At 43.8% G+C, this 99,451-nt stretch carries 102 protein-coding genes, 2 pseudogenes and 2 riboswitches; of the genes and pseudogenes, 38 read left to right on the forward strand and 66 right to left on the reverse strand.

All coding sequences use genetic code 11. From position 1 onward, the window contains the following. A partial coding sequence (locus tag H532_RS17670; protein WP_027724264.1) for a transposase occupies window positions 1–280 on the forward strand: 280 nt, incomplete at its 5' end. A 29-nt stretch (window positions 281–309) separates the two neighbouring features. Here H532_RS17670 and H532_RS17675 read toward each other — a convergent pair. The 7 genes and pseudogenes from H532_RS17675 to H532_RS0103110 all read right to left on the reverse strand — a co-directional run. Continuing rightward, window positions 310–1,434 (reverse strand): annotated as a pseudogene (locus tag H532_RS17675) (ABC transporter transmembrane domain-containing protein); the annotation flags it as partial. A 15-nt stretch (window positions 1,435–1,449) separates the two neighbouring features. Then, the gene (locus H532_RS0103080; RefSeq protein ID WP_027724265.1) at window positions 1,450–3,207 is read right to left on the reverse strand and encodes an ABC transporter ATP-binding protein; all 1,758 of its coding nucleotides are present in this window, start codon (window positions 3,205–3,207) and stop codon (window positions 1,450–1,452) included. A gap of 421 nt (window positions 3,208–3,628) precedes the next feature. Beyond that, window positions 3,629–4,177: a peroxiredoxin gene (locus H532_RS0103090; RefSeq protein ID WP_027724266.1), complete on the reverse strand. Its 549-nt coding sequence runs from the start codon at window positions 4,175–4,177 to the stop codon at window positions 3,629–3,631. 438 nt (window positions 4,178–4,615) lie between these two features. Then, on the reverse strand, window positions 4,616–4,861 hold the full coding sequence (locus tag H532_RS0103095; protein WP_027724267.1) for a YkuS family protein: 246 nt from the start codon (window positions 4,859–4,861) through the stop codon (window positions 4,616–4,618). A 144-nt stretch (window positions 4,862–5,005) separates the two neighbouring features. Next, window positions 5,006–6,121 (reverse strand): N-acetyldiaminopimelate deacetylase, encoded by a 1,116-nt coding sequence (locus H532_RS0103100; RefSeq protein WP_027724268.1) that lies wholly within the window; start codon window positions 6,119–6,121, stop codon window positions 5,006–5,008. A gap of 109 nt (window positions 6,122–6,230) precedes the next feature. After that, window positions 6,231–6,941: a 2,3,4,5-tetrahydropyridine-2,6-dicarboxylate N-acetyltransferase gene (gene dapD, locus H532_RS0103105; protein WP_027724269.1), complete on the reverse strand. Its 711-nt coding sequence runs from the start codon at window positions 6,939–6,941 to the stop codon at window positions 6,231–6,233. 105 nt (window positions 6,942–7,046) lie between these two features. Further along, window positions 7,047–7,913, reverse strand: coding sequence for a transcriptional regulator CcpC (locus H532_RS0103110; protein WP_027724270.1), 867 nt, complete (start codon window positions 7,911–7,913; stop codon window positions 7,047–7,049). A 122-nt stretch (window positions 7,914–8,035) separates the two neighbouring features. Here H532_RS0103110 and H532_RS0103115 point away from each other — a divergent pair, with 122 nt between their 5' ends. Both H532_RS0103115 and H532_RS0103120 read left to right on the forward strand, forming a co-directional pair. Then, window positions 8,036–8,788, forward strand: coding sequence for a sulfite exporter TauE/SafE family protein (locus tag H532_RS0103115; RefSeq protein WP_027724271.1), 753 nt, complete (start codon window positions 8,036–8,038; stop codon window positions 8,786–8,788). Continuing rightward, window positions 8,785–9,159 carry a VOC family protein gene (locus H532_RS0103120; protein ID WP_027724272.1) on the forward strand — a complete coding sequence of 125 codons (375 nt, stop codon included), beginning with the start codon at window positions 8,785–8,787 and terminating at the stop codon, window positions 9,157–9,159. Before H532_RS0103115 ends, H532_RS0103120 begins: the two co-directional genes overlap by 4 nt. 55 nt (window positions 9,160–9,214) lie before the next feature. Here the strand turns inward: H532_RS0103120 and cbpB are convergent, their stop codons facing one another. Continuing rightward, entirely contained in the window at window positions 9,215–9,676 is a 462-nt protein-coding gene (cbpB, locus tag H532_RS0103125; RefSeq protein ID WP_027724273.1) for a cyclic-di-AMP-binding protein CbpB, read from the reverse strand. Window positions 9,677–10,051: 375 nt separating this feature from the next. On the opposite strand from cbpB, the gene H532_RS0103130 reads away from it, so the two are divergent. Then, window positions 10,052–10,267: a hypothetical protein gene (locus tag H532_RS0103130; protein WP_027724274.1), complete on the forward strand. Its 216-nt coding sequence runs from the start codon at window positions 10,052–10,054 to the stop codon at window positions 10,265–10,267. Between the two features lie 182 nt (window positions 10,268–10,449). Here the strand turns inward: H532_RS0103130 and H532_RS0103135 are convergent, their stop codons facing one another. Together H532_RS0103135 and H532_RS0103140 are read right to left on the reverse strand one after the other, a co-directional pair. Continuing rightward, window positions 10,450–11,451, reverse strand: a complete 1,002-nt coding sequence (locus H532_RS0103135) for an inorganic phosphate transporter (protein WP_027724275.1) — start codon at window positions 11,449–11,451, stop codon at window positions 10,450–10,452. A 12-nt stretch (window positions 11,452–11,463) separates the two neighbouring features. After that, window positions 11,464–12,081, reverse strand: a complete 618-nt coding sequence (locus H532_RS0103140) for a DUF47 domain-containing protein (protein WP_027724276.1) — start codon at window positions 12,079–12,081, stop codon at window positions 11,464–11,466. Between the two features lie 299 nt (window positions 12,082–12,380). Here H532_RS0103140 and H532_RS0103145 point away from each other — a divergent pair, with 299 nt between their 5' ends. From H532_RS0103145 to H532_RS0103175, 8 genes are all read left to right on the forward strand, one after another. Continuing rightward, window positions 12,381–12,632, forward strand: coding sequence for a hypothetical protein (locus tag H532_RS0103145; protein WP_027724277.1), 252 nt, complete (start codon window positions 12,381–12,383; stop codon window positions 12,630–12,632). A 400-nt stretch (window positions 12,633–13,032) separates the two neighbouring features. Then, entirely contained in the window at window positions 13,033–13,491 is a 459-nt protein-coding gene (locus H532_RS0103150) for a MarR family winged helix-turn-helix transcriptional regulator (RefSeq protein WP_027724278.1), read from the forward strand. A 1-nt stretch (window position 13,492) separates the two neighbouring features. Next, entirely contained in the window at window positions 13,493–16,627 is a 3,135-nt protein-coding gene (locus H532_RS0103155; protein WP_027724279.1) for an MMPL family transporter, read from the forward strand. Window positions 16,628–16,829: 202 nt separating this feature from the next. Further along, complete coding sequence (locus H532_RS20915) at window positions 16,830–17,087, forward strand: MFS transporter (protein ID WP_051263101.1); 258 nt, start codon at window positions 16,830–16,832, stop codon at window positions 17,085–17,087. After that, window positions 17,084–18,088 carry an MFS transporter gene (locus H532_RS17680; protein ID WP_281169025.1) on the forward strand — a complete coding sequence of 335 codons (1,005 nt, stop codon included), beginning with the start codon at window positions 17,084–17,086 and terminating at the stop codon, window positions 18,086–18,088. Before H532_RS20915 ends, H532_RS17680 begins: the two co-directional genes overlap by 4 nt. Next, window positions 18,057–18,674, forward strand: coding sequence for a TetR/AcrR family transcriptional regulator (locus tag H532_RS0103165; protein ID WP_027724280.1), 618 nt, complete (start codon window positions 18,057–18,059; stop codon window positions 18,672–18,674). The genes H532_RS17680 and H532_RS0103165 overlap by 32 nt, the downstream gene beginning before the upstream one ends. A gap of 193 nt (window positions 18,675–18,867) precedes the next feature. After that, entirely contained in the window at window positions 18,868–19,641 is a 774-nt protein-coding gene (locus H532_RS17685) for a hypothetical protein (RefSeq protein ID WP_051263103.1), read from the forward strand. An 8-nt stretch (window positions 19,642–19,649) separates the two neighbouring features. Then, a complete protein-coding gene (locus H532_RS0103175; protein ID WP_027724281.1) occupies window positions 19,650–20,108 on the forward strand; it encodes a hypothetical protein in 459 nt (152 codons plus the stop codon). A 157-nt stretch (window positions 20,109–20,265) separates the two neighbouring features. On the opposite strand, the gene H532_RS0103180 is transcribed toward H532_RS0103175, so the two are convergent. The 4 genes from H532_RS0103180 to H532_RS0103195 form a co-directional block, all read right to left on the reverse strand. Continuing rightward, complete coding sequence (locus tag H532_RS0103180) at window positions 20,266–20,580, reverse strand: hypothetical protein (protein ID WP_027724282.1); 315 nt, start codon at window positions 20,578–20,580, stop codon at window positions 20,266–20,268. A gap of 354 nt (window positions 20,581–20,934) precedes the next feature. Next, window positions 20,935–21,129, reverse strand: coding sequence for a FeoB-associated Cys-rich membrane protein (locus tag H532_RS0103185; RefSeq protein ID WP_027724283.1), 195 nt, complete (start codon window positions 21,127–21,129; stop codon window positions 20,935–20,937). A gap of 18 nt (window positions 21,130–21,147) precedes the next feature. Further along, window positions 21,148–23,139, reverse strand: coding sequence for a ferrous iron transport protein B (feoB, locus tag H532_RS0103190; protein ID WP_027724284.1), 1,992 nt, complete (start codon window positions 23,137–23,139; stop codon window positions 21,148–21,150). After that, entirely contained in the window at window positions 23,139–23,366 is a 228-nt protein-coding gene (locus tag H532_RS0103195) for a FeoA family protein (RefSeq protein ID WP_027724285.1), read from the reverse strand. Before H532_RS0103195 ends, feoB begins: the two co-directional genes overlap by 1 nt. Before the next feature lie 296 nt (window positions 23,367–23,662). Here H532_RS0103195 and H532_RS0103200 point away from each other — a divergent pair, with 296 nt between their 5' ends. The 3 genes from H532_RS0103200 (at window position 23,663) to H532_RS19410 (ending at window position 25,831) form a co-directional block, all read left to right on the forward strand. Next, complete coding sequence (locus tag H532_RS0103200) at window positions 23,663–24,637, forward strand: DUF3231 family protein (protein WP_027724286.1); 975 nt, start codon at window positions 23,663–23,665, stop codon at window positions 24,635–24,637. Window positions 24,638–24,945: 308 nt separating this feature from the next. Next, entirely contained in the window at window positions 24,946–25,356 is a 411-nt protein-coding gene (locus H532_RS19405) for an Hsp20/alpha crystallin family protein (RefSeq protein ID WP_051263104.1), read from the forward strand. Window positions 25,357–25,399: 43 nt separating this feature from the next. After that, window positions 25,400–25,831, forward strand: a complete 432-nt coding sequence (locus H532_RS19410; RefSeq protein ID WP_051263105.1) for a hypothetical protein — start codon at window positions 25,400–25,402, stop codon at window positions 25,829–25,831. Window positions 25,832–25,841: 10 nt separating this feature from the next. Here the strand turns inward: H532_RS19410 and H532_RS0103215 are convergent, their stop codons facing one another. From H532_RS0103215 to H532_RS0103225, 3 genes are all read right to left on the reverse strand, one after another. Beyond that, window positions 25,842–26,048, reverse strand: coding sequence for a hypothetical protein (locus H532_RS0103215; RefSeq protein ID WP_027724287.1), 207 nt, complete (start codon window positions 26,046–26,048; stop codon window positions 25,842–25,844). Between the two features lie 87 nt (window positions 26,049–26,135). Continuing rightward, window positions 26,136–26,960, reverse strand: a complete 825-nt coding sequence (locus H532_RS0103220) for an alpha/beta fold hydrolase (protein WP_051263106.1) — start codon at window positions 26,958–26,960, stop codon at window positions 26,136–26,138. 266 nt (window positions 26,961–27,226) lie between these two features. After that, window positions 27,227–27,511, reverse strand: coding sequence for a hypothetical protein (locus H532_RS0103225; protein WP_027724289.1), 285 nt, complete (start codon window positions 27,509–27,511; stop codon window positions 27,227–27,229). Window positions 27,512–27,663: 152 nt separating this feature from the next. On the opposite strand from H532_RS0103225, the gene H532_RS0103230 reads away from it, so the two are divergent. The 8 genes from H532_RS0103230 (at window position 27,664) to H532_RS0103265 (ending at window position 34,249) form a co-directional block, all read left to right on the forward strand. Continuing rightward, entirely contained in the window at window positions 27,664–28,254 is a 591-nt protein-coding gene (locus tag H532_RS0103230) for a YkoP family protein (RefSeq protein ID WP_027724290.1), read from the forward strand. Window positions 28,255–28,469: 215 nt separating this feature from the next. After that, complete coding sequence (locus H532_RS17700) at window positions 28,470–28,718, forward strand: hypothetical protein (RefSeq protein WP_038111407.1); 249 nt, start codon at window positions 28,470–28,472, stop codon at window positions 28,716–28,718. Further along, a complete protein-coding gene (locus H532_RS17705) occupies window positions 28,678–30,207 on the forward strand; it encodes a spore germination protein (protein WP_081412290.1) in 1,530 nt (509 codons plus the stop codon). The genes H532_RS17700 and H532_RS17705 overlap by 41 nt, the downstream gene beginning before the upstream one ends. Window positions 30,208–30,233: 26 nt before the next feature. After that, the gene (locus H532_RS0103245) at window positions 30,234–31,334 is read left to right on the forward strand and encodes a GerAB/ArcD/ProY family transporter (protein ID WP_038111409.1); all 1,101 of its coding nucleotides are present in this window, start codon (window positions 30,234–30,236) and stop codon (window positions 31,332–31,334) included. Further along, window positions 31,321–32,412 carry a Ger(x)C family spore germination protein gene (locus H532_RS0103250; protein ID WP_027724292.1) on the forward strand — a complete coding sequence of 364 codons (1,092 nt, stop codon included), beginning with the start codon at window positions 31,321–31,323 and terminating at the stop codon, window positions 32,410–32,412. Before H532_RS0103245 ends, H532_RS0103250 begins: the two co-directional genes overlap by 14 nt. A gap of 218 nt (window positions 32,413–32,630) precedes the next feature. Next, window positions 32,631–33,086: a hypothetical protein gene (locus H532_RS0103255; RefSeq protein WP_081412293.1), complete on the forward strand. Its 456-nt coding sequence runs from the start codon at window positions 32,631–32,633 to the stop codon at window positions 33,084–33,086. A 44-nt stretch (window positions 33,087–33,130) separates the two neighbouring features. Beyond that, window positions 33,131–33,403 carry an alpha/beta-type small acid-soluble spore protein gene (locus H532_RS0103260; protein ID WP_027724294.1) on the forward strand — a complete coding sequence of 91 codons (273 nt, stop codon included), beginning with the start codon at window positions 33,131–33,133 and terminating at the stop codon, window positions 33,401–33,403. Between the two features lie 234 nt (window positions 33,404–33,637). Continuing rightward, window positions 33,638–34,249 (forward strand): cell wall hydrolase, encoded by a 612-nt coding sequence (locus H532_RS0103265; protein ID WP_027724295.1) that lies wholly within the window; start codon window positions 33,638–33,640, stop codon window positions 34,247–34,249. A gap of 180 nt (window positions 34,250–34,429) precedes the next feature. Here the strand turns inward: H532_RS0103265 and H532_RS0103270 are convergent, their stop codons facing one another. Continuing rightward, window positions 34,430–36,220, reverse strand: coding sequence for an ABC transporter ATP-binding protein (locus H532_RS0103270; protein ID WP_038111411.1), 1,791 nt, complete (start codon window positions 36,218–36,220; stop codon window positions 34,430–34,432). Continuing rightward, window positions 36,217–37,974, reverse strand: coding sequence for an ABC transporter transmembrane domain-containing protein (locus H532_RS0103275; RefSeq protein WP_027724297.1), 1,758 nt, complete (start codon window positions 37,972–37,974; stop codon window positions 36,217–36,219). Before H532_RS0103275 ends, H532_RS0103270 begins: the two co-directional genes overlap by 4 nt. A gap of 466 nt (window positions 37,975–38,440) precedes the next feature. Here H532_RS0103275 and H532_RS0103280 point away from each other — a divergent pair, with 466 nt between their 5' ends. After that, entirely contained in the window at window positions 38,441–39,370 is a 930-nt protein-coding gene (locus H532_RS0103280) for a bifunctional helix-turn-helix transcriptional regulator/GNAT family N-acetyltransferase (protein WP_027724298.1), read from the forward strand. A 56-nt stretch (window positions 39,371–39,426) separates the two neighbouring features. Here H532_RS0103280 and H532_RS0103285 read toward each other — a convergent pair whose 3' ends face one another. From H532_RS0103285 to H532_RS0103295, 3 genes are read right to left on the reverse strand one after another with little or no spacing between them, the layout of a single operon-like run. Beyond that, complete coding sequence (locus H532_RS0103285) at window positions 39,427–39,981, reverse strand: NADPH-dependent FMN reductase (protein ID WP_027724299.1); 555 nt, start codon at window positions 39,979–39,981, stop codon at window positions 39,427–39,429. Between the two features lie 34 nt (window positions 39,982–40,015). Next, a complete protein-coding gene (locus tag H532_RS0103290; protein ID WP_027724300.1) occupies window positions 40,016–40,549 on the reverse strand; it encodes a YceI family protein in 534 nt (177 codons plus the stop codon). 54 nt (window positions 40,550–40,603) lie between these two features. Further along, window positions 40,604–41,368 (reverse strand): DODA-type extradiol aromatic ring-opening family dioxygenase, encoded by a 765-nt coding sequence (locus tag H532_RS0103295; protein WP_027724301.1) that lies wholly within the window; start codon window positions 41,366–41,368, stop codon window positions 40,604–40,606. Between the two features lie 215 nt (window positions 41,369–41,583). Here H532_RS0103295 and H532_RS0103300 point away from each other — a divergent pair, with 215 nt between their 5' ends. Continuing rightward, entirely contained in the window at window positions 41,584–41,913 is a 330-nt protein-coding gene (locus tag H532_RS0103300) for a winged helix-turn-helix transcriptional regulator (RefSeq protein ID WP_027724302.1), read from the forward strand. 178 nt (window positions 41,914–42,091) lie between these two features. After that, the gene (locus H532_RS0103305; RefSeq protein ID WP_027724303.1) at window positions 42,092–44,188 is read left to right on the forward strand and encodes a DNA topoisomerase III; all 2,097 of its coding nucleotides are present in this window, start codon (window positions 42,092–42,094) and stop codon (window positions 44,186–44,188) included. Between the two features lie 206 nt (window positions 44,189–44,394). Here H532_RS0103305 and H532_RS0103310 read toward each other — a convergent pair whose 3' ends face one another. Continuing rightward, the gene (locus H532_RS0103310; protein ID WP_027724304.1) at window positions 44,395–45,345 is read right to left on the reverse strand and encodes an L-threonine 3-dehydrogenase; all 951 of its coding nucleotides are present in this window, start codon (window positions 45,343–45,345) and stop codon (window positions 44,395–44,397) included. 360 nt (window positions 45,346–45,705) lie between these two features. On the opposite strand from H532_RS0103310, the gene H532_RS0103315 reads away from it, so the two are divergent. Together H532_RS0103315 and H532_RS0103320 are read left to right on the forward strand one after the other, a co-directional pair. Further along, on the forward strand, window positions 45,706–46,857 hold the full coding sequence (locus tag H532_RS0103315; protein ID WP_155994956.1) for an FxLYD domain-containing protein: 1,152 nt from the start codon (window positions 45,706–45,708) through the stop codon (window positions 46,855–46,857). 11 nt (window positions 46,858–46,868) lie between these two features. Next, the gene (locus tag H532_RS0103320) at window positions 46,869–48,038 is read left to right on the forward strand and encodes a S1C family serine protease (protein WP_027724306.1); all 1,170 of its coding nucleotides are present in this window, start codon (window positions 46,869–46,871) and stop codon (window positions 48,036–48,038) included. Window positions 48,039–48,113: 75 nt separating this feature from the next. Here the strand turns inward: H532_RS0103320 and H532_RS19415 are convergent, their stop codons facing one another. Next, window positions 48,114–48,644 carry a hypothetical protein gene (locus H532_RS19415; RefSeq protein WP_051263107.1) on the reverse strand — a complete coding sequence of 177 codons (531 nt, stop codon included), beginning with the start codon at window positions 48,642–48,644 and terminating at the stop codon, window positions 48,114–48,116. A gap of 380 nt (window positions 48,645–49,024) precedes the next feature. On the opposite strand from H532_RS19415, the gene H532_RS0103330 reads away from it, so the two are divergent. Next, complete coding sequence (locus H532_RS0103330; RefSeq protein WP_027724307.1) at window positions 49,025–49,678, forward strand: peroxiredoxin; 654 nt, start codon at window positions 49,025–49,027, stop codon at window positions 49,676–49,678. 169 nt (window positions 49,679–49,847) lie between these two features. Here the strand turns inward: H532_RS0103330 and H532_RS0103335 are convergent, their stop codons facing one another. From H532_RS0103335 to H532_RS0103430, 20 genes are all read right to left on the reverse strand, one after another. Continuing rightward, on the reverse strand, window positions 49,848–50,810 hold the full coding sequence (locus tag H532_RS0103335) for a threonine ammonia-lyase (RefSeq protein ID WP_027724308.1): 963 nt from the start codon (window positions 50,808–50,810) through the stop codon (window positions 49,848–49,850). Between the two features lie 73 nt (window positions 50,811–50,883). Then, complete coding sequence (locus tag H532_RS0103340) at window positions 50,884–51,339, reverse strand: DUF2269 family protein (protein ID WP_027724309.1); 456 nt, start codon at window positions 51,337–51,339, stop codon at window positions 50,884–50,886. A 781-nt stretch (window positions 51,340–52,120) separates the two neighbouring features. Then, window positions 52,121–52,384 (reverse strand): hypothetical protein, encoded by a 264-nt coding sequence (locus H532_RS0103345; RefSeq protein WP_027724310.1) that lies wholly within the window; start codon window positions 52,382–52,384, stop codon window positions 52,121–52,123. Between the two features lie 15 nt (window positions 52,385–52,399). Beyond that, on the reverse strand, window positions 52,400–52,642 hold the full coding sequence (locus H532_RS0103350) for a spore germination protein (protein ID WP_027724311.1): 243 nt from the start codon (window positions 52,640–52,642) through the stop codon (window positions 52,400–52,402). Between the two features lie 12 nt (window positions 52,643–52,654). Continuing rightward, window positions 52,655–52,900: a spore germination protein gene (locus H532_RS0103355; protein WP_027724312.1), complete on the reverse strand. Its 246-nt coding sequence runs from the start codon at window positions 52,898–52,900 to the stop codon at window positions 52,655–52,657. A 340-nt stretch (window positions 52,901–53,240) separates the two neighbouring features. Further along, window positions 53,241–53,768, reverse strand: a complete 528-nt coding sequence (thiW, locus tag H532_RS0103360) for an energy coupling factor transporter S component ThiW (protein ID WP_155994957.1) — start codon at window positions 53,766–53,768, stop codon at window positions 53,241–53,243. 81 nt (window positions 53,769–53,849) lie between these two features. After that, a riboswitch (TPP riboswitch) is annotated at window positions 53,850–53,963 on the reverse strand. Window positions 53,964–54,080: 117 nt separating this feature from the next. Beyond that, entirely contained in the window at window positions 54,081–54,842 is a 762-nt protein-coding gene (locus H532_RS0103365; RefSeq protein WP_051263108.1) for a C39 family peptidase, read from the reverse strand. A gap of 24 nt (window positions 54,843–54,866) precedes the next feature. After that, window positions 54,867–56,096, reverse strand: coding sequence for an aminopeptidase (locus H532_RS0103370; protein WP_027724315.1), 1,230 nt, complete (start codon window positions 56,094–56,096; stop codon window positions 54,867–54,869). Window positions 56,097–56,445: 349 nt separating this feature from the next. Next, window positions 56,446–57,675, reverse strand: a complete 1,230-nt coding sequence (locus H532_RS0103375; protein WP_027724316.1) for an aminopeptidase — start codon at window positions 57,673–57,675, stop codon at window positions 56,446–56,448. 169 nt (window positions 57,676–57,844) lie between these two features. Beyond that, a complete protein-coding gene (locus tag H532_RS0103380) occupies window positions 57,845–58,606 on the reverse strand; it encodes a 3-oxoacyl-ACP reductase (RefSeq protein ID WP_027724317.1) in 762 nt (253 codons plus the stop codon). A 10-nt stretch (window positions 58,607–58,616) separates the two neighbouring features. Further along, the gene (locus H532_RS0103385; protein ID WP_027724318.1) at window positions 58,617–60,071 is read right to left on the reverse strand and encodes an acyl-CoA reductase; all 1,455 of its coding nucleotides are present in this window, start codon (window positions 60,069–60,071) and stop codon (window positions 58,617–58,619) included. A 15-nt stretch (window positions 60,072–60,086) separates the two neighbouring features. Then, the gene (locus H532_RS0103390) at window positions 60,087–61,193 is read right to left on the reverse strand and encodes a LuxE/PaaK family acyltransferase (protein ID WP_027724319.1); all 1,107 of its coding nucleotides are present in this window, start codon (window positions 61,191–61,193) and stop codon (window positions 60,087–60,089) included. Beyond that, on the reverse strand, window positions 61,190–62,512 hold the full coding sequence (locus H532_RS0103395) for a uracil-xanthine permease family protein (protein ID WP_245566397.1): 1,323 nt from the start codon (window positions 62,510–62,512) through the stop codon (window positions 61,190–61,192). Before H532_RS0103395 ends, H532_RS0103390 begins: the two co-directional genes overlap by 4 nt. Before the next feature lie 260 nt (window positions 62,513–62,772). Beyond that, complete coding sequence (gene thiE / locus H532_RS0103400; protein ID WP_027724321.1) at window positions 62,773–63,435, reverse strand: thiamine phosphate synthase; 663 nt, start codon at window positions 63,433–63,435, stop codon at window positions 62,773–62,775. Beyond that, window positions 63,404–64,234 (reverse strand): bifunctional hydroxymethylpyrimidine kinase/phosphomethylpyrimidine kinase, encoded by an 831-nt coding sequence (thiD, locus tag H532_RS0103405; RefSeq protein WP_027724322.1) that lies wholly within the window; start codon window positions 64,232–64,234, stop codon window positions 63,404–63,406. Before thiD ends, thiE begins: the two co-directional genes overlap by 32 nt. Window positions 64,235–64,253: 19 nt before the next feature. Further along, window positions 64,254–65,063, reverse strand: a complete 810-nt coding sequence (gene thiM, locus H532_RS0103410; protein ID WP_038111417.1) for a hydroxyethylthiazole kinase — start codon at window positions 65,061–65,063, stop codon at window positions 64,254–64,256. 131 nt (window positions 65,064–65,194) lie between these two features. Beyond that, a riboswitch (TPP riboswitch) is annotated at window positions 65,195–65,305 on the reverse strand. Between the two features lie 87 nt (window positions 65,306–65,392). Next, window positions 65,393–65,608, reverse strand: coding sequence for a hypothetical protein (locus H532_RS0103415; protein ID WP_027724324.1), 216 nt, complete (start codon window positions 65,606–65,608; stop codon window positions 65,393–65,395). 399 nt (window positions 65,609–66,007) lie between these two features. Next, complete coding sequence (splB, locus tag H532_RS0103420) at window positions 66,008–67,036, reverse strand: spore photoproduct lyase (protein WP_027724325.1); 1,029 nt, start codon at window positions 67,034–67,036, stop codon at window positions 66,008–66,010. After that, window positions 67,029–67,280, reverse strand: coding sequence for a transcriptional regulator SplA domain-containing protein (locus tag H532_RS0103425; protein ID WP_027724326.1), 252 nt, complete (start codon window positions 67,278–67,280; stop codon window positions 67,029–67,031). The genes splB and H532_RS0103425 overlap by 8 nt, the downstream gene beginning before the upstream one ends. Before the next feature lie 371 nt (window positions 67,281–67,651). Further along, window positions 67,652–69,238 (reverse strand): acyl-CoA synthetase, encoded by a 1,587-nt coding sequence (locus tag H532_RS0103430; protein ID WP_027724327.1) that lies wholly within the window; start codon window positions 69,236–69,238, stop codon window positions 67,652–67,654. A gap of 257 nt (window positions 69,239–69,495) precedes the next feature. On the opposite strand from H532_RS0103430, the gene H532_RS0103435 reads away from it, so the two are divergent. The 3 genes from H532_RS0103435 to H532_RS0103445 are packed head-to-tail and all read left to right on the forward strand — an operon-like array spanning window position 69,496 to window position 71,171. Next, window positions 69,496–69,819 carry a PadR family transcriptional regulator gene (locus H532_RS0103435; protein ID WP_027724328.1) on the forward strand — a complete coding sequence of 108 codons (324 nt, stop codon included), beginning with the start codon at window positions 69,496–69,498 and terminating at the stop codon, window positions 69,817–69,819. After that, on the forward strand, window positions 69,812–70,375 hold the full coding sequence (locus tag H532_RS0103440) for an HAAS signaling domain-containing protein (protein WP_027724329.1): 564 nt from the start codon (window positions 69,812–69,814) through the stop codon (window positions 70,373–70,375). Before H532_RS0103435 ends, H532_RS0103440 begins: the two co-directional genes overlap by 8 nt. Then, window positions 70,365–71,171, forward strand: coding sequence for a DUF4097 family beta strand repeat-containing protein (locus H532_RS0103445; RefSeq protein ID WP_027724330.1), 807 nt, complete (start codon window positions 70,365–70,367; stop codon window positions 71,169–71,171). Before H532_RS0103440 ends, H532_RS0103445 begins: the two co-directional genes overlap by 11 nt. Window positions 71,172–71,225: 54 nt before the next feature. Here the strand turns inward: H532_RS0103445 and H532_RS0103450 are convergent, their stop codons facing one another. Then, the gene (locus tag H532_RS0103450; protein ID WP_027724331.1) at window positions 71,226–71,633 is read right to left on the reverse strand and encodes an NUDIX hydrolase; all 408 of its coding nucleotides are present in this window, start codon (window positions 71,631–71,633) and stop codon (window positions 71,226–71,228) included. A 157-nt stretch (window positions 71,634–71,790) separates the two neighbouring features. Here H532_RS0103450 and H532_RS0103455 point away from each other — a divergent pair, with 157 nt between their 5' ends. After that, complete coding sequence (locus tag H532_RS0103455) at window positions 71,791–71,985, forward strand: hypothetical protein (RefSeq protein WP_027724332.1); 195 nt, start codon at window positions 71,791–71,793, stop codon at window positions 71,983–71,985. Between the two features lie 230 nt (window positions 71,986–72,215). On the opposite strand, the gene H532_RS0103460 is transcribed toward H532_RS0103455, so the two are convergent. From H532_RS0103460 to H532_RS20920, 13 genes are all read right to left on the reverse strand, one after another. After that, window positions 72,216–73,061 carry a CPBP family intramembrane glutamic endopeptidase gene (locus H532_RS0103460; RefSeq protein ID WP_027724333.1) on the reverse strand — a complete coding sequence of 282 codons (846 nt, stop codon included), beginning with the start codon at window positions 73,059–73,061 and terminating at the stop codon, window positions 72,216–72,218. A gap of 469 nt (window positions 73,062–73,530) precedes the next feature. Beyond that, complete coding sequence (locus H532_RS0103465; RefSeq protein WP_027724334.1) at window positions 73,531–75,141, reverse strand: long-chain fatty acid--CoA ligase; 1,611 nt, start codon at window positions 75,139–75,141, stop codon at window positions 73,531–73,533. 34 nt (window positions 75,142–75,175) lie between these two features. After that, a complete protein-coding gene (locus H532_RS0103470; protein ID WP_027724335.1) occupies window positions 75,176–76,294 on the reverse strand; it encodes a CaiB/BaiF CoA transferase family protein in 1,119 nt (372 codons plus the stop codon). A gap of 53 nt (window positions 76,295–76,347) precedes the next feature. Further along, window positions 76,348–77,493 carry an acyl-CoA dehydrogenase family protein gene (locus tag H532_RS0103475; protein WP_027724336.1) on the reverse strand — a complete coding sequence of 382 codons (1,146 nt, stop codon included), beginning with the start codon at window positions 77,491–77,493 and terminating at the stop codon, window positions 76,348–76,350. An 819-nt stretch (window positions 77,494–78,312) separates the two neighbouring features. Next, entirely contained in the window at window positions 78,313–79,977 is a 1,665-nt protein-coding gene (locus H532_RS0103485) for a glycerol-3-phosphate dehydrogenase/oxidase (RefSeq protein ID WP_027724337.1), read from the reverse strand. Window positions 79,978–80,129: 152 nt separating this feature from the next. Beyond that, complete coding sequence (gene glpK / locus H532_RS0103490) at window positions 80,130–81,620, reverse strand: glycerol kinase GlpK (RefSeq protein ID WP_027724338.1); 1,491 nt, start codon at window positions 81,618–81,620, stop codon at window positions 80,130–80,132. A gap of 21 nt (window positions 81,621–81,641) precedes the next feature. Then, window positions 81,642–82,469 (reverse strand): MIP/aquaporin family protein, encoded by an 828-nt coding sequence (locus tag H532_RS0103495; RefSeq protein WP_027724339.1) that lies wholly within the window; start codon window positions 82,467–82,469, stop codon window positions 81,642–81,644. A gap of 180 nt (window positions 82,470–82,649) precedes the next feature. Beyond that, window positions 82,650–83,207, reverse strand: coding sequence for a glycerol-3-phosphate responsive antiterminator (locus H532_RS0103500; RefSeq protein ID WP_038111421.1), 558 nt, complete (start codon window positions 83,205–83,207; stop codon window positions 82,650–82,652). A gap of 21 nt (window positions 83,208–83,228) precedes the next feature. Then, window positions 83,229–83,495 (reverse strand): HPr family phosphocarrier protein, encoded by a 267-nt coding sequence (locus H532_RS0103505; RefSeq protein WP_027724341.1) that lies wholly within the window; start codon window positions 83,493–83,495, stop codon window positions 83,229–83,231. Window positions 83,496–83,507: 12 nt separating this feature from the next. Then, window positions 83,508–83,906 (reverse strand): dihydroxyacetone kinase phosphoryl donor subunit DhaM, encoded by a 399-nt coding sequence (gene dhaM / locus H532_RS0103510; RefSeq protein ID WP_342662280.1) that lies wholly within the window; start codon window positions 83,904–83,906, stop codon window positions 83,508–83,510. Next, complete coding sequence (gene dhaL, locus H532_RS0103515) at window positions 83,903–84,520, reverse strand: dihydroxyacetone kinase subunit DhaL (protein ID WP_027724343.1); 618 nt, start codon at window positions 84,518–84,520, stop codon at window positions 83,903–83,905. Before dhaL ends, dhaM begins: the two co-directional genes overlap by 4 nt. A gap of 18 nt (window positions 84,521–84,538) precedes the next feature. Continuing rightward, entirely contained in the window at window positions 84,539–85,528 is a 990-nt protein-coding gene (gene dhaK, locus H532_RS0103520) for a dihydroxyacetone kinase subunit DhaK (protein ID WP_027724344.1), read from the reverse strand. Between the two features lie 104 nt (window positions 85,529–85,632). Then, a complete protein-coding gene (locus H532_RS20920; RefSeq protein ID WP_051263109.1) occupies window positions 85,633–87,708 on the reverse strand; it encodes a sigma 54-interacting transcriptional regulator in 2,076 nt (691 codons plus the stop codon). An 876-nt stretch (window positions 87,709–88,584) separates the two neighbouring features. Between H532_RS20920 and H532_RS0103535 the strand changes: the two genes are divergently transcribed. Further along, window positions 88,585–88,854 (forward strand): hypothetical protein, encoded by a 270-nt coding sequence (locus H532_RS0103535; protein ID WP_027724346.1) that lies wholly within the window; start codon window positions 88,585–88,587, stop codon window positions 88,852–88,854. 555 nt (window positions 88,855–89,409) lie between these two features. Here the strand turns inward: H532_RS0103535 and H532_RS20785 are convergent. Next, window positions 89,410–89,775, reverse strand: a complete 366-nt coding sequence (locus H532_RS20785; RefSeq protein ID WP_051263110.1) for a sulfite exporter TauE/SafE family protein — start codon at window positions 89,773–89,775, stop codon at window positions 89,410–89,412. Next, complete coding sequence (locus H532_RS20790; RefSeq protein ID WP_051263111.1) at window positions 89,769–90,209, reverse strand: sulfite exporter TauE/SafE family protein; 441 nt, start codon at window positions 90,207–90,209, stop codon at window positions 89,769–89,771. The genes H532_RS20785 and H532_RS20790 overlap by 7 nt, the downstream gene beginning before the upstream one ends. A 554-nt stretch (window positions 90,210–90,763) precedes the next feature. Here H532_RS20790 and H532_RS0103555 point away from each other — a divergent pair. From H532_RS0103555 to H532_RS0103565, 3 genes are read left to right on the forward strand one after another with little or no spacing between them, the layout of a single operon-like run. Beyond that, window positions 90,764–91,564 carry a hypothetical protein gene (locus H532_RS0103555; protein ID WP_027724347.1) on the forward strand — a complete coding sequence of 267 codons (801 nt, stop codon included), beginning with the start codon at window positions 90,764–90,766 and terminating at the stop codon, window positions 91,562–91,564. Between the two features lie 4 nt (window positions 91,565–91,568). Continuing rightward, entirely contained in the window at window positions 91,569–91,952 is a 384-nt protein-coding gene (locus H532_RS0103560; RefSeq protein WP_027724348.1) for a GntR family transcriptional regulator, read from the forward strand. Next, window positions 91,949–92,653 (forward strand): ABC transporter ATP-binding protein, encoded by a 705-nt coding sequence (locus H532_RS0103565; protein WP_027724349.1) that lies wholly within the window; start codon window positions 91,949–91,951, stop codon window positions 92,651–92,653. Before H532_RS0103560 ends, H532_RS0103565 begins: the two co-directional genes overlap by 4 nt. A gap of 157 nt (window positions 92,654–92,810) precedes the next feature. On the opposite strand, the gene H532_RS0103570 is transcribed toward H532_RS0103565, so the two are convergent. From H532_RS0103570 to H532_RS17730, 4 genes are all read right to left on the reverse strand, one after another. Further along, on the reverse strand, window positions 92,811–94,487 hold the full coding sequence (locus H532_RS0103570; protein WP_027724350.1) for an ABC1 kinase family protein: 1,677 nt from the start codon (window positions 94,485–94,487) through the stop codon (window positions 92,811–92,813). 264 nt (window positions 94,488–94,751) lie between these two features. Then, window positions 94,752–95,057 (reverse strand): phasin family protein, encoded by a 306-nt coding sequence (locus H532_RS0103575; RefSeq protein ID WP_051263112.1) that lies wholly within the window; start codon window positions 95,055–95,057, stop codon window positions 94,752–94,754. 347 nt (window positions 95,058–95,404) lie between these two features. Then, window positions 95,405–96,685 carry a type II restriction enzyme gene (locus H532_RS0103580; protein WP_027724352.1) on the reverse strand — a complete coding sequence of 427 codons (1,281 nt, stop codon included), beginning with the start codon at window positions 96,683–96,685 and terminating at the stop codon, window positions 95,405–95,407. Beyond that, the gene (locus H532_RS17730; protein ID WP_051263113.1) at window positions 96,624–97,520 is read right to left on the reverse strand and encodes a DNA adenine methylase; all 897 of its coding nucleotides are present in this window, start codon (window positions 97,518–97,520) and stop codon (window positions 96,624–96,626) included. The genes H532_RS0103580 and H532_RS17730 overlap by 62 nt, the downstream gene beginning before the upstream one ends. Window positions 97,521–97,797: 277 nt before the next feature. On the opposite strand from H532_RS17730, the gene H532_RS0103590 reads away from it, so the two are divergent. Beyond that, a complete protein-coding gene (locus H532_RS0103590) occupies window positions 97,798–98,580 on the forward strand; it encodes a DNA-methyltransferase (RefSeq protein WP_027724353.1) in 783 nt (260 codons plus the stop codon). A 267-nt stretch (window positions 98,581–98,847) separates the two neighbouring features. Here the strand turns inward: H532_RS0103590 and H532_RS19795 are convergent. Beyond that, window positions 98,848–99,036, reverse strand: a pseudogene (locus H532_RS19795) (ATP-binding protein); the annotation flags it as partial. Window positions 99,037–99,073: 37 nt separating this feature from the next. Continuing rightward, the coding region (locus H532_RS0103595; RefSeq protein WP_027724354.1) for an ATP-binding protein at window positions 99,074–99,451 on the reverse strand (378 nt) is incomplete at its 5' end.

Below are 99,451 nucleotides of genomic sequence, written 5' to 3' on the forward strand. Positions count from 1 at the left end.
GCCTTTAAAAGACAGTGAGGAAGACAGCGCCCAAAAACGAATAGAATACCAGGACGCCTTGGATCGGAACGCCGTCGAAGGCAAATTTGGCGAGGGCAAGCGTACATATGGGCTTGGTCTTATTCGAGCACGCCTTCGACAGACAAGTGAAACCGTCATTGCCCTGCAGTTTCTGGTTATGAACCTTGAAAAGATCCTTCGGGATACTTTTTTTTCCTTTTTTCACTTGATCATTCGTCAGGTATTTTCATGTCACAAACTGCGAGTGGTAAGCTTTTGATCAAAATGTAGGTTGTTCAGTAGTCCCTAAGTAAAGCGGACATCCTCGAAGTCTATCGTTCCTTTAATCCCATCCATGCTAACAGGTTCTTGGGCATCGCGCACATTCGGCCGTTCGTCAAGAAATTCAAAAATGCGTTCCGACGAAGCCATGGCAACGAGTAACTGGTTATACGTTTGCCCCAACCGGGATATGGGATCCCAAAACATGCCCAAATAGAAGGCAAATGAGACAAAGATACCGGTCGTCAGATGGGAATGAATGATTAAAAACGCCCCGAACCAAATCAAAATAGCGCTACCGATGGCATTCGCCATTTCAACAAACGGACGGAAGACGGCGTTTTTTTGCGTCGCACTCCGCCATGTTTCAAAGACTTCGGTATTCACAACATCAAAAAACGCCCGGTTATTGACTTCTTGATTAAAGGATTGCGTGACGCGGATCCCTTGGATGCTTTCATTTAAATGCGAATTCAGTTTCGATTGTTTGAGACGGACAAGTTGCCATGCCCTGCGAATTTTTCTTCGGAACTTCGTCGATAAGAAAAACATCAGCGGAATGACGAGCATTACCGCAATCGCCAATTGCCAGCTCAAGGAAAACAAAATGACGATGATCCCGCAAAGCATTAACAAGTCGGTCAGCGTGTTAATGACCCCGTTTGTAAACAAGTCTTGCAGGCTATTGACGTCATTGATGATCCGAACGAGAATGGAGCCGGCTGAACGCGAATCAAAAAAGCGATTGGACAAGTATTGGACATGATTGAAAAGATGTTTTCTAATGTCAAAAATCACATATTGCCCTAAGATGTTCGTCAAACGGATCCGAAAATAGTTGCTCAAATATGAAAGAAAATATAACACAGCGATCGTTCCGACAAGCCAATAAAGGCCGTGAATATCTTGATGTTTAATGACGCGATCGAAAGCATAAACCCCTATTAAAATCGGAACCGTAAGCCGTATGGCTGTACCGATTAATAAAGCGATAATCGCCCCCGGCAGCAACGTCTTCGCATACGGCTTTAAATACTGAAGCAAACGGGCCATTTGTGCCCAGTTGAACGGTTTTTCGATAATCCGGTCCGACGAATAGTAGAAACGCTGCCGGGTTTCCAGTGCTTTCGATTCCGGCTTTTCCAATGGCATGAGCTTCCCCCCCTTTTATGCGTTCTGTTGTGTTTTCAATTGCTCGTGGTCTTTATATTGAATGTCATAAATTCTGCGATATAAGCCATTCGGGTTTTGGATCAAGTCTTCATGGACGCCGCGTTCTGCGATTTGCCCGTCTTTTAACACTAAAATTTCATCGGCATGGCGCACGGATGAAATGCGGTGCGCAATGATAAACGTCGTGCGCCCGCGCATGAGCTCTCGGAAGGCCATTTGAATTTTAGCTTCCGTCTGCATATCGACAGCACTTGTGGCATCGTCCAAGATTAGAATGCTCGGATTGATTAAAAGCGCTCTGGCAATCGCGATCCGCTGTTTTTGCCCCCCAGAGAGCCCTAATCCGCGTTCACCGAGGATCGTGTCATAACCATTAGGCAATTCTGAGATAAAGTCATGGGCTTGAGCGCGTTTAGCTGCATCGATGATTTCTTCATCCGTTGCATCCGGATTGCCATAAGCGATATTATCGCGAATCGTGGATGAGAACAAAAACGTCTCTTGCTGGACGAAACCGATGTTTTTTCTTAAAGTCTTCAATGAGTAATTTTTAACCGATTCGCCATCCAAAAGGATTTCTCCGCTTGTGGCATCGTAAAACCGTGCGATCAAACGGGTAATACTTGATTTGCCTGAGCCCGTCGCCCCCATCAATCCGATGACTTGGCCGGGCCGAGCGCGGAAGGTAATATCTTTTAGCGCATAACTTTCTTCATTCGGATATTTTAAATAGACATGCCGGAATTCCACGCTGCCCAGAAGCCGATCCGTCTCAATAGGATTTTCCGGAGACGCAATTTCAATGGGTTCATCTAAAATTTGCAGGAGCCGTTCCCCGGATGCTTTGGCTTGTGAGAATTGGTTCACCATGAATCCTAATTCCATTAACGGCCCCATGATGTACCAGACCAAACTGAAGAAAGCGACGAGTTCCCCGGGCTTCATCTCCCCGCGGATCACAAATGTACCGCCCAACCCCAGCAGGACGACAACGCAAATGTTCCCAATAAACTCCATGAACGGAAAATATTTTGCCCATAACGTCGATGTATAGATTTGTTTATCTTTGTAATCGGTGTTGTTCCATTCAAACCGTTCAATTTCTTTGGCTTCCTGGGCCATGGCCTTGACGGTATTCATGCCGCTGACATTTTCCTGTACGCGCGTATTCATGCGCCCCATCGATTTCCGAATGGCGCGAAAGGCTGGGTGCACCTTTTTATCAAAGCTGTAGACGGTCACAGCGAGAAACGGCGTCATAAGAAGTGTCACGACGGCAAGCGGCACCGAATACGAAAACATGATAACGAGGGAAAAGCTGACGATCAAAATAAAGTTAAAGAGTTGTGAAAAGCCAAAGGACAAAAAGAAGCGAAATCCTTCAACATCTGCCGTTAACCGTGACATTAAATCACCGGTATGGGCATTATCGTAATAGCGAAACGGCAAATATTGAAGCTTGCGGTATAAGGCTTTTCTGAGCTCATAAACCGAGCTAATGCCGAACAAATTTCCCCAATATTGCTGAAAATATGCGGCCACCCCTTTGATCGCCATGATTAAGATGAAACCAAAAGCCAGGATGGATGCGTACCCGAAGTTTTGACCCTTGATCCCTTTATCAATCGTCTGCTGCAAAACAATCGGATAACAAACCGTGGCCCCGGTAACGATGAGTAAAAACAATAAAGATCCGAAAAGATACTTTTTATGAGGCCAATAAAAATTCTTCAACCGTCGAAAGGTATCCATGCTGCCACCACCTATCTGAATCGCTTCGAATAGTAACATCACTAAATATAACGGATTTCGAAACATTGTACCATATATTAAACGCCCGAAATTCGGCAATTATTAGACGTTTTAAGCCGTATGCTTTCATTAAACGAGTAAAAACTTATAATATCTTTTGTTTTTGCGAAAATGCTTTTATTTTTATCCCTTTTTAATTTTTTCATAAAAATGGGCATAGAAACGCTCGTGTATTTTCACCTTTAAAGACAGCTTGGCACTGCCAGGCTCAGCCAAAGAAATCTTGGCTACCAAGCCTCTTAAGTGTAGGCACACCTTCGTTGCCCCTATCTTTGCGGAAAAATGGTTGGCCTGTCTTACGGGTACAAAAAAATCGTCCCACCCGTCTTCAATGGACAGGTAAGACGATTGATGCAGGACGTTATACTTGTAACGTCGCTTCGCCAGGTTTCCAGTTCGCTGGGCACAGACCGCCGGTTTGCAGAGCTTGTAAGACACGTAATACTTCATCAACGCTTCTGCCAATGTTATTATCATGAACAACTTGATATTTCAATTCCCCTTCAGGGTCAATAATGAACAGTCCGCGAAGCGCTACCCCTTCTTCTTCAATCAGAATGCCGTATTTGCGGGCAACTTCTTGATTATGGTCGGCAGCGAGCGGATATTTGATATCTCCAAGGCCGTTTTTATCACGCGGTGTGTTGATCCAAGCCAAATGTGTGTGTACCGTATCTGTCGAAGCACCGATGACGACAGCATCCAAATCTTCAAATTCTTCATAGCGGTCGCTCATCGCGGTAATTTCAGTCGGACAGACGAAGGTAAAGTCCATTGGATAGAAAAAGAGAACCGTCCACTTATCGTTTTTCATGTTTTCTTCCAAGCTGACTTTGCCAAACTCTTTGTTCGGCATGACTGCGTCCATTTCAAAACGCGGTGCTTGTTTACCTACCATGCGTTCTGGCATGCTTTGTCCCTCCTGATGCGAAATCTTTTTATTTAGCTGCCCTATGTAATATCCAATGATTCGACAGCCCTCATATAGAATACGTAAGTAATTATAGTCAAACTTCTACTTTTAAGTCAATTTAAAAGGATAGTTAATATAATTATTTGACATTAATTTCGTTATACTGTCACAAATTATTCTTTCTTCATTATCAATTAACTTTTTCTTATTTATACCCACCGATTAAAACAGTAAACGCTAAAAAGTTAATAATATATGGCTCTACCAAGCCTCTAAGGCGAAAACGTAGCCTTAGTTGCCCTTATGGTCGTGTTAAAAATTGATACTTTCCAACCAATATAAAATAAGGTCGACACACTGGGCTATTTGTCGAGCCTTAACGAATAGCTATGCCTAGGCTCGGTCGAACACCCATTGAGTCAACCTTCTTAACCGTTAATGTTTAATGCGCTCTTCTACTTCTTTACAAATTTCATCAGCACTCATGCCGCTGGCATCAATCACCGCACCTTCTGAAACAAAGTTTTGGATGCCCATCACATTGGCGTCTTGTCCAGTGATGACACAACAATCACACCCTTTGGCATCCTCTTCGTTTTTTAGCTTGACTACCTCGTAACCTTTTGCTTTTAGCGCTTCACTGACATTGGTTAATGATTCCTCAACGGCCACTCGAGCCATCTTCACACCTCCCGAATCGATCTTCGCCGAGTCTCAAGACTCGACTTCCGCATCCCCTGATGGATCAGGGTCATACCCCTAGTTTGGCAACGGGAGGTTTTTATTATACGTCAGAACCACGTCATCCCTTTAGTACAAAAGGCATTACACACTTCCATTGAGGATAAAGCCGCTTACTATGTCTACCCCTTTGGCGATGGCCGCTTCGTCGGGTTGCAATGTCGCTTCATGCAAGCCCGCCTTCGAATTCACACCAAGCCAAAACATAAAACCAGGGATTTCTTTAAGGAAAAATCCGAAATCCTCACCGGTCATCGCTTCCTGGCATTCGCGCCATTCGTGGCCTTCTGCTTGGCAATAAGCGATAAACTGCTCCGTTTCGTCGACATGGTTAAATACCTGATAATAGTTCGAACCATAATCGATCTTTGTTTGGCAATGATAAGCCAGCTCAATTGCCTTGGCATGAGCTTCAATTTCCCGCTTAACCATCTCCATTGTCTCAGGGTTGAGCGCGCGGATCGTTCCTTCCAGACGAGCGCTCCCGGCAATGACATTTTGCTTTGTTCCGCCAATGATTTTTCCAATAGTGATGACGGCTGAATCGATCGGATTGACGCGCCGAGATACAATGGTTTGTAACCCCATGACGAAGTGGGAGGCACTGATGACCATGTCATTGGCCAAATGCGGGTAAGCCGCATGCCCCCCTCTCCCAATAAAATCAATAAAAAGTTCGGATGTATTGGCAAATAAAATCCCTTTTCTTATGGCCACAACCCCTGTGGGATATTCCGGGGCAATATGCAAGGCAAAAATAACATCCGGTTTCCAAGAGCGGAAGGCTTCACTCTGTAACATGGGGAGCGCTCCGCCCGGGCCTTCTTCGGCGGGTTGAAAAAGAACGACGACATCATCCTTTGGTTGTTGTTGTAGCAATTTTTCAATCATGCCGAGGGCAATCGTCATGTGCAGATCATGGCCACATGCATGCATATACCCTTCATGTCGGGAGCGGAAAGGAAGGCCGGTCATCTCTTTAATGGGTAAACCGTCCATGTCGGTCCGGTACCCAATCGTTTTAGATGGTGCACTCCCTTTAATTTTAACGAGCACACCCGTCTTCCATGTTTTAATATCCATTCCCGCTTGATTGGGCATGGTTTTTAAAAGTTCCAAGATGAGTTTCTGCGTTTTCACCTCTTGAAACCCTGGTTCCGGAATTTCATGAAAAGCGCGCCGGACTTTAATGAGATCCATTCCTGCCCCCTCCTCCATTTCTCGCCTAAAATCGAGAGGACCGTTTTTCAGCCTTTGGGAAAAACGGCCATTGTGCTTCAACGTTTTATATTTCAGTCAGGAGTTTTGTTTATAGCTTGCGTAACTCCTGTTTGATTTCTGTTTTCGAACGGGTCTTCTCATCAATTTTTTTAATCACCCGTGCCGGGGTTCCTGCGACGACCGTGTAAGGCGGAACGTCCTCAATGACAACGGCACCGGCGGCAACCACGGCGCCTTCACCAATTTTTACACCTTCAAGCACGACCGCATTCGCCCCGATTAAAACGTTATCTTCCAATATAACAGGCTGAGCGGACGGTGGCTCAATGACACCAGCGAGCACGGCTCCGGCACCAACATGACAGTTTTTACCTACGGTTGCTCGTCCGCCGAGAACCGCGTTCATGTCAATCATGGTGCCTTCCCCGACGACGGCGCCGATGTTAATCACGGCTCCCATCATGATGACGGCGTTTTTCCCAATCTCGACTTGTTCACGGATGATCGCCCCTGGCTCGATGCGCGCTTCAATATTTTTAAGATCAAGCATGGGAATAGCCGAGTTCCGGCGGTCGTTTTCCACGACATAATCATCAATGTGTTCGGCATATGTATCTAAGGCTTCCTTAATGGTTGCCCACTCGCCAAAAACGACACCAGTCGTTCCGTTAATAAATGCTTTCGAACCAGTCCCGAAATCCACGTGTTCGAGACGACCCTTCACATAAACTTTAACAGGGGTTGATTTTTTGCTATTTGAGATAAATTGTATAATTTCATTGGCATCCATCATGTTCACGTTCATACTCTCCTTCATCGTTCGATCTCGAAAAACAGTTACATTTTAACATAATCCACCTAAAACGCTCTAAACAAAACGCGTGGAAGTTCCAAAAGCATAAGTTCATGGGTTATGTTTGACTAAATCAATAAACGCTTTAACTTGTCGCAAATTCAGGACATCCTCATGGGTAATCAGCCATGTATCCCGCTTAATCGCCTTTCCCGTTTTATCGGAAAGCGGAATTTTATAAATGCCTTTGTCCTTTTCCGTTAAACTAATCGATGGCAAAATCGCATACCCAATGCCATTCATCGCCATTTGTTTACATGTATCGATTTGGTCGACAACAATCGTCCGCTCCGGCGGTTTTTTAAAATGATTGTACCACCAATCCTGGATTTCTTGGTAATAGGACGAATCGCTTTTGAATTGGATAAAAGGGCGCTGGCAATGTTCCAATTCACTGAATGACGAAATTTCCGTATCAACAAGATGCAAAACATCTTCGAATAAATGAATTTTAGGGCCTTTCCATTTAATCTCGCCGCGCAGGATGCCGACATGCGTATCATGGTCGTACATATGGTGAAGAATTTCACTGGACCAACCTGTCGTCAGTGAAATTTTCACTTGCGGATACCGGCTGACAAAGATCTTCAACATGTTGGGTAACCAGTACTGACCAACGATCGATGTCACCGCCAGTTTCAGCGTGCCAAAAATCTCCCCTTCATTGGAATAGATTTCTTCTTTAAGGCGATTTTCTTCATCCAAAAACCGTTTAGCAAACGCCGCGATTTTTTCCCCTTCAGGTGTGATTTCAAGCCCCCGCTTTGAGCGAATAAACAAGGTCGTCCCCCAACTATCTTCAATCGTCTGCAAGCGCTGGCTGAGCGCCGGTTGGGAAACAAATAAACGCTCGGCGGCTTTGCGCATATTCCGTTCCTCGGCAAGGACAACAATGATTTGCAAATCGGTTCTTTGCATGTTCCAGCCCCTTTTTAATAAGTTTTTCTTATGCTTTATGATTATTATAATTGAATTTTCTTTTCAATTCTATCGTTATATGATGATTACAGAAAAATTTTGATAAAAACGGAAGTGATCTTATGGAACTATTGATAACCTTATTTTTCGTTGGACTCTCTTCCCAGTTCATCGGTACATTAGTCGGCAGCGGCGGGTTGATTACATTTCCAGCGATGCTGCTTTTAGGCGTTCCGGTCCATTCAACCATTTCAGCTAATAAGCTGTCCAATGCCATCTCTTCAACAACCAGTTTAATCACGCTTGTTAAACAAAGGAAAATTGCTGTAAGCGATATTTTAAAAGGCGGCCCGATCGGCTTAATCGCCGGCGTGATCGGTGGGCTGATTACAACTTCCATCCCCGAACCATTGATGAAGACTATTGCGATCTTCTTGCTCGTTTTTGTTTTGGTTCTGTCTTTTGTAAAACCGAATGAGGCGTCTCGGAATAGCGCTTCGAAAAACCCAAAAGGACTCATGCCGATTTATTTCGGCATTGGGGTTTATAATGGCGCATTTGGCCCTGGCCAAGGATCCTTACTCATGCACTTCTTGTCAAGAAAAGGTATTGATTATTTAAAAACAATTGGTTTAACCCGGGCCAATACGTTAGCGAGTGGATTGGGAGCGGTTGTGACCTATATTTTTTCAGGAGACATGATATGGAGTGTTGCTTTTGCCATCACAATAGGGGGCATCATCGGTGGTCAGATCGCTATATTTATCGCACCGAAAATGTCTAAAAAAGTCGTTCATCACTTAATGCGCGTTGTCGTTATTTTACTCATCATACAATTACTTGGAGAAAATCTGATAAGGGGGATTCTATCATGACAAAAATACGTGGCATCGATCACGTGCAAATTTGCATTCCAATCGGTGAAGAAGAAAAAGCCCGAAACTTTTATGGCGGACTGCTCGGGCTTCAAGAAATTGAAAAACCCGACACCCTCAAAGCGAACGGCGGCGTTTGGTATCAGGTCGGCGATTTGGAGTTGCATATAGGGACCGAGAAGATGAACCAAGAAAAAGGAAAACGGCATGTCGCCTTTCGTGTGGATGACATTCAAGCCATGCGTACATTATTGGAGAACCATGGATTTACCATCAATGAAGAAAAGCCTATTCCCGGTGCGGAGCGGTTTTCCATTCGCGACCCATTTGGCAATCGCATGGAATTTATTTCTCGGAATACGTCTATCTGATACGGGTGACCCAAGAAACGGGTCACCTTTATTTTTCATGAATAAAAAAGCCAGCCTATTTCAGGCTGACTTTGGCGTGTTTTTGATCTTGCAAAAAATGATTCAAATACTTAAGCAAAGCGCTTCGCGGCAAAATCCCTTTAAAAAACCCTTCCTCATCTTCCACGCAGAGAAAAGTTTGGTCAATGGAGAGTTTTAAGGCCGTTAGAAAATCGTCATGAACCTTCAAAATTGGAATGTCGGCCTTCATCACCTCTTGCACTTTTCTCTTGCTTAATTTTTCAAATTCAATGCGTTCAATGCCGAAAATATTGTTCAAAATCATCGTTTTGCTGATGATGCCCTTAAGTTTATTGTCGATATCCAAGACCGGAACGGCGGAATATCCGGTTTTCACTAAAACGAGTAGCGCATGCTCCAACGGATTAATCGTTTGGACATGAGCGACAACATCAGAAGGAATGATTAAATCCATGATGTCCTTATTCAGAACATCTTCCGTAGTTAATCTTGCCATGAGTTTCATCCCCTTTATTCAAGAGCAATTGTAAGCCCTTTCATCCCCTAATAACAGTTTATCACAGATGGATGGAAACGTTCATTCCTTTACAACTATAACATATCACCTTTTAACCGCACGTTGGATGTATTCGCAACAACCCCTTTTTTTAAGGGGGGATGATTCCCTACAAACCCTTGACAAGATGGGGCGATAGAAAAAAGATAAGCCTCTTTCAATCCCTAGAAACATGCGTCATGCGCGATCGTTCAAACTAAACGGTTATGAATCTACTTTTGGAATATACTAAGCCTTATCGTTTTAGCTTTTTGACAGGAACATATATTCGTATTACAATGAGTAATGATGATTTGATCGGAAAGGATGACCGTCATGGACAACCGTTTTTCCGTGATGGAGCGTCAGTGGGTCGGCGGTGCGATGCGCCTCGTCGTCATGGACTGGAAAAAAGGAGAAATCCTTACTTTCATGCTCGATGACCTCGAAGAACCATCGGTCGATCAGGAGCTAGTTTCATTTATTAAAAACATGCGGCCCATTTTGGAAAAACCTTTATGGAAAAGCTCCCCACCGAATAAATCCCATTGATAGCCTTGAAACTGACAAGCTTCGCGAAACGACATGTCAGCGATGTAAAGGTCGCATGAACCCAAGATCCGAATCTATCATATAAAAAAAGCTTGTCCCTCCTAAGAAGGACAAACTTCACACTCTGAACGCTTGAGTTGATCATTCACAGCCATAACGGCCTTCATAAAGCCAGAATGACATTAGAGAAATAAATGCAATAACTCGTAGAAAATAGCTCCAAGAACAACAGTCACAGGCAAGGTAATAATCCATGTCAGGACGATGTTGATCGCCGTTCCCCATTTCACGCCCTTCACCCGTTCAGCTGAACCGACCCCCATAATCGAGGAAGAAATAACATGTGTTGAACTGACAGGTAAATGCAGGTTCGTAAAACCGAAAATAATAATGGCTGAAGAGATGTCCGCTGCCGCACCGTTGACCGGGCGGATTTTCATGATTTTACCACCGACTGTTTTAATAATTTTCCAACCGCCTATCGATGTGCCAAGCCCCATCGCTGCCGCACAGGCGATGCGCACCCACATGGGGATCGTCTCCATGTTCGGCAAAAAACCCGAAGCGAAGAGCGCTAAAGTAATGATTCCCATGGACTTTTGGGCATCATTGGTGCCATGGCTGAACGATTGCAGAGCCGCCGTAAAAATTTGGACAATGCGAAACCCTCGATTGGTTTTTGATAACGGAAACCGGCGAAAAACAATCGAAAAAATCGTCATTATGATAAAACCAAGGGCAAGAGCAATGATCGGCGAAAACACCAAAGCTTCAATGATGCTCAAAAAACCCGAAAAATTAATGCCATTTATACCAAGGGCCGCGATGCCGGATCCGGCTAGTGAGCCAATAAGCGCATGTGACGAGCTGCTTGGGATGCCAAAATACCAAGTGAGCAAATTCCAAACGATCGCAGAAAGCAGCGCCGCCAAAACAAGCGTGGTGCCGTTTTCGACATGGAGTGGATCGATGATGCCTTTTCCGATCGTTTGTGCAACCCCAGTGAAAAGTAGCGCGCCAAAAAAATTCGCACACGCCGCAAAAATGATGGCTAGGCGCGGAGGTAAAGCCCGCGTCGATACCGATGTGGCAATCGTGTTTGCTGTGTCATGAAAACCGTTAATAAAGTCAAATACAAGGGCAAACAAAACAATCAAAATGGTGAGAATCAGCACAGAATCCATCGGTAAACCCCTTTATGCATTACGCATGATAATCGTTTCCAGAGTATTAGCGACATCTTCGCAGTCATCCGCAATGGCTTCAAGCATTTCATATAGTTCTTTATATTTAATAATGTTGATCGGATCTTTTTCCTTTAAGAATAAATCACGTATGCATTCCTGATGCATGTCATCGCATTGGGATTCATAATCATTGATTTTAATGACGTGTGAACGGATATTTAACAATTTGCGCCGTTGCAAATGTTTGGCTGCTTCACTGATTTCTTTTGTTGCCGCAAGTAACAGGTCAACAAACCGAACCATATTCTCTGGGGGATTGATAAATTGATATATTTCAATCCTGGATGCCCATTGTTCAAAACCGTCCAACACATCATCCATTTTCATCGCCAAAGATAAAATATCTTCCCGTTCAAGCGGAGTGATGAACGTTTTGTTAAGGTCGACGATCAATTCATGAATGAACGCATCACCTTTGCGCTCATATTCCTTCATCGTTCGCGAAAATTCCTCCAAGTCTTTGGTTGAGCGAATTTTATATTCGACAAAAAACGTCGCTGCCTCCTCAACATTGACTGCAATTTGATTCAACAAATTCAAAAACTTGTCGTTTTTAGAAAAAAACACACTCTCGCCCCCAATGAAAAATTCATTAACCGAAATTATTTTAACAATTATCCCTATAAAAACAAGGAAATTTACAATATCTTAACAAACCTCGACAAAAAGAAAGTTCTAAAACCTTCACACGGCTTGTCCAGCTAAACGTCAACATAGCCTAAACTTCAATATCACAAACGTTGTCTTCCGGATCCAATGTTAAAGTCACTTTTCTTTCTCCTTTCCCATCATCATCCGGGCATGTTTTTACACCGATTGTGGGATCGTATTAAAGAACATGATTTCTTGGAAAAAGGGGAATGATGATGGATCATACTTTGGATTATTTGCGCGAATCGCTCTCCAATTGGATTGAAGAGGACGAGTTGGCCTACAGAATTTATCATAAACTTGAAAATAGCACCTATTCAAGTGAGAGAGATTTTGCTGCACATCTCAGCCAGGAGGAAATTCAGCATTTATCCGAGTTAATCAAAAAGGAAATGCACTACGCGAACCAAGAACAAGACACCGTACGTCTCGCCCAGCTGAATGAAGTTTACGAACAGTTGTATTAATTCCACCGGATGTAAGCCGTTCGGCTTTGAGAAAACATGACTCTGCTAACAAACCTTTCAGGTGTTGGCAGAGCCTTCATTGCCCTTTTGCTCGACTAAAAAGGATATTCTTTTTACCAGCAAAAGCCTATTAGGTGCAAAAGCAAAGCCTTAGTTATCCTTATATTTTCCTGTTAAATGATCTTTTTTTACCAGTACAAGTAAAAACCTTTATAACAAGAAAAAGCAAATGAATAAGTCCCAACACCCCCGCAAGCGAAACGGTTGATCGTCCTCCCTTTCACGGGTTAGAGCGTACTTAAATGCATCACAATTTATACTTGACGGGGGTGATGATTTTATATAAAGTTAAACTCGTGAACTATTTAATTGTTGAATCATTATTTGAGAGGGGGGTTTTATGGACCGCGCGGCATTCATTGATCTCATCCAACGTTACGAATACCTTACCTTTCTCATACATAAACGGGCAGAATTTATCATAAGCAAGGAAATTAGTGAAAATGTGACGTACGACCAACATTTTGTGCTCCGCTATATCATGCAAAATGAAAATTGCACACCAACCGACTTGGCTAAACAATTTTATGTGCAAAAAGGGGCAGTGACCGCCATCATTAATCGTTTAGTTGAGAAAGGGTATGTTCGTCGCGAGAGGGATACGAAAGATCGACGAGTCATATATTTGCATTTGACAGATAAGGGCATTCATTTTTACGAGGAAAGCCTGAAAAAAATACACGAAAATTTCGCCAGCCTCATGGCCCACTTTACAGATCAAGAGATTGAAACCTTTATCCAGACTTATGAAAAATTGGCCACTGCGCTCAAAACGGCCGTAGAAAGTATGGGTGACTAAAATGAGAATGGTGTTAAAAGGCAAATGGATGATAATGGCAGCTTGGATCGTTTTGATTGCTGTATTGCTCATGACGCAACCGAATTTTTCCGACCTTGTCCATGAAAAAGGGCAAGCGACCGTTCCTGAAGGTTATAGTTCATCTGTTGCCAGTGACCTGTTAAAAGCTTTGAATCAAGAAAACGGCTCGGGTCAAACCTCTTCGGCTGTGCTTGTTTTTTATGATAAACATGGATTATCAAAGGCTGACCATGCCGAAATAAAAAAAGCCATAAACCAACTCGATAGGAAAAAATTATCGCTTGGCATCACCGATATCATAAGCGTATTCAACCAGCCTAATTTAAAAGAAAAACTCGTTTCAAAAGACAATACTACAATGCTTGTCAGCCTGAATATTGAAACTAACGACCGCGATACGAGGGCTTTAACGGACGATTTATATACGGCGATTGATAATATCAAAGTCGATCATTATTTTACAAGCGACTGGATGATCAATAACGACACTGAAGAAAGCATGCAATCCGGCGTACATAAAACCGAATATCTTACGGTCATTTTCATTCTTTTAGTGCTCATCATTGTTTTCCGGTCGGCCATTGCCCCCTTCATTCCGCTGATTTCTGTCGGCGTTTCCTTTGTCGTATCACAAGCGATTGTGGCCTTTTTGATTGACTGGTTCAATTTCCCAGTCTCCAACTTTACGCAAATTTTTCTAGTTGCCGTGCTCTTTGGCATCGGGACCGACTACTGTATCTTACTGATCAGTCGCTTTCGTGAAGAATTGCCGAAACATGAGACCGTCAATGAGGCGATCATCACCACTTTCAAACATGGCGGACGCACGGTCTTTTTTAGCAGCTTAGCCGTTTTGATCGGCTTCTCAGCCATTGGGTTATCCACTTTTAAAATTTACCAATCGGCTGTTGCCGTCGCCGTAGGGATTGCCGTCATGATTGTCGCTTTGCTTACCATTGTGCCGTTTTTCATGTCGGTGCTTGGCCCAAAACTCTTCTGGCCATCGCGCAAAGCGCTCGATCATAGCGAAAGCCGTTTTTGGGGTAACCTTGGGGCATTTGCCTTCAAACGCCCGCTGATTGCGCTACTGATTGTCGCCTGTGTGTCCCTGCCATTTCTCTTGACTTATGATAACGTGCGGTCCTTCAACAGTATGAAAGAAATCGGTGACGACTATCCCTCTGTCAAGGGGTTCAATCTTATCGCCGATCATTTTAATTCCGGTGAGGCGATGCCAACGACCGTTGTATTAAAAAACGATGAACGCATGGATCGCCGAGAAGCCTTACAAGCCATTGAAGCGATCACGCAGGAAATCAAAAAGACCGACCATGTTGCCGTCGTCCGTAGCGTGACCGAGCCGCTCGGTGAGCCAATCAAAAATTTTCTCGTTCCCAATCAAGCCCAGACACTTGAAGACGGCCTAAAGAAAGCCAATGACGGTGTGAAAAAGATTGCTGCAGGGCTGAATGATGCGAGTATGAAGTTACAAGATTCGAGCCCACAATTAACAAAAGCAGCTGATGGCATCGATCGTCTCATAAACGGAACCACCGATTTAAAGACCGGCGTGTTAACACTCCAAGACGGATTAACAAAAATACAAAAGGGCATTGAATCCGGTGCTGCAGGCGCTGGTGACATCAAAAACGGACTATCACAACTTAAAACCAACGCCGAGCGCTTATTATCTTCGCAGCAGCAATTGCTCGGCGGATATGAACAAATGCAAAACAGTCTTGAAGCCATTAATAAAAATTACAAAAGCATTCAAACGGGATTAACACAAAGCATTTCCACTGTTAAACAAAGCTTGGATAACTATGTGAATGACAATGATGCTGCAATGAAGAACGATCATTTCAAACAGGCCTATGGAATGATCAACTGGCTGCTCACCGGCAAAGGATTCAATTTTCCAAGCCCGCTTCTAGCCATGCAAGATCTTTACAAAGGCATGCAAACACTCGCCACTAAAATGGATGAAGCAAACAGTGGATTCCGTCAACTGGTCGAGGGACAAAAAGCGTTTAACAGCGGCTTGACAAAACTGATCGCTGGCATTGACCAATTGCAAAGTGGTTTAAATCAAGCAGCCGCTGGCGAAGGGCAGGCCATCAAGAACCTCCCTTCGATGGCTCAAGGGCTTGACAGCCTTGCCGACGCTCAGTCACAGTTGAAAAGCGGTTTTACCGATATGCGTGAACAAATGGACAAATTAACAAGCGGCTTGGATGATGCGGTCAACGGACTTAACAAAGTATCAGACGGTTTGGATGATGCCGGAACGTTTTTAAACGAGCTGTCCCAAACGAACAGTTCTTTAGCCGGTTTTTACATTCCCGACCAAGCGCTTCGAGATAAAAGCTTTCAACAGTCAATTGACAACTACATGTCTCGCGATCGGAAAATGACAAAAATAGATGTTGTATTTGATGTGAATCCGTATTCGGAAACCGCGCTTAACCAAATCGAAGACATAAAAGCCGCAGTCAAACGGGCCGCAAAGGGTACGCCCCTTGAAAACGCCACCGTTGCCGTTGGAGGCGTCTCAAGCGTCTTTCACGACCTGGATCACATCTCTGATGCGGACTACAATCGAACAGCGAGCTTTATGTTAATCGGCATCGGTATCGTCCTCATCACCCTTTTCCGGTCTTTGATCATGCCTATTTATGTGATTGCCTCCCTCATCTTAACGTATTTCACGGCCATCGGCGTCTCCGAAGCGATTTTCGTCAATGGTCTTGGCTATACCGGACTTAACTGGGCGATCCCGTTTTTCAGTTTCGTCATGGTCATTGCGCTAGGTGTGGATTATAGTATTTTCCTAATGGACCGCTTTAATGAATATCGCGGTCAACCTGTAAAAGAAGCGATGCTTTCCGCAATGAAAAATATGGGCACAGTCATCATGTCGGCGGCGATCATCCTCGGCGGAACATTCGCTGCCATGATGCCATCCGGTGTCGTAACGTTGATGGAAATTGCCACTATCATTATCATCGCGCTGTTGTTGTATACATTGTTCGTCCTCCCGCTTTTCATCCCGGTACTCGTCCGGACGTTCGGCAAAGCCAACTGGTGGCCGTTTATATATAAAGAAAATGAATGATCTATCACTTTAAAAAGTTCCTGAATGCCTAAATCGCATCAGGAACTTTTTTGTGCCGGTCACATTGCCCACTTGTGCCATTTTGTCGTGGATGCTCAGCTCTAAAACAAAAATTTTTTAATGAGTATTGTATAACGACACTTGTGTCATTATAATAGAAATAACGACACAAGTGTCATTTTATTTGCAAAGGAGAAAATGTATGAATCGTCAACTTTTTCGACTTAAAGGGTATTTGCCGCTATTATTGGCGCAAATTATCTCAAACCTGGGCGACTGGCTGGATATCTTAGCCCTCATGGCTTTAATTGCTTTAAAATGGGGCGCCTCACCCCTCGCGATGTCCATGACCATGTTGTGTTTGGCCTGCCCGTCCATGGTACTAGGTTCAGTGGCTGGCGTATTGGCGGACCGGCTTAACCGAAAATCTTTAATGATCATCTCCGATCTTGTGAGATAGTCACGGTCTGTGGCTTTGTTTTATCCACACACTTGTGGCAAATATACGTATTGCTCATCATTAAGTCGAGTTTCTCAGCACTTTTCTCGCCCGCCGAAAGCGGAAAAATAAAAGAAATCGTGCCGAATGAGTTCATGCAGCCGGCAGTAGCGACAAGGGAGCTCGTCAATAACGGCGCAAAGATTGTCGGACCCATTATCAGTGGCGCCATCGTTTCCTTCATCGGTATCAAATGGGCTTTTTATTTGGACAGTCTAACGTTTATTCTTTCTGCTTTGTTTTTATCATGGGTGCCGGGAGCGGGCACTGTTCGCACAAATCAAGGTAAAACCTACACCTTTAAACGGCAAAGTTTCATGCAACAGTTTAAAGAGGGTTTCCGATTCATTATACAATCACCAAGGTTGCTCGCCGGTTTGCTCGTTTTTTGTTTTGTCTTTTTCGCCCTCCAAATAGCGGACTCGCAAATCGTCATTTTACTTAGAGAATTGGACGGAGACCCCACGAATCTACTCGGTTGGATCATGGCGGCGAGCGGCACGGGAGTTATCTGTGCCTCGCTTTTACTTAATAAAAAAGAAATCAAATCGTATTTGACATCACTTTGTTTTGGTAGCATGGAGCTGGGAAGCGTGCTCGCTTTGGAAGGCACTCTGATTCACTCACCCTATCTTTTAGTAGCCATCCTTTATCCGCTCACAGGCATTATTGCCGGTTTTTCCTTCGGCATGGCGATGATGCCTTTTGACATCATGGTGCAAAAAATGACGCCTCAGCATTTAACCGGCCGCGTTTTCGGTGTCATTGGCAGCTTCGTGACGACATCCACTTTATTAGGTCTGGCTTGCGGGGGACTAATATCTCAATACCTAGGTGTTGTTTTTACCTTTATCCTTTCGGGAAGTTTGCTTGTCATGTGCGGTATGATCGTCTATAGTTTTCGTAGAAGACTGGATGGTGTAAAGAAAGATGCCGAAAGTATCACAGGAACACTTCATTAAACGCAGAAATGAAATTTTAGAAGCCGCCAAGCGTGTCTTTCTGAAAAAAGGCTTTGAACCGGCCACGATGAAAGATGTTGTAGAGGAAAGCGGCATGAGCCGCGGAGGCGTATATCAATATTTTTCCAGTACAGAAGAAATGTTGGAGGCTTTACACGAAAGGCAAACTAACATCTTCACCGAATACCTTTCAACATTGCTTGATAACCATGAGACGGTTTGGGGTGCTCTGAATGCTTATTTAAGGGAATATGAAGTCAAGGAAGAAGATTTGGGGCAAGTCCCGTTCGGAATCATCATGTATGAATACTCCGTTACCTCTTGGCGAAACGAGCGACATCGGCAATTTATGTTAACCCATTCCAAGCGTAGCGTCGATGCCATGACCGATTTTTTACAAAAAGGAGTGGAACGCGGGGAATTTCATCCTATACAACCGCTCGAAACGATCGTATATTTTTTGTTTAACGTCACGGATGGATTAATCCTTCAGGCCACGATCGCCAATTTGAATATTGATCAACTGAACGGACAAGTCGAAGGCCTGAGACTTTACCTGAAGAACGCACTCGGAGTAAGTGATTAAGGTGTGAATTTAATATAAAAAACCACGCATAACCTCTGCTTAGAAGATTTTTTGGTCTTCCCACTGGGGTTGATTTCATTTATTTGTATATATTCCCCATAATAAAAGCCCAATGTATGGAAAGCTGTAGCACATGCAATTCTATACATATAAAGGTTCTTTGTTGAAAGGGCGGGATCGCGAGTGACACGCAATGAATAAACGTCAGCCAAAGAAACTTATTGGCGTGTCGACCCCACTTGGAACCAACGTCATTTATTATCGAAATCCAGTTTTAGTGGCTTGGTGGTCGGCAGCCTTTCCTGGTTTCGGGCATATTCTTCTTGGGCAATATATTAAGGGCGGCCTATTGTTTATATGGGAAATTTTTGTAAATATCCATTCTCATCTCAATCTCGGTTTAATTTATACATTGCAAGGGGATTTCGAACGAACAAAAGCCGTTTTAGACCCGCTTTGGATTTTGATGTACATCCCTTTATTTTTATTTACGATATGGGATAGTTATCACGAAGCGGTTAACCTTAACCGTTATATACCGCTAATTAATCCTACAAAAGTAAAAATAAAACAAAAGAGAATCAACGCCATTGGACGGAATTTTTTAACGGAAAAAAAACCATTTATGGCTCTGTTTTGGTCTATGTTTTTTCCCGGCACTGGCCAGTTTTATTTGCATCGGCTCTTTGAGTCGGTTTTACTATCTTTTTGGTTTATTGTGATCAGCCATTATTCTCGATTTCATCAAGGATTATTGTTTTTGATAATGGGTGATATTGACCGTTCCAATCAAGCGTTCCAAGCGGATTGGTTTATGTTTTTGCCTTCTCTATTTTGTTTTTCGGCCTTTAATGCCTTTACGGACGCTGTTGAAAGCACCTTTCTTTACCGCAATACGGAACTTGCTGAACTGGAACTGGACTATCAGAACCCTCACTTCAAAGTAAACTTTCCCAGCCAATCATGAGGTGAATTATGCAAGTTTTTGCCCTTTTTTATACCATAACCATGTTGAAAAATGCGATTGCTAAGTTAAAACAATTGGGTATTGAATCGCGCGATATTTTCGTTGTTCCTATAAAAGGTAAGAACGATCATCACAACAACCCGAACATCAAATTTCCTCATTTTCGCAATGCCGTTGATAAGGGCTTTGCCTTTGCCACTGCCCTTTCTGTCATTACTGCAGGAATCGGGTTTAAATTGTTCTTGGGTCCGATCATTTGGGGGATCATCGGCGCTTGCTGCGGTTTTCTCATTGGATTTTTCTCCAGCTATTTTCGCATGAATAAGCGGGAACGAAACCCAAAACACATGGACTTACCCTTAATCCTGATTGTCAACTGCCCGCCAGATGATGTCAAAAAAATTGAATCCTTATTATTTGAAACCGGTGCTTTAGGTGTCAACACCCCTCTTTTAAAGAAAAATTAACGAGTACCGTTGTTAAAACAGCCCATCAGATAAAATGCCCTCACGAAGCCTCATGATGACCTGATCGATCAACAATAGGTCTCTCCTCTTTCGCCCGATATTGCCTCCATAGTGGGACGTGACTTTCTGGAAATTGGAAAAAATATTGTCGGCATCATCATTTTTTTATGCTCGAGCAAATCTTTGCGTCCGTATGATCCATTTGCCGTGGGAGCCTTTTCGAAAAGACGGTCGTAATAAGTTGTTTGAGGATCGCTTCTGCCTGATCGCCTTCAATAACGATCAGGATGCGCTCATCGTCTGCGGTCAATAGAAAGGTGATTAACTCGGTCATGCGGTCAATCCGGCATGTTTTGTTGTTCTTATATAAATACAGGGAATGACGGGATTTCTGACAAATGAAGTAAAAGGTAATCGCCCGGCTGAGGGTGAAGTCTTGAGTGGGAATGTTAAAAGAGACAATGCTTTTCATGATGCCTGCTCCTTTTCTCTCTATAAATTAAAGCGTGTCGGTAATCTCTGCACTTTTATTTTCCCACAATCACCCGCGAAGCTGAACGGGGTCTTTTTGTCGAATCGAGACTTCTTTTGTATCTTTACAGTTTTTTCCTAAACCCATGGAAACAAATTTATTAACCCATTAATACACGACTTCTCTAAAAGCAGATACTTGCACACTTTAAAACAATTGGCGTTTGGCTATCTATTGGCCTGTTCATGTGATCCTAGGCTTTCTCTCATTGAAAAACCGGCATCTCTCAAGCTTAAACGTCATCCTTACTTACCTATACATACGAAAAAAAGGCCGGCCATGCCGACCTTGTCGTTATTTTGTGTGATGTGTCGTGGAACTGAGAATCTGTTGTCTTTCTTCAAAACTGACGGCTGAGCACCCGGAATCACAGGAATCCTTCAGAGCACAGGCCGCACACCGCCCTTGGCGGCTTTTTTTGATGAATGAAATGACCATCCATGTCGCATAGGCAAAGATGAGGATGCCGAGCACGATGCTGATCAGCATTTTCGCTCCTCCTTTTGTTTAGAAAATCCAACGGCCTAAGATGTAAACGACATACGCGATAATATAGGCAGCAATAAAAGAATACGCGATAGAAAAGAGTGCTATTTTCGAGCTTCCGGTTTCTTTTTTTATGGCAGCAACCGTTGATAAACAAGGTGTATATAACAAAACAAATACCAAAAAGCTATAGGCCGCAAGCGGCGAAAAGTAGTGTGGCAAAAGCCCCGACAGCGTTACGCCCTTTGGAACAAAATAGAGGACGTTCATCGTGGAAACAACGACTTCTTTTGCCAGAAAACCTGTTATTAATGCCGACACCGCCTGCCAGCTGGCAAATCCGAGCGGAGCGAACAACGGAGCAAAGACGCTACTTACAATAGCCATAAAACTTTTATCGATGGGCACATCCATTCCCGACGGGCCAAAATAGGATAGAACCCAGATGAAAACCGTTCCTCCGAAAATAAACGTACCCGCTTTGCGGACAAATCCTTTCCCTTTGTCCCAAGTGCTTCGCAACAGCGATTTCAGCTGGGGAACATTATAAGGCGGTAAATCCATGATAAAGTAACTTTTTTCATTTTTTAAAAAGAAGGAAAATAGCTTGGCAATGAGTATAGCCACGACAATCCCGAGTACATAAAGTGAAAGCACGATCAGCGCTTGATGACGCTCAAAAAAGGCTGCAACAAACAGCGCGTAGACCGAAAGTCGGGCAGAACATGACATAAAAGGTGTGATGAGGATCGTCAGCAATCGCTCTTTTGGCTGCTCGATCGTTCGCGCTGCCATGACTGCCGGGACGTTACAACCGAAGCCGATGACCAACGGGATAAACGCTTTCCCATTTAAACCGATGAATTCCATCAGGCGATCCATCACCACGGCGACCCGCGCCATGTATCCCGAATCCTCAAGAAGCGAGATGAAAAAGAATAAAATAAATATTTGCGGAACGAAAACCAATACCCCACCGACACCGGCGATAATACCGTTCAAAATGACGGCTTTAATCAGCGGCACCGCTCCCATCGCGTCCAACGCTTTCTGAATCCCATCGGTGACCGGACCGGATAACCATTGGTCCAATAAGTCTGACATCGGGGTGCCAAGCCAATCAAATGTCAGTTGGAAAACAAGGAATAATAACAGTAAAAAAATAGGAATACCGAGAATACGGTGGGTGACAATACGATCTATAAATGCGGTGAATTTAAAGACTTCTTTTTCCTTTGTTAAAACGCATGTGTCCGCGATGACATCACGGATGTAGGCCATTTTTGTTTCATAAATGACATCATCGATCCGCTTTCCCGTCGTTTCTCTTAACACTTCATCGGCTTTCTGACGGATGCCGCGAAGTTCCGGAAACTTTTCATCGAGAAGGTCGCAAATCATGCCATTGTCATTCAAATATTGAACCAGCATCCAGCGACGAGGCGTGTCCCCTTTCTGTGCCATGACACTTTCCATCTCGCGTATGGCTGATTCAATCACCTCACCATAATTCAATGAAAAAGACGATGGGTGGTTCGTTGGTTCATTTTTCAAAAAATCGATGAGGTCTTGGCAGCCGTCTCCTTTTCTTGCGACGGTTGTAAAAACTTTAACGCCGAGCCGGTTACTGAGACGTTCTAGATTAATGGTCACGCGATGTCTTTTGGCTAAATCGACCATATTGAGTACAACGACGAGAGGTCTTCCCGTCTCCATTAGCTCTGTCGTCAAATAGAGGCTGCGTTCAAGTTGATCGGCATTTACGATGTTTAAAATTTGTTCCGCTTCGTTTTCAAGCAGGGCTAGTGAGGCTACCCGTTCATCTTTTGATAATGGGTTTAAGGAATAGACACCCGGCAAATCGATCAATGATCGATTCGTCTGTTTGATGCGCCCCACTTTTTTCTCAACGGTGACACCGCTCCAGTTTCCGACGTATTCATAGGACCCAGTTATATGATTAAATAGTGATGTTTTACCCGTGTTCGGGTTTCCGAACAAAGCGATGTCCATCAGACAAGTTCTCCCTTAATACATAGGGTATCTTTTTTGCGGATGCCAAATAATTGACCTTCGCATTCTAATAAACACGGCCCACCGAGTGGACAATAGCGGACAACTTTGACGCTTTTCCCCTCAAAGACACCCATTTCTTTTAGTCGGCGTCGCATTTGCGAATCCATATCGCCGAAATCCTCAATTCTCAACTTCTCATTGATCTTGACTTCGCTTAATTTCACGGCGCAAACTTCTCCTGACATTGAAACTCATTATCAATTAAATTTTATCATCCATAGGGATAAAGTAAAGCGAAAAATTTGACCTTTTTATGACCAAGTGATGAACGGAATGTCAGGCTCAGCTTGCTAATCGTCCTCGAGTGCCTTAATGACTCTTTTACTAGCCAATCCTTACTTCCCAGAACAATACTTCCCCGCTCAGGCATGATATAGCTGGCATCGCGTTTAAAACGTATAAATCGCATAAAAACGCAAACACTAGACGTATCATCTTCCCAGTATTCAAGGAGGCTTTTATGGTTGTACATCGGACCCGGCTAAGCAGTTCCGAATTGTCAGGCATCTGGCAAAGTTATCATGTGGAGACGATGGCTTATATTCTGACCAAATATTTTCTCCATTTTGCCGAAGATCCTGATATTCGCGCATTGCTTCATCAAGTAAAGGATTACCGCGAAGCGCAGCTTAACGAACTGAAAAATCTTTTTAACCGCGAACAAATCATCCTTCCTACTGGATATACCGAAGAAGACATCAACTATTCAGCACCCCGGCTTTTTTATGATCCGTTTGCCCTGAGCTTTGTCTATATGATGGCCCGCATCGATCTGATTAATTTGGCATTTATCACGGGCAATATTGTTCGCCGGGACATTTTGGAACTCTTCAAAACTTCGTTGAGCCATGCGTTTTCCACATATGAAAAAGCAACGGCCCTTATGCTCTCTAAAGGGCTTTATGACCGACCGCCAAGCATACCGTATCCGAAAAAAAACGAATTTGTCAAAGGCCTAAAATACCTGTTGAACGGCCGACCCATCAATGTGCTGGAACTCGGTGAAATCTCTTTTAATATTGAAAGAAACTATTTTTCCATTGTGCTATGTACAGCCCTGTCGCAAACCACCACTGATGAAGAAATAAAACAATATATATTGGATGGGAAAAAAATTTCCGAGAAACAGATAAAATTTTTTAATGAGGTGTTAATAAAAGAGGAGTTGCTTGGTAAATTCCCCATTCAGATGGATGTCACCGCAGGACAGCAATCTCCCTTTTCAGACCGTTTGATCATGGGGCTATTTACCGCCTTGAATACCATTGATATCACGCTGATCGGCCATGGCATGTCGCTGTTCATGAGAACTGACTTGCAGTTGAACTCAGCCAAATTCTTCACCGAAATTTTACAATATACTATCAAAGGCTTTCAGATTATGACAAAACGAAAATGGCTGGAGCAGCCGCCGCAAGATATTAAACGAACATGACCGTAAAAATAAAGAAAACTTGGTTCTGCGAAGCCTTTTAGGTGAGGCAGAGCATTAGTTACACTTATGCTAGCCTGAAAAAATTTTATACCCTCTTACCAGCGCTAAAACAAGGTTGACAAGTCTCCCTTTCTTGTCAACCTATTCTTATGCCTAATTTCAATATCAAAAGCGGATTGATCAATTCCCCGGAAGGATGAAGAAAGACAAGAGGAATGTATTTTTAGAAGGGAAAATAAAATGACAACAGCAGAAGCTTTAGGGGGTGTGTTCCGATTGATGTCGAGAAATTAAAACAATGGCTGGAAGTGGCTCAACAATTTCAAGGAAATGATTTTTGGAGCGCCCTTTTTGATCAATCAACCGAACAAAAACAGAAAGATACGAATAAAAGCCAAACCCGTCCGCAGGAGCCGGCCATCGATCTTTACCAAACCCCTACTGCTTGGGTTGTCGTCGCGGATTTACCCGGGGTCGACAAATCGGCCATCCGGCTAACCTTTACGGGCAACGCGATAACCATAAAAGGAGAAAACAAAAGGCCGTTCCAAGACGCAGAAGCACTTCATACCGAGCGCTTTTACGGTAGTTTTGAACGAACCATTCAACTGCCGGAGGCGACTAATATCACCGCACCCCATGCCACCTTTCATAACGGTGTTTTAACCATTCGCATTCCAAGAGAAACTCCTCCAGCCTATTCGATTGACATTGAATAGTCATGCACTTCTAAACAAATCTCACAATAAAGCGGGCGAAAACATGATCTTTGAGCGTTGGTTCCAACATCAATTGAATCATTCGGCCATTTTGCTGCGCCTGGAGAAAAAAATCACGGATATGGAAAAGCTTTTGGAGGCGCTTCAACAAAAGCCTCCATCCGAAAATCGTAAAGAGCAGGATCCGGCCAAACCTCCCATTATGATTGAATACCTTAATATAGAAAAAGTGAATATTGACCGCTATGAACAGAGCAATAATTTCGGAGCATTAGGTATAAAGACACTGGAAGGAAAGTTGAACATCGGGGCGAACTATGGGAATGGTGAAGTCGTTCCGAAAGAAATGCAAAAATGGTTTGAAGAAAAATTAAAAAACAACGCTGTGAAAAATCATCATAAAAAACAGGCTGGGGGAATAAAGTATTCACCTCCGAAGACAACCATTCGGCCGCGCTCCGGAGGTTCAACCTAGTGCAAATGTTTTAGCGATTTTCATGATGTTGCCCAACTTTATCTTTTTTACCGATGCGCTCCCCGGCTGCACCGATAAAAAATAAAATAATTGCGCCAAGCCATATGTAATCAATCGATGTCCATGCGCCATAGTTTTTAATCAAAACCACAATCGAAAAAATAATTAAAACGACGACGGCAAGACTTCCGATCAAGTTGAAAATCTTTTTACCCATGATGACCTCCAACGCTTTTCGGTTCCTATGTTTTACTCCCCTACTATAAAAATAGTAATCGAATGCCTGGCTTTTGTCTAATCTGGCTTATTTTGATTCGGAGAGAAAAGCGCGCACGGCCTCGGCGACTTCATCGGGCCTCTCCTCCGGCAACAAATGCCCTGTATCTGGAAAAATTTTTAGTTCAGCATGCGGCAAGTCTTTCGCAAATCGCTCCCCGACAGAAACAGGTACGATGCGATCCTCTTTACCCCAGAGCAATAACACCGGCTGTGAAATCGTCCGAACCAACTCCGAAGGTAAATCCCCTTCCCGATGCCGAATAAAACGGACAAAAGAACGATAAAAGGCTGGATCTTTCAGTGGCTCTAAATACCCTTCCATCATTTCTTTATTTATAATGTTTTTATTATAAGTGACATTCACAAATTCCTGGATCACATCTTTTTTATAAAAATAAAGCCTTAATAAATAATGGAAATACGGCAAATAACTGAGGCGGACGATGGAGCGCTTGACCGGCCCCATGTAGCCAGCGGCAGCGAGACCTATGACTTTACGGATGCGCTTTGGGTCAAGCCGCGCCGCTTGTAAGGCGATTTGCCCACCCATTGAGTGACCGATGACCACCGCCTCGTGGATACCGAGGGCATCCATCAAGTGGACGATGAGTTGACCGTAATTGCGGAGCGAATACGTAAAAGTCAGCGATTTTTCGCTTTTTCCAAACCCCGGCAAATCCAAAGCAAAGATCGGGTAATCCTTTTTTAGTCGAGGGACGAGGCTGCGAAAACTAAAACAGGATGATAAATACCCGTGAATCATGATTAATGCCGGCATCTTGGTTTCCAGAGGCTTTCCATGATGTTCATAGTAAATTTGAACACCATCGACGTAAATTTTCTCTCCCATCATGCCACCTGCTTTATTCGTTTTCTTACTATCATATCCCAAAAGATGCCATGCAATAAAGACCCTAGTTCCACCAAGCCTTAATCAGCGTAGGGTGTATCAAAGTTGCCCTTAAACGAGCCTAAAAAAATTTTAAACGATCTTACTACTATAAGGAAAAAAGCCTTTATTCTTATTTAAACATCACCTTTCTTCCAATTTGATTCAGGATATGAAAAAGGGGACTCAAAGCGGTTTTGCCCGGTCTTTTGAGTCCACCACAAAAATTAATGAATTTGTTTACAAGCTCGCGCGGCTTGATCGATCGCATTGTGAGTTTGACTGTCATCCTGATTTTGATTTTCCGCCGCTCTCCGTGCCTGTTCCACCGCGTTTTTTGCATCGCGCACTTGTTGCATTCGCGCGGGATCTTTTGAACCTTCCGCATGCCTCAACGCTTCATCAAGCAAGCGCTCCGCTTCAGCAAGATGCCCCGCGGCTTGACTGGGATCATTCCAAGCATCGGTAACGCAACGGATGGCTTCGTCGACACATTGACGATATTCACTCAATCTAAAATCCCTCCTCAAGTTAATCAATACCAACATTCGTTTTTATATTAAACCTCTCCCTTCCGTTTCATGCACTCGCAATTTTTTCTTTGTCTTGTCTATATATGGTATAATATTGACGATGATTCCCAGAAGACAAGGGAGCGACATGTATGCGGGAGAAAAGTCCAATTAAAGGTGCGCGGAAATGGATTCTTTTTCTCTATTCGGGTTGGGAACGGCTCTATTATCGCCTCCATAAGGTCGAAGCCGATCATGCGGAAGACATCCTGTACATACGTCCAATGACTTATAAAGGGCCGCCCATCCCGCTCGATGATGGCACGGTGATTCAAGCTGGCGACCGCGTACTCCAACTTCATTTCAATAATAAAATGTTGATTGAAGCATCCTTTCATGCCAAAAACACGATGCAGATGATTACCTCTCTCCTTCGCGTTTTAAAATCGACCCTCCAGCGGCTTGGTGAAAAATTGGAATCCGACACCTATAAAGATATCAAAGGCATGTATGGGGTGAGCTTGATGCACCGCGGGGCGACTCAATTCGGTTTTTCGGTGATCGAGCTGCCCGATGGCTTATCCAAACGGTATCAACACTTCTACCTTAGAATGCTGATGGCGATCATGCATCCGAACGGTAAAGAACGTCTAAAACAAAAAACCGATCTATTAACCCCAAAAATCGTCGCCGCAAGCCGTGAAACCTTCCTTCAACACGTTCGGCAAGATAAAACATCCTAACCGTTAAGGTTAGGATGTTTTTTATACTGGAAAGAAAGTCTTTTTTGGCCAGCTTAAGGTGCTCTGCCAAGTTTTTTATAAACGGACGAAATACATGTTTTTACCCAACTTGGTTATCCTATCCTTTAGACGTTTTCACATTTCGGAGATCCCACACCGTTTTATCACTTTATCAGCAGGGCAAACGGATGAGTTCTGCCAAAAGGTGGAATGAAATGAAATTACATCTGACCGTTCTAAGTTTCGTTCCTTTATTGATCTTGTTCTTTGTTTTTGTCTTGTTCCGAATTACTGTAATGTCTAACCTGCTCATGGTCTTAATGATTTTATGGCTAATGATCATGCCCTTTATTTTTCTTTATGTCGGGTTGATCGTGGAAAGCCGAGAATCGAAGAAAAAGGTTAACGAAGGGAATGCGGGCCATGCTGTTCAGAAGGAAAAACAAAACCAACAACAACAATAACAAAAACGGCCATAAGCTACTCTCGCGTGCTGAAAGAGCCAAATCCCTTAGCGACTTTTTTTCCATGATGGAAGAGTCCAAGGATTTCGTCTCAAGTGATCACAAACTAAAACACATGACCGTTCGCATCTCTTATTTAAATCCAATGGTTGATCCCAAATCCATTCGTCGGGATATTTTGCCATATCTTATATCTTGCGATGCTACGAAATTAGAAGACCTCGTGCACTATCTTCCTTTCGTGTCGATTACTCATACGAAAGATGTTGAACAAATTAAAGAAAAATTATTAAAGGGCTTTATTCTCATTCAAAAACATAAAGAGGACCCAGACGGCTTATTGCTGGAGTTGACAGCCCAACACGGACGGCAAGTGACACCACCGGAAGTCGAATTTAGCGTCATCGGTCCGAAAACCGCTTTTGTCGAATCACTCGATACGAATATCGCATTGATTCGTAAGCTTCTTCCCATACCAAATTTTAAAGTAAAAGAAATGAGCGTGGGAAAAGTCACAAAAACAAAAGTGGCAGTCATATATATCGACGGCATCGCTAATCGCGAAAATGTCAATACTTTAACGCAGCGGCTTAAAGACATCGAGTACGACAATATCATCGACAGCTCGTTTCTTGTGCAAATGCTCTCAGATAATAAGCATTCCCCCTTCCCCCAACTCGTGGATACGGAACGCCCTGACCGGGTGGTGTCAGCGCTCATCGAAGGGAAGGTCGCGTTTATTTTGGATGGTTCACCTTTCGTCATTATGGGGCCGACGACCATTATGGAATTCTTTACAGCTTTTGATGACTACGCCCTTGTCTGGTATCTCGCGTCGTTCTTCCGATTAGTTCGCCTTGGTTCCGTCGCCTTTTCGGTTTTCGCCACACCGCTTTATGTCGCGGTGTTAACGTATCATTATCAACTCATACCGCAAGATTTAATAGGGACTTTGATCTCATCGCGCATGGGTGTGCCCTTTCCGCCCATCATTGAAGCATTGCTGATGGAGCTGACGATTGAGGTGCTGCGTGAAGCCGGGGTAAGACTTCCGACCAAGGTCGGTCAAACGATCGGTATCGTTGGCGGTATCGTTATTGGTACAGCCTCAGTTCAAGCCAACTTGACGAGCAATGTGTTGCTTATTTTAATTGCCATGGCGGCGCTAGCCTCATTTACGACGCCAAATTATAAGATGAACAATACCGTTCGCCTTTTGCGCTTTCCGTTTCTCATAGCCGCCGGGTTTTTCGGTATGATCGGCATTGCTGCGGTATTTGCGATTCTTGTCGCGCATTTGTTAAAACTCACATCACTCGGCCGACCCTATATTGAACCGTTTTACCCGCTACGCCTGAGCGACCTGAAAGATGCGTTTGTCCGCTTGCCTTACAGCCAACAAGGCCAACGCCCGCTCTTACAAAGGCCCGTTGACAGTGGGCGCGTCAACACTTGGCGTGCCAATTTTAAGTATGACATTGACGAATAAAGTACAAGCAAATGGGAGTGAGGGCAATGCCTGTCAAAGTTCCCGAAAACCGTCAAGTTTCACCATATTTTATGTTATTCATCATATACGGGATACAAGTCGGGATCTTCGTATTGTCCTATGAACGGGTTCTTGCTAAAGAAATCGGAAATGATGGCTGGATCACCATTTTGATCTCAGGGATTCTTATGGAAGTCATCCTTTGGATGGTGTATCGCGTTCTTGAAAAAAACGGCGGGGATCTCATCGACATCCATAAAGAGCTGTTCGGTAAATGGCTCGGCGGCCTTTTTTCTGTCATTTTCTCCCTTTATTTTTTGACCATGAGTTTGGTCGTCATGCGCACCTATGCAGAAATTGTTCAAGTTTGGATGTTCCCGCATCTTTCCTATTTTGCGATCGCCGGAATGGTCGGGGGGACAGCCTATACTTTCGTATCGGGCGGATTTCGCAGTATTATGGGGATCTGTCTTTTAAGCATTGTTTATTCTACCCCGCTTTTTATCTCCTTGTTTTTTCCGCTTCCGTATGTGCACTATGAAAATCTTTTGCCGATGTTTCATCATTCACCACTGGCGATCATTTCTGCGGCACATCAAATGATATTAAATTTCATCGGTTTTGAAGTGCTGTTTCTAGCCTATCCATTCATAAAACAACCGAAAAAGGCAAAAAAATGGGGCTATTACGCCATCTATTTGACAACCATGTTATATATTCTGCTTTTTATCATCACGATTCTTTATTATCCAAGAAGACAATTGAAAGGCATTTTATGGCCGACCATCGAGATATGGAAAATCGTCGATCTCCCTTTTATGGAGCGGTTTGAATACATCGGTATCACCATTTGGTTTTTTACGATTCTGCCGAATATCGCCCTCTCTTTATGGGCTGCCTCCCGCGGTTTTAAACGGGTATTTAATATTAACCAGCGGATCACTGCCATATTAATGAGCATTTTGATTTATGTCATTGGTTTTTTTCTAAACAGCCGTGACGACATCGACTTACTCAATGCAATATTATCCAACATCGGTTTCGGGTTCCTCTGCGGTTATGTGCCATTTTTGTTCGTTTTACAATCCATCGTGTACAAGGTGAAGAAACGAAATGGAAAAACTTAAACGGATGGCTGTCGCGCTATCGAGTCTGTTGTTACTTGTCGGTTGTGAACAGCCGAAAGTGGTTGATGATATTCGAATCGTCCAGGCCCTCGGCTATGACTACTATGATGAATCGCATATTTTGGGGACGATCACGACCCCCATTTACGCACATACCGGGGGTAGCGGTCAGGTGCAGGCGACTGCGGACACTTATTCCGTTGTCAGTCATATCGGACGGACACTGAATACTTTGCTGGAATCTCGATCAGAATTTCCACTTGAAATTGGGAAATTGTTAGTGATCTTATACGGAAAAGATTTAGCAAAGGGCGGGCTTTTCCCGTACATTGATGTCGTGAATCGGAATCCAGATGTCGGGCGTACCATCAGTTTGGCTGTCGTGGACGGACGGGCCGAGACAATTTTAAATCATAAATTTACAACCGATCAATTGGTATCCGCCTATTTAAACGATTTGATTCAACATAACACAAAAGCCAGTTTTCCAAAAAATAATTTGCATGAATTTTTATACAGTTATTTCGGGGACGGCATGGATCCGTTCATGCCTTTACTAAAATTAAAACAACACCATGTAGAAATTGAGGGCATTGCCTTATTTAAAGGTGATAACTACGTCGATTATCTGCCTTTCGAATACGCTTATCCTTTTAAAATGATGTTTGAATCCTTTAATGATGGATCCTATGAAGTGCCCATCAACCGAAACCATTATATGTCCATTACCAATATTTCATCAAAAGTCGATTACAAAGTGGAAAACGCTTCCTCCAACAGGCCCATTATCTATATCAATGTAAAGGAAAAAGGTTTTTTACGCGAATCGAGTTCAACGATGCAGCCAAAACAAAACATCAAAGAAATTGAAAGAATCATGGAACGTACTTTAGAAAGAGAAGGCAATCAAATTCTTGAGATGTTAAAAAAGTTGGGGGTGGACCCTTTAAGACTCGGCGACAAGGTGCGTTCTTATGATCGGGGCTGGAGTGAAGAAAAATGGCGTGCCATATATCCGCATGTTACTGTAAAATTAGATGTCCGAACCACACTGGCGCAAACAGGGATTATTGAATAGTCACCCACCTTTATGAGAGGAAAATGAACGACTCTTTTACCTTTTGCAAAGAAAACACGTTTCGGGCAAGTTTTTTGCGGCTTGCCCATCGTTTTTTTGAGAAGATATTTTTCATCTACAATTTTTTACATTAGACCGCCCAAAGGAATATTTCGGAAGTGCTGAACCCATACTAATAAAAAAGATCATTATGCAAAGGATCAGTTACCGTGAAAAGAATGGAGCGTCTTTTATGGTCGATCGCCTTTCCCGGATTTGGACAACTTCTCAATCGCCAATTCCTGAAAGGAATTCTTTTTATTTTTTTGGAACTTATCGTTAATTACAAAGCCAATTTTAACCAAATCATCGCTTATAGCTTTCAAGGCGATTATGATCGCGCATTGGCGGAAGCCCATATCAATTGGCTTTTGTTTTATCCATGTCTTTATTTTTTCTCGATGTGGGATGCCTATAAAAACGCCGGCGAGCCCGTCTCACGGTTTACGTACCTTCCCTTTGTTTTTTCAGCCTATTTTGTGACTTGGGGTTTAATGGTTTCATCAAAACCTCTTTCACCTTGGTCGCAGATTGGCCCTGTATTTTTCCCGATGCTCTGTGTTATCCCGGGTGTGTTGATCGGCCTTATTTTAAAATGGATTTGTGAAAAAATATGGAAAAATCCGGTTCATTAATCCCCTCCTGAACAGGGCATCATAAAGGAAGAGGGGGATGTGTCATGTCAAGCAACGCTTCCTTGGTTCCAAATGCCAAACAAGGTTTACGGCATCTGGAAGGCAAAGTGATGAAAGAAAAAGGCTATACCGTGGACCCGGTCCACCCAGAAAATGTTAAGTATGAAGTCGCTTCCGACTTGGGGATTCCACTGTCACAAGGGTATAACGGTAACCTCACAGCCAAAGATGCTGGAAAGGTTGGCGGCACAATTGGCGGGCCGATGGTGAAAGAAATGATTAAAATGGCCCAACAAAGCATGTTTCGCAAAAAATAACAGCTTAAAATTAACGGTAATGTCCGGGGCCACCCCAACACCACATGTGACCGTGGCGGGAGTCGCCCCCTTTTTATGGTTTTCTTGTTTGGAAAATGGTTCGATTCGATTAACTATGTCTCTAAAGTTTTTTACATATATAACAGCTTATGTAAACTTTGTTATCCATACTTAATGGCGCCAACGCCCAGCGTTTAGTGTGGACAAACGTAAGGTATAAGCGGGTGATGCAAAATGAACTTGAAGAAAAAATGGATATCGGGAGCTCTCGCCATTGCGCTACTCCTCCCGGCTTCAACCTCTTTAGCGTACACGGCAAAACCGGGAGATTCGCTATGGTCGATTGCCTTATCGCATAACCTTACGCTCCATCAAATCATCAACATGAATCCGCAAATCGAGCATCCCGACAAAATCATGATCGGTGAAGCCATTCATATAGATAAAAAACACGTTGCCAAAAAAGCGGAGAAAAAGACTGCCAAAAAAATTTCAAAAGCTGACCGCAAATTATTGGCGCAACTTGTGCACGCCGAAGCAGGTGGAGAACCATTTGCCGGCAAAGTCAAAGTGGCCAAAGTCGTGCTTAACCGCGTATCAAGTCCCGAGTTTCCCGACACGATCCGCGGCGTGATTATGGAGCCAAAACAATTTACACCTGTTAAAACAGGTGCGATTCACAATACCCCTTCCGATTCGGATTATCAGGCGGTAGACGAAGCGGTGCAGACGAAAGGCAAACACGACGGATCTTTGTATTTCTATAACCCATCCGTTGTCCCGCATTCGTGGCTCCAATCCAAGCCGACAACAGAAGTGATCGGCCACCATGTTTTTAAAAAATAAAAAATGCTTACGGGTTTACTACAGGCGTGCAAAAAATCATAATCAATGAAAGCTTGGCTCCGACTCAACTTTAGGTGAAGACGGAGCCAAGTGCCCTTATGCTGGCCTGGTTAAAAAGCCAGTGCAAACCCTTTACGCGATGGCAGGCCTAGATATTTATGGTGTCACACAGCCTTTATATCATTTAGTTAAAGCCACACCGTTATCGCCTTGTTGCAAGACATACATTTTATGGTATAGGCCACGTAAAGCCAAAAGTTCCTCGTGCGTCCCGCGCTCAACAATTTCTCCATGATGCAACACCAAAATTTGATCGGCATCGCGTATTGTTGACAAACGGTGGGCAATGGCTATCGTCGTCCGCCCTTTCCGCATTTTTTGCAAAGCATTTTGAATGGCTTCTTCAGTCTCCGTATCAACGCTCGCCGTCGCTTCGTCAAGAACTAAAATTTTCGGATGGATCGCCATTGTCCTGGCAAATGACAATAACTGACGTTGACCGCTGGATAGTGTCGCTCCCCTTTCACCAATCGCTTCCTCATACTGGTTAGGTAATTGCCGGATAAAAGCATCGGCTTGCACGAATTCCGCAGCCTCAATTATCGTTTCATCATCAATGGACGTATTTCCTAGACGAATGTTGCTTTTGATGTCGCCGACAAATAGAAACGGATCTTGCAAGACGAGTCCAATATTCTTGCGCAATGTTTCGTTATCAAATGCTTCCAAAGGTGTGCCATCAATCGTAATCGTCCCTTTTGTCACGGGATAAAAGCGCATCAATAAATTGATAATCGTGCTCTTTCCACTTCCAGTATGACCGACAAGCGCCACGGTTTCACCCGGACGCGCTGTAAAACTGATATTTTTTAATACATCGGTTTTCCCGTCATAGGAAAAAGAGACGTTTTTATATTCAATCGCGCCTTCTGTGATGCGGGGATGGCCTTCTCCTACTTTCTTCGGCTCCATCCGCTCTTCATCTAGCAATCCAAAAACGCGCTCTGCCGCAATCATCGCCTGTTGAAAGCGTGTTAATTGCACCATCATTTGGTTGATCGGCTCAAAAAAGCGATCCAAGTAGTTTAAAAAGGCATAAAGCACGCCGATTTGGACGACTCCCGCAATGGAGGTCACACCAAAAAAACAAAGCACAATGATCACAGACAATAAGTAAACGGAATAAACCGCCGGCCGGAGCAACAAACTGTTCAGCTTGATGCTGCCTCTTTCAGCCATATAAAGCTCCTGATTGATCCGACCGAATTCTGTTTTCATCCGTTTTTCTTGCCGCATCGCTTGAATGATGTTCATGCCTTGCAGCGATTCATTCAACTTAGCATTCAGTTCGCTGATTTTTTTACGAGCCCGTCGATAGATGCGGGAACTGTATCGGCGGTAAACGACCATTAACAAAATAATTAAGGGGAAAATAGCTAAGCAGAATGCACCGAGTCGGACATCCAAAATAAACATGCCGATAAAGGTTCCCGCCATCATGACAATGCCTTGGACAAAGGTCGAAAGCACCGTGACGTACATGTCTTTAATCGCCTCGGTATCATTCGTGATGCGGGAAACAAGACTACCACCAGGAGTCTGGTCAAAAAACGTCATGCCGAGATGTTGCACTTTCCCAAAGACATCAACGCGCAGTTGCTGGACAATATTTAAAGCAATTTTTTGGAACATTACGAGCTGCAAGTACTTTAAAACGACTGAAATGGCGTATAAAAGTAGAAACGATACAGCCAAGGCTACGAGTGGTCCAGTAACAAAATGGCGCGGTGCTAAATACTCATCAATATAGATTTTCATTATAATCGGTCCGAGTATATCTGCCCCCGTCCCAAGAAACAACATGAGAAAGGCTACGATTAGCGCTTTTTTGTGCGGCTTAGCATATTTTAATAGCCTCGGTAAAACACGCTTTTGCGTCAATTTCTCGGTGTGAAATGCTTCTGTCGTCATTCCGCCTTCCCCCCTTGTTCAACGAGCGATTCCAACTGCTGGCGTTGGTACATCGTTTGATACCATCCCCCAAGCCGCATTAACTCATCATGCGTGCCGCGTTCGACAATCCGCCCATTATCTAACACCAAAATGAGGTCCGCATGTTGTACCGCACTCATCCTGTGGGCGGCAATCAATGTCGTTTTATCCCCGCGCGTCGCCTTTAACGACCGCAAAATCGCCTCCTCCGTATCCGCATCCACCGCAGATAAAGAATCATCCAAAATCATGATTTCGGGTTCAATCAAAAGCGCCCTGGCGATCGAAATCCGCTGCTTTTGACCGCCTGACAGCGTCACCCCTCGCTCACCAACCATTGTCTGATAGCCATCCGGAAAACCGATAATGTCATCATGAATGCGGGCTAGTTTCGCCACTTCTTCAATTTCCTCCTGCGTCGCCTCCGGACGGGCAAAGGCAATGTTTTCGGCAATCGTTGCCGAGAACAAGAAATGGTCCTGCGGGACGTAACCGATTGTCTCACGAAGCCGGTCGAGTTTATATTCCGTAATCGGCCGACCGCCAATCGCAATGGTACCGTCTTGGACATCGAATTCCCTGAGCAAAATTTTCAACAACGTCGTTTTCCCACTTCCGGTTTTCCCGACGACGCCAACCGTTTTTCCTTTTGGCAAGTTAAAATGAATGTCACATAAAGCAGGTTGTTGGCTTTCCGGATAGGTAAAGGTGGAAATCGCATAGGAAATATCGCCAGCTGGTTTCACATCAATAGCCTTATCATGATCACAGATCTCCGGTTTTTCCGCCAAAAGTTTTTGGATGCGATCATACGAAGCGTGGCCGCGTTCGACGATATTAAATAAAAATCCGAAAGCAAGCATCGGCCAAACAAACTGCCCTAGGTATAAGGTGAAACTCGTCAGTTCACCAATGGTCATCGAACCTTTAACCACAAACATGGATCCGAAAACAAGAGATAAGAAATAGGAAATCATGACGATAAAGGTAATCGTCGGATCAAATAAGGCATCAATTTTGGCGACGGCGATATTTTTTTGGACCACATCGGCAGATAATCGACGAAAAGCTGCTTTTTCCGCTTCCTCCTGCCCAAACGCTTTGATGACCCTCACGCCCGAAATGTTTTCTTGAACTTTATCGTTCAAATCCGAAAATGCCGCTTGCGCGAGATGAAAACGCTCATGAAGCATCGACCCGTAGCGGCTCGTTGCCCATACCATAAACGGCATCGGTAGTAAGGCAATCACTGTCAAAATGGGATTGATGAGCACGGCCATCGCAAAGATGACCATGGCTCCCATCGTGATCGAGTCGATTAATGTCAAAATCCCATCCCCGGCGGCATCTTCCACCGCGCGGATATCGTTTGTGGCATGGGCCATTAAATCACCAATCCGCCGTTTGTGATAAAAATTCGGTGATAATCGGGTGAATAAATCATACAGTTGATTTCTTAAGAGTCGCGACAATCGTACAGCCGCCCCGAAAATAAATTGCCTCCACGCATACCCCGTACCGTAATAGATAATACCGACGGCAATCAGAAACCCGATCCACTTAACAAGGAGGATGCCCGTCAAATGATGAGTGCGGATATCATCCACAATGATACCGATGACATATGGCGGTATTAAGCTGAGAAAGCTAGAAGCCATTAAGAACAGAATGCCTAAAATATAACTACGCTTTTCTTTTTTGAAATACCAAAACAGATTCAAAAACAATCGCATATTCATCCCCCCATTTACCCTAAAAAAACAAAGAAACGCCATGGAAACCCCATGGCGCAAAAGTCACCTAAATGATCAATCGGTTAAAGCATTCTATATGCCAGTGATGGGGATTCCCGGATTTCGTCGTTTGTTGTTATGTAAAATGTTCATAGTAATCCCCTCTTTTCTCCGATTAGGAATGCTTTAACAATTATAAATAATCCTGATTCTATTTGTAAAGCATTTTTTTGCATCAATTTTTACGCTCAACTTTGTCTTTAAAGAAAATATGGCTCCGCGAAGTTTTCGAGGCAAATGCGAAACCTTAGTTGCCCTAATGTTGCCCTCGTTAAAAGCCAGTGCAAGCCTTTTGGTGTAGGCAGAGCCTTAGTGGCATGCAACATGGACTGGAGGACAAAAATTATTTGACTTAGTCAAATATTTTCGTTTATATTATAAGAAAAATGGCGAAAGGGTGATAGTTATGAAAAATTGCACTTTGGAAGACAAGATTAACCAATTTAGAAAGTTTAATCGATATTTCACACGAAAAATCGGGGTCTTACATGAAGGATTATTGCACAGTGCTTATTCCCTTACAGAAGTCCGGATCCTCTTTGAGATTGCTCATCACGATCTGCCAACGGCCACACAATTAAGACATGAGCTAGGGCTAGATGCTGGTTATCTCAGCCGCATCCTCACCCGTTTTGAGGAACGTGGGCTTACTGAAAGAATTCGTTCAGAGCATGATGGCAGGCAGTATCATATTCGCTTGACACCGGAAGGGATGAAAGTCTTTTCGGATTTAGATCAACGTTCAAGAGATGAAGTGGCTGAGATTTTAAATGTCCTTAATGAAGAAGAACAGCAGAAATTACTGACATCAATGCGCGAAATCGAAAATATCCTTGAGAAGAAAACTTTTCAGGCTTCTGATGTGATTCTTAGAAGTCACAAGCCAGGCGATATGGGCTGGGTCACCCACAGGCATGGTGTGCTATACGCCCAAGAATACGGTTGGGATGAACGTTTTGAGGCACTTGTCGCTCAGATTACGGCAGATTTCATTAACCATTACAAACCTGAACGTGAGAAGAGTATCATCGCCGAATTGAACGGTGAAATCATCGGTTCGGTGTTCGTCGTCCAACAAGATGAGACCGTGGCTAAATTACGCCTCCTTTTAGTAGAGCCAAAAGCGCGCGGCTTTGGACTTGGCAGCCGTTTGGTACAAGAGAGCATTGCCTTTGCCAAGCAAGCCGGATATCAAAAGCTCGTTTTATGGACCAACAGCGTCCTTAAAGAGGCCCGTCATATTTACGCAAAATCTGGATTTCAGCTAGTGGAACAAGAACCACACCATAGCTTTGGCAAAGACCTCATTGGAGAAACGTGGGAGCTCGTTCTTTAATAAAAAGGATAGATTTTCTTATTAGTATGAAAAAAGCCCGCAGAAATGCGGACTTTTTATTTCATGTTTTCAGTTTTGACGAAAGCCATAAATTTCTCAATGACACCATCTAAAAATTGCAAGGTGTTCGTGTCGACTAACCGGCCATTTTCATCAAACTTCTCACCGGCAAAATTCACCAATACTTCATTGCCGCCAGGTGGGAGCACCTTAGCTTGAATTCCGGGAGACGATAAAATTTGCCTTAAATGAAGTTGAGCTCTGACAGTGCCAAACGTCACCGACGATGCTCCCGCTGTCATAATCGGTTTATTGATCAACACTTTGTCAACACGCGACAGCCAATCGAGTGCGTTTTTTAGCACGCCGGGGACCGACCAATTGTATTCAGGTGAAACAATAATGACGCCATCGGCTTCCTTCACCTTTTTCTTAAAAGAGACGACCGTCTCCGGCGGATTATTTTCTATATCCTCGTTAAAATGAGGCAGGGAGCCGATATCCAAAATCTCAACATGCATCTTGTCACTATACCGTTCCTGAATGGCTTTGGCTAGCTGCCTGTTATAAGAGTTTTTCCTTAAGCTCCCAACAATCGCGACAATGTTCATCTATCATACTCCTCGGTTGCAAATATTTTTTTAGTTACTCTGCTTTGGAAGCCTCAATGACGATGGATATATTCACGTCTTCACCGATCAGCACGCCGCCAGTTTCCAGCGCGGCATTGTATGTCAGACCATAATCGCTACGCTTAATTTTTCCTTCTGCACTGTAACCGAATTTGATATTCCCCCATGGGTCTTTGCCTTGACCTTCATAGGTCACTTTAAAAGTTTCTGACTTCGTCACATCGCGGATCGTTAAATCGCCTGTGACTTCGTATTCGTTATCCCCTTTTTTAGCAATGTTTGTCGCTTTAAATGTCATTTTCGGGAATTTTTCGACGTCAAAGAGGTCGGCAGAACGCAAGTGATTGTCTCGGTCGTTGTTGCCGGTATCGATGCTTGCGACGTCAACCGAGAAAAAGATGTTTGCTGACGTTAAGTCGTTGGGATCGGCCTCAATATCGGCTTCAAAGTCATGAAAAGATCCGCGCACCTTGGCAAACATCATGTGTTTAATCGTAAACTCTACACTGCTGTGGGCTTTGTCCACTGTCCATTTTGATAAAGTCATAATGTTACCTCCCATAATGCCTTTTTATTTTTTTGAGATGTTTCCCCAATTTTTCTAATCAAATTGCCATACACTATAACTGAGATTCCCATAAATATAGCTCCGATATAATAATTGAGCCTGCTTAGTCGAATCCGCCGCACCCATGGCGTAGAAGATTGGAACGAAATGTTCGGTGCCATAGAGCGGCACAGCCAAATCGGCATAAGGTGCGGCTTCCCTGTAAGAAAACAGCGCCTCCAAGTTCCATGAGAGAATCTCATTTTCTAACCATTGGTCAAATTCAAATGCCCACCGGTCAACTTCAGATGGTCCTTTTTTAAAATCCACCGCCCGTAAATTATGAACCGTTCCGCCGCTTCCGATGATTAAAATATCCTCTTCGCGAAGCGGAGCTAAAGCTTTGCCGATGCGATATTGTTCCTCGGGCGTTAACCTTGAGTTGACGGACATGGAAATCACAGGAATATCGGCTTCAGGATATAAATGTTTTAATATGACCCAAGCACCGTGATCTAAGCCGCGTTCAAAATCGGCTTGGGATTCTATCCCATGGTCTTGCAAAAGATCGTGCACGCTTTTCGCAAGGCTTGGGTCTCCTTTTGCCGGGTATTGAATGTGATAAAGCTCTTCTGGAAATCCGTAAAAATCATAGATGGTTGAATAATTTTCCGCATGGCTGACCATTTCTACTTGCGATTCCCAATGCGCGGAAAAAAGCACGATCGCCTTAGGCCGACTGAAGCGGTCCCGCACGCTTGACAAAAAGGATGTATAATCATTTTCTTCAATCGCAAGAAGCGGGGCTCCATGAGCTATAAATAAAGACGGTACCGTTTGGTTACACCTCCTTTAGATGCCTAATCACTGACTTACTATGCATAATATACTTACTTACAAAATGTAAGAAGATGACTACGGTTATTACAATAATATAGTCACTTACTTTTGTCAAGTACGTATGTTATAATTATTGCAGGACATTTATTTTATAATTTTATTATCGAATGACTCACATGAACGGAGGTGTCATCATGGTAGACACAAAACTGTGCCCAAAATTTGAATCTGCTTTTGAAATTCTGGGAAAACGCTGGACAGGGTTAATCATAAAAGCACTATTGTCGGGTTGCCATCGCTTTGGTGATATGTCCGAGATGATTCCGCAAATGAGCGACCGCATGCTTGTTGAGCGTCTGAAAGAATTGGAAAGCGCAGGTATAGTTAAACGTACGGTCTATCCGGAAACTCCTGTTCGAATCGAATACAAACTCACTGACAAAGGAAAAGATCTCGGTAAAGTCATGGACCAAGTTCAAGAATGGGCAGACAAATGGGTGGAACCGCCAAAAAAAGAAAAATAAATGGACCTATTAACGAAGTCATGCATGAAGACCGGCTTGGATAATGGCCGGTCTCTACTTTTAATTGATCCACTTTTGTTTAGGCATAGATTAAAGCCATCGTTCAAATGGCTTGCTTTTATAAATCATCCTATTCCTTTATACTGGGTAGCGGAGGCGTTTTTGAAAGGAGTTTTTTATGAAATCGCTTGTTTTAGCTGAAAAGCCTAGTGTTGCCCGGGATGTTGCCCGTGTGCTCGGCTGTAAACAGACCACGCGGCATTATATCGAAGGCCCTCGTTATGTCGTGACATGGGCGCTTGGGCATCTCGTGGAATTAAAAATGCCGGAAGACTATGACCGTCAATATAAAACGTGGCGGTTAGAGGACCTCCCCATTATCCCAAAACAAATGGGATTAAAAGTCATCCGCCAAACAGCCAGCCAGTTTCGCGCGATTAGCGAACTCGCCAAGCGGAAAGATTTAGGTGAGTTAATCATCGCAACAGATGCGGGACGCGAAGGGGAGCTTGTCGCCCGCTGGATTATTGAAAAAATCCGCTGGCAGAAACCGATCAAGCGACTGTGGATCTCATCACAAACGGATAAAGCCATTCGCGATGGCTTTAAACAATTGAAACCGGCATCCCAATACAACAATTTATATGCATCCGCCGTCTGCCGCGCCGAAGCCGATTGGTTGATCGGCCTCAATGTCTCACGGGCCTTGACGACGAAATATAATGACCCGTTATCTGCGGGACGCGTGCAAACACCGACACTCGCTATGATCATCGAACGTGAAAAAGCGATTCAAGCGTTTAAGCCACAGGAATATTGGACGATTACCGTTACAATTGGCGGACTTACCGCAGTATGGCACCGTAAAGGCGAAAAGCGGTTGTTTGATCAAACCGAAGCAGAAAGTATTTTGAAAAAAATTTTTGGCAAAAACGGCATCGTCAAGAACATCGAGCGAACAACAAAAAGCGAAAGCCAGCCGCTCCCGTATGATTTGACAGAGTTGCAACGGGACGCCAACTACCGGTTTGGTTTTTCCGCGAAAAAAACTGCCAATGTCTTGCAAGAACTGTATGAACGACATAAACTCGTGACTTACCCGCGCACGGACTCCCGGTATTTGACCCATGATATCGAAAAGACAATGCTCGAGCGACTGACGGCGATTTCAAGCGCTTACGATGCTGAAACCCGCCACATCATAAAGAACAAAGGCCGCGTTCTCGCCCGTAAAGTGTTTAATGATGCGAAAGTCACCGACCACCATGCGATCATCCCGACCGAAGAACGGCTTCACATTAACGATTTAACAGCCGATGAACGGAAACTGTATGACCTGATCGTTCGCCGCTTCCTCGCGTTGTTTTATCCCGCTTACCAGTATGAACGGATTCAAGCAGACATCGAGGTTAACGGGGAAACTTTTATCATCAATGAAAAACAAGTGCGAGAGATTGGCTTTCGGGCGGTCACGGGTAAAGACGATGAAGCCCATTTGGCACCGTCCATGGAGCATTGGCAAGTCGGCCGCAACCTATCCGTTGCCTCACCGCAAATCCATAAAAAGCTGACGGAGCCGCCGCAACGGTTTTCCGAAGCTGACCTTCTTCACCGCATGGAAAAATACGGACTCGGCACACCCGCAACCCGTGCGGATATCATTGAAAAACTGCTCTATTCTGGAGCTGTTGATCGACAAAACGGCAGGCTTTACCCGACGCCAAAAGGAAAACAGCTCATTGGCCTTGTAAACGAAGCGTTAAAGTCACCAAAACTGACCGCGCGTTGGGAGAAAGAATTAGAGGCGATTGCCCGCGGAGCTGGGAATCCGAAACAATTTATCGCCAATATCCGCAAACAAACAGAACAGCTCGTACAAGAAATCAAAATGAGCGAACAAAGCTACCGCGCGCATAATCTCACGGGATCCCGGTGTCCGGAATGCGGGGAATTTTTAAAAGAAGTCAAAGGTAAAGACGGCCGCCTGCTCGTCTGTTCCAACCGGGAGTGCGGCTACCGCCGGCGTAAGGATCCGAAATTGTCCAATCATCGCTGCCCGCAATGTCACAAGAAAATGGAGATTCACGAAGGCAAAGCTGGCTCCTATTTCAAATGCCGTCACTGTAATATCATTGAGAAAGCAACGAAAGAAAAATCGGCGCTCTCCAAACGCGAAGAACGAATGCTTCTAAAAAAATACAGCAAAACCGATGACGGGTTTGCCATGAACAGCCTGGCCGAAGCCTTGAAATCCGCGCTTAAAAACAACGATTAGAGGCTTTCCGCCTGTAAGCGGAAAGCCCCTTCATCACAATAAACAGCCGTCTCCTCCGTCCGCATAAAGGCCGGTTGAGACGACTGATTTTTTATGCCGATAAGAAAGCTTATCCTATTATCAATTCAGTATAAAGCAACGAAGGCTCTGCCTTCGCATAAAGGGCATGGCAGAGCAAAGTTTTCATTAACAGAGAAAGGGGTTCTTTATGCCATCTTTTTCACTTTTAACTTAGAAAGCATATCTTCGGTCATTTTATCCAGGTCAAATTCTGGTTTAAATCCCCATTCCTCGCGAGCGGCTGAATCATCAAGCGAATTTGGCCAGCTCTCGGCAATTGCCTGCCGTACCGGGTCGACATCATAGTCCATGGTGAAATCAGGAATATGACGGCGAATGGCATTTGCGAAGTCTTCGGGGGCTGCACTAAATGCCGTGATATTAAACGCATTGCGGTGTTTTAATTCCGATGGATCGGCTTCCATCAGTTGAATAATGGCAGAAAGGGCATCCGGCATGTACATCATGTCCATGTATGTGCCTTCTGCAATATACGAGGTATAGTGACCTTCCTCCAGCGCCTTATAGTAAATATCAACCGCATAGTCGGTTGTTCCCCCACCAGGTGGTGTCACATAAGAAATTAAACCCGGAAAACGAACCCCGCGAGTATCGACACCGAATTTTTTATAATAATAATCGCACAACAGCTCCCCAGCCACTTTATTTATCCCGTACATCGTCGTCGGCCGCTGGATGGTATCTTGTGGGGTTTGGTCTTTTGGCGTTGTCGGTCCGAATGCCCCGATGGAGCTAGGCGTGAAAAATTGACAATTCAAATTTCGAGCCACTTCCAGCGCATTCATCAAACCGCCCATATTCAGGTTCCATGCGAATACAGGCTTTTTCTCCGCCGTCGCCGATAACAATGCGGCCAAGTGAATGATTGTATCAACTTTATACTTTTTGGCTGTTTCGAATAAAGCGCTTTCATCTGTCACATCTACAATTTCAAATGGGCCCTCCTCGACCACACGCGACGCATTGCGGCGAATGTCTGTAGCGATGACATTGTCGTTACCATAAATTTCTCGGCACTTGACGACTAATTCCGAACCGATTTGGCCGAGCGCACCCGTTACCAGTATTTTTTTCAAGAAAAAAACCTCCTGGGTAGTCTAATGATGACTTTATCTAATATGTATAATATGTTGTGCCAAAACCTTCCGCTAGCATTATATCAAATCCCCCCACCATAATAAAAGTGTGGATGTGCGCCTTCGTTTTGGCATCGATCACTTTTGTCTGAAAACTCTGACATATCGATAAAATGGTTGACAAGGGCGAACCATCACAATATTTCATCACTTTACATAACGGTTAAAGTTTCCTTTATAGTACGCAACTCCCATTCCTTTTTTCCAATATTTATGGCAAACTTGTTATGAATAATGGTAGAATAATAATCTAATATAATACATTTGGGCACCTTTCACGCCCAAGTCCGAAAGTTGGTGATGGACTTGATAACATGTCCGCATTGCGGATCTGATATTAGTGAAATGAATCGATTTTGCCCTTCATGCGGCAACCGGGTACATCGGGGGGATCCATCCTCGCGGGAAAAATTCCGCCGTTGGTGGCTCATTCCCTTCTTTATATTGATTTTAGCAGTTCTATGCCTCGGGGGCTTCTACTATTATCAACAGCATCTCACCCAAGAGGCAGTCCAATCCTTCCAAAAAGGGGAGCAGCTTGCTTTAAAAGGGAAATACCGGGAAGCCGGGGATGCCTTCTCCGATGCGTTAAAAAAACGCCCGCATTTTCCGGCGGCACTACTGAATTTAAAAATCGTCAATATTGGACTGGATATAGAAAGTGATTTACAAACGGCCAAACAATTGGAAAAACATAAAAAGTATGATCAAGCGCTCGCCACCATTGACCGAGCCTCAAAAAAATTGCAAGGCTATAAAGGAAAAATTGTCACGCTGATCAACCATTCCATTTCCCAAGCCAAAATCAGCGCCACGGTCGGTAAACTCCGCCAAGAAATGGAAGGGAAAGACAGCATTGATGCCCTCGCACCGATTTTAACGAAGGCTGAAAGTCTTAATATCCCTGAAGCTAAAGAAATCGCTAAACAAATCCGCGCACAAATCGTCGAAATCGCTTATTCCGAGGCGAATCAGCTTTTGAATGAAAAAAATTATTCAAGCGCCTTGGAAAAAGTGAATGACGGGCTAAAATATGACCCAAGCAGCGAGAAATTACTAGGCCTGAAAAAGGCGATTGAAAAAGCCAAGAAAGAATATGAAGCTCAAGAAACGGCGATTGCCAATGAAGCTATTCAAAAAGCCCAAGAAGAATATGAACACAATAAAAAAGAAGGCGTCCAGCTTGTCGATATTAAAGCAAAGTTGGACGAATACGGAAACGTAGAAGTCACCGGCAAAGTCAAATGCACCGCAACCGTCCCTGTAACATCCGTGTCTGTCAGCTACACCTTATATGATGAAAACGGTGCGGAATACGCGACCAATGAGGTCATCGTCGTCCCGGATACATTAAACCCCGGCGACGAAGGCACCTTTGATTACACGCATTTTAACGTCAATGGAAAATTAACCGTCAAAGCAACAAAATTAAAATGGTATTTGGCGGATTAGGAGGGTGAACCATGCGAAACAAACATCTTCTTTCTTCCATCTTCATCTCGCTCATTCTCCTAATTGCCGCGGGTTTCAGTTTCTATGAATTAAACACCTATTTTTCCGGTTTTGAAGTGCAAAAAACTTCAGCGATCGTTCAGCCGAACGGAAAAACGGATAGTACAACGGCTGTGGATTTAAAAACGGTCATCCATAATAGTCAAAAGGATGTCGTGCAAATTACCGTCATCACTCAAGACGAAGAAGTGATCGGGTCGGGTTTTCTCTACAACGATAAAGGGGATATTATCACCAATGCCCACGTTGTTGCAGGAGCCCGCAAAGTTTCAGTGAAAACATCCGATGCCAAAACCTATGATGGTACCGTCATCGGCATCGGTGATAAAACCGACATCGCCGTTGTCCGCGTTCCCGAGTTGGCTGGTGTCACACCATTAAAAATAAACCGAACACATAAAGCGGAAGTGGGAGATCAAGTCATCGCTCTTGGGAGCCCTCTCGGCTTACAAAATACGGTAACAACCGGCATGATCAGCGGAATCAATCGCAGTTTTACCATCGACCCATATGAATATAAGAATATGTACCAAATCACCGCCTCCATCACGCATGGTAATTCAGGCGGCCCATTGATCGACCGAAAAACGGGTGAAGCAATTGCCATCAATTCCGCGGGAACGGAAGAAGGAAATATCGGCTTCAGCATTCCAATCATCGATTGTATCGACCAAATCGAGTCATGGTCAGAAAATCCGCAAGATGTCTCAGGTGTCAACGGGACGGTGGATGTAACAGACGGTGACACATCCGACCAAGACAGCTTTAATCAAGATGCACAGTACATTGTCAATTATTTTTACGAAAGCTTAGCTGCCCGCGATTACGTCACCGCATATATGCTCCTTGGCAGCGACTGGCAGAAAAAAACGTCTTATGATGAATTCCGAAAAGGCTATTTGAAAACGCTAGATATCACGATTAACGATATCTCCAGCACACTTTTGAATGACGGCCGGCATGTTAAAGTAACGGTCGTCATTAGCGCCGAAGAGCAAGCGGACGATGGCAAAATTGTCACCCATCGTTATAAAACGACCTATACCGTCGGCTATGAAAATGACCAACTAAAATTGCTTGACGGAACGGGTGAAAAACTTGATGATAAAGCCAAACCGTAGCACATCGCCGATGAGGCGATGGACACTGATTTTTGAGGAAAAATGATGCCGTCGCAAAATGCGGCGGCTTTCTTATTATTGATGGGTCTCGGCCCACTTTTTATGAATGGCTTGATACAGCTCTTTGTCCGATTTTCCTTCGGGATTGATTCCAAGTTTCTCTGCTTTTCTCACAAGCCATTCATGACGCTTTTCTTTGAGTTTCTTCACAACTTCATTTTTTAATTGTTGATCGGTTTTTCCTTCAGTGGATATGCCGAGACGATTCGCTAGTTTCTTCAGTTTCTCAGGATTTTTTTCCAGCATTTTTTCGCGAACAGCCCATTTTAGTTCGTGAAAGCTTTTCCCTTCCGGACTGATGCCCAACGCCTTCGCACGGGTGATCAGTTTTTCTTTGCATTTTGCCCGAATCGCTTGTCTCAGTTCCTGATCGGTTTTACCCGATGGGTCGATGCCAAGTTTTTTGGCCATTCTCACTAGGGGGCCATGATCCATCATGTGATGTTCATGATGCACGGCTGGGTGGTTTTCCATAGCATGGCTCATGGAATAGCCGCCAAGTAAGAGTCCCCCTGCTGTAAGAATCGCAACGAGTTTCTTGATCATCTTAACGTTCACTCCCTTTCATCGTTTAATATGTGGCTGTTCAATCCAAGTATATCCAATAATTAAAAAACCCCTTCACCTGTGTGAAAATTCCCATATATGTACGGTCACTTTGATTTCGCCTTCCTTCCCGCGTAAATTTTTAATGTCTCATATTGACCGGCTCGGCTTTCGCTTCTATAAGCCATTTTGCATGCAAATTTAATGGCTTGTCCTTAAATGCTGATTCATGCTGCGATTTTGTATCATTGAAAGAGACCCCCGGTCAGAATTGGGCAAAGTGATAGACATTTAAAAAAAATGCATTTAAAATACAAATATAAAATATAATTCTCCTATAAGATTAGTAGGATTTATATCATTTATTGGAGGTGGTTAATATGTCCACAGTTGAAGAACGCGTATCTTTGCCGCTTCTCAATGAGCCAGCCCCGGATTTCGAGGCGCAATCCACTCACGGCCCCATTAAATTGAGTGATTATCGCGGGAAATATGTCGTGTTATTTTCCCATCCCGGTGATTTTACGCCCGTTTGCACAACAGAACTGGGCGGGTTTGCTGCAGAAGCCGAAGAATTTGCAAAACGCAATGTGCAATTGATTGGGCTTTCGGTAGACAGCGTTCCGTCACATTTGGCCTGGATTCGCGACATCGAGCGGATTTTTGACGTCAAAGTCACGTATCCCGTTATTGCCGACTTGGATATGAAAGTCGCCAAACTGTATGGCATGATTCACCCCGGCGCATCCAATACCGCTACCATTCGCTCTGTGTTTATCATAGACGACAAAGGGATCTTGCGTGCCATGATTTATTACCCAATGAGCGCCGGCCGCAGCATTCCGGAAATCTTGCGCGTCATCGATTCATTGCAAACAACGGACAAAACCGGACATACAACACCAGCCAACTGGGTTCCGGGCGAGCCGGTCATCGTCCCAGCCACACCGAAAGCCGGAGCCATTGAATCCGAAGAAGAGGCACGCGCAAAAGGCTTGGATTACAAGAGCTGGTATCTCCGATTAAAAAAGTAACATAACAAGCGGAGGCTCGCCTTTCACAGGCAGCCTCGTTTTCATTGATGGTTATTTAGTCCCTTATTTTTGCGCTTTACCTCATCATTGATCAGCGCTTATTTTAAAGTGTCCGTTTATTCGGTTCTATCCTAACGGCACAAGCCCAGTCAAACCCGCTTTCTCATTTTTAAATGTGAGCCTCAACTTCCAACCATTTCCCCAGTTGCGACAGCGAGGCATTCCCCCCTGATGCAAGAGCCACGACTTTTTCGTTCGGCACGTAGCTTTTATGCTTCATTACTGCAGCGAGTGAAACACAGCCCGATGGTTCGATGAGTTGCTTCATCCGCTCTAAAGCGAATCGAAGCGCCGCTTTGATCTCTTCTTCACTCACAAGAACGAGATCATCCAAATATTTTTGTAAAACCGGAAACGTCAGCTCACCGGGTTTATTGGTGCGCAATCCGTCAGCGATTGTTTCGGTTGCCGCAATCGTGACCGGCTCCCCTTTTTTTAGGGAAAGCTGTGTATCATTCGCGAGCTCAGGCTCAACACCGATGACCTTTACATTCGGCCGGCTTTCTTTGACAGCGGTGAGCACACCGGATATGAGCCCACCTCCGCCAACCGGCACATAAATGGCCGAAACATCAGGGACCTGCTCAAGGATCTCTAAACCCGTCGTTCCTTGACCCGCCATGATCAATGGATCATCATAGGGCGGGATAAAGACAGCACCGTCCTCAGTGGCAATAGATTTGGCGCGTTCGATGCGTTCATGTGACGTTGTCCCGCAATATATGATTTCCGCGCCATAGTTCCGGATGGCATCAACCTTGGCTTTCGCGGCATTTTCCGGAACGACAACCGTTGCCTTCATCCCAAGTGTTTTTGCCACAAAAGCGACGGCTTGGCCATGGTTTCCGGAAGAGGCGGCAATCACGTGCCGCGCTCCCTCTCGAAAGGCTTTTTTCACCTTGTTCGTCGCCCCGCGGATCTTAAATGAACCAGTCGTCTGCAGATGCTCACCTTTGATATAAACTTCAACGCCACTTCTTTCTGTCAGTGTCTTAGACGTTAAAACCGGGGTATATTTGGTCACTCCGGCGATCGCCTCTCTCGCTTTACGGATATCTTCTATTGTAATCATCATCCGGCCTCCAGGCATCGTGTTTTTATCATCCATGATTAACCGGTGTTCTTTAAGGAAAGCACCGCATATCTTAGAATGGCTTTGTAATCATCAGGGCAATAATGATTAAAAAGAGAATGTTTAACAAACCTTCATACCGGTACATTTTCCGTAACGATTGTTGAATGTCTTCCGGGATGTCATCACCCTGGTAATTATCGATTTGGGCTTTCAGCGGTTTGGTGATCGGTGATAAAACCACTGGCCCCATTCCAAGTGCCACTATAAATAGAATTAAGCTCGTCACATACCAGCCCATATGAAACAGGTACGGGTGGATCGCTCCCATGGACAGGCCGGAAAGCAATAAAAGTGTGCCACCTATCATGATAAAAATATGAAGCCGATTTTTAATGAAAAATGCCTGGCGTAATTGCGCCATGGTTTTGGCGGTTTTCACAATGGGAATCAGCGTAAAGCCAGGCCCCATCCCTATAATCGCGGAAAAAATATGTATAAATACCAAAATAGAATAAAGGGTGTTCATCGCATCCACCTTTTAAAAAAATATTCACTTTTTATTTTATAAAGAAAAATTAGCTCTGCCAAGCTTTTTAAAAATGGCAGAGCCTTCGTTGCCCTTTATTTGATAGAAAACATAGATGATCATACCTTAAGAAAAACCGGGCATACGTACTGCCCTTTTGGATGTGAAGCATAAGGCTGATCATCCGGTCAAAAACCATTTTGGCCCATTTCTCACTTCAAAATGGTTTATTGAATACATATATTGGAAAAACAGCCCCGAATCGACCACATCTTCCTAATAAATTCAAGCTAATGTCCATTTTAAAAAATGTTTCAGCCCGAAATGGCAGATAGAGCCGTGCTAAATGCTATTTTGGATCGCTTCCTATTCCAAAACGGCTTTTAGGATACAGATAATGGCAAAACAGCCCTCGAATCGGTCGCGTTTTTCCAGTTAATTCAAGCTAAAAACCATTTCAAAAAATTTTTCTGCCCAAAATGGCAGATAGAGCCGCGCTAAAGGCCATTTTGGTTTGCTTCCTGCTCCAAAACGGCTTTTAGGATACAGATAATGGCAAAACAGCCCTCGAATCGGCTGTGTTTTTCCAATAAATTCAAGCTAAACACCATTTCAGAAAATTTCTCATCCCAAAATGGCAGATAGAGCCGTGCTAAATGCTATTTTAGATCGCTTCCTGCTCCAAAACTGCTTTTTTAATACAGATATTGGTAAATACCGTGAATTCGCAACATTTTTCCAATAAATTCAAAGTAAAAGCTATTCCATAAAAAATTTTCTACTAGGTTCCTCGTTCGTCGTCTTTTTTTCTACCAACGTATATATTGTCACTGTTGTCAAACTCACTTTGTTCGATTAAAGCTGTATCTTTCAAGATGTTATCAAGTTTGGATGCGATGGAGCCTTCATCGCCGATCGCGGTGACATTCCCGTGACTTTGCTCCTCAACAGAATGACTGTTATGATAACCGTTACCGATGACAATCGAAGAATTATTCGTCATGTTATTAACTTTAAAGTGAAAAATATTGACGGTAACCGACATCGCTTCACCCCATTGTTAAAACTGTCCGGCCATCGGTGCCGACGGGTTTGCCACTTGACCTTGATCGCTGATATCGGGATCAAAATTCCCATTTGCCTGTGCAGAAAATGATGGTGAGAGGTCTCCAAAAGCGTAGTTTGAGCCGACGAATTTATTGTTTGATGTATGGCTGTTTTGAATAATCGCCCCTGTATCAACACTTCCGTTGGCATTGATCACATTCGTCTTGATGTTAAAGATATTTATGACAAACGGCACGGTCTCAACTCCTTAAAACATGCCTCCTTGATAGACACGGTCGCTGTTTGCTACCAAACTTTGATCCAAACCATCTCTGTCATCCACATAATTACAAAAAACCCCATGTATTGGTGAAAAATCGCCAACCGAAATATTGTTTCCGAACAGCTTGATTTGAGTGGAGTGGCTATTTATAAGAGCCGGGCCAATAGTAATTGAGGCGTTGTGGCTGATTTGATTGGTTTTGATAAAATGAACATTTATGACATGCGGCATATCTCCCAACTCCCGCCTCGGATTTAAGAAACCTGGTCATTCGCCTATGAGTTATCATATTCTTACGGTTTCCGGATGTGACTTCATTTCCACGAGGGTTGGCTTTTTAAAAACAGTTTTAAAAAAGAATGGACTAGCCACGTAAGTCAGCTATCATTTTCGAAAAGTCATCGAGAATGTCGAGCTTACGTCCCCTTCGTTGCCAATAAGCCAGCTTGACGGGCTTTCTCGATGAATGCCATAAAAAAATCTCCTGCTGTTCATCCTATTCATGTGTGATAAGGGTAAGTGCATCCAATCACCTACCCTGAAACTCACAAAGTATGGGACAACCTTTCCATCATCCTTGAAAATCACTTGTTTTTCGTTCATCCAATGACGCATTTGGGCGAAAGCGGCGGAACCTCAATGACTTAAGGAAAATGTAAGCGATCAAACTCCCCACCATGGTGCTGAGAGAAAATGGGAGAATAAAATAAAATGCAGCGATCTCCATGCCATAAAGAAGTTTGGCGATCGGATAAGAAACAAGGGCACCAATGATACCCGTTCCGAACACTTCCCCAATGGCCGCCCAACCGCTTTTTCGCGTTTTCAAAAACAGTAAACCGGCAAGACCCGCGCCAATCATGCTACCCGGAAAGGCCAAAAGGCTTCCGGTCCCTAACATATTTCTTAAAAGGGAAATAAGAAAAGCGCACGCGATGCTGTAATAAGGACCGAGCAAGACGGAAGCTACAACATTGATAAAATGCTGCACAGGAAAAATTTTCGAAGGGCCGAGCGGTATGTACAATAATTGGCCGGTGGCAGTACCTATCGCAATAAAAAGCGATGCTAAAGTCAGTTTTTGCACGTTTTTCAACACAAATCTCCTCCTCTGCACGGGAAAGACGCGAGAGGCATCTAAAAAAGCGCAAATCCAGAATAGGATAAGCGCTTCATTTCAGATCGTTACAAGCGACTTCCCTACGCTGGTATCACCCAGATCAGGTTCTAAGGGTCCGGGACATCTTAGGGTCCCTGTCTCAGCCGGCCTCACCCGGCTCCCCCAGTGCTCATTATTTTAAATTGTTTTATATTCAATGTTCTTCCCAATTACGTAGAATGCAGGACAAACGAAAGTCATAACCAAAATTAGTTTGCGTTCACCAAAAGGCAGGCTATTGGGTCAATCGCATCAGTTATAAGAGATAGCTTGACTCCCCATTTGTTTCCAGGCTTCAATGAAATCTTCTTTGTTGACCTTTTTGTTTTTGGTGCCGGTTAACGGGTCATTTAAATAAACAGACGTCTTGTCATATCCCGTTACGAGCACGGAATGTTCGTGCATGGTAACTTTGATTTTTCCGTTTGGTGTCTCCCATGTTTCGAACTGCTCAGGACCCAGTTTACGAAAGGTGGTGTTTGTGATAACCCAAACCGGATGCGACGCAGCCAGCTGTTTTTCGATCGTCTGCCAATCGCTACCCGTCAGATCAATAATTCGTGAACCGAGATATTCCTTCGCCAAATCCGCCACCGGACCGTGGTAAACCGCATAGCCTGGGTCACCGTGATACATATTGCCAACATAGGCGGTATTCGGATCCCCATGAATGCCATTTTCCTCAAAAGGAACCTTTTTCATTTTCTCTGCCAGCGTTAATTTATCGACATCGATGCCCGCATCTTGAAGCATCATGGCAAGGCTCGTCACTTCACAACCATTCGGCAGTTCGGGAAGTTGGTTAATCAGCGGGACATCCAAAATCACTTGATCCGGTAGAGGCTTAACCTTCTTCTTATTGGAAGACGTACCCTTTTCATTCTCTTTCTCATCGGACATTTTCTTTTCAATTTTATGTGCTTTTTCTTTTTTGGCCGTCTCTTTCGTCGGCTCACAAGCAAAAAGCACGGAAAAAATCAATAATAGCGTCATAAAATAAGCGATGAGTTTCATCATACACTCCAATAGATGGGCGGTTTAGATCACCCAAAGGCCGCCCCGTAAAAGCGGTTCGACATCACCATTTTCGGTAATGCCGTCGACGTCCAATTGGTCCGAGCCGACCATAAAATCAACATGGACGAGGCTTTTATTCATCCCGCGCTTTTCTAAATCTTCCGAAGTAAGCGATGCACCGTCTTTGAAACACGGATAGGCCTGGCCAATGGCTAAATGGCAGGAAGCATTTTCATCGTATAACGCATTATAGAAAAGGAGCCCTGATTGGGAAACCGGTGAGTCATGTGGCACAAGCGCCACTTCCCCTAAGTAACGCGCCCCTTCATCGATTTCGATAAGTTTTTTCAAAGTTTCATAGCCAGCTTCTGCCTTAAAGTCAATGATTTTGCCATCTTTAAAAGTAAAAGAGAAATTTTCGATCAAGTTACCATTATAATTAAGCGGTTTCGTCGCTGAAACTGTTCCGTTAACCCCAGTTTTCACCGGTAAAGTAAAGATTTCTTCGGTTGGTATATTGGCCATAAAATCAATGCCCTTTTCGTTCTTACCTCCGCCGCCAACCCATGCATGGCCCTCAGGGAGCTCAATCGTGAGATCCGTCCCAGGCGCTTTATAATGGAGTTTTTTATACGCTTTGCGATTCATATAGGCAACTTTTTCGGCAAGGGCTTCTTGATGTTTTTGCCACGCGGCAACAGGGTCTTCTTGGTCGGCCCGTGTCAAAAAGAAAATTTGCTCCCAAAGCTTTTCAACCGCCTGTTCAGGGGCAAGATTGGGAAACACTTTTTTCGCCCATTTTTCAGACGGCACCGAAATAACCGTCCAACTCACCCGATCGGACATTGTATATTGGCGGTACGTTTCCAGAGCCTTAGCGGCTACTTTTTGTTGAACAGCGATGCGCTCAGGGTCAACATCTTTCAGTAAGTCCAAACTTGGTACTAAAAAACTCATAAAAGCGGCGCCTTGTTCTGCCAACTTTGTCATGCCGTCCGCTTCCCATTGCGGAAATTCTTTAAACGATTCATCCGGGGCGTATGTATATCTGGTCAAAGTGAGGTCATCGTCACCCCAACGGAAATACACGTTTTTCGCCCCAGCGAGGTATGCCTTTTTCGTGACACGGCGAACAAAATCCGCAGCAGAGATTGGCGCAGTGATCATGAGATCTTGGCCTTCTTGAATATTCACACCGATTTTGACAACCACATCGGCATAGCGATCCAGTAATTCTTCAAAATGAGCCATCTTCATCCCTTCTTTCCTATTATTATTTTTGAGTATACCAGTTTTTTATGAAAGATAGGTAGATTTTACCCCTTCACTCTAGGTTTTGATAATCTTAGAGCTTTTATTTATAGAACTCATATGGGAGGGCAGTAAAAAGATGTCCGCCCTCAGACACCATATTTTTAAGGGGGTGTCTGACATGTTCTATATGGATTCTGTCAAACGCTACGACACCCCCCATCAGCACGGTAATGTTATGCTTTTTCCGATGACCGTAACCTATTACTGGCATACAAGGTTTAAATAAGATACTAACAATTGGCGGATCGGCCCTTTCCCCACATGTTCGGGTTCCGCGAATCGGTTTCTAAAATGCCCACAGCCCTTTTCGAAGCACGGGTTCGCGCTCACCGCTCTCTGTAATGCCGTCAATGTCCAACTCGGCTGAGCCAATCATGAAATCAACATGGGTGATACTTTTATTGACCCCCAGTCGGTCAAGTTCGTCACGCGTCTTCTCCGTACCACCTTCGATGCATTTGGGATAAGCGGCGCCAATCGCCAAGTGGCATGAGGCGTTTTCATCAAATAGCGTGTTGTAAAAAATCAAACCGGATTCAGAAATCGGTGAATTGTGAGGGACTAGCGCGACTTCACCCAAATAATGCGACCCTTCATCCGTTTCAATCAGCCGCTTCAATACTTCCAACCCGCTTTCGGCATGAAAATCGACAATTCTTCCATCTTTAAAAGTCATCGTGATGCCTTCGATCAGTGTCCCGCTGTAATTTAGAGGTTTTGTGCTCGCTACTGTCCCATTGACGCCGGTTTTAAGCGGCAAAGTATACACCTCTTCGGTGGGAATGTTCGGAAAAAACATCGTCCCTTTTTCATTGGGAGCGGCTCCACCTGCCCAAAGATATCCATCCGGAAACTCGATCGTGAGGTCCGTGCCGGGCGCCTTGTAATGGAGTTTTTTATATTTTTTCGTATTTAAATACGTTAATTTTTCATCCAAAGTCTTTTGGTGTTCTTCCCAAGCCTTGACCGGATCTTCACGGTCAGCTCTCGTCATTTTAAAAACGGTCTCCCAAAGCTTGTCTAGTGCTTCTTTCGCATCCAAATCCGGAAACACTTTTTTCGCCCATTTTTCTGTCGGAAAAGCGATGATATTCCAACTCACCTTATCCGCCATGCGATACTCACGGGAACGGTGGAGTGCTTCAGATGTCGTTTTATTATCCAAGGCGATGCGTTCTGGGTCGACGTCCTTCAGCAAGTCAAGCTCGGGCGTTTTTATAATGAGAAAACCCGCTCCGCGTTTGGCGAGCTCTTCCTGCCCTTCAGCCTCCCACGATGGATATTCTCTCAGCGCTTCCTCAGGCGCATATAAGAGCCGTGTCAGCATTAACTCATGGTCATACCAATCGTAATACACTTGCTTGGCACCTGTTTGATAGGCGATTTTGGTGATTTTCCGGACCAAATCGATGGCGGCAATCGGTGCTCTAACCACCAACTCTTGGCCTTCCTGAAGATTAATGCCGGTTTTCACGGCAAGTTCTGCATATTTTTCCAAATTCCTTTCAAATGTCAAAAGTCATCCCTCCGTTTCTTCCTTAATTTTACCACTAAAAAAGTAACACTTGGCAAACACCTCGAAATTTTTTATTTTTTTCGTTTGCGAGAGAGCTAATATCGGAATTCTCGCGCCAATACGATTAAGTCACATACTTTTCCCCTACTGACCATGCTTCAGACCATAGTCAGACGAGCCCGCCGTCTACCCTGATGCACTGGCCTGTTACAAACCGGCCCCAGTCCGATGCTAGAAAAAGGACGACACCCGCAATATCATCGGGTTGGGCGAGGCGTTTCAGCGGTGTCAGCTTGACGATCATTTCCCGGACATCCTCTTGGGTTTCGCGGCTGGAATCGGTCGGATACGTCAACCCAGGTGCGACGGCATTGACCGTAATCCCAAAATGACCGAGATCCCTCGCCAAATTTTTTGTAAAACCCCATAACGCCGCTTTGGCTGTAGTGTAGTCGTGATACGGGACAATGGGTAAATCGATGAGATTCGTCACCATATTGATGATCCGCCCCCGCCCTTTTTCCTTCATAAATGGCAGAACCGCTTGGGTTGCGATGTACGACCCGCGAAGGCTGCCATCCAATTGGGACTGATAATCTTCCCATGATATGCCCCAAGCCGTTTTGCGCGTTTTCGGGTTAAACGTATAATGGCTAAGCGCATTATTTACTAGGCAATCGATTTGGCCGTACTGATCAATGGCTGATTGGACCATTTGTCCAACCTGTGCCTCATCTCTGACATCCGCTTGATAAAGGATGGCTTCACCACCGTGTTCGCGAATCTCTTCGACAACGTCTCGCGCGCGCGCTTCGTTTTTTAAATAGTTGATGATCACACATGCCCCTTCAGCCGCAAAGGCTCGGGCGATCGCAGCCCCGATTCCGCGACTCGCCCCGGTCACTAAAACGACATTCCCTTTTAAATCCATCCCTTTCACCTCATTCCACGTCTGGGTCGTATTGTTCGGCCAGCATCTCCGCCGTTCGCTCGATGTCAACAAAGCGGACGAGGTCAAGTAAATTAAAACGGCCGTCATGATGCCAACCCGGTTTGGCCCGATTCATCTCGCCGATCGCGCAAATCCTATTGAGGCCGCATGTGCCGAGCCGTTCCGATAATGAAAATAACCGCTCCGGACCGACGGCAAGTCCGCAAGATTGGAGATAGCGCCGAAAACGAGTTAGCGTCTCTGCGGCAGTTTCCAAATCATCCACTGCGAAAACATGGATGGTCCGGTTCAACGGGGAACCTGAAAAATCCGCTTTCCGGTGAAAAATGACTGTCCACGCCGTATTCATTTCACTCATGTACACATTCACATCGGCCCCATTTATCGCCGCAAAGACCGCCTGATTTCTCATTTTATGAATGGCCATTGCCTCTTCGTGGGACAATGCGGATCGCGGCCATTTCTTCTCATATCGTTCGAGCTCGCAAGCTAACAGCTGGCTGAAATCTTTCGGAGTGATGACACCTCCACTCTCCACATAGACCATTTGCGGCGCAAGACAGCTTTGCTGATCATAGATCGCGATATCAGCGGCGAGCCGATGCAAGGTATCCTCATAACGGTCAGCGGTCAATGCTTCTTTACCGACCATGGCCAAACTGATTTTATGGCCATAGGATAAAAACCGCTTTTCAATCGGTACCCGATGCCTGTATGCCTCAACCGTTTCATCGGATCCATAAACGATCAGCGCTTCACAAGCTTCCATAGCCTTCGCCTCAAGCTCAACCTCTCCGCCTTTCCACGGCAAAATCACGATGGATTCTGCTAAACGCTCATCGATCTCGGCAAGAGACATCGAAAACAAAACGGGCATTAACGGTTCCGCCAAGGAGGTTTTTCCTAAAGCTGCTGATTTCACCAACAACCCCATAATCAAGCTCCAAACTTGAACACCCGGAACATTCCCGGAAAAGACATGGAAAATCATATGAGGTCCATATGCCCGGCTCATACCACCGGATTTGCGCGGTCGAAAGCCGTCCAACATGCCGGGATGGTCGAATTCTTCATCCAAGAAACGAAGGAGTTCCTTTTTCCGAAAGTTTCTCATATATCGTTTCAACTCGAGGCGGATGATGTCTGAGTGATACCCGGTCAGAATCGGTAAAAGCGCCTCCGCCCATCTCCGCAGCGGATAATCAGGGTCGAGCCATTTTTGAATCGCCCGATCAATTTTTTCAACCACTTCCATCAAAGGCAAATGGGCGAGGTAAACATCCCGCGCGTTTTGGGCTTTTCGTGCTGCGTCCACCACGATTTCAGGAGATAGCACCGGATATTTCAGCGTAAAACTCCCTTGCTCTGTCTCGATGTTTTCTTCATGACATTCAGTGATGGAAACTTCCCTTGGAACTCGGTACATCGATAATACTTCTGACACGCCTGACACATCCCGTCATCCTTGAATGGCGTTTGCCGATAAAAGCTGGTCAACCGCAATGGAACATCCCCGCGCCTCGCTACCTTTGATGCGCCCCAATAATTTGAATCCATTTTCCTTTTCGATGCCTAGGTCTTCGGTTAAAACAGCAAGACAACTGTTCCAATTGGCCAAATCGTAATGGGCGAGCACGCCGATTTCACCCGGTTGAACCGGCGTTAGCGTATTCGGATCTAAGACAACAGTTCTCACCCATGCTGGTCCTTTTTTATCAAAAATCACCGGTCCATCTGAAAATTTAGTGCGAATCGTTTGATCATACATTTGTGAGGATAATTCCGTCATGCCGTACATATTGATGCACATCTCTCTTTTAACACCAAAGATCTCCTCAAATTGTTGATAGAGGGCTTCCATCTCCACTTCTCTAGATTGCCCTTTAAAACCGCCGGTATCGAAAATCCGGCTCCCTTTCGGCAAGGAGAAGCGATCGTCTTTTTCCTGAAGCGCATCCAATAAATGCACATAACTGAAGGTGGCTCCCATAAGTAAAACCGGATCACCCGTTTCTTCGGATTGTCGTAAAGCATTCACAACCCCGTCCACATCAAGGCCGTTCTCAGTAAAAAAAGTCCGGCTGCGTGCCGTGCCAAAATGCGTGACCGCGTTCGTCAAATAGCGCGCAAGTGAAGAAAAGCGATTTTGATCCTCTGTAGGCGATATGACGAGTGTAGTGATGCGCTCGCGGTCCGGCAGAACAAAGTCTTTAAAAGGGCCTTTCATGGATCGATCCCATACCTTTAAAGTCGGATGATAATGGCGCCCGCGCTTTTCCGGATTGGTCGTGCCGCTTGTCATAAATACGGCTTCGCAATCTTCTATCGGTTCACACGAAAGCGTCAAAGCTTTAAAGCCTTGTATCGAAATCGGCGGTATGTCCCGCCAATCGCTGACAGTCAGCGGTGTCTTTTGTTGCGCCTGACAAAATTTTTTATAAGGTAGATTATATTGAAATTGGTAGCGAAACAGCTCAAGGGCAAGCGTCTGAAAATCTTCGTCGCCGAGAGTGTCTGTGAGATGCGCCATAATTTTTTGGATGATGATTTCCGAATCCTTTTTCACGCGATATCCTTCCTTCCAAACCAACCGGGCAGGGCAATCAAGATGACATGGAGGACGATGGCGGTCAATGTACCGACCAAAACGCTATTCGATAAAAAGGTGCCGAGAATGCCTTTATATCCCGAGAAGGCACTCGGTAAGGCAATCGCCATCACCAATGAAAGGCCGCTAATCATTAAATTGGCATCCGTCATTTTCATCTTGCTGAGTATCGAAATACCGGTAAAAATGAGTGAGGCACTAGCAGGCAAAAACAGGCCGCCGACGACCGCATCTGGCGTCAAGGCGAGTATGGCACCCGCTTTCGGTACAAAACCGAGAATGAGAAAAATGATGCCAGCAATGATGACCGGAAACCTGGATGCCACACCAGTTAAGCGAAGCAAGCCGACATTTTGCCCATAAGCAGTTGTCGGAAAACCGCCGATCACGCTAGAAACCATCGATCCGACCGCTTCTCCCGCAAAACCGTTGCGAATCCGCTTGTCACTTAAATCCGCACCTGTCATCTCAGCTCCCGCCTGATACACACCCATTGCTTCGATGATGGCGACAATGTACGCCACAAAGAACATCACGAATGTATCAAAATGAAATTGCAACACACCGTAAGGGAAAAAATGGGGGAGGCCGAACCACGATTTTTCGGCGATTTTACTGAAATCTGTTTGTCCCAAAATCACCGCGAGTACATCCCCGACGATTAAAGCAATGAGAAAAGCAAAAGAACGCCATTTCCCTTTACCTAAGGTCGATAATAAAATGACGATAAGTGCTGTCGGGATTGACATCATGAGCGTGGTTGGCGAAGCAAAACCGGGCATCCCTGGAGATCCACCTAAAAATTCATAAAATGTAAAGCCTGACAAAGCGACCCCGACGATCAGAATCACTGTTCCCGATATCGCTGGTGTAAATAATGATTTCAGCCGGGATATGACGCCTGTTACGGATAAAAGGAAGATGATGATGGCGCTGAATAAAATACCTCCGCCCGCCTGCGCCAATCCGTTGGCTTTTCCAACTGTGATCATTAAGGAATCAAAAGCGGCCGACGGTCCCTGAACAATGGGCAGCCGCACCAACTTCGTCGCTTGAATGAGCGTCACAAGCCCAGCGGCAATAAAAATGGCGTTGACGATATTAGCCGAAAGCGAGAGCGGTAAACCGATCATGGCACCGACAAAAATCGGGTCGAGCCACACATTGGATACAAATACATGTTGAAGCCCATATAAAAAGTTTTGGACGGGCGGGACTTTTTCATCAATTCCGATGAAAATCTCCTCTCTTTTTACGGTTGTTTTGACTTGTTCCATGTGATCCTCCTTCATGCAAGCGCCTTTCATTGTATCGATAGGTCACTGAAAGCCCACAGTAGCGACCTTTATCACTCAAGGGAAAACATCCCGATGAGTTCTCATAAAAATTGCTCATTCGTCATGAGCAGGGAAAAATCACAAGAATACCTTCTTCTTTTAAAGAGGATATTGGCGACCTTTTCCCTCCACTGGCAGGATCCGGGTGATGTGATGGGTCGCAAGCGACAGCCACCCTCACTGCCCGGTTCCCTAATGTTTCAAGTTCGATTTTTCGCATTTTCAACCGCTACTCTTAAGTTCTTTGCCGCTTTGACGGCCGACTCCGCATGACTAATGGCCGAAATGACAGAAACGCCGTCGGCACCGGCGCGGATCACCTCACCAGCGTACGCGCTGTTAATGCCCCCTATTCCGACAATCGGAATATCGAGCCCCAAACGCCTGATCTCACGTATGAGCGAGGTGCCCTGGGGTTTTTTGGCATCATCCTTCGTGGATGTCGGGTAGACCGGGCCACACCCCAAATAATCAGCCCCGTTGGCGATGGCTTCCCGGCATTCATCGATTGTGTAAGCGGAAACGCCGAGCCATTTATGTTTTCCGATGCGTTCCCGAACGATTCTCGCGTTGTCATCCTCTTGCCCGACATGAACACCGTCAGCATCGAGCTCGATCGCCAAATCGACATCGTCATTAACGATGAAAGGAATGTGGTGCGCTTTGCAAATTGCTTGCAAGTCTAAAGCAAGGCGATATTTTTCCGCACCGACAAGCGCTCCCTTTCCTTTTTCACGAAATTGAAAAACGGTAATGCCCCCCTTTATGGCCTCCTCCAACACGTCCCGAGGGTCGCGTTCGGTATTGACGCTTCCCATAATAAAGTAGACTTTAAGATGTTGACGAATGTGATCCATGTGCATCCCCCATTCGTTTTTTTTTATAGGCCCAGTGGTTTGTTGGACCGTGACCGCTTCCAATTCCAAGATCTTCTTCAATGGCGGCATGAATAAAAGTTTCTGCCGTTTGAAAGGCTTCTAGGATGGTATAACCCTTCGCTAGTTCTGCAGTCAGCGCCGCCGAAAAAGTGCAACCCGTCCCATGCGTGTTAGGTGTATGTATCCTTTTGGACACATATGGATGAAAGGTATCACCATCATATAAAAGATCGATGATGTCATCGGATTCACTGTGGCCGCCTTTTATGATGACGTAGTCCGGACCTAAGGCATGGATCCTTTTTGCCGCTTCTTTCCGGTCATCGAAAGTATGAATGTTCATATCCGCCAAAACTTTAGCCTCCGGCAAATTCGGTGTCACGACCGCAGCCAATGGTAAAAGCGCCTCTTTCAGTGCGCCGACGGCATCTTCCTTAAGAAGCGGTGCGCCGCCTTTTGCGATCATAACTGGATCGACGACGAGTTGTTTCCAATCATATTTCTTGATTTGTTCCGCACATGCGCGAATAATGTCCGCACTGAACAACATGCCGGTTTTAACTGCATCCGGCGTGAGATCTTCGCCAATCGAACGGAGCTGCTCATTGACACCGTCGACCGAAACGGGATAGACACCTTGGACGCCCCGCGTGTTTTGCGCCGTCACCGCGGTAATCACCGACATCCCGTAAACCTCAAGTTCTTGAAAGGTTTTTAAATCCGCTTGAATGCCCGCACCGCCACCGCTATCGGATCCAGCAATCGTCAACGCTTTAACCGTCATCTTCGCTACCTCCATCATCTTACCGTTTTTCGATCTTTCCGAGCCGCATCACATCATGCGCGGACACTTTGGAAAGTTGATTTAGAAATTCGATTTGAAAGCTACCCGGCCCCTTTTCACCCGCACGCTCAAAGGCGACTTCACCAGCCACACCATATGCGGTTATAGCTGCTACGGCCGCTTTGACGGGATCTTTCTCGACTGCGGTAAAAGCTGCAACAACGGACGACAATAAGCATCCAGTCCCCGTGACTTTCGTTAACATGGGATGTCCGTTTAGAATTTCATAAGTATGGACGCCATCGGTAACGAGATCGGTCGCACCGGTCATGGCGATCACCGTATCGAGAGTTTTCGCCGCTTTTTCGGCAAGGTGGAGCCGGTCCTGTTTACCGGTATCCCCTGCGCCGTCGACCCCTTTGATCAACCACTGTTCTCCGATGATATTGGCGATTTCAGCGGCATTTCCCCGAATCACGGTCAGTTTGATCTCTTTGGCGATCATTTGGGCGGTTTCGGTTCGATATGGCGTTGCCCCGGCACCGACCGGATCGAAAATCACCGGAACACCGTGCGCATTTGCCGCCTTTCCGGCAAGAAGCATCGCCTCAACGACAGGTTCATCAAGTGTCCCGATGTTTAAAACGAGCGCTCCTGCAATTTTTGCCATATCCGCAACTTCTTTTTTCGAATAAGCCATCACTGGCGAGGCGCCGATGGCATACAAACCGTTTGCCGTAAAATTCGTCACGACGACATTGGTGATATTGTGCACGAGCGGACTTGATTCTCTGACTCTCGCCAACAGTCTTCCTGCTTCTTCTAGCATCACGCATTTCCTCCTTTAAAGTAATAGGTTTTCTTTCGCATTAGCGGAGATTATCATTTTTCTCCTTACGCGCATTGAGGTTCGCCACCGTAGTTATTTCAAAAAAAAACACTTTGCGCAGGGCAAAGTGGCAGAATTTTCCTATATACTCCCTACGCTGGCATTACCCAACAGGTTCAAGCGGTCTATAACGGATTAGTTATACTCTCAGCCTGCTTCCGCAAGCTCCCGCATCATTCAATTGTAATTTTATTGTACCGATTCTCAGTGACGAATGCGAGCATAACGTCTTTTTATTTCAAACCAGAGCAAAATTTCCATATTTCCCCTCATTTTATCTTCCATAATTCAATCACCCATAGGTAGGCGAATTTGACAAAAGCGATCAAACCGATGAGTTGAATCAATCCCCCGATGAATCTAACCAAGTAAACGATAAAATGTCCTTTGAAATGGATAAAGAGTAGTGTATGAAAATACCTTGGGACGATTAAAAAAATGACACTCACTATGATGCCAAGTGATATTTTGATATAGCGTTCCAAAATACTTTCCCCCTTTTTCAATAAGAAATTCGGGATGGACGACTAAAATTCCTTTTAAAAAAAGCCAAAGGAAAACCCGACATACTTTACCGCCGGGTTTCGGGATTTTACCGTCATTTTTTTCAGTTTTACCGCCAGATTTTAGGATTTAACCGTCACCTTTTTGGAGTTTACCGTCCACTTTTTAAAATTTATCGACAGATAGGTACAATTCTGACAACTCCACCTACATTCCTACAAACGATTTACCCCACTTACTAAGCAAAAAGTTAAAGAAACATAGCCTAAAGAATGCAATTTCTCCAAATGAAAAAGAACAGCCAGTAGCCGTTCTTTTTAGTGTGAGCATTCCATTATTCCTTCAGTAGGAAACAGAGAGAAACATTCACGAGAGTTCTTTTAAGTAAAATATTCAAGTTTGGCTTCAGGAAAAAACCGCTTTAAATAGCCGCTTAGCGTTTCTCTAATCTCAACCTGTTCTTCATCCTTGTAAACGTATTTGCCAATGCCATAGCGGCCCCATTTCCATTTCCGTTTTTCTTCGTCCAGTTCAAGTTTAGTCATCGGATAATTTTGCAAAATCACCTTTTTGGCTGGTTTCGTAAAACGATGCTGAATAAATTCAAAGGTTAAATCTTTTTTGGCGTAATCAGGGAGCTCAGCTTCGAGTTTCTCAAACATTTCCCGGTAGCCATTCTTCCAACCTTCATGCAAGTAAATCGGCGCCACGATAAATCCGAGCGGGTAGCCTGCCTCGGCAACTTTGCGTGCCGCTTCGATCCGTTCATTGAGGCGCGACGTCCCCGGTTCAAAAAATTTTATGACATAATCGGCATTCACACTAAAACGAAAACGGGTGCGACCGTTATGTTTGGCGTCAAGGAGATGATCGACATGGGCAAATTTGGTCACAAACCGCAGTTGACCGAGGTTGGAAGCCCCGATATATTCAATCGTCCTTTTTAATGTATGGGTCAAATGATCGATACCGACAATATCGGACGTACAAGAAGCCTCAAATCGAGTGGGCTCCGGGGCGCGCTCCTTCATATATTTTTCAGCCGCATCGAAAATTTCATCAACGTTTACATAAGTGCGAATGTACGGCTTACTTCCCATTGTCGTTTGTAAATAACAGTAATGACAAAGCCCCATGCAGCCTGTCGCCAGTGGTATGGCATATTCCGCCGATGGTTTGGATGTATCAAAATGAAGCGTTTTCCTCACGCCGACAACAAGTGTGGATTTGGCTAACCGATAGCGTTGGAAGTGATTTTCACCCGGAAAATTTCGTATCTGGTTGTGGGAGGTCGTCTCTCTGATTTCAATGCCCATATCCGTAAACTTTTTCTTCAGCTTTCGCCCAAGCGGATACTCCAACGCCCTTGGCTCAATATAGACGAGTTCGGGTACAAAAGGTTTAACCATAAAACGCGCCGTCATCCCCTCTGCCGTAAATCTCTTCGCAGGCCGCTCTCGCCTCTTCTTCCGTCTGAAAGACAGCGGTTTCTTCGTTCAAAGGATAAAATGTTTCATATACAAAAAGACAGAGCTCCCCGGGTTGTTCTGGATGTTCGACAACCGCTGCGGGTTGAATCATGGCGACATCTTGGGTATGGGGATTGCGAAACATGACGTAAACGATGTCCCCTGGTTGGTATGAAGCTTTCATGCCTTCACCTTTTTCTAACCGTTTTGATGACAGTATGTCTCAAATAGCCGGAAAATATCAGACTTGTACGGTTTTTCTTGACACCCCACTGCGAACCTTGTGGTCAATAAGCTAACCGTACCTAATATCCCTTAATATCTGGCTGATCGGCGTTGTTACGGACACCATCGAACCGAAAGCGATTGAACCTTTCTATAAAAGCCATTTTGATATCCCCATCTTCTAAAAAGGCCGATTGAACTCGAGTGAACAACCATGCCTATGTCTGTACAACGTGAACATTCATACCTATTCTAGAACTTGTTTAGACAAATTTTTACAACTTTTAAATCAAAAGAAAAAACGCTGTCTCCACAGCGTTTATCGGTGCATTATTTTTCACTTAACGCTTTGTATTGTTCTCTTAATTCGCGTTTCAAAACTTTTCCGCTCGGATTTTTCGGAAGCTCATTCGTAAAGGCCACATATTTCGGCACTTTAAATGAAGAAAGCTTGGCCTTACAAAAATCGATGACATCCTTTTCTGTTAAATCGGCACCTTGCTTCGGGACGATCACCGCGGTCACCGCCTCAATCCAATACGCATCTGGAATACCAATGACGGCCACTTCCGAAACGCCAGAGAGTTTATAAATCATTTCCTCAACTTCACGACTGGAAACGTTCACCCCACCTGTTTTGATCATATCTTTTTTGCGATCAACCACCGTAATATACCCGTCTTCATCCATCACCCCTAAATCGCCGCTGTGAAACCAGCCCCCGCGGAAGGCTTCCGCCGTTTTTTCCGGGTCATGTAAATAGCCCAACATGGTATGGGGCGTCCGGTGAACGATTTCGCCAACAACCCCACGCGGGACCTCGTTGCCATCGTCATCGACAATTTTGGTTTGCACATTTAATGTGGGTAGACCCGCTGAACCGAGTTTTCGCAACTGATCCTCCGGTTGCAAAGCCGTTGCGAGTGGTGCGACCTCGGTTTGCCCGTAAAAATTCCAAAACTTCGCGTTCGGCAACCGCTCTGCCAACTCTTTTAAAATTTCCCGGGGCATAATCGCTGCACCGTAATAACATTTTTCCAATGCCCGAAGATTGCGGCGGTCAAAATCCGGGTGACGAAGGAGGGCAATCCATACGGTCGGCGGAGCAAACAGCTGTGTCGCTTTTTCCTCTTCGATGGTTTTTAAAATATTGGCCGGATCCGCCCCTTCTAAAATGATGCCGCTCGCGCCAACATAAATGCTTGGTCCGAGAAATACGTGCAATTGGGCGCTATGATACAAAGGTAAAGCATGAACGAGTACATCCCCCGCCGCCATATGACCGTCGACAATACAGCTCACATACTCACTGATCAAACTTTTATGGGAGAGCATGACACCTTTCGGGCGCGATTCCGTGCCGCTCGTATACAACACGTGAGCCAAATCGTCATCGTCCAAATCCGCATCGACAAAGTCAGTCGTTTCCCCTTCTCGCGCTTTAGATAAGGCGACCCAATGATCTAGCCCTTCAACGTTTTTGTCGGCTTCCATCAAATAGCGGTGGCGAATGGGCATTCCAAGGGAAGCGCGATCAAGGACTGGGGCATATTCTTCAGAGGCAATCAGTCCGACCACTTCAGCATGGGTTAAAATGTATTGAATGTCGGCAACAGTGAGCATATAGTTGAGTGGAATCATCACTGCGCCAATCCGCGCTAAGGCAAAATTGACAATGACAAAATCCAGGCTGTTTTTGGATATGACCGCGATCATGTCTCCTTTTTTCATGCCGTCTGCCAAAAAAGCGCGGGCCGTCTGGTTGACGACATCGTCCAATTGCGCATATGTTAAGCGTTTGTTCTTATATTTTATCGCTTCTTTTCCCGGGTACCGTTCGCGCGTCCGGAGCAGAATATCACCAAGGGTATTTCGCCTCGCTCGGTTTAATAAAATTTGTACGTCTTCCACCTTCATCACTTCGCCCCCTATACAATCGTATTACTATTATTTTAATTCAGAAAAGTATGGCGGGCAATTCCTTTTTGAATTATTCAGCTTAACATCAGTCTCAGATTTTAGCGAAAAAGAAGTCCCCCGAAAAGGCATTTTTCATATTTTTTATTTAGTACCTTGCATTATACAATACTATGTGATAAATTATATGCACAAGGTACTATTTATCAACTGGTACTGTACAATATATAGTACCATACAAGAACGAGGTGAAGGCTTTGAATGTGCAATTCAAAAAAGGGGTCTTAGAACTGTGTGTGCTTGTCTTACTTAACAAACAAGACCGGTACGGCTATGAATTGGTACAAAAAATTTCGGACCAAATCGAAATCTCCGAAGGCACCGTCTATCCCCTCCTCAGACGGCTGACTAAGGAAGAATATTTTACGACGTATTTAAAAGAATCCACCGAAGGGCCATCGCGGAAGTATTACAAGTTAACCGAAAAAGGCCGGAGATATCTTGACCAGCTGCTCCGTGATTGGGAAGCGTTCACAAACGGTGTCAATCAATTGATTAAAGAAGGTGTTAAAAGTGACTAAAGATCAATTTTTATCCGAATTGGATAAGAGACTGAAGGGATTTTCTTACAGAGAACGCCAGGATATCTTGATGGATTACGAAGAGCACTTTGCCATTGGGCTTGCGGAAGGCAAAACCGAAGAAGAAATCGCGGAAAGACTTGGATCGCCGAGCCAGATCGCTAAAGAAATGATGGCGACATACCATTTGGAAAAAGTCGACCATCATTTAACCGCGGGGAATATCATAAGAGCGGTGTGGGCGGTCATCGGACTGGGGTTTTTCAATATCGTCATCGTCCTCGGCCCATTTATCGCATTGGCAAGTATTATTATCAGCCTGTGGGCCGTCAGCGTAAGCTTTACCCTGTCACCGCTCATGTTTTTAGTGGGGATCATCATCCACCCAAACCATTTTCTTCTATTTGATTTATTTTCCTGCATCGCTTTATGTGGCATCGGCATTTTAATCGGCATCGGCATGTACTATGTGACCAAAGCCGTCGCCCTCGGTTTTATCCGCTATTTAAAATACAACGCGTCGTTAGTTAAAGGGGGATTAAAGCGTGAATCCTAAAATAAAAAAATTGATGATTGCCGCCATCCTTTTAATCGTTATTGGCGGGATCGGTTGCCTATTTACTTTTTCGCAATTAAAGAGTTCGGCTGTGACCAAAAAAAAGGTTATCACCGAAAACTTTTCCAACGTTGAGATAGATAGCGACAACTCTCATATTAATATTTTGCCTGCTGAAGGAAAAGAGGCCATGGTGGAACTGACAGGTCAGCCTGAAAAGGGCGGTGACTATACCTTTAAAACCGAAGTTATCGGGTCAACCTTGTCTGTCAAGCTGAGAGAGGATCATTTTGAATTTCCCATTTTCTATCACATCACGCACGACACTGCGCTGAAAGTTTATTTGCCTGAGAAAGAATATAACAAAATGGTGATTAAAAATAAGAACGGAAAAATAAAGCTGGAGGGAACGAACACGGACCATTTGGACATCACCGCTCATAACGGCATGATCGAAGCGAAAAACATCCGTTCAATGGATGTTCTTGCAGAAACGAATAACGGCAAAATCATGTTGGAGGATGTCAGCGGCAAAATAACAGGGGAAACCCATAATGGAGAAATCATGCTCATCACGAACACTTTAGAACGTTCTCTTGATCTTTCAAGCTTTAACGGACGCATCATCGTAAAAACAAAAAAATACCCGGAAAACGTGAGATTTAGTACCCACGTCGACAATGGTGACATCAATATTTTAAACCAATTTGATGATGATCCGATCTTTGGTGACGGTGACCACTTAATTAAACTGTATACCCATAACGGCAGGATTAAAGTTGAAAAGATCAAATAAATTGAGTCAAGAAGAGAGCCGGACCACGTTTATGGACCAGGCTCTCTTTACATTTCAAAAACAAACATAAAAAGGATGAAGCGTTTCATTTAAGACATATTCGATTCTTTGCTTAAAGTTTTTATATTGGACCATTTCTAATGCCACAGGGACTGGAAAGAAACCGACGTCTAAACTTTCCGGACTTGTCTTAGGCTCCCCGCCAACAACTTTTCCGAGAAACAATGTATTGACTATTGAGCCCGTGACATTTTGGAAAATCCCGCAAAACTTTATAATTTCAATATCAATCCCCGATTCTTCCTTTGTTTCTCTAATGGCGGCGTCTTTTAACGATTCGCCCTCTTCCACTTGACCGCCCGGCATTTCCCATCCTCTTTTCGGTCCTCTAATTAATAAAATTTCATTTTGATCATTTAAAACGACTGCGGCGGCTGAAACGATATGTTTTGGCGGTACCATGGCATCCACTCCTATGAAGTTCTCTTTCGTTCAGGCGATGTATTGGCAATTCCTTACGTTTATTAGACGATGAAAAATAATTTAAGTTTCACTTTTAAACGGAAGTTTCAGAAAACATATGGTAAAATAGAGAAAAACATGAAAAAGGGGCCTTTCGGTGAAAAGGAATAATACTTTCGGACTGGTGTCGTCGTTGGTCGTGTTGATCGGATTTCCGGTTATTTTTCTGATCGTTTCTTTCGTGACGGGAAACTGGCGGTTTTTTCTTTATAGTCTCTTCCCCTCGTTTCTCGCTGGATTTTCAACCTTCGTTGTCACCAAGCAGCAAATAAAAAAAGAAAAAGTCAGTTAAAAAGCCTCCAAACGGAGGCTTTTGCCATCATTTATTCAACAATGGGAGTTTCCCCTCCGCAAAGCCGTACGCCTCGGCTGGGTCTTCCATCATTTGTAATCGGATGATCGCCTTTATCGTTGCCAAACGTGAAAAAAGAGTTAAGGACCATGCAAAAGACCGAATTTTAATGATGTTCTGTGAAGATTCATCGCATTGCTAAAAAACAAAAATGTCTTGTCGTAGTATCGTTATGTGATTGGTAAGATTCCATGAATTTTGGACTTTTTCAAGTAAATAACAAAAATAATAAAAGATATGACGAACATTATCAACCCTACCCAGCCTGTAGCCTTAAACTGATCGACGGTAAAAGGATCGTTACTGTTTCCACCGGAGGTAAATATCTGTAACACTACATTGATAACATTATAAATGGCATGAAAGGATATTGAAATAAGCAGCGATTGATATTTTATAAATAGGATCGATAAGATAATGCCACCTATAAACATATCAAGGAACTCGGGACTGAGGTGCATAATAGAAAATAGAATTGAAGAAAATACTATACCTTTCTTTACTCCCCACCTTAAAGCCCAAGATTGCATGATTAACCCTCTAAAGAAAATTTCTTCAACAAATGGCGCGATCAATACCGCAACAATAGTGTCAAAAATGAATTCAATAGATGATTCCTCTTTAACTGGAGGATTGTCGATATCATTGAAATTGGAATCAATTAAAGAATAACCTTCAAGTAAAAACAAGGTGGCTGCTGTTGAAATAACTAATACTTTTACTAAAAACACAAGGCCAATGATTTCCCAAATATTAAACGCCTTCTTTATTTTCACGAGGCCTTTTAAGGTAATATTATTTTTTTTCATTACACGTAAGCAAGCCATATACAGAAGAATATAGATGGCGGTGATCGTTATAAATCTATAGCTTGGGTCATTTAAATTCAATAAATTACCGTTTAATTTCAACATCATGATATAAATCAATGGTATACCAATAACCAAGACCAAAAGAAAATATCTCAAGTGAACATTTTTTATACTTCCATTTGAACCAGAATCGTGAGTATTCACATTTTCACCGCCTATATTGCAGCTAATATTAATTTTGACCTTTGAGGTGAATTTGTTGACCCATTTTTTCTATTTGATCCCTTTACCTGTTCTTTAAGTTTTATGTGTGTTTTCATAAAATCTAAAAGCGATTCCTTTATTTCAAGAAAAGCAATGGTATCGCTTTTAACCAATTTAATAGGATGAATAATCTTGATCCTTTACAGCTGCTGATAATAATGTTACATACTTATTTATAAATTTAAAAGATAAACTACTTTTATCGACAAGTATTAAAATTGATAAACTGGTAAATCCTGATATTCGTTTCTCGCTAGATTTTCAACCTTCGTTGTCACCAAGCAGCAAATAAAAAAAGAAAAAGTCAGTTAAAAAGCCTCCAAACGGAGGCTTTTGCCATCATTTATTCGACAATGAGAGGATTCCCCCCCACACCACGCCGTGCGCATCGGCTGGCTTAAGCCATCATTCATTCAGTAATGGGATGATCTTGCAGCTGCTCGCGGAGTTTTGCTTTTAAAAACTTGCCGACAGAAGTTTTCGGAATTTCATCCATAAACACGACATCATCGGGAATCCACCATTTGGCAAATTGCGGCCGCAGAAATTCCAGCAGTTCCTCTTTCGTGACATGTGCACCAGGTTTTAAAACCACGCAGGCGACCGGTCGCTCTTGCCATTTCGGATGCGGCACGCCGACAACGGCTGCTTCGAATACATCCTCATGAGCCATTAAGGCATTTTCCAAGTCAATTGATGAAATCCATTCCCCGCCGCTTTTGATCAAGTCTTTCGTGCGGTCGGCAATCTTTATGACACCTTCTTCATCGATCGTGACGATATCCCCGGTATGAAGCCATCCATCTTTGAAAGCTTCTTTCGTCCGTTCGTCTTGATAATAAGAATCGGCAATCCAAGGTCCGCGCACAAGAAGTTCACCCATTTCCTGACCATTCCATGCAACTTCCCCTTGGTCGTTAACCACTTTTATTTCAAGACCCGGTACGACATAGCCGATACAAGCGCGTATGCGCAGCTTTTCATCCTCCGGCAAATCTTGTTGATAAGACTTTAAGCGGGAATACGTGACCAATGGCGTCGTTTCGGTCATCCCGTAAGCACAAATAAATGGAATCTTGTACTTCGTCTCGAATGCCCGAATGAGCGCCATCGGAGCCGAGCTTCCGCCGCAGATAATCGCGCGCAAGGACGAGAAATCATATTTATCGCTATTTTCCTCCAGCACTTTTAAAAGGCCTAGCCAAATCGTCGGCACCCCCGCAGTTAATGTCACCTTCTCCGAAGAAATGAGTTCCGCTAAAATTTCCGGGGTAAAACGCGGACCTGGCAGCACTTGCGTCGTGCCAAACCACGTCGCCGCAAACGGTATACCCCATGCGTTAACATGAAACATCGGAACGACCGGCATGCACACATCCGACTCCGAAAGCGCCCCTGTGTCGGCAAGGCCAAAAGCTAAGCTGTGTAGAGTAATCCCGCGATGCGTATAGACGACACCCTTCGGCAGGCCGGTTGTGGCAGACGTGTAGCACATGCCAGCCGGGTCATTTTCATCTAGCTCCGGATAGACATAATGCGGGTCCCCTTCACCCAAAAGCGTTTCATACGAATGGGCAGGAGCGAGTGTCGTTTCCGGAAGCGGGTCATCGGTGAGGATAATAAACATTTCTACAGTGGTTAACTTATTTTTCACCGCTTCAATCAAAGGCAGAAAATCAGGGTCAATAAGGAGCACTTTATCTTCTGCATGATTGATAATGTGGACGATGTGTTCCGGAGAGAGCCGCACATTAATCGTATGTAAAACCGCTCCCATACACGGTACAGCAAAATAAGCTTCCAAGTGGCGATGATCGTTCCAAGCAAGCGTTCCAACCCGATCCCCTTTTTGAACGCCATATTTTTCTAAAATACTCGATAACCGCCGCGTCCGCTCAGCCATTTCCCGGTAGGTGTACCGCTTCATTCCTGCATGTGTCCGCGATACGATCGGTTTTTTCGGAAAATATTTTTCCGCCCGTTCGAGCATTTGTGTTAGGGTTAAAGCCGTATTCATCATAGGAATTCCCCCGATTCATTTTTAAAATATGTTTCTAAACAATAGTGCCCTTGTTCCTAAGCGCTAGAATGTCATCATCGCTTAATCCCAGAACACTACGCAACACGTCATCGGTATGTTCACCAATTTTTGTGATAACCTCAGGTGTTAGTTTCACCGCAACAAAGGTTGAGACAAAAGGTTTTTGTTCCACCTCCTTGACCAACCCCCGCTCCCGAACATAGGAACTGCGGGCTGCTTCTTGCACCCCCAAAACCGGAAATAAACAAGCATCAGCTTCCAGTCCAAGCTGTATCCATTCTGCTTGCGTGCGGCTTCGAAACAGCGCTTTCATTTCTTCGTAAATCGGCAAATGGACGGAAAGCCTGTCCGGGTATGCGGCAACCCATTCCGGTCGCTCCACCGCTTGGCAAAAATTTTTCCAGAACTTCTGCTCGAGAGCGCTTAGCGTCATGTGGCGGCCGTCTTTTGTTTCGTATATGTGGTAGTTGACGATATTTCCTGCAAGTTCCGGTATACCGCGGCTATTTCCGGTTAGGCTGGCATTCATCACATGGGTGGGTAATAAAGAAAATACGGCATCCATTAGTGACAAATCGACAAAAGCGCCGCAACCGCTTTTTTCTCTTTGATAGAGGGCACCGGCGACGGCTTCGCTCGCGACAATTCCACCGATGAGATCCGCCAGTTGCAGCGATGGGTGAACCGGCGAGCCGTCCTCATTTCTAAATTGACCGAGCACCCCGCTTAGTCCTAAGTAATTTAAATCATGGCTAGCAAGTTGCGCCCACGCTCCGCTCTGCCCAAAGCCAGAAATCGACACATAAATGATTTTTTCATTAACCTTTTTGCAAGTCTCATAATCTAAGCCTAATTTTTTCATCACGCCCGGTCGGAAGCTTTCAAGAACGACGTCGACATGCCGGACCAAATCCAAGGCGAGTTTCCGGCCGCCATCGCTTTTCAAATTGATGGCGATGCATTTTTTGTTGCGGTTATTCGCCGAAAAAACCGCTTGACCGAAGGCCCTTGCCGGGTCGCCAGTTAATGGCTCAACCTTTATGACTTCTGCCCCGCGGTCTGTGAGCCTGAGTGAAGCAAACGGCCCAGGTAAATACTGCGTAAAATCTATGATACGAATACCTTCGAACAAAAACGACCCTCCCCTTTTCTATAGCGTGCCGATTACTCTAAATCTATTAATTTTTAGAGGCCCATATTCTTAGCGATGATATTTTTCATGATTTCATTCGTCCCCGCATAAATCGACGCCACTGGTATATCACGATAGCGCCGGGCAATGGGGTATTCTTCCATATACCCATATCCTCCGTGCAACTGCATGCATGTTGCAGCTATATGTCTGGCCATATCCGTAATCCACCATTTTGCCATCGACACTTCCGTCACGATCTGTTCACCAGCCATGTGCCGGGAGATAACGTCATCCACGAACGTGCGGCCAATTTGGATTTCTGTCGCCATCTCTGCAATTGTAAACTGCGTGTTTTGAAAATGAGCGATGTGTTGCCCAAACGCTTTTCTTTCTTTGACATAATCAACGGTCATTTTCAGCATTTCTTCCGCGGCAACTTGGGCGCTAATCGCTACAAGCAAGCGCTCCTGCTGCAATTTTTCCATTAAGTAATAAAAACCTCGGCCTTCTTCCCCGAGCAGGTTAGCGGCTGGTACGCGGGCATCTTCGAAAAACAACTCTGCCGTATCTTGGGAATGAAGCCCAATTTTATCAAGTTTTCGGCCTCGGGAAAATCCTGGGGTGTCTCGCTCGATCACAAGAAGGCTGATCCCTTTATGCGGCGGTTTCGCGTTCGGATTCGTTTTGCATACGACAACGATTAAGTCCGCCTGAATGCCATTTGTAATAAATGTTTTTTGCCCGTTCACAATGTAGTCGTCACCGTCGCGAATCGCTGTCGTTTGGATGCCGGCCAAATCTGAACCAGCACCGGGCTCGGTCATGGCAATGGCCGTGATCGTTTCTCCGGTGAGGCATTTCGGAAGCCAGCGCTGTTTTTGTTCATCTGACCCGTAATCAGCCAGATACGGAACGACAATGTCGTTGTGAAGGCCGATGCCAATGAGTCCCGTTCCGATGCGTTCCAACTCTTCATTCAGCACGACAGAATAGCCAAAATCGGCATTGGAACCGCCATAGGCCTCATCCACCCAGGGGCACAGAAACCCTTGCTCGCCCATCTTTAACCAAAATTCCCGGGGAATCAAGCGGTCTTTCTCCCATTGCTCAAAGAAAGGCGCTGCCTCTTTTTCCAAAAACTTACGAACGGATTGACGAAACAACTGATGCTCCTCTTTCAAATAACCGGCAGCCATGTGTGGCCCTCCTCTGCTTATCATTGCTCCGCGATTTTAAAATTTCAATATTTTACTAATAAAATTATAACTCAAAAGTTTTGGCAATGAAATCCCGAGAGATGATCTTCAGTCGGCAAAACGTGACGCATTCTTATCAATATAATAAAAACCGGGCAGAACCCGGTGTTTTTGGATTTGAGACAAACTGCTGATCGCCGGTTTAAAAACCATTTTGATCTCCTTTGCATGTTAAAATGGTCTTTTGTACACAGATATTGGTAAAATAGCCCTAATATCAGCCACGTTTTTCCATTAAATTCAAGCTAAATACCATTTCAAAAAATTTTTCAGCCCAAAATGGCAGATAGAACTGCGCTAAAGGCCATTTCGGGTCCGCTTCCTACTCCAAAATGGCTTTTTGGATACAGATATTGGTAAAACTACCGCCAAACCCGGCTTGTTTTTCCAATAAATTCAAGCTAAATGCCATTTCAAAAAATTTTTTAACTCTAAATGGCAGATAGAACTGCGCTAAAGGCCATTTTGGGTCCGCTTCCTACTCCAAAATGGCTTTTTGGATACAGATATTGGTAAAACCGCCACCAAACCCGGCTTGTTTTTCCAGTAAATTCAAGCTAAATGCCATTTCAAAAAAATTTTCAGCCCAAAATGGCAGATAGAGCCTCGAGTCGGCAACACATGCCTAAAACTGCGCAATGCGACTCGACCAATATTTGAACAGAGCTTTAATTGTCCATATACTGGTTCGGAAAGTATAGATTTTTTACTGTCAAAACGAGCCGAATTGACTCAAGCGGTGCCTGCTTTTGTCGTTCATTATTCTTCTGCGGCGACGGCGGTGGTGATCGCGGCTTCGAGTTGTTCAGCGTAAAGCTGTTTTGTTTCCTCATCCCAATTCAATCGCTGTTGCATGTAGTTGATGACTGGATCTTTCCACCTGCGGACCCACTCCATGTTGAAGAAAAGGGCCCCTGTTCGGCGAATAAAGAAATCAACGGGCTTTGTAACCATCTCTTCCCTGATGCCGTATTCCACTTGGGCAAAAACGAAGTCGGGAAGGTCCGTCGCGTCATTTTTTTCGGTGCGCAGGATTTCAAATAGTTTTTCAGTATTCGTGCCGTATAAGTGAGCAAGGCCACTAGCTTCGGATTCGGATAAACCAAGTGACCGACCCTCGGCAATAAATTCGCTGATACGGTCAGCAAAATACTGGGACCCACCGAAATCTCCACCGGAAAGTGGCACTTTGTCCGTCGAACAACGTGGGTATTGTGTTCCGGTTTCCCTGCTGAGCTGGCTGCACACCAAGTCCACCGTCCGCTCGGCCATTTTCCGGTATCCCGTCAATTTCCCCCCGGCGATGGTAATCAAGTTAGAATCCGAAATAAAAATTTCATCTTTTCGGGAAATCTCTGACGGGTCTTTACCTTCTTCATGGATCAGCGGGCGCACACCGGCCCAGCTCGACTCAATATCTTGAGGGGTTAGTCCAAGGCTCGGAAACATGCCGTTAACCGCCTCAAGCAGATAATCACGGTCCGTCACCGTCATGCGCATTTGAGCCGGATCATCATGATAATTCGTATCCGTTGTACCGGCATAAACTTTTCCGCCGCGAGGAATGGCAAAAATCATCCGCCCATCACCGTTCGGGGTGTCAAAATAAACCGCATTTCTCAGCGGGAAGCGCTTCGCATCAAAAACGATATGAACCCCTTTTGTCAGGTGCAGGGTCTTCCCTTTTTTTGAATGATCTTTTTCACGGATGCTGTCCACCCACGGCCCGCAAGCATTGACGACTTTTTTCGCTAAAATATCAACCGCCTTACCCGTGATTTGGTCAACAGCCTTCACGCCTTTAATTGTGCCGTTTTCATCGTATAAAAGTTCTTCGGCTTTGACATAATTCAATGCCTTTGCCCCACGGCGTACGGCCTCTTTGATCACTTCCAATGTCAGCCGGGCGTCGTCCGTGCGGTACTCCACGTAATAACCGCCGCCAAGCAAACCCTCTTTTTTCAATAAAGGTTCTTTTTCTAGGGTTTCTTCGCGGTTTAACATCGAACGCCTCTCTTGTTTTCGGACGCCTGCGAGAAAATCATAGACTTTAAGACCGATTGATGTGGTCCATTTGCCAAAAGTGCCATTTTTATAGATAGGTAAAAGCATCCAAACCGGTGTCGTCACGTGCGGCGCGTTTTCATACACAATTGCCCGTTCTTTACCGACTTCGGCCACCAGTTTCACTTCGAATTGCTTTAAATATCGTAATCCGCCATGGACCAGCTTCGTTGAGCGGCTCGATGTTCCCTCGGCAAAATCTTGCATGTCAATTAAAGCGGTTTTGAGACCGCGCACCTGGGCATCTAAGGCAATCCCGCAGCCCGTAATGCCGCCCCCGATCACGAGCACATCAAAAATTTCTTCGGACAAACCTTTCCGTATCGCCTCTCGGTCGGTACTGGCAAATGAAGCCGTCATATCCACCAGCTCCTTCAAATTTTTGGTGATAAAAAAAGACCGCAACTTCCTTATTACACTCTACGGATAATAAGGCGTTGTGGTCTCTCATGTATCATGACCTTTTATTAACTTATACTATTAATTTACCATCATCCGGCAGATCATTCAAATTATTTAAAGGCCATCGCCGCCTTGACCGCTTTTTTCCAGCCGTCATACAAGGTGCGGCGGCTATTTTCATCAAGTTCGACTGCGAAGGTGCGGTCGATTTGCCACTGACTCGCAATTTCTGCGCGGTCTTTCCAATAGCCAACGGCAAGACCGGCAAGATAGGCGGCGCCAAGCGCTGTCGTTTCGGTGATGACCGGACGTTCAACCGGCACACCGAGAATGTCGCTCTGGAATTGCATCAGGAAGTTGTTGGCAACTGCCCCGCCATCCACGCGCAATTTTTTCAACTGTATGCCGGAATCGGCTTCCATTGCCGCAAGCACATCTTTTGTTTGATAAGCTAAAGACTCAAGCGTCGCCCGGACAAAATGATTTTTGGTCGTCCCGCGTGTCAATCCAAAGACCGCACCGCGCACATCGCTGTCCCAATAAGGAGTGCCAAGACCGACAAAGGCTGGAACAACGTAAACCCCATCGGTCGAGTCGACAGCTTTGGCCAAGGCTTCGCTTTCGGCCGCATGATCGAGCATTTTTAGCCCGTCACGAAGCCATTGGATGGCTGAACCAGCAACGAAAATGCTGCCTTCCAATGCGTATTCCACTTTCCCATCCAAGCCCCAGGCGATCGTCGTCAGCAAGCCATTTTCCGAGCGAACCGCTTTTTCACCCGTATGCATCAGCATGAAGCAGCCCGTTCCGTATGTGTTTTTAGCCATACCCGGCTCATAGCATGCCTGCCCGAACAAAGCGGCCTGTTGGTCACCGGCAATCCCGGCTATGGGCACTTCTTGGCCAAAGAAATGATAATCAACGGTTTTCGCATAGACTTCAGATGAAGGCCGGACTTCCGGGAGCATCGATTTGGGGACGCCGAGAATGTCGAGCAGTTCATCATCCCACTTCAAGTCAAAGATATTGTACATCAGCGTGCGCGAAGCGTTGCTGTAATCGGTGACATGAGCCTTGCCGCCAGACAGCTTCCAGACAAGCCAAGTGTCGATGGTGCCAAACAGTAAGTCACCTTTTTCTGCTTTTTCTCTTGCCCCTTCCACATTGTCCAAAATCCATTTGACTTTCGTTCCGGAGAAATAAGCGTCAATAAGTAACCCCGTTTTTTCACGGAACAAATCATTTAATCCTTTAGCTTTTAAATCTTCACAAATATCCGCGGTTTGTCGAGACTGCCAGACGATCGCATTATAAACAGGGATGCCGGTATGCTTATCCCATACAACAGTTGTTTCGCGTTGGTTCGTTATGCCAATGGCTTCAATTTGTTCGGCATGAATATTGGTTTCAGAAAGCGCTTGCGCAATGACCGATAAAACGGAACCCCAGATTTCCGATGCATCATGTTCCACCCAGCCTGGTTTCGGAAAATGTTGGGTGAATTCTTTCTGCGCAATGTGAACAATATTTCCGTCCTTATCAAAAATGATCGCCCGCGAGCTCGTTGTCCCTTGGTCTAGCGCCATGATAAATTTTTCCATCGTTTTGTCACACCCCTATTTCTATATAGCTTTTTTTGTTTCAAATGCCTCTTTTTGGCCCTGAGCCCTTTCTCCAAAATACGCAGCCAAAATCACAATGATTAGAATAACTGCAATCACATAAAATGCTAGGGTGATTTTTCCTACAAAAACCGCTTTATAGAAAAGGCCCCCAAACATTCCACCAAGAATTGGTCCGACTACCGGAATCCAAGCATAGCCCCAATTTGATGAACCTTTACCTGGTATCGGTAATAAGGCGTGAGCAATCCGCGGGCCAAGGTCACGCGCTGGATTGATCGCATATCCAGTCGTTCCCCCAAGGGATAAACCGATGGCCACAATTAAAAACCCAACAATTAATGGATTTAAGCCTTCTGTAAACTTATTGGCACCAATGGCATCAATCCCCATAACTAAAACAAATGTACCTATAATTTCGCTTAAAAGATTCGCAAACGTTTGCGGTATCGCAGGACTTGTTGAAAACACGCCTAACTTTGCGCTTGGATCTTCAGTCGCCCGCCAATGCGGAAGATAATGTAAATACACAATGCAAGCCCCAAGGAAAGCACCGATAAATTGAGCAAAAATATAACTTGGAACTTGGCTCCACGGGAAATCTCCTGTAATAGCGAGTCCCAATGTGACAGCGGGATTAAGGTGGGCACCGCTGAAATTCCCCACAGCGTATACGCCCATTGCAACGGCCATACCCCATCCCATCGCAATGACGATCCATCCAGATCTTTCCGCATTGGATTTTTTAAGGGAGACACCTGCACAAACCCCACCCCCAAAGATAATTAAAATCATTGTCCCAATGACTTCACCAAGAAATGCTGACATCTTCTTAGCCTCCTTACTAACAGAAAATTCAAATAAGTACGTAAATGAAAGAGAGGCCCACAAAATTACCATAGACCCTTTTTAGGGCAGCAGGTAAATTGTGAGCCTCATCATCTCATTCACTCGTATTAACTTACATAAAGTGTATCACTGTGATGTAAGCGTTGTCAATGAATTTTTTTAAATTTCTTTCCCCTGCTCCCATAATACTGGCTGTGAAGTTGAGACCATCGATGCTCCTGCATCAATGGCTTGCTTGACTTCCGTTAAGGTACGAATCAAACCACCTGCTACAATTGGGATATTCAGTTCATTTTTAAATTCAGCAATCATTTTGGGAATGATTCCCGGAAGAATTTCAATATAGTCTGGTTTTACCTTTTTGTACAGTCGAAGACTAGTCTCAAGAGATATGGAATCTAGCAAGAATAAACGTTGAACCGTGATTAATTTTCGTTTCTTTGCGATTGAAAGTATATTTGACCGAGTGGAAACGATCCCTGCCGGTTTAATTTCTTGGCAAATAAATTCAGCAGCATGTTCATCATTCTTCAATCCTTGGATAAGATCAGCATGAAGTAATACTTTCTTTCCATTCATTTTGGCCAAATGGATCAAATCCTTTACCATTGCCACATGGGTATCTAGTAACACAATATACTCATAATGTTTGATCTTTAGGACTTTCTCAAAATCTTTCATATGACGAATGGCTGGTAGCACGCGTTGATTGATCATTTCACTTCATCCTTTAAATAGTCAACGGTCAATCTTCCCATTACGAAAAAATTTTTCTAGTTTTCGGGCAACTTCTGCCTCATCTTTCCCATTCACTTGAACACGAATGACATCGTTTTCTCTAATTGAAGTAGACATAATTTGTATGATGCTTTTCAAATTGATTTTTTTCTCGCCTTTAATAAGAAATACATCACAATCGTATTGTTTTAACATTTTTACAAGTTCACCCGCCGGACGGGCATGTAACCCATTTTTAATAAAAACTTCAATGCTTTTTTCTATCATCAACTTCAGCCCCTAATTCTGGCCAGCGAGCTTGGAAACCGTTTTTACACCCTCTGCGGATTGCACGACTTCTTCCAAGGATCCGCCGATCCCAGCTTCTATTACTGCCGCATAAGCCCCTTCAACGATGGGCGCATCACAAAACACAATTTTTGACTCGGAATCCATCATTTCTTGTGCCAATTCCGCGTTTAATAAAGCACTTCCGAGATCGAACAAAACCGCAACACCTTCTCCGTCATCTACAGCTTCAATCGCGCTCTTAATTTTAAAAGCACTCGTTCCAATATCACCTTCCTCGGTGCCCCCGGCTATACCAATTTTGACATCCGGCTGCACTTGGCTTAAAATGTCAGCTAAACCTTTAACCAATTCATGACTATGTGAAACAAGCACGATACCTACACTCACGATGCAACATCCTCTAAATTGGAAAATAATGTGTCAAATAAAATGTATGACGAAACAGATCCTGGATCCAACGTTCCGATCGATCGTTTACCTAGATAAGCCGCGCGTCCTTTCTTTGCCTCCAGATGACGGGTTCCTTCCATGCACTCGGCCGTAAAAGCCTTCAGTTCTTTTAAACTTGTCTCAGGGTTTTCTTTCCATTTTGAAAGAAGCGGCTCCCAGACATCGATCATCGTTTTGTCACCGACTTCAGCTTTTCCCCGCATCTTTATGCCTTTCAGCCCTTCTTCCAGTGCCAAAATCAGATCGGACTGTGTGCATTCCGTTACGCCTTTTAGAACGCCCGCTGCTTTTAAAAAGGCCGTGCCATACAGAGGGCCGCTTGCGCCACCGACTTTTCCGATCAGTGTCATGGCAACCTGTTGAAGCAGCGCGCCTATGTCAGGGTTCTCAAATGTTTCTATCCGATTGACGACTTCTTGGAATCCTCGAGCCATATTCACGCCGTGATCCCCATCACCTATGGCCCCATCTAATTCAGATAAATACTCTTTTTGTTCTTGAATTCTTTCATTGACCTGCTTGATCCATTTTTTGAAGTCTTCTTGATTCATACGAAGTCATCCTCCTGCTTACCATCCAACAACATCCACAGGCATATCTAATAGATTAATAAGCTCTTCATCCAATTTTAGAATGGATAAGCTCAACCCGGCCATTTCTATGGAAGTCATATATTCTCCAATAAATGTTTTATAGACTTTAACCCCTTTTTGTTTCAGTAATTCAGCGACATCTTTGTTAAAGATATAGAGTTCCATCAGAGGTGTGGCGCCAAGTCCATTTATTAAGACAGCGGCTTCTTCCCCGTTTGTGAATTCAAGTTCAGCTAAAACTTTCTCTACTAAAAGTTCAGCAATTTCACGCGATGTTTTCATTTTTGTTCTTTCGGTACCTGGCTCACCGTGGATGCCCATACCGATTTCCATTTCATCATCGGCCATTTCGAAACCGGGTTTTCTTACGGCTGGAACGGTACAAGGGCTCAAGGCAATGCCCATACTTTTTACACGAGTAATCACCTTATTAGCGACTGCTTCGACTTCCTCCAAAGAAGCGCCTTTTTCAGCTTTGGCGCCGGCAATTTTATGAACAAAAACCGTTCCGGCAATACCACGGCGGCCTGTTGTATAAGTACTATTTTCTACGGCAACATCATCATTTACAATCACTTTAGCCACCTTGATGCCCTCCGCTTCCGCCATCTCCGCTGCCATTTCAAAATTCATGACATCACCGGTATAATTTTTTATGATTAAAAGAACACCGGCACCGCTGTCCACCGCTTTTATCGCTTCATAAACTTGATCTGGGGTTGGAGAAGTAAACACTTCGCCGGCAACAGCCGCATCCAACATCCCCCGTCCCACATAGCCCGCATGGGATGGTTCGTGGCCGCTACCTCCGCCACTTACAATCGCTACTTTCCCAGTAACCGGAGCATCCTTGCGAACAAGAACCGTTGTCCCTTCAAGTTGCCGCAACTTTTCTGGATAGGCTAAAACCATGCCCTCAAGCATCTCACTGACGACTCCATTTGGATCATTGATGACTTTCTTCATCTCATAAACCCCCTTATGGTTTGGATAGAGATTCACAACATGTTCTATGCAAAATGTGTGCCAAAAAAGAAAAGCCCTTATGCCGGGCATTTTTGTAAGCACTTTCAAATGGTTTGAGATTTATTATCAGAACCTTGATATTTTTTCCCAAGGAAGCCTTCTAACTGATATTTTCTAATCTTGGCAGCTGCTGTCTTATGTGTTACTCCCAATGCTTTTGCTATTTGATTAAAGCTTGGGTAAAGCCGTGCGGCATGTTCATAAATTAATCTTTCATATTCGGCCATTGTTCGTAACGGTTGTTCAGTTAATAATTCATCTAGTGTGTTTTGACTTTGCCCAAAGTGTCCTGAAGCGATCAAAGGCTTCTTGATATAATTGGGTAGATTTTCAATTAACAAAGTATCCCCGTCAACCAGAGTAATTAAACGTTCCATAATATTTTGCAATTCGCGGATATTACCTGGCCAACTATAGTTCATAAGAATTTCAATAAAACCATTTTCATACTTGTTGATATTTTTTCCCAACCGCTCATTAAATAACATTCGAAAATAATCTACTAGGAGCGGAATGTCCGATTTCCTTCTTCTTAAAGGGGGAAGGTGAATAGGAACAACATTTAAGCGATAATACAGATCTTCCCGAAACGCCCCTCTCTCCACCATTTCCTCTAAATTTTGATGCGTTGCGGCAATAATACGGACATCTAATGGAATGGTTTCGTAACCTCCGACCCGCTCTAATTCTCTTTCCTGGATCACTCTTAAAATCTTCGCCTGTAAATCAATATTTAAATCACCGATTTCATCAAGAAAAATCGTCCCGTGATTCGCGAGCTCAAATTTCCCTTTTCTCGTATTTAACGCTCCTGTAAAAGCTCCTTTCTCGTGGCCAAACAATTCACTTTCAATTAATTGTGGGGGTATGGCAGCACAGTTAACGCGAATGAACGGCTTCCCGTTACGTTTACTCGCTTCATGAATCGCCTTAGCAACAAGTTCCTTACCGGTTCCGCTTTCTCCAGTTATCAGCACCGTTGCATCTGTTTTTGCCACTTTGTTTGCCAATGACAATGTTTCTTTAAATGTGGCGCTTTCACCGATTAAGCGATTAAAGGCTTTATCAAAGATCTGATGTTTTGATAGTTCTTTTTCCAGATAAAGGGTTCTCTCTTTTTCAGTGTGGAGTTGTTCTAATAAAAATTTCATGTCATCGATCGGACTAAGGGTAAAAACGGTGCCAATGAACTTCCGATCGACAATGGTTGGGTTAATCCTTAAAATGTATGCGTTGTCTTTGTTAAAAGTTAGAATTTGGGCGTGAGGTGTATGTTTTTCCTTAATCTTCTTCCATATATCCATTCCTATAATACCTATGACGTTATTACTGACTTTTTCTTCTTCTATTAATCGAATAAAAGCTGGGTTAAGGAATATAAATTTACCTGACTCATCGGTCAATCCGATTAAATCATTAACGGATCGCAATACGAGTTCAAGTCTCTTTTGCAGCTGTTTGACTTCATGAAGTTCTTTACTTAAAGCGACAACATGAGAAATATCCTGAAAAAGAGCGATAGCCCCGATTATTTCCCGTTCAAAAATGATCGGTGCTCTGTTGGTCATAACGGTTTTGTTTCTTAACTTTTGCCGTTTGGCAATTTCAATTTTTCCGGTCCGTAAGATCACATCCAATCTCGAGTGAGGGACAACTTCGTTGGCTTTATTGTTAATCAATGCATTTTCCGGCATTTCGAGAAGGCGTGAGGCTTCCCTATTCACATATGTGATTCTGTTTTCTTTATTGACTAATAATATCCCACTCGGAATATGTTGGAGAATTACATCAAATGTCAAAGAGCTCTCCATAAGAAGACGATCGGCTTCCTGCTCGATCCGATTGTTTCCATCGTTTTGAAGCACTTTAGCAATTTCAGTTTGATCTTTTGGCAATAAAGGTTCGTCAAGGTGGATGTAAATCGATTCCCCTTGCTTAATCTTTAGCGAGACGATATTAATAAAATGCGTGATTGGAACTTTTTGTTCACGGTATTCTAACATGATAGTTTTCAGTTTGTCGTGAGTTTGAACAATGCTTTGTAGCTTAGCAATCAGCGTCGCGACAACACGAACATGCAAACCATTCTTCTTCATCACTTTAAACTCGTAACGATACATAGGTCCCCCTCTTTATTTAGGTTAAATCATAAGCTTAACCCCAATAGCGATGAAAACAGGCGAGCATATCAAGGATCTCATTCCTGATACCTTGGTTGATCTGTAACCCCCAATCGGGTGCCCGAGGATGTACTGCAACACCTTACCACCTGTTACGACCACTTGCATTTCATGGTAATCGAAAACAAATGGTCCCACACCTAAATATGGCAAACCATTCTCCGCTTTCATTTTCGGTGGATAATCTCTTCAATGTGCGCTCAACCCGTTGTCAGGAGGCAAAAATCCCATAACCCAAATGCGTTTACCAAGGGTCATCCTTGCACTTGTGGAAACGGATTTTTTTCAATCGAAAACTAGCACTCTATAGCAACGATCGCTCAATATTCGGAGGCACACTGAAATAAATATGTACACATGATCGTCATCATGATTCCATTCGACGAAGAAATGATAAGGTTTGCCCCGTCGAACAACCATCTCTTTTTTGCCGCGTAAGAACAAGATGATAGGACAATAGGATTACTTGATTGATAATGCCATTCCAATTGTAAAATGAAGTATCATTATCCTAAGATTAGTAATATTATAACATAATGTATTGCGCATCAGCCTATATGGAGCAAACCAATTGTTAATGGCAGCCATTTCTCGGATTGACCCCATTTGAAAAAACAAAGTGTCTTTTTTACGTCATGCTTTTGATGCTCTTGAAAGGTGATGGATCTCATTCATAAAAGTGTGGATGAGTCATCACATACAAAGAACCCAGACAAAAATTCCTTTACTGACAAGGGGCTTTCTAGGCATTAGCCGTTTCACAATAAAAATGCCTACGTAGGTTATAAACAAATACCCTAAAGGAGGGCGTTTTTGATGTATTATTACGGAAGTGATTATGGTACACCCTATCCGTTTGATTACTATCCATATTCTTATCCCCAACAAGAGCCGTTTGATGTTTATCGTCAGCCGCCGCAATGGCAATCGATTGAACGCCGATTGACTCAGCTCGAAAGGCAAAATGAACGACAAGATAGAGAGATTAACCAACTTCAACGTCGCCTTCAACGTGTCAATCAACGTCTGCGTCAAGTGGAAAGAAGGCTCAGCATTCCTTTTACGCCATTTGATGGGGAATATTAAAACCGGGATTGAACCGGTTTTTATTTTTGCTGTTTTTTATGAGTGTGGCCGCCGCGCATCCGGTTTTAGCCACGTTTTCTCACTTTCGGTTGCGTGATCGATGACGGCGTTTACGAACATTTTTTCTTTCGCCAACCGCCTTTCAACTCTCACTTACAATTCGATTACGCCGAGGAAATGTTTTGGAAATAACTAGGCTGCATTTTAATCAAAAATAAAAAAAGCATTTTATTTTGACGCCGAACTGCCAGCCAAATGATATGCAATCCGAAAAAGCATATTATTTCATGAGTTGGAGGACTAGAAAATGATATGCAATTACGAAAAATGGAAATAACTGGGTCCTATTTTGCCCAAAAACCAAAAAAGCATATTATTTTGAGGCCATTCCGCCAGCCAAATGATATGCAATTCGAAAAAGCGTATCATTTCACGAGCTTGGAGCCGCGCTAATGATACGCAATCATAGGAATTGGAATTATCTGGGCTCCATTTTGGCCAAAAACCAAAAAAGCATATTATTTTGAGGCAGTACCGCCTGCGAAAGCCGAATGATCATATAGCCAACTTTATGCCAACGAGGATGAGTACGGCGGCCAGCATTTGAAGGATCCGTTTTCCGGAAATCCGGGTCGATAAATAAACCCCCACTTGAGCACCGATGAAAATCCCCACGCTTCCCCAAATGGCTGCGGGCCAATCGATATTATTTTGGACGATGTGAATGATGACCCCAACTAGCGAGTAAAGGCATAGCGAGAAGATCGAGATGGCTGTCGCATAATGCGGGTGGACGCGAAAAAGATAAATTAATATCGGGACGAGGAGCCAGCCGCCGCCGATGCCAAAAAAGCTCGAGACAACCCCAAGTACAATGCCGATCACTAAAAGCGATACGGCCTGCGATTGGGTTTTCACCATATCGGGAGAAGTATGCCGGTCAATGGTCGCCGCAACTTCGTTTTGACTGTCACTAGCTTTCCGCTGATTCCCCGGGGCTTTTTTATCATCAGAAAGATGCCTAATGCCACGAGCATGATCGCAAAAACCGAATGAAAGGCTTTAGGCGAGGCTAGTTTCGTCAGCCAAATGCCGAGAAAGGTCCCGGGGGTTGCCCCTAATGCCAATAAAAATCCCATTTTAAAGTCAATGCGTTTTTGCCGTATGTACCCATAAATCCCAGATATAGAATTGATAAAAACCACGACGAGACCAGTGCCAGCCGCCATTTCCGGAGGCAAATGCAACAGGATGAGTAAAGCTGGAACAAAAATAAAACCACCGCCAGCTCCAACCATAATCCCGTATGCTCCGGCTGCAAAACCAATTATTAAAAGTAGTATTCCCGTTACCACAGGCATTCCCCTTACTTCAGACGGGTGTTTCCTCCGTCCACTTGTCCCTTTCATCATACGCCTTTAGCAAGTGGATTTCAAAAAGTAAAAAAACCGGGCATCCACTCAGCTATGATCTGACCCTAGGAAGTTTGGACCCATGAATCGCGTCTAATATTTGCCAACATTTGGTTTTGCGCAATGTTTCGACTGCCATTGAACCGAAATACGTTAGGTTTCCATCTTTTATGCAACGTATTCTCGTGTTGAAGGCCCAAAAACATCGCGTAAATGCGTGTGGACTCGTGAAGCGCGCCTTGAATCCCCCAATATTGACGCTTCACCTGGTAACCAGACGCTATCCCCTATTTTGATGGAATCGGGGGCTTTCGGATCCATCATTAAAACGACCCAAAATCTTACCGAATCCTCAGTGATTCTTCAAATGAACAGGCACTTTTGTATCAAAATGTGCAAGAAATCAAATTTTCCATTGACAAAATCTTGTGTACCTGTGTATTATGTTACTAGTACACTGGAACACAAATTCACTACACTTTAGGAGGTTTTGAATAATGAGTGCTTGGCTGCATTTATTTAGAAAGGAATTTCGTCTTGGGTTACCAGCGATGCTTTTTACGATTCTCATGTATTTTGTCGTCCTGATGACCTCGTCTTTTTTCAGTTTTAAAAGCGGGCATGTCATTGACGCGATGTTTGTTGTATCGTTAGTATTTATTTTTCCCCACTTTTTTTATCTTGCTTTCTATTTGTTCATCAGTTTACAAAGCGAACGGAAGAAATTACATCTTTGGCTATCTAATCCCATGCCGGGTTATCAGCTAATCCTTGCCAAAATGGCTTCAGGGTTCGTAGCCATGACCATCTCGTTATTTATAGTTTGTGCCGTCTGTTATATCACCTATTTCGTGCTTGGGACTAAAATTCCCATTCAAGATTGGTTAAGCTACACTGACGTTGTAAAAATTGGATCATTTTTCATTCTGCACATCTATCTCATTGCCATCTCTATTGCCGTTTGGCTGTTATTCTTCTGGATGATTTACCGCCTGCTCGCCAGCCGTCTCGGAATATGGGTGAGCGTTATTTTAACCTTAATCCTTTTCGGTTTGTGGAGCTATATCATCTCAAAACTACAATCGACCGTGCTTTATACTATTTTGACGCACTGGGGGAAGATTTCACTTGTGCCATTCATTAACAATCTTGACATATCAACAAGACATGGCATTCAGATTGCACCCCTAACAAACACAAGCTACATTTTTTTAGGCACGTATATCTTTGAAGCGTTGATTTGTCTCATTCTCTTTTTCGTTTCTTGCTGGATACTAGATAAGAAGATTGAGGTGTAAGCACATGACCGATAGCTTTGATCCATCTGCACCGATCTATCTGCAACTTTTAGAGCGCATTCAGAGGCAAATTTTACGCGGCGATTTAAAGCCTGGAGATAAATTGCCATCCGTTAGGGAAATGGCCATTCATTCCGGAGTGAATCCGAATACGGTTCAACGGACTTATCGAGAGATGGAGGCGATAGGGATTGTGGAAACAAGAAGAGGTCAAGGGACGTTTGTGACCGAAAAGGAAGCGATACTTCAATCGATGAGGGAGACGCTGAAAAATAAAGAAATCTCCCGCTTTGTGGAAGGGATGAAAGCCATGGGTTACACCCACGAAGAAATCCTCACTGGGCTTTCAATCTACCTATCTGGCGTGAAAGGAAGCGATCAGGAATGATTCGATTAAAACAGGTGAAAAAACGGTACTTAAATAAAACGGCACTAAGAGGCATTGATCTAGAACTTGTTCCGGGTAAAATCTACGGGTTAATCGGCGCGAACGGCAGCGGCAAGTCTACAACGATGAAACTGATTGCCGGACTTATTCAACCGACGAGCGGCCATGTTTTCGTCAACGATCAGCCAGTCGACCGCCGGATTGCGAAGGTTGTCTCCTATCTTTCGGAGCTTGATGAATTTTACGGTTTCTATACGGTCGAGGAAACCATTGATTTTTACGCTTCCCAATTCAGTGATTTTAACCGAAAAAAAGCCGATGCTATCCGGGAATATATGAAACTGGATCCGAACAGTAAAGTCAAACATTTATCAAAAGGCAATCGCGGGCGGTTGAAAATTGTGCTCACATTAGCCCGAGAAGCACCCGTGATTTTAATGGATGAACCGCTGTCAGGTCTTGATCCGATGGTTCGCGATTCCATCGTTAAAGGGCTGATTTCATTCATTGATTTGGAACACCAAGTGGTCATCATTACCACGCATGAAATTAAGGAAGTCGAAGCGATTCTTGATGAAATCATCGTCATTAAGAACGGAAAAATTCTTGCCCAAGAAAATGTTGAAGATATCCGTGTCAAAGAAAAGATCACGATCGTCGAGTGGATGACTAAATTATATGAGAAAGATAACAACGAATAACGCCGATCCCCACCTGTTGACGTTACAGGTGGGGTTTTCTTAATTTGCTATAACGGCGCTATATCGGAGCAAAGACTTCAGGAGCAATCTCGGATTATCGTTTTCTTAATCAGCGATATGATCGCCACGTCGAAGTGTTTTACGTTTTCACCTCATTTTAAAACCGCCCTGAGCGGAAAATCGAAAACAAGAGCCATAAAAACATCAGTACGGCGATGACAAATCCTCCGCCAATAAGCGGCAAATTCCAGATGACGCTCGGTTTTCCGGCAATCGCCCCAGCGATGATTAAGCCGCTCATGATTAAGCTGAAGGCCAATAACACGATGCTGAAGGACAGACGGTTGCTGATGCGGTCTAATTTATGTAAGATCAGCTTGAGTTCCGGCGCCGAAAACTCCAAAGACAGTTTTCCTTTATTTAAAAGTTTCAGCGCGCTTTGCAAACTTCTCGGTAAATCCATCAATAAATCCGCGGTCTCGCGCCAATCTTTCCATGTGGCTTTGAGGATCTTTTTTGGATGGTAACGGTTTTTTAATATTTCCCGGCCAAAGGATTCCGCCACCTCTAGAATGCTGAGATTCGGATCGAGTTTTTCAACCACGCCTTCTACTGTCAGAAGCGCTTTGCCTAACAAGAAAATGTCGCTCGGCAATTTCATCCGATAACGGTACACAATCCCGAACAGCTCATTAATCGCATCGCCAAGGTGGATATCACGAAACGGGATATCATAATACTTCTCGCGCAGGCGGTCAATGTCTTTGTATAACTTCGCCCGATCCGTCTCCACGGGAATGATGCCCATCTTATCCATCGCATTTAACATCCCCGAAGTATCTTTGCGCATCATGGAAAGAACATAATCAAGTAAAACGGAACGCAACTCCTCGTTCAAGCGACCCATCATGCCAAAATCAAGAAAAATAATCGCGCCGGAGCGGGCTACCAAAAGATTGCCGGGGTGCGGGTCAGCATGAAAAAAACCCGCAATGAACGCCTGATCGAGCACCGCTTGCACTAAATTGACGGCAACTTTCCGCGGGTCGATGCCCTGACTCTCAAGTTCTTCCACTTGATTCACTTTTGTCCCAGATACATACGACATCGTCAAGACGCTTTCACCGGTTTGTTCCCAATAAATTTTTGGGACAATGACATTTTTATCATCGTTAAACATCCGGTAAAATTCTTCGGCGCTCTTCGCCTCCGTACGATAATCCAACTCCGCGCGAATCGATTGAGAAAATTCCTCGACAAGTTCCCGCAGCCGGTATTCCGCGACCCATTGAAAACGGTGTTCGGCGACTGCAGCCAGCTCTTCTAATATATCTAAATCGGTTAAAACCGTTTTCTCGATTCCAGGTCGTCGGACTTTTACCGCTACCTCTTCCCCCGAATGCAGCACAGCACGATGAACTTGTCCAATGGACGCGGAAGCAATCGGGATTTCCTCGAATGAAGCAAAAAAGACCTCCATCGGCCGCTTCAATTCATGCTCAATCACCATTTTGACTTCATCAAATGAAAAAGGCGGTACATGGTCCTGCAGTTTTTCTAATTCAGAAAGAATATCTTTCGGGAGGATGTCCGAGCGCGTACTCATGAGCTGCCCGAGTTTGACAAAGGTCGGGCCCATCTCTTCGATAAAGCGGCGGATCCGCACGGCCCGGTGACTGGCCGAAGCTTCTCCGGCTTGATCGATTTTCCGTTTCCGAATAGAAAAGATATCCGTCAATCCAAGGTCTTTCGCAATATACCCGAATCCATTCCGCAAGAGCGCAAAAGCCAAATCACGGTAACGTCCGAGATGGCGAAGCCGTTTATCAAACATGACCTTCCTCCCTTCGGCAAACGATCTGACCGATCACCACCAATATTTTTAAAAGCCGGGTTAGAAAATATGAACCGGACCCGTTTCAAAGTCACGGATTGCCCAAAATCAATTTATTTTATGGATGTACAAATACTTCAAATAATGGGGAGACAAATGAACCGGAACCCAACACCCGCCTTTTTATCAATGCGCGGAACGCCAAAAAATGGGGGGTCCAACGCCCCCGGAGCCCAACACCAGCCTTGCACCGCCTTTAATGCGTTATTGCCCGCCGTTCAGGCGTTTTTCCAATTCTTCAATCCGCTTTTCCAACCGTTCCATTTCCGATTTTTTCACAAGTTCAAGACGTTCAATCATGTTATTGATCTTGCGATTGATTAACGTCTCAAGCTCGTTACTCGTGCTTTCCCCTTTTTTCATGAGTTCTTTTAAAAACTCCTGCGACTCCGACTTCGTCATTTCCCCGCGCTTCACCAATTCTTCAACAGCCTTCTCCAGCTGTTCTTTACTTGTCACCGCAAGCCCAAATCCCAACGCCAAACTTTTCTTCAAAACATCTTTCAGCATTTTCGCCACCACCTTTTCGGATTTACCTTTATTGTATGCCCAAAATCGTTGGATTTCCAACCTTCAAAATGTGAATATTCTTTTCTAAAAAAACATCTGCCCCGTGAGCAATTAATAATTCAGGTTATAATAAAGAACCCCACTGTCTTAATAAAGGCGCGGGGTTTAAATTCATTTATATCGAAAAAATATTTATTTTGATAGAACTAATAAGAGGTCAACTCTTAATAATGTTACATTATACGCATTAAAATATCACACAAACAAATGCTCAACTATCGATTTATATAAGATATCGGAAACATCCCAGTTTATACATTTTTAATTTCAATTTTTTATAGAGCCGACTATTCATTTGGTAAATTTCTAATCCACATCACCCAACCACGAATCGTTGATGCTCTCCTCTGAAACGTCTCTTCACTTGTAATGTTATATAATTGATGATACTTCATCCTACTTACAATAAAATCGTTTGTTACACTTCCATCTTGTTCAATTTTATCGTATACTTCTTTAAATATTCTATGCTTAAGAATTAACTCAGCCAATTTTAATCGTTTTTGCCTGTATGGAAGTTGCATTATTTTACGCCCCAGATCATTTAAAGTTACAAACACTCCTTCCTTTGACCGATACTTGTTGGCCAAGCCCAAATATAAACAACTATTGAAATAGTAGTCTGCTTGTCTTTTATGAAAGTCAAAGTTCTCAGCAATTTGATTTCGGCTTAAATCTTCTTCATATAACAGAGTTAATAAATCATGTACTTTCCCAAAATCATCGGCTTGCGGAAAAGGTACTTCTGGTTCTTTCACAAAATTATTCGCCCTTGAAACAATTTCATTTATATCATATTGTGTAATTTTTTCGTGTTTAATGGTATAGTTTTTTTGTCTTACTAATGTTAAAGAATTATATGTCATATCATCTTGAAATTTGAATTCAAAAAAATAAAAGATATCATTTGATATGGTAAAGAAAACGGGTCTTATTTCTTTATTTGTTCTATCTTTCCAAACTCTATATGGATAATATAATTGCCTGATATTAAAGTCAGTGACTTTTTGCTTTTTTGCCTCTGCAATCATAAAATAACTTGGACCTTCGTAAGCACCATCAATTTCAATTTGTGCACCTTGAACTTCAATTTTCCTAGTAGATCCTCGACTACTTAAAATATTATAATTAAAATTTTTACTCCTCATTCTCCCTGATACAGTAAATAAAGTTTCCTCACCTAAAAAATCATCAATCATCCCTGAAATATATGCACAATGTAAGGCGGCTGCTTCCGAATATAAATCAGTCGATTTAACAGTTTCTATATGACTTGGTATGGTCATTTGTTTAGGCATTAAGTTTTCATCATATTTTAGATCCATAAAAATATTGAAATCACCGATAATATAGGATTTAGCAGATAAAGGCAATATGGATAGATTATTCTCGACAAACACATCCGGTAAATTTGTTTTATGGTCAAACTTGCACATCAATCGTGGTTCCCTATATTCACGAATATCTTTTGCCTGTATTTCATAAAAACCTTTTTTATTAATTTCGTTAAGTATATTGTATTTCTCGAATATCTTTTTCCATTCTTTGTCGTTTAATGTTTCTACCATCGCCTATAATTAATACCTCCTTAATCTTTCCTCTTTTGTCTGCTTTAGAATTTATACTTCTTGCGGCATCGACATTTTTAATAATAACCCCTGGGTATTCATATATTGAGTTAATGAATTCCGTATTTGAATTACTTAATAAAACGTAACATCCTTTTTCGTACAATCTAATAAATGTGTCACGAAGCCTCAATTGTTCACTTTTCCCGAAACTTTCTTTACTATAACTCGTAAAAGAAGAAGTCTTAGAAATCGGATCATAGGGTGGATCAAAATATATGAAATCTCCCTCTTGTGCACCTTCAACAGCGAGTTCAAAATCCGTATTTAAAATTTCTATTTTATTTTCATTTAAATATTTATGAACCGCCCGAAGTACTTCTTCATTTATATAATCAGGGTTCTTATATCTTCCAAACGGTACATTAAAATAGCCCTTACTATTAACTCTATATAAACCATTAAAACAAGTTTTATTTAAGTAGATAAAACGAGATGCTTTAATATAATCAGGTAGTTGGTCATACTCCTTTTTTCTGTCCATCTCTCTAATTTGATAATAATACGTGGAATTATTTTCATGTTTCTTCAAGTCATTAATTAATAAATCAATTTTGTCGACATTCATAATGACTTTATATAAATTTATTAGTTCCTTGTTAATATCGTTTATGACAGCCTTTTCTGGTTTGATATCAAACAACACTGCACCTGCCCCAACAAAAGGCTCGTAATAGGTATTATAAGTACTCGGTATATATTTCCTTATTTCAGGTAAAAGTTGTCTTTTACCACCAGGCCATTTTAAAAATGGTTGTAATTTATCCATTTTCATTTTTCACTCCTTAAAGTTAGTATTAGTTTAAAAAGTGCTAACTAACACTAACTATTAAGTTTAATTATACTATAAATAAAAGGATCGGCGCCAAAACCATAATTTGAGTTTCCTCAACTATCATTAAACCATAGACAATGTTATTTAGTTTTTTTATAATTGAATCAAGTGACCCCATGGTTTTAATTAACTTCTCACCTCTTTATTCCACCGTGTTTCCCTCAAAACCCTCATAAATTATTTTGACTTTTTTTACCATTCTGGAGGAGTTCTTATTATGATGCACTTGTTTCATTCACCCTCAGAAAATTTATATCGCCAATCAAACTATGTATTATTATTTGGTGATGCGTTAGAAGAATTAAAAAAAATCCAAAGCCAATCCATTGATTTAATTTTTGCGGATCCACCCTATTTTTTATCTGGAAACGGCTTGACATTTAACTCAGGGAAAATCAAATCCGTTAATAAGGGGGATTGGGATAAAGCCCAATCGATATCAAAAATTAATAGTTTTAACGCAAAGTGGTTAAAAGAGTCCTTTAGGATACTAAAACCAAGCGGTACAATATGGATAACTGGAACGCATCATAATATTTATTCAGTTGGTATGACTTTACAAACGTTGAACTTCAGGATACTTAACCACATTACATGGGTAAAAAAGAATCCTCCGCCAAACTTTTCCCATAAATATTTTAATTTTTCTACGGAATTTATCATATGGGCTAAAAAAAATAATGACTTTCCTCACTATTTTAATTATGAACTTATGAAATACTGTAATTATGGTAAACAAATGACAGATGTATGGTATTTCGATAGAGCATCTAAAGAAGAAAAAATCTATGGTAAACATCCTACTCAAAAACCCCTAAAACTTCTTGAACGAATAATTCTAGCCTCCTCTAAACCCCACCAAATTGTCTTAGATCCTTTTACAGGTAGCAGCACCACTGGTGTAGCAGCTCTAAAACACAAAAGGTTTTTTATTGGGATAGAAAAGGAGAAAGGATATTTTGACTTATCTATTCGTCGTTTAAATTCTATAAAACTTTAAACATGCATAATAGGTTTTAATCTAGGACAAATATATCAAGACTATTCCATGTATAACTTATTGTGAGTATACTGTATACGGGAATGTACTTATCTTTACAATAAAATAAGTTAAGTACAGCATACTCATTTAAGCGAGGACAAGCAATACCGTCAACTTCTAGTCATTTTTTGAAGCACCAAGACTATATGTGGCTAAGAAATTGTATTTGGCAATAGATAAATGTATAACATAGCAAGCCTTTTTGTAGCCACTTGCACCCCTTTCTTAGCGACTTTGAGTCATTGATTCTCTTAATCGATGACTCTCACCTTTGAATAAAATCAAATGCGAATGATGAATGAGTCGATCGACAACAGCTTCTGTCAAAATAGGATCTCCAAATACATGATTCCATTACCCAAACTGAAGGTTAGTTGTGATAATGATGCTTCTTTGTTCATAACACAGACTGATGTGTAACCGTCAAGTAAAAATGAACACTTTTTGCTCATTAATTTTGAACACTTTTTTCCCCAAAAATGGAAGAACGATGTTTCATACGATAACTGGAATCGTCAAATTGAATGACTTCCACACGGTGGATTAAACGATCTAATATCGCGGTTGTTATACCCGGCTCACCTATTATTTCACCCCATTCACTTGGGCTCTTATTGGAGGTTAAAATAATAGAGGCTTTATCATATAAATCATTGATCAAATGGAAGAATAGATTGGCTTCACGAGTGTCCATTGCCATATACATCAAATCATCAATGATAACTAAGTTTGAATCTCTTATTCGCTTCATCCTTATCTGAGACTTCCTTGTGAATTCTTCCGTCTTTAACGTATGGACAAGTTCTCCCATTGATATAAACGAAACTTT

Source organism: Tuberibacillus calidus DSM 17572 (assembly GCF_000430685.1).
GTDB lineage: Bacteria > Bacillota > Bacilli > Bacillales > Sporolactobacillaceae > Tuberibacillus > Tuberibacillus calidus.

Bases quoted from the DNA above. Each gene is read 5' to 3' on its own strand.
- thiD (WP_027724322.1), bottom strand. From the start codon at position 64,234: ATGACGGTTAAAGCGTTGACGATTGCTGGATCCGATAGCGGTGGCGGT.
- H532_RS0103275 (WP_027724297.1), bottom strand. From the start codon at position 37,974: ATGCGATTGTTTTTGAATCTGTTTTGGTATTTCAAAAAAGAAAAGCGT.
- H532_RS0103450 (WP_027724331.1), bottom strand. From the start codon at position 71,633: ATGGTACCGCCAAAACATATCGTTTCAGCCGCCGCAGTCGTTTTAAAT.
- H532_RS0103120 (WP_027724272.1), top strand. From the start codon at position 8,785: ATGACAAAAATACGTGGCATCGATCACGTGCAAATTTGCATTCCAATC.
- H532_RS17705 (WP_081412290.1), top strand. From the start codon at position 28,678: ATGCTGTTCAGAAGGAAAAACAAAACCAACAACAACAATAACAAAAAC.
- H532_RS0103220 (WP_051263106.1), bottom strand. From the start codon at position 26,960: ATGGGAGAGAAAATTTACGTCGATGGTGTTCAAATTTACTATGAACAT.
- H532_RS0103425 (WP_027724326.1), bottom strand. From the start codon at position 67,280: ATGAAAGCTTCATACCAACCAGGGGACATCGTTTACGTCATGTTTCGC.
- H532_RS0103130 (WP_027724274.1), top strand. From the start codon at position 10,052: ATGGACAACCGTTTTTCCGTGATGGAGCGTCAGTGGGTCGGCGGTGCG.
- H532_RS0103090 (WP_027724266.1), bottom strand. From the start codon at position 4,177: ATGCCAGAACGCATGGTAGGTAAACAAGCACCGCGTTTTGAAATGGAC.
- H532_RS0103180 (WP_027724282.1), bottom strand. From the start codon at position 20,580: ATGAAAAGCATTGTCTCTTTTAACATTCCCACTCAAGACTTCACCCTC.
- H532_RS0103305 (WP_027724303.1), top strand. From the start codon at position 42,092: ATGAAATCGCTTGTTTTAGCTGAAAAGCCTAGTGTTGCCCGGGATGTT.
- H532_RS0103250 (WP_027724292.1), top strand. From the start codon at position 31,321: ATGGAAAAACTTAAACGGATGGCTGTCGCGCTATCGAGTCTGTTGTTA.
- H532_RS17685 (WP_051263103.1), top strand. From the start codon at position 18,868: ATGAATAAACGTCAGCCAAAGAAACTTATTGGCGTGTCGACCCCACTT.
- thiM (WP_038111417.1), bottom strand. From the start codon at position 65,063: ATGCTAGAAGAAGCAGGAAGACTGTTGGCGAGAGTCAGAGAATCAAGT.
- dhaL (WP_027724343.1), bottom strand. From the start codon at position 84,520: ATGAATCAAGAAGACTTCAAAAAATGGATCAAGCAGGTCAATGAAAGA.
- H532_RS17730 (WP_051263113.1), bottom strand. From the start codon at position 97,520: ATGAAAATGGATAAATTACAACCATTTTTAAAATGGCCTGGTGGTAAA.
- H532_RS0103505 (WP_027724341.1), bottom strand. From the start codon at position 83,495: ATGATAGAAAAAAGCATTGAAGTTTTTATTAAAAATGGGTTACATGCC.
- H532_RS0103260 (WP_027724294.1), top strand. From the start codon at position 33,131: ATGTCAAGCAACGCTTCCTTGGTTCCAAATGCCAAACAAGGTTTACGG.
- H532_RS0103215 (WP_027724287.1), bottom strand. From the start codon at position 26,048: ATGGGTAAAAAGATTTTCAACTTGATCGGAAGTCTTGCCGTCGTCGTT.
- splB (WP_027724325.1), bottom strand. From the start codon at position 67,036: ATGGTTAAACCTTTTGTACCCGAACTCGTCTATATTGAGCCAAGGGCG.
- glpK (WP_027724338.1), bottom strand. From the start codon at position 81,620: ATGGAAAAATTTATCATGGCGCTAGACCAAGGGACAACGAGCTCGCGG.
- H532_RS0103365 (WP_051263108.1), bottom strand. From the start codon at position 54,842: ATGAAACTCATCGCTTATTTTATGACGCTATTATTGATTTTTTCCGTG.
- H532_RS0103080 (WP_027724265.1), bottom strand. From the start codon at position 3,207: ATGGATACCTTTCGACGGTTGAAGAATTTTTATTGGCCTCATAAAAAG.
- H532_RS0103575 (WP_051263112.1), bottom strand. From the start codon at position 95,057: ATGCTGAAAGATGTTTTGAAGAAAAGTTTGGCGTTGGGATTTGGGCTT.
- H532_RS19410 (WP_051263105.1), top strand. From the start codon at position 25,400: ATGATCTTTGAGCGTTGGTTCCAACATCAATTGAATCATTCGGCCATT.
- H532_RS0103155 (WP_027724279.1), top strand. From the start codon at position 13,493: ATGAGAATGGTGTTAAAAGGCAAATGGATGATAATGGCAGCTTGGATC.
- thiE (WP_027724321.1), bottom strand. From the start codon at position 63,435: ATGCACATGGATCACATTCGTCAACATCTTAAAGTCTACTTTATTATG.
- H532_RS0103110 (WP_027724270.1), bottom strand. From the start codon at position 7,913: ATGCAAAGAACCGATTTGCAAATCATTGTTGTCCTTGCCGAGGAACGG.
- H532_RS0103565 (WP_027724349.1), top strand. From the start codon at position 91,949: ATGATTCGATTAAAACAGGTGAAAAAACGGTACTTAAATAAAACGGCA.
- dhaK (WP_027724344.1), bottom strand. From the start codon at position 85,528: ATGAAGAAAGTCATCAATGATCCAAATGGAGTCGTCAGTGAGATGCTT.
- H532_RS0103115 (WP_027724271.1), top strand. From the start codon at position 8,036: ATGGAACTATTGATAACCTTATTTTTCGTTGGACTCTCTTCCCAGTTC.
- H532_RS0103285 (WP_027724299.1), bottom strand. From the start codon at position 39,981: ATGAACATTGTCGCGATTGTTGGGAGCTTAAGGAAAAACTCTTATAAC.
- H532_RS0103290 (WP_027724300.1), bottom strand. From the start codon at position 40,549: ATGACTTTATCAAAATGGACAGTGGACAAAGCCCACAGCAGTGTAGAG.
- H532_RS0103485 (WP_027724337.1), bottom strand. From the start codon at position 79,977: ATGACGGCTTCATTTGCCAGTACCGACCGAGAGGCGATACGGAAAGGT.
- H532_RS0103095 (WP_027724267.1), bottom strand. From the start codon at position 4,861: ATGGCTCGAGTGGCCGTTGAGGAATCATTAACCAATGTCAGTGAAGCG.
- H532_RS0103230 (WP_027724290.1), top strand. From the start codon at position 27,664: ATGCGGGAGAAAAGTCCAATTAAAGGTGCGCGGAAATGGATTCTTTTT.
- H532_RS0103345 (WP_027724310.1), bottom strand. From the start codon at position 52,384: ATGTCGGTTACCGTCAATATTTTTCACTTTAAAGTTAATAACATGACG.
- H532_RS0103555 (WP_027724347.1), top strand. From the start codon at position 90,764: ATGAGTGCTTGGCTGCATTTATTTAGAAAGGAATTTCGTCTTGGGTTA.
- H532_RS0103580 (WP_027724352.1), bottom strand. From the start codon at position 96,685: ATGGTAGAAACATTAAACGACAAAGAATGGAAAAAGATATTCGAGAAA.
- H532_RS0103245 (WP_038111409.1), top strand. From the start codon at position 30,234: ATGCCTGTCAAAGTTCCCGAAAACCGTCAAGTTTCACCATATTTTATG.
- H532_RS17700 (WP_038111407.1), top strand. From the start codon at position 28,470: ATGAAATTACATCTGACCGTTCTAAGTTTCGTTCCTTTATTGATCTTG.
- H532_RS0103535 (WP_027724346.1), top strand. From the start codon at position 88,585: ATGTATTATTACGGAAGTGATTATGGTACACCCTATCCGTTTGATTAC.
- H532_RS0103500 (WP_038111421.1), bottom strand. From the start codon at position 83,207: ATGATCAATCAACGCGTGCTACCAGCCATTCGTCATATGAAAGATTTT.
- H532_RS0103335 (WP_027724308.1), bottom strand. From the start codon at position 50,810: ATGATTACAATAGAAGATATCCGTAAAGCGAGAGAGGCGATCGCCGGA.
- H532_RS0103380 (WP_027724317.1), bottom strand. From the start codon at position 58,606: ATGGATTTAAAAGGGAATGTCGTTTTAGTGACCGGGGCGAGTCGCGGA.
- H532_RS0103185 (WP_027724283.1), bottom strand. From the start codon at position 21,129: ATGCTGATCAGCATCGTGCTCGGCATCCTCATCTTTGCCTATGCGACA.
- H532_RS0103165 (WP_027724280.1), top strand. From the start codon at position 18,057: ATGCCGAAAGTATCACAGGAACACTTCATTAAACGCAGAAATGAAATT.
- H532_RS0103255 (WP_081412293.1), top strand. From the start codon at position 32,631: ATGGAGCGTCTTTTATGGTCGATCGCCTTTCCCGGATTTGGACAACTT.
- H532_RS0103320 (WP_027724306.1), top strand. From the start codon at position 46,869: ATGCGAAACAAACATCTTCTTTCTTCCATCTTCATCTCGCTCATTCTC.
- H532_RS0103265 (WP_027724295.1), top strand. From the start codon at position 33,638: ATGAACTTGAAGAAAAAATGGATATCGGGAGCTCTCGCCATTGCGCTA.
- H532_RS0103395 (WP_245566397.1), bottom strand. From the start codon at position 62,512: ATGGAACAAGTCAAAACAACCGTAAAAAGAGAGGAGATTTTCATCGGA.
- H532_RS0103280 (WP_027724298.1), top strand. From the start codon at position 38,441: ATGAAAAATTGCACTTTGGAAGACAAGATTAACCAATTTAGAAAGTTT.
- H532_RS0103330 (WP_027724307.1), top strand. From the start codon at position 49,025: ATGTCCACAGTTGAAGAACGCGTATCTTTGCCGCTTCTCAATGAGCCA.
- H532_RS0103200 (WP_027724286.1), top strand. From the start codon at position 23,663: ATGGTTGTACATCGGACCCGGCTAAGCAGTTCCGAATTGTCAGGCATC.
- H532_RS20785 (WP_051263110.1), bottom strand. From the start codon at position 89,775: ATGGTGAAAACCCAATCGCAGGCCGTATCGCTTTTAGTGATCGGCATT.
- H532_RS0103145 (WP_027724277.1), top strand. From the start codon at position 12,381: ATGGATCATACTTTGGATTATTTGCGCGAATCGCTCTCCAATTGGATT.
- H532_RS0103475 (WP_027724336.1), bottom strand. From the start codon at position 77,493: ATGGCTGCCGGTTATTTGAAAGAGGAGCATCAGTTGTTTCGTCAATCC.
- H532_RS20915 (WP_051263101.1), top strand. From the start codon at position 16,830: ATGAATCGTCAACTTTTTCGACTTAAAGGGTATTTGCCGCTATTATTG.
- H532_RS0103100 (WP_027724268.1), bottom strand. From the start codon at position 6,121: ATGGATCTCATTAAAGTCCGGCGCGCTTTTCATGAAATTCCGGAACCA.
- H532_RS0103590 (WP_027724353.1), top strand. From the start codon at position 97,798: ATGATGCACTTGTTTCATTCACCCTCAGAAAATTTATATCGCCAATCA.
- feoB (WP_027724284.1), bottom strand. From the start codon at position 23,139: ATGGACATCGCTTTGTTCGGAAACCCGAACACGGGTAAAACATCACTA.
- H532_RS0103355 (WP_027724312.1), bottom strand. From the start codon at position 52,900: ATGCCGCATGTCATAAATGTTCATTTTATCAAAACCAATCAAATCAGC.
- H532_RS0103340 (WP_027724309.1), bottom strand. From the start codon at position 51,339: ATGAACACCCTTTATTCTATTTTGGTATTTATACATATTTTTTCCGCG.
- H532_RS0103370 (WP_027724315.1), bottom strand. From the start codon at position 56,096: ATGGCTCATTTTGAAGAATTACTGGATCGCTATGCCGATGTGGTTGTC.
- H532_RS0103315 (WP_155994956.1), top strand. From the start codon at position 45,706: ATGGACTTGATAACATGTCCGCATTGCGGATCTGATATTAGTGAAATG.
- H532_RS0103560 (WP_027724348.1), top strand. From the start codon at position 91,569: ATGACCGATAGCTTTGATCCATCTGCACCGATCTATCTGCAACTTTTA.
- H532_RS19415 (WP_051263107.1), bottom strand. From the start codon at position 48,644: ATGATCAAGAAACTCGTTGCGATTCTTACAGCAGGGGGACTCTTACTT.
- H532_RS20920 (WP_051263109.1), bottom strand. From the start codon at position 87,708: ATGTATCGTTACGAGTTTAAAGTGATGAAGAAGAATGGTTTGCATGTT.
- cbpB (WP_027724273.1), bottom strand. From the start codon at position 9,676: ATGGCAAGATTAACTACGGAAGATGTTCTGAATAAGGACATCATGGAT.
- H532_RS0103465 (WP_027724334.1), bottom strand. From the start codon at position 75,141: ATGATGAATACGGCTTTAACCCTAACACAAATGCTCGAACGGGCGGAA.
- H532_RS0103300 (WP_027724302.1), top strand. From the start codon at position 41,584: ATGGTAGACACAAAACTGTGCCCAAAATTTGAATCTGCTTTTGAAATT.
- H532_RS0103495 (WP_027724339.1), bottom strand. From the start codon at position 82,469: ATGTCAGCATTTCTTGGTGAAGTCATTGGGACAATGATTTTAATTATC.
- H532_RS0103135 (WP_027724275.1), bottom strand. From the start codon at position 11,451: ATGGATTCTGTGCTGATTCTCACCATTTTGATTGTTTTGTTTGCCCTT.
- H532_RS0103570 (WP_027724350.1), bottom strand. From the start codon at position 94,487: ATGTTTGATAAACGGCTTCGCCATCTCGGACGTTACCGTGATTTGGCT.
- H532_RS0103175 (WP_027724281.1), top strand. From the start codon at position 19,650: ATGCAAGTTTTTGCCCTTTTTTATACCATAACCATGTTGAAAAATGCG.
- H532_RS0103150 (WP_027724278.1), top strand. From the start codon at position 13,033: ATGGACCGCGCGGCATTCATTGATCTCATCCAACGTTACGAATACCTT.
- H532_RS0103430 (WP_027724327.1), bottom strand. From the start codon at position 69,238: ATGAAGGTGGAAGACGTACAAATTTTATTAAACCGAGCGAGGCGAAAT.
- H532_RS0103270 (WP_038111411.1), bottom strand. From the start codon at position 36,220: ATGACGACAGAAGCATTTCACACCGAGAAATTGACGCAAAAGCGTGTT.